We start from the raw sequence: 115343 nt of genomic DNA on the forward strand, positions 1-115343 counted from the left end.
TCGGATGGGAAAGGGACGGCGGCAGCTTTGTACTGGCATCACCCTTTGCCGCATTGATCTGAGGCTGCGTCAGAAAGATGCTTTCCGTCAGATCGGCTCCCCTGATGTCAGCGTCCCGAAAGTCAGCCCCGATCAGATCGGCTCCTCTCAGGTCAGCTCCTCTGAGATCGGCGGCAATCAGGTAGGCTCCTCTCAAATTGGCGGCTCTCAGATCGGCTCCTCTCAGTTTGGCTCCGATCAGATCGGCTCCCCGGCTGTACGTCTTGCGCTTGCCTGCGGATCCCCTCTGCGAGCGCAAAAAATCGGCTCGCACAAGTTCGCTGGTCCGCAAGAGCAGCTTGTTGACATCGGCACGGTGTGCTGCCACGTCCAGCTTCAAGATCGAGTCTGGATCGAGGTTCGTGAGGCGCTCTGTCTTGTCGAGAGCCTGGCTCAGCTCATCCCGGATGGGACGGGCTGGCCGAAGCGTCAGCGCCTCGGACAAATACCAGAGCAGCTCATGGAGCTGCCACATGATCGGAAACACTTCAAACATTTCCTTCGCGGACTTAGGGGACTTGCGCCAGTCGAGTCCTCCGTAAGTGACCTGGGAGACCTTTTGTCCCGCGCCAAAGCAGTCATAAACCGTGCAGCCTCGAAAGCCCATCTGTCTGAGGCTGTTGTGAACGCCGCAGCGGAAGTCCGCCTGCAGGTTTTGACAGGGCTGTCCGGCATGTTTGTCAATCGCAAAATCTGCCGAAGCAGCGAAGGGCAGCGCGACACAGCACAAGCCGAAGCAGTTCTCGCAGTCAGCTTGCAGACTGAGGCGACTACTGCCGTGGGGCGCTTTTGCATATTCGAGATCCTCGGACATTGCGTTGTCTCCTTCCGCTTCTTTGTATGTCCATGCTTGCATCGTCCTGCCTGAAGACAAGGCTGTGGTTATGATAGTACTGAACGATCCTCTCCGTCAATCCTGGTTCGGACAGGAGGAGAGCCAGGGGGATGAGCAGGTACGGTGTTCACGTTCCGTATTTTCCGCTTGTTTTCTCCTAAAAAAGGAAGGTGCCCCACGTCTAAATGACTGTGGGGCACCCTCTCGATATCTTGAGCAAGAAGCCTATCGTAGAGCTTGAAGCCTGGCATTAGAATGCAGGCACAATTGCTCCTTTATACGTATCTTCGATGAACTTTTTCACTTCTGGCGTATTCAGCTCTTTCGCCAGCTTCTGGATCGCTTCGGAATCCTTGTTGTCCGGACGAGCTACCAGGTAGTTTGCATATGGAGAATCCTTGTCTTCGATGAACAGGGCGTCTTTGGTCGGTACCAGCTTCGCTTCCAGCGCATAGTTGGTGTTGATCAGAGCCAGGTCTACTTCATCCAGGACGCGTGGCAGCATCGCAGCTTCTACCTCTTTGAACTGCAGGTTTTTCTTGTTTTCTACGATGTCTTTTACAGTACCGCTGATGCCTGCGCCGTCTTTCAGCTTGATCAGGCCTTGCTTTTCGAGCAGAGCAAGTGCGCGGCCGTTGTTCGTTGCATCGTTTGGCAGAGCAACGGTTGCACCGTCAGCGAGTTCATCCACGCTTTTTACTTTTTTGGAATATGCGCCAAACGGCTCGATATGAACAGGTACTACTTCTACCAGGTTCATGTTTTGTCCTTTGTTGAAATCATCGAGGTACGGCTTGTGCTGGAAGAAATTGGCGTCCAGCTGCTTTTCATTTACTTGCACGTTAGGTTGAACGTAGTCGGTAAATTCTTTGACTTCCAGAATTACGCCCTGCTCCTTCAGCTTCGGCGCGACGAACTTCAAAATCTCAGCCTGCGGGACCGGCGTTGCGCCCACTTTCAGCGTTACTTCTTTTTGCTCGCCTTGGGAACCGCCGGCAGACGGCGCGGGAGCCGATTCATTTTGGCTGCCGCAAGCAGCCAGAGACAGTGCCAGTACAGTGGACAGTACAGATACGACCAATTTCTTCACAGATGATTTCCCCTTTCTATTTTGAACATTCTCTATGGACAAGATCCTACTTCCGGCTGAACTTGATGACGAGCCTGTCGCCCACCATCTGCAGGATCTGAACCAACACAAGCAAAATACATACCGTCACGACCATGACGTCTGTCTGGAAGCGCTGATACCCGTAGCGGATCGCCAGGTCTCCCAAGCCTCCGCCGCCGATGACCCCGGACATCGCCGTGTAGGACACGAGCGACACCGTGGTAATCGTAATCCCGGCGATCAGCCCCGAACGGGATTCCGGCAAGAGCACGCTGCGGATAATTTGCCAGTTGGAAGCACCCATCGATTGCGCCGCTTCAATCACGCCGCGATCAACCTCGCGCAGGGAGGTCTCCACCAGTCTGGCGAAAAAGGGAGCCGCCCCGATCACCAACGGAGGAATCGAGCCCTTTACCCCGAGTGAGGTGCCGACGAGCATTTTGGTAACAGGAATCAGCAGGATCATCAGGATGATGAATGGCACCGAACGCAAAACGTTTACGACAAAGGATGAGATCGAATAAAACGCGCGATTCTCCAAAAGCTGGCCTCTGGATGTGAGAAACAGCAAAATGCCCAGCGGCAGCCCGATAACGACGGTAAACAAGGTGGAAAAGCCAAGCATCGTCAACGTATCCTGCGTTCCCTTCCAAATTTCCGCCCAGTCTATATTTTTAAGCGTGAATCCCATTTTAAATCACCTCCACTTCCAGGCCGCGCTGACGAAGCGTATCGACAGCTTTCCTGTTCTGCTGCGCATCCCCGCCCAACTCGATCACGAGCTGGCCATATGGGGTGTCTTTCATACGCGAAATGGTTCCTTGCAGGATACTGAACACCGTACCTGTTTCCTGCATCGTTTGGAACAGAATCGGCTGGTAGGTTTGTTCTCCGAGGAACGTGACCCGCAGGATCGTCCGTTCGCCTGACGCCTTTTCATGAGCAACGGCAGCCCGCAGCTCGCTGGAGTCTGCTACTTGCTCCACGAACTCCTGTGTCGTCGGATGCTGCGGCTTCAAGAACACATCCAGAACATTGCCCATTTCTACGATGTGCCCTCCGTCAATGACACCGACCCGGTCGCAAATGGAGCGGATGACGTGCATTTCGTGCGTAATGAGGACGATCGTCAAGCCCAGCTTCCGGTTGATGTCCAAAAGAAGCGCCAGAATGGAGTTGGTCGTCTGCGGGTCCAAAGCGGATGTCGCTTCGTCGCACAGCAGCACCTTGGGGTCGCTCGCCAGCGCCCGGGCAATGCCGACACGCTGCTTTTGTCCGCCTGACAATTGTGCTGGATACTTGTCGCGGTGCTGTTCCAGCCCTACCAACGCCAGCATTTCCTTCACCTTTTTGTCGATCTCCGCCTTGGGCCGCTTGGCCAGCTTGAGCGGAAACGCGACGTTCTCCCCGACTGTAGCCGACGAGAGCAGGTTGAAGTGTTGAAAAATCATTCCGATATGCCGCCGCTGTTCCTGGAGCTTGCCTTCATCCAGCTTGGTCAGATCAACCCCGTCTACAATGACGCTGCCTGCTGTCGGACGTTCCAACAGGTTGATGCAGCGAATCAGCGTACTTTTGCCGGCACCGGAATGTCCGATGATGCCGAAAATTTCCCCCTTCTCGATCGAGAGGTCAATTCCGCGCAGCGCAGGTGTTTTATGGCCTTTTACAATGTAGTCTTTTTTCAGATTCTGCAACCGAATCATCCGGTTCACCTCCCATTACAATCAACAGCCCCTTTTTCATCAGGCGAAAAAGGGGCTGCACCGCATTATACGATCGCATTCACCCTTCTCATCTGTCAAGATTCTACAATCTTGTAGGAATTGGCACCGCGCCACCCATCAGAATCGATGAGCCGGTTGCCGGGCTTCATAGGGCCTGTCCCTCCGCCGCTCTGGATAAGAAGAATTCTACGTATATTTAGTTTGAAGAACTTTATTTCTTTTTATGATACAAAACGGATTATATGCTATACCAAAATAGAAAGTCAATGGGCAATTAATCCAACACGCCGTTGCGGACAATTTCTACATCGATGTTGTAATCGAAGCGGGACTTCCTGTACATCTCATGCCACTGATCGTGAGACAGCTTCCGCGCCCCGCGGAATTTTGCCCGGTATAATTCCCCGAACCCAAAGGGGTCTACCTCCCATTTTTGCATTTTGGCGACGACCTTGGCCAAATCCTGCTTCATGTTTTCAGACAAGGCCTGCTCCATTTTTCTGAGTACCTCCGGTTGTTCTATTTTTAACGGTATTGACATTTCCAGAATGCGTGTCCGTACTTTCACATCGACCTTGTAGGTCAGTGGATTCGTACTGACAATATCGACGTGGGCCTTGCTGCTCAGCGTATCAAATACCATTTGGATGTCAGGGCCGGTTGTGTTCTTCTTTTTCGGCTTTACCCCCATCCTCTCCGGATCTACCGACGTTTCGTACGTTCCCGCTCGATAAGCATCATGAACTAGCTTGATGTGAAAGGCTTCCTTTGGAGGAATCCAGCCGACATATTTGTCCTTGTGAAACAGAGCCACGCCTTTGATCCTCACCTCATCCCCTTTCCTCTCAAGAAAAGGGACGTAAGGGTCGATTCCCTCGCTGAAGTAGGAGCGGTAAAACTCATGGAGAGTAGGAGACGGAATTTTGTCATCCTCTACGTTGTGCCGGATCAATTGGTAGAGGTAAATGCCAATATTGCCTTCCTCTTTGAATTTGTACGTCAGCAAATCGTAGGTTTGGCCCTCAATGACACTTAAATAAACCCGGCTTCCAATCGAGGGGTCGCGGTACAGAGTGTCCACAATGCTGCCTATCCCTTTTCTGGCCAGCTCCTCGCTGTACATCGCGACCCGAAGCTGCCCGCCCAGCACTTCTTTGTCTGACTGCAGGTTGGCCTTGTCGCGAATGCCCTTGCTCGTCAGACTGATGCCGGACATCACCTGCACTTTTTCTTCAGCCTCGGGATTGATGGAGGGCATCACCACCGTTCCGCGTATGTTCCCGTCCTTTAACAGGTCATATCCCGCCACCGTAATCATTCCAAGCTCATCAAAAATTTGCGTCCTGATACAGCCGCTGAGCAGAACAGAACATAGAAGGAGCACGGCTCCCGCTCTCAGGAGCCGCTTATTTCCGGATCTCGGCACGATGAATCCTCCCTCCTGTTCCACCGCCGTTTGATCAGAACTCCCAACAATAGGACATAAGGGTAAATCACAGCCATGTACAAGCTAACGTACGACATGCGATCGATGATGTAATTGGCTGCATGTCTCGAGACAAAAAATTGCATCGCAATAAAGATGACCGCGCCGATGATGTACAAAACCCGCTTCTGGTTCCAGCCAAACATTCTTTTGCACCCCCTGGAGGCGGACCACATATACAGCATGACGTTGGGCAGGATGATCAGCATCCACAGGGAGATGGCAAGGTACTCGAACCGCTCCAGAAACGGGAAATACACGACGGTCTTGATCTGCAGCGTTGGCCATATCGTTCGTATGAGCTGGCCTTCGCTGAAGAATATGAGCGAGATGATCATCAGGACGACGTAGATGAAATTGGTAATGAACGCTCCCCACTGGGCATGCCGATGCAAACGCGTTTTATCTCCGACGTAGGGGTAAATCGAATACAACACTTCATACCCGACGGAGGTAAAGGCCATGATCAGTGCCCCCTTTAGAAGCTGCTTGAAATCTGCCTCCATAACCGGCAAAAGATAGTGCCAGCGGGCGTATTCCAACGTGAAGTAGAGATCAAAAAAAAGCCAGATCGTGATAAACACCGAAATGATCGCGTAGCCGGTAATCACCCGAATACCACCGAGGACAGTGTACATCGCAAGAAATAACAATATCGAGCCAAGTATCCAGATCGGAATCCCTGGAAAAATCCATGATTGTACGACTTCTATGTACCCCCGCAGGATGACCATCGCCATTGCGATGAAGTAGAGGATGTACAGAAGGCTGAATAGGTTGCCGATGATTTTCCCGTACACATCCCGATGTATCCCGAATAAATCTGCGGACGGGTAGTGCCTCAGTGTCCGGCATATGATCCAAATCGTAAGATGCGACAGCAGTCCCGCGATGGCTACGGAAATCCATGCGTCATGGCCGGATTCGGCTGCGACCACCCGCTGATAGCCTAATATTCCTACCCCTATTTGCGTCGACATGACAACGAAGCCGGTCATGTAAGGAGCTATGGTCGTCGTTGGTTTGGGCTGAACATTGATCTTCATGGCTCCTCCCTACTCATCTTCATCAAAATTATGGATTTGGCGTGCTCGTTGCTTGTTGTAGCGATAAGGCTTGCCGTTTTGAAAAAACTCGAGACGTTTGGCAAGGAACGCAAAGGGAGCCCGGATGAAGCTGTTTTTCCAGTCGATGAGGCGAACCGGATAAAGCGGGGAGAGGTACGGTCTTCCCAAGCTCGTCAGCCGCAAGAGATGGCTGATGAGGAAGCTGACCGCCATCATGATTCCGATCAGACCAAGCAGCCCCGCCATCAAAATGATGGGAAAGCGAATCACGCGGATCGTAGAGCCGATCACGTAGCTGGGAGCGATAAAGGATGACAAGGCTCCGAGCGCAACAATGATAATCAAGATGTTGCTGGTAAAGCCCGCCTGCACGGATGCTTGCCCAATCACGATACCGCCAACGATGCCAATCGTCTGTCCTACTTTGGTAGGAAGCCTTGCCCCTGCTTCTCTCAAGAGTTCAATAATAATCTCCATCATCAAAGCTTCAAACAGAGGCGGAAATGGGACTCTGGCCCGGGACTGTGCGAGTGACAAAAGGAGATCAGCCGGAATCATTTCGTAGTGAAAAGTGAGTGCCGCCACGTAAAGCGGTGTAAATAGCAGGGAAGCGATCATCGCGGAGACACGGAGAACCCGGTTAAACGTGGCAATGCTCCAACGGAAGTAATAGTCATCCGGCGACTCAAAAAAGTGGATTAACGCAGTTGGCCCAAGCAGCACAAACGGACTTCCCTGCATCAATATGGCCACCTGACCCTTCCGCAAAGCGCTTGAGACGCGATCCGGCCGCTCCGTTTGCAGCAATGTGGGAAAAACGGTAATTTCATTGTCCGCTATGTACTGAGCCAAAATGTTGACTTCAACAAGTCCATCCACCTCCAAATCTTGTATCCGTTGACGGATGGTTTGAACATGCTCCGGATTCGCCGTTCCCTCCATGTACAGGATGGCGACTTCCTGCGGCACGCTTTTCCCAACCCATAGCTGCTCGTGAAATAGCTGAGGGGAGGCAAGGTATTTGCGAATGATCGACAGATTCATATCAAGATCTTCAACGAACGCTACTTGCGGGCCAAGTACGTTGGTCTCGATTTCCGGCCTTTGCAAATTGCGTGTTGCCACCCCGCTGGCAGGTATCGCCAATCCATAGGGAGCTCCGCTTACATGAATGTAAATGGCACCCTTGAGCAACTGGTTGATGACCTGCTCCTGCCGGGATTATCCGCTGAGAGGCCGGGACACCGAGCCGATTTTCCACCTCGCTGATCGTTGCGTTCTGGAGATCGAGCTGCCTCAGCTCCGGCAAAACCTTTGTGTAGACAACCTTGTTGTCAGCCATGCTGGACAGAAAATAAATCCGTACACGGCCTTCTTGTTCGTCAACATGCTCGACAATCAGGTCTGCTGTATGGGAAAACCAGTCACGGATGACATCGGAAGCCACCACTTCCCCTCCTAACACATGGGATACGGCTAGTTTTCCCCAATCTCTCCGATTGATGGCAAAAAAAAACGACACGCTTATCTTTGCGTGTCGCTGCTTGTTTGCTGCGGAATGGAAGACGTCTCTTTTTCTTCTTTGAGCGGAGGCTGCAGCGCTTCCTGAATAAACGCTTGCACCTTGTCCACGTCGGGAATCAATACCGAGCCGGCCCGATGAGATTCACGGAAAGTTCCCATCGGCGGCAGCTGATACTGCCCCGGCTGCTGCGTGTCCAGCGAAAGCCCCAATCCGGCCAGCTTCAACATATCCATAGAGCTGATGTTCGTCTGCACGTATGGAGTGATCTGTTTTAAAATGGAAGGAAGCTGAATCAGGGTCGTTCCGTTTTTCATCTGGCTGGCAAGAGCAGCCATCAGCTTGCGCTGCCGCTCTGTCCGGGTGTAGTCGGAAGTAGCGTCATGGCGGAAACGAACGTATTGCAGCGCTTTGGTTCCATCAAGCCGTTGCAGTCCTTTTTTCAGATCGATGTCATACATGCCTTTGTCTGTCGGGTCGCGGTAGCGCATGTTTTTTTCCACATCGATCTCCACACCGCCGACAGCATCGATCAGGTGCCTGAAGCCTTCAAAATCAGTAATGACATATCTGTCAACGGAAAGACCCGTCAGTTGGCTGACCGTTTCCATCGCCAATTCCGGTCCGCCCTCTACGATAGCAGCATTGATGCGTGAACTGCCGTGACCGGGTATCTCTACATACGTATCGCGCAAAATGGAAAACAAATCGTATCTTTTGGTCACCGGGTCAACGCTCACAAGCATCATGGAGTCTGAACGGGGAAGCCCATTGTTCTTCATGCCGCGCCGGTCTACCCCCATGAGGAGAATATTGACCCGGTCCTTTCCATCCCATACAGGCATCTCCGCTGCCTTGGTCGTCTCCCCCGGCTCCTGCCGATGTTCGATGACGTTGGGCGCTTGTATGTCTTCAGCAAACTGATAAAATGCGTATCCGTAATAACCTCCTGCCACAATGACGACGAGGAGAAGCATAAACAACAGTCGTTTTAATGTACGAATCAAGCATAACTCCACCTTTGTTTCTGTCTGAATGCGGTCAACTCCCACTTTGTCTAGTATACTCGAATCACGTCGAGATGGGGCAGCCTTTATTTGCCTGATGGCAGCTACTTTATAAACTTTTTGATTTACAATATTTAATAATTCAGCTATACTACTTCCAAAACGTACCGCAAAGGGGGAGGCCCAGCATGATTTCACCAAGGGCATGGCTCCACCGCTATCCCCGGGAAGCCTGGCTGTTTCTTGCCGCCAGCTTTCTCAACTCTTCCGGCAGTGCCTTTATGTGGCCCTTGACGACCTTATATGTCCATACCCAGCTGCACCGTTCCATGACCGAGGCCGGTTTTGTGCTCATGCTGCAATCGCTGGCAGGCATCGTCGGTCAATTTACCGGAGGATCCTTGTTTCATCGGGTCGGAGCCAAGCGGCTGATCGTAGGCTCACTCCTGCTGCAGGCTTGCTGTATGCTCGGAATCCTGCTTTTGGGCAACTGGTATCTATACATCGGATTTATGATCGGTCTTGGCTTTTTGTTTAACGTGTCGAATCCCGCTATCCAGGCGTTTATCGGCTTTCGCTGGAAGGAGCAGCGGCGTGAACTGTTCAACATCGTGTATGTGGGCAACAACCTCGGCATGGCCGTAGGTACCGCGCTGGCTGGCGTGATTGCGGCCATTTCCTTTCACTTTACGTTTTTGTTCAACAGTGTGAGCACGTTTCTTTTTGCCGGCTTTTTCTTTTTCTTCATGCGAAACATGTCTCACGATGAACTGGTCGGCTCGATGAGCGAAAAAACGGAAAAACGGAGCCAAGGCTCGATGCGGCTGCTTCTGCGTTATCAAATATACCTGTTTATGGCGCTTGGTTCTGCCTTCATTTTCTTCTCCACGACCGTTTGGAACACGGGCGTCGCTCCCCACCTCACCTCGTCAGGCATGCCGCTGGCTGCCTACAGCTGGCTGTGGACGATCAACGGCATCGTCATATTTGCCGGACAGCCCGTCACCTCCTGGTTGAAAAGGCTGGTAAAGCAAAATCTGTCCTCCCAGCTTGTCGTCAGTGCCATCGCTTACGGCGGGGGATTCGGGTTTATGCTGTTCTTTCATGACAATTATGCGGCTTTTATCATCGGTATGATTATTACGACCTTTGGAGAAATGCTGATCGCTCCTACTGTCCCGACTTTTATCAGCGAGAAAACCGGGGAATCGGCCCCGTTTTATCTCGGAGCCGTAGGGGCCATTACATCAGGAGGCCGCTTGCTTGGACCGCTTTTTTTCGGGCAGATGTACGACGCGGGCGGGATTGTTCCTGCGCTTACGCTGGCGACAGTAGTCTCGTCGGCTGCAGTCGTGCTGTGTCTGATCCATGCATCGTTCCATCGGGAGCGAAAGGGACGTGTGGAGGCTTCCGGCAAAACTGATTCATGAAAGCAAAAGAACGCGGCATCAAAACTGCCTCTCCATTTGTTTCGATATGTCTAACAAATGAGGAGTAGTTCAATGACAATCCCGCGTTCTTTTTTGTGTATTTATAGTCAAGCTTGCTTCTCTTCTACTCTTCCCACGCCAGCTTCGGCTGCCGGTACCACTCTCCGGACATCCATTCGCCTGCTTTCCAGCGCAGCACATCCGCACGGACCAGCGGCATGATCTGTTGAAAGAAGCTGACCCGTTCGATGTCCGTCATCGGAACAAAACGATTCGCTGCGGCTACATCGGCTTCCAGCTCGTTCATTTTGCTGACGCCCAAGACGGCAGTCGATACAGGCAAGCTCCACGTATAGCGCAGCGCCTGCTCGGTCCAGGGGGCCAACTGTCCCAGCGCCATTACTTTCATGCCGATCACAGCGACCCCTCTTTCCACCGCCAGCGGCACGAACTCATGGGCAAAGCTGTAGATGAAATGATCAAGTGCGGATAGAGCGACCAAAGCGCTGTCAAACGGAAAACGGCGGATCGCTTCGGCGAGCAGCCGGGGGTCGGTATGTCCGCTGATGCTGAGCTTTCTGACCATTCCCTGTTCCCGCGCCTCGATCAGCGCTTCCAGCGCCCCGCCTTTGGCAAAAACGGCTTCCAGATCATGCGGCTGCATGACGTTATGCACCCGCCATTCATCCACGTAGTCTATCCCGAGCCGCTTCAGACTGCCCTCCAAGTCTCGCAAAGCCAGATCCCTCGTACGGCCTCCGGTTTTTGTGGCGATCCACACCTTGTCCCGCAATCCGCGCAAGCCCAGCCCGACCCGCGATTCGGACTGTCCGTCGCTGTAGCTGGGTGCTGTATCAAAGTAATTGACCCCGAGCTCTACAGCGCGCCTGATGATCGCAATCGCCTGTTCCTCCGTGCAATCATGCTCGTCTACAATCCGCTGGGCGCCAAAGCCAAGCAAGGAAACCTGGTGGGAGTCTCGTCCAAACGAACGGGTAAGCATTGTTCTCATCCTTTCCAAGTGAAAAAGGGGCTACGATTTAACAAGACGCCCCCTTCGGAGCGTCTTGTTGACAGTCTGTTATGATGTGCTGCACGTTATCCGCAGTATTTGTCGTATGCGTCGGTCAGCAGCTTGGCGATGGTCGGCAAATCGTTGTTTTCGATCTGATGGCGCTCAATCATGGTCATGATTTTGCCGTCTTTCATCAAAGCAAAGGACGGAGAGGATGGCGGGTAGCCTTCGAAGTACTCGCGCGCTTTTGCCGTCGCTTCTTTATCTTGGCCCGCGAAGACCGTGTACAGATGGTCCGGCTTTTTCTCGTGGTTGATCGAATAAGCGACAGCCGGACGGGCAAGACCAGCCGCGCAGCCGCATACGGAGTTGACGACGACAAGAGCCGTCCCCTTCATTTCTGAAAAGGCTTTTTCAACTTCTTCCGCCGTTTTCAATTCGGTAAAACCTACACGTGTCAGCTCGTCACGCATCGGTTGAATGACTTGGCTCATATATGCCTCATAGGACATCATTTGGCATTCTCTCCTTTGTGGATCACGATTCACTTATCCCTATTATACCCTCTCTTGTGCCCAAGGAGAATGTCGGAAGTGCAAAAACACAAAAACACCTTGATCAGGTGTTTTTGTCCAGGCTTTGCTGTTCGTTTTTCATCCGGCTGAAGATCGTCGCCACGATTGGGCCGGAGATGTTGTGCCAAACGCTGAAGATCGCGCTCGGAACTGCAGCCAATGGGGAGAAATGGGCCGTGGCGATTGCTACGCCCAAGCCGGAGTTTTGCATGCCGACCTCGATGGAGATCGCTTTTTGTTTTGCTCTGTTCATGCCGAACAGTTTTCCAAACAAGTAGCCGATCAGAAGTCCGAGACCGTTGTGCAGCATGACGACGCCGAAAATAGCAAGACCGGTCGTCGCGATTTTTTGCTGGCTTCCGGCTACGACAGCTGCTACGATCGCAACGATGGCGATGGTGGAGACCAGCGGCAGTGCCTTTGCTCCCGCTTCCGCCGGTTTTTTGAACAACGTTTTGACGATAAATCCAAGAACGATCGGAATGATGACAATTTGCAGAATGGACCAGAGCAGGGCCAGCGCATCCACCGGTACCCATTGGCTTGCAAACAGCAGGATGAGCGCAGGCGTTACGATTGGCGCCAGCAGCGTGGTGACAGAAGTAACCGCTACAGACAACGGGACATCCCCTTTTGCCAGATACGTCATGACGTTGGAGGCAGTACCGCCCGGGCAGCAGCCGACGAGGATGACGCCGACAGCGATCTCAGGAGGAAGCTGCAATCCCTTCGCCAAGCCGAAAGCGAGCAGCGGCATGATCAGGAACTGTCCGAGTACGCCGACCGCTACGTCCTTGGGACGGCGGAACACTTCCCGGAAGTCGGACGGCGATACGGTTAACCCCATACCGAACATGATAATGCCGAGCAACGGCGTAATGTACTTTCCGATCCATTTGAATGCGTCGGGGGAAAAGAAGGCCAGGGCCGCAAACAACAGCACCCAGATGGCAAATGTTCTGCCGACGAAATTGCTTAACTTTTCTAACGATTCCACTTGTAGCACTCCTTAGTTTATCTATAATTAAAAAATTAGTATTTATTATCATTAGCGTTGCATAAAAAATGAATCCATCTATTGTCAAATTATTCTGAATGACATTTTCAACTTTACAACCAAAAACGAGAACAGCCAAGCAAAAGGTAGCCACTATCCATTTGGTAGTTTTATACATTTATTACAACATCGACAACAACAAACAACACTTACTTCCTTTTCTGTCGCCCTCTGGATGTTCGTTTGGATTGGTAATCCATTCTGCCTATCCATTGTTCAAAGGTCTGCCAGAGAAACACTTTGAGCCATCTACTGATTTGCAGCAGACTGTGCTGACTGTTTCTTTCCAGCTTTACAAGAAGCAACAAGCAGTAAGCAATGAGAGCGAGAAAAACTTGATTCCAGACCGCATTTTCACTTGTTCCATAGAACGTCTTGATCTTTGCGTGTTGTTTCATCCATTTGAAAAACAGTTCTATTTGCCAGCGCCAACGGTAGATGTCGCTCAATTCTTCTGCTTCTAAGTCGAACCGATTGGTGATGATTCGAATACGATTTCCTTTCGAATCATGCGTTTCAATCAGTCGTAACACATTATCCACCCGTTTTTGTGGCGTTCCAAGAAGGATCATGGAGTCGGATAAAACGGAGCTTTCTGGTGGTACTTTGAAAGTATACAAATGACGAGTTTCCGCGTTATCCTTGAGACGTGAAGCAAAAAAGATGCCCTGATCGGTATACTCATCGAACTTTTCATAATCCACGTACCCTCGATCAAAGACGTACATGGCTCCGATCTCATCAATCAGCGACTCCATTTGGGTGCGGTCATTGGATTTGGCACAAGTTAGGGAAATCTTTTCAGGATAGACATCCTCCTGGCTTGCGAAAACGAGACGAAGATGAATTTTGATTCCTGCCTTTGTTTCGCGAAAGGTTGCCCACTTATACTTTTGCAAACATAATCCAATTGTAGTGGAATCAATGATCTTTATGTGTTTTCGAAGAGAGCAGGCTTTTCCAGAAACGCGTTGAATTTGCTGGACAAGGTCGACAAAAACTTCTTCAAGCAAAGCAGGTTCTACCCGATTGTTTTTTCGACTAAGCTGTGCGGGGCTGATCGATGACAGTCCTAATTCTTGCTGAAATTTCTTTGATAGAACATCGTCAGCAATGGCTCGAAGCCCTTCGCGTTGCTGAAGTTGGGCATGTAAAAATAGGAGAAGATACGCTTTTGTCGTCAGCTTCTTCACGTACTTGTCTTGATCCGTTTCGTCAATTCGTTGTTGAAGTTTCATAATATTGATGGGTGCAACCCATTTACCAAATGAAGAAAATAGGGTATTCTTGTCCATGAGCTATCCTTTGCGTTGGATTTGGACAGGAACTACCTGACCTTTCCAGTGTAAAGGATTTTTTTGTTCCCTAGACAACCAAATACCAAAGATTATGTGTATTTTGAATGATGGGAAAAGATTAATGCAACGCTAGTGATTTATTATAATTGACTGAATTTGAAATTGCCATCATGAAATGCAGTCTACGGGCTTTTTTTCGAGAGTACGTGTTGATGAAAACAACGTATGAAAGACTGCCATCGTCGGACCGCATGTTGAAAAGGCCATCGTCAAGTTAGTGTAATGACAATGGCCTTTCCTATTGAACAACCTTTTGGCGCTAGAATGTTCTCTCCTACACTTCCATGAGGATCGTCAGGATCATCGGGTTGCGGCCCGTTTTTTCGTAAATGAACGGCTTGATCACTTCGTTGATCTGGGATTTCAGCTCGGACCATTCCTTGATTTTCTTGTCCAGCGCTTCCTGCAGGCGCTGGCGGACGAGAACGGTCGCCTCCTGGATCAACGACTCGGATCCGCGCACGTAGACGAAGCCGCGGCTGACGATGTCGGGGCCGGTGAGAATCTTGAAGTTTTTCATATCCAGGCTGACTACGACGACCATCAGGCCATCCTCGGCCAAATGCTTGCGGTCCCTGAGCACGATGTTGCCCACGTCGCCCACTCCGCTGCCATCGATCAGGACGATGCCGGCCGGAACCTTGCTCAACCACGCCTTCTCGCGGGTGCAGTTCAGCACATCGCCGTTGTCCATGATAAAGATGTTGCTTTCCTCGATGCCGACCTGCTGGGCAAGCTTGGAATGAGTCTTCAGCATCCTGTACTCCCCGTGAATCGGGATGAAGTACTTCGGCCGGATAAAGTTGAGCATCAGCTTCAGCTCTTCGCTGCTTCCGTGGCCCGACGCGTGAATGTCAAAGGCCGAGTTGAGAACGACATTGGCTCCTGCCCGGTACAGCTTGTCTATCGTGCGGCTCACGTTGACCGTATTGCCGGGAATCGGCGACGCGGAAATGATCACCGTGTCCTCCGGGTAAATCGAAACACTGCGATGAGAGCCGGACGCGATCCGGGTTAGGGCTGCCATCGGCTCGCCCTGGCTGCCTGTACAAATAATCAGCACCTGGTTGTCCGCGTAGTTGTCGATGTGCTTGATGTCGATCAGCATGCCCTCCGGCATAGTGATGTAGCCCAGCTCTTGTCCGATCAAAAACACCTTTTCCATGCTGCGCCCGATTACCGCCACTTTGCGGTTGCACTCGGCGGCGGCATCGACCACTTGCTGCAGACGATGCACATTAGACGCGAACGTAGCCAAAATAATACGGCCCCGCGCCTTTCTCACCACGTCCAGAATGCCTTCGCCTACAGTGCGCTCGGACATTGTAAAGCCGTAGCGCTCACTGTTCGTGCTGTCGGAGAGCAGCGCCAGCACATTTCCCGAGCTGCCGATCTTGGCAATCTTCCCGTACTCGGTTGTTTTTCCGACAGGGGTCATGTCGAACTTGAAGTCACCCGTGTGAACGACCAAGCCCTCCGGCGTCTCCAGCACGATTCCGAGCGAATCCGGAATGCTGTGATTGGTTCTGAAGAATGTGGCCTTCATGTTTTGGAACGGAATCTCCGTTTCCTCCGAGATCGGGATCAATTGGACCTCGTTTTGCATGCGGTGCTCTTCCAGCTTTGCCTTGACCAAGCCCAGGGTAAGGCGTCCGCCGTAGATCGGCATCTTGATCTGCTTCAGAATGTACGGAATGGCGCCGATGTGATCCTCATGGCCGTGTGTCAACAAGAGCGCCTTGATTTTGTGCTGATTGCTGATCAGGTAAGAAACGTCCGGAATGACCAGGTCGATCCCAAACATCTCATTTTCGGGGAATTTCACCCCACAGTCGATGATCACGATCTCGTCTTCATACTCGACACAGTACATATTTTTTCCGATTTCGCCGAGACCGCCCATCGCGAAAATCTTAACTTCGCTCAACTTCTTTCCTCCTACCTCAACGTGCATGTTTTGTTGGAAACCCGAACCAATGCATGCCATATTTATTGTATCACAACCCAGCACGTTCTTTTCATTCAGTCTAGCCAAAATGCATCCGAAAGGAAAGTCGGTCCGTCTGGATTCTACGTTTGCATACACGCTTTAAGCATACCACCTGCACATCCTACATAAGTATTATAAGTAACCCAAGCAAGACATAAGCTTTGATCCAACAACGGGGCACTGGAATAAATTTGCAAATGTCCGTTTTCATGATATCCTATTTAGGGTGCTTGCTTACTTTTTCCATGGATCAGCGAAAGATGCAAGTCCCACATATCCGGTCAAAAAAAGCGGGTGGTAGCGTGATGAAAAGGATTGCTGTGGCAGGAGCATGTACCCTGTTGGTAGCCGGGACACTCGGCTGGAATCACTCGACAACCAGTGCTGCAGAAGAAGAATTTACCGGAGAACTGCCGTTGGAACGATTTGCATATGACAAAAGCAAGGATTCTGACTCCCGGCCGATCAGCCCCAATTTCCTGAACTACAATGCCATTCCCGTGCGGATCATCATGGGCAATGACAAAACGGAAGCGTATGAAGACGCTGTTCGTTCAGTCGTTGCAAGCAAACAAAAGAACAGCGTAATTACCTCGCTCTACGTAAGCGACGATGAAGATGAGGGGTATGTGCTGGAGACGACGGAGGACGGCATTTCCTATGTGCATGTTCTGGAAAAGAACGGCGGAGACTGGGCGGTCGCCAGGGTGGAAAAGCTGGAGTGGAAGAAAAAGAAGCGCGGAGAATAGCGATAGTCGGTGAGCCTGTTTGCGTATGCGGATGGGCTCTTTTATTTTGGGGGGAAGGTGACTGACTATTGGAGACATGAATTTGAAAGGCCTGCTGGGTCGGGCTTTGGGGGCAGGAGAAGAAAAGAATACTAGAGCTGCTCCGCTCCTGAACAAAATCGTCTTTTCATAAATAACAATCCCTCCCCTGCAAGGGCACGGCTGCAAGCCACGCACTGCACGGGAGGGATTGTTCATGTCGGGACGATATTGATGCTCGCCCTTAGATTTTTATCAGTCAGCCAGTTGAATCATTTCGTTCAGGATTTGGTCCATGTCCATATCGGACGCCATTCCGTAAGCGCGGCGCATTTTTCCGTCCTGATCGAGGAGGAAGATGCGGGCGGTGTGGACGTAGGAGCCGTCCGGCTGTTTCAGGGTCGCCATCCCGAAGTCTTTTGTCACCTTGTCGATGTCGGCCTGCTCTCCTCTGAGGAATTGCCAGCCGCTGAAATCGACGTTGAATTGCTCGGCGTATTTTTTCAGCACGTCCGCCGTATCGCGCTCGGGGTCAAACGTAATGGTGACGAATTCCACCTTGTTCCCGAAGCTTCTCTTTTCCTTCAGCTGCTCCTGCAGCTTGGACATATTGAACGTGGTCGCAGGGCAAATATCCGGGCAGTGGGTAAACATGAATTCCACCAGCCGTACCTTGCCGTTGTGCTCCGACAGCGTGTACTTCGTGCCGTCGATGTTGTCCAGCGAAAAGTCATTCACTTGCTTCAATACAGGCAGCTGGTTCTTTTGCCAGTATTGGTAGCCAAACACGGCGGCGATCAGCAGGATCAGCACTGCAGCTACCAGCGTAAACCAGTGCCGCTGCAAAAAGGTCGCCTGCTCCCGTTTTCCTGCACTCACGACAATCCTCTCCCTATCAATTGTTGCTTACCTGTTCTCTATTGCTCTGTCTCTCCCGGCCAAGCCAGCATTCCGCCTACCATATTGGCCGCGTCAAACCCGAGATTGGTCAAGTACTCGGTCGCCATGTGGCTGCGTGCTCCGCTCCGGCAGACGAGCACAACGGGCACGTCCTTGTCCAGCTCGTCTACGCGGTGCGGCAAAAAGCCGAGCGGAATCAGCCTGGCCTCCTTGATATGGCCGGCATTCCATTCTTCTACTTCACGCACATCTACGACTTGCAGCTCTTCTTTCGCCGCCAGCTTCTCCATCAGCTCCTGCGGGGTCATTTCCTTTACGCCTTGATCGCTCATCTGCAAACAGCCTCCTGTATGCTCAGGTTTTCACCTTGCTTTCACTGTCTCCCATCATACCATATGCGGACGCTATTTTTGAATCGGACGACCCTGCACGTACTTGGCGTCAAAAAGGAACAGCTTGAGCAGCAGCAAAAGCGACGGAATCAGCAGGAAAAGACCGGCGATCAGTCCGATCACCAGAGCCTTGCCCATCGCGGGGCTGTTGATGCTGTCCGTGATCGTAATGTACGGGTAGAGCAGGTACGGCAAATGGGCCATTCCATAGCCAAAGAACGCGAAGGCAAACTGCAGCATCACGAGAATGAACGCCCAGCCGTAGCTGCGCTTTTGCAACTGCAGGGCAAGCGCACCGCAAAAGCAGGCAAAGGACAAAAGGAACAGCCAGCTGATGTCCATCATCTTGTCAAAATGCTCCGGGTTGTGCCGGTGAATGGAAAGGAACACCAGGAAGCTGGCGAAGATCGTCGGCAGGCTCCAGGCAATCGCAAAGGAACGAAGCAGCTTGACCGCGGCTGTGTCTTTTGCCCGGTCCGCATAAAAGGTCAGGAAGCTCGCGCTGATGTACAGCACGCTCACCAGCGCAAGGGCTACGACCGACCACGAATACGAGCTGGTCAAAAGCTTGCCCATATTCAGGACGATTTCTCCGCCAGCCATCTGCTCGATATAGCCCCCTTCGGAAATTGTCAGGACCGTGGACAGGGAAGCCGGGATAAACAGCCCGGTCACGCCGTAGACGAACAAGTAGGCCGTGCTGTTGCGCGCTCCGTAATGGGCAAAGGCGTAGAACGACCCCCGGAGCGACTGCAGGACGAGAAAGATGCTGCCCGGTACAAGCAAGGCTGTTCCGTAGTAATACGCCGTATCCGGGAAAAACCCGATGAGCCCGACCATGAAGAAAATCAAAAAGACGTTCGTGACTTCCCACACAGGCGACAAATACCGTTCAATGATCGCGTTGACGATATGATCCCGCCGCGTGACTTTGCAGAAAAACGAGAAGAACCCCGCTCCGAAGTCAATCGACGCAATAATGATATAGCCGTACAAAAAGATCCACAGCACCGTAATGGCCAATGTTTCCAGAGCCATGTCGCATACCCTCCCTTCCCGCTACTTCAACTCGGCTTCAATCGGCTTGTTCTTGAACATCCGCTTCAACACAAGCGAGCAAACGATGGCCAAAAATGCGTACAGAAGACTGAACATCACCAGCATCTCACCGACGTTGTCCGCCGTCGTAGCCGCGTGCTGCGTTTTCATGTAGCCGACGAGAATCCACGGCTGCCGCCCGATCTCCGAAAAAATCCAGCCCAGCTCGATGGCGAGAATTGAAAGCGGCGCTCCCCAGAAAATCGCATGCAACAGCGGCCTCGGGACGTTCCCCTTTTTCCAGCGGCGAACAGCAAAATAGAGAAGCGGCACAACCAGCATGTACATCCCGATCGCCACCATGCCGTCAAAGAAGTAGTGGATAACCAGAGGCGGCCAAAGCTCGCGAGGAATTTGATCCAGCCCCATCACTTCGCCGTTTGGCGAACCGGTCGCGAGAATGCTGAGCGCATAGGGCAGCTTCACGGCTCCCTTCACTTCAAGCGTCTCCCGGTCCAGAACGCCGCCAAAGATCAGCTCGGCCTGCGGCTTCGTCTCAAAGTGCCATTCTGCTGCCGCCAGCTTGGCCGGCTGGTATTTGGCCAGGTACTTTCCGGCAAAATCGCCGTACAGGGCCGTCCCGAAGGAAAAAAGCAGCGCCAGGGCCACCGTGAAGTGAAGCGCTTTGCGGTAGTACTCGTGACGGTTGCCTTTGAGCAGCTTCCATGCAGCGATGGCGGCAAGGATAAAAGCAGAAGTTGCATACGAGGACAGAATCATGTGCCCCGCCTTTGTCGGCGTAGCCGGGTTGAACATGGCCGTGAGCGGCTGCACGTCGACGATAGCGCCATTTGCGAGCGTAAAGCCCTGCGGCGCATTCATAAACGCGTTCACCGTCATGATGAAGAAGGCAGAGGCCGTCGAGCCAATCACGACCGGGATGGAGAACAACCAGTGGATATACGGATTTTTAAAGCGGTCCCAGGTATACAAATAGATCCCCAGGAAAATCGCTTCAAAGAAAAAGGCAAACGTCTCCAAAAACAGCGGCAGCGCAATCGCCTCGCCGGCCACCTTCATGAAGCTTGGCCAAAGCAGGCTGAGCTGAAGCCCGATACAGGTGCCTGTCACGACACCGACCGCAACGGTCACGGTAAAGCCCTTTACCCAGCGGCGGGCCATCAGCGTGTACATTGGATCTTTGCGCCGGATGCCCAGCCATTCGGCAATCGAAATGATTACGGGAATGCCTACGCCCATAGCGGCAAAAATGATGTGAAACCCAAGCGTCAACGAGGTCAAGATACGAGCCAGCATCGTGTTGTCCAGTTCCATACGTTGTCTCCCCTCCCGAAAACAACATTTTCACAGTGGTTATATGTGAATGTGATCACAATCCTCTTTATCATATGGCTTGTGCATGCATTATGCTGTGAACAACGAAGGACGAATTGGTTACGGAAAAACGGCGAATTGGTTACGAAAATAAGGCGATGCTCGGTCATCGGCCAAAGCGCCTCTGCTGTGGTATGATTTGAAGCAACGAAACGGAAAAGGAGTGGTTGGGATGTCCGCATTTTGCACGTGCTCTTTTACTCGTATTCAAGAGGGATGGGGATCATAACTTCTTGTCTTCATTCAGAAAATTGTTTCCCTGTCCCCTCTTCATCTGAATGAACAGAAAGCAGGACAAACAGGGGGAATTTGATCATGAGCATGGAGATTTTCTTTGACATTCACAGCAATCTGCCCCGGGAAGGCCCCGGAAACAATGATTCGACCCGAAAAGCTTTTTCGTATGTCAAAAACATTCCGGGCGATGCTCGCATTCTCGATGTTGGCTGCGGTCCGGGCATGCAGACCATGGAGCTGGCAAAGCTTTCGGACGGCCCGATAACGGCAGTCGATACGCATCAGCCGTTTCTGGACGAACTGGCCCGGCGAGCTGCGGAAGCAGGGGTTTCCCATCGGATAACGCCTGTAAATGCCTCGATGTTTGCGTTGCCCTTTGAGCCTCTTTCCTTTGACGTGATCTGGTCGGAGGGAGCGATCTACATCATGGGCTTTGGCGAAGGGCTGCGGGCATGGCGTCCTCTGCTGAAATCAGGAGGATACCTGGCTGCAACAGAGCTTTGCTGGCTTCGGGATGAACGTCCTGACGAAGTGGAGCGGTTTTGGGCTGAGGCTTACCCGAGCATGAAAACGGTTGAACAAAACCTGCGGATAATCGCTGAGGCAGGCTACACCTTGCAGGAGCATTTTGTTCTGCCGGATTCGGCCTGGTGGGATGACTACTATGAACCGATGCGTGAGCGGATCAGTCATCTGCAGGATCGGTACAAGAACGACCGGGACGCGCTCGCGACGCTGAAAGAAGCCAGCCGGGAAGTTGAGCTGTACCGAAAGTATTCCAGCTATTACGGCTACGTGTTTTACGTGATGCAAAAGAGCGATTCAATCGACTGAGATGATCGCTGTTTGTAACAGACAAAGGGAAAGCCTCTAGCTCTCCTCTTTTTTCTCAGGCAACTTGTCCCAGATGACGATGTTTAGCGTGGCGATCGGTTCCAAAAAAAGCGCCCAAATTGCCAAGCGCTTGGCAATTTCTACGCCACAAAAAACGAAGAAAAACGGAGCTAGAGCGAGATCGCACTTTTTTGACCAAAAAACCCATTTTGTTCACGCCTGGCGGACAATTCTTATCGATCGCCAGGGCGTTAATTGCCGAAAACGGCAAAAAACGGCCGAAAATGGAGATTCGAACACAAGGTGACATAATACCGATATTTATTCAGCACCCTAGCGTAACTGACACAAATTTATGTAAGAAGATCCAGCATAGCGAAGCTTTTGAAAAAACCCCTTTGTCAATAGAGATTGAACTGTGACCCGTAAGATGGACACTTTAAAAAAGTGACCCTCTTGCGGGTCACAGTTCAAAAAGGGGGGATTAGTCATTTCTTCATGGTTTTCAGTTCTTTACACAAACGCTGCTGACTCATCAATACTCCAAACAGTGTAGCTCCTGACAGAAGAAGTAAAACTGTTATGATTGTGGCCATGTTCATTTCCTCCTTATCATTTGATATAATTGTGAGCAGAAAGAAATCGCCATTTTCTTTCTGCTATTTATTTTTCCAGGGAAGGATCGGATACTTCGGATTCTTCTTTTTTTTGACTTTCTTGCTCTTTGTTAGCTTGTAAGGACACGTTTACTATGTCCCGTATTTGAATGGTTAAACTTACATGTCGGTAAATAATGCAGATGGCTAAAACTGCAACAAGTCCAGCAATTATGGTGATCGTTGTTTCATTCATCCTTCCTCCTCCTTTTCTCTGATCATGATGAGATCAGTTCCAAAACTGCTAAATGTAAACTTTGCAGACTATCTTCGAGTGGCATACGTATAAACCACGTCATTTTTTCTAGTTCGGGTTGTAAGTATTTTAGTAAGGCTTCCTGCGCTTCCCGATTTCCTCGTTGCGCATCATGCACCAATTTGCAAAAAACATCATCTTCCAGCATTACGTTCCTCCTTTAGGCAAAGACAATTTTTTTATGAAGTCTTTGTAATCCTTGTACTTTGCAGGCGTGGAGTCGAGAACGGGAGATACGGAGTTCTTGCGCTACTTCACGTTCCGTTCTCCCTTCAATCACCACTCGTTGAATGATGAACCTCTCACGTTCAGGTAAGCTGTTGAGCAGTTCTTCGACAAATAACTGGGAATCAATCGAGTCGTGGTACGGAACTTCCTTGTGATCGTCAAGGAACATTTCCCGCCGATACTGCTTTTTGGCTTGGTATTGTAACTTCCAAGCCGTCCGTTTGATCTGCTGAAGAAATTGAACTTTTGTCCATGTCTGTTTTGGCATAGAATCCCCCCACCTACTAGGTACAAAAAGGGGGGTTTTTGCTCACCTTCTCTCTATAAATTTTTATAAAAGCAGGAACACACGTTCTATTTTACCAAATTTTATGTGATTAACCGAGACCTTTTTCCTGTCACTAGTAGAATATTTTTGGGGAATATTGGTTTGTAAACAATTCGAATTGTCACATAAAACAATTCTTTTCATTTGTAACTTTTTACCTTTTCCTGCGTCTAAAAAGGTGAGGCTACAAAAAAGGATATGGAGGGTGTTTCATTTGAAAAAACTAGCGTTCGTTCTTCCTGTTGCTTTATCCGTTACACTTGGATGGTCAGGATCAATTTCCCCCGTTTTTGCTGAAACGGTTGCTCCAGCACAAGCTGCACAAAAACAAGGCACTATTGAGCATATGAAAGTAGTACGAGTTGATGGAGTTACCATTGCCGTATATGATACTTGGTTTAATCCAAAGAACGGATCGCAACGAAACGACTATCTTTACTTCTATGAGGATACTAGGGATATTAAGAAAGATACCAGATTCAGTAACGAGGAATCTTCTTTGTTTCAAAGAACAGCTAACAATTATAAAGATAAGCGTTGGACATCCGTCGAGGCTGTAGAGTTGAACGGAAAACAAGTGGAAGTGTTAAAGGCGAATAATAATGCAAAGGGTAACCCTGCTTACCATATGGCCTATATCGACAAATCTACTGGTATGCCAATAAAAGTAGAGGACTATAACAGCAATAACGAAGTTATGGCGGTCTATCTATACTTTTTTGATTATGTTCATGAAATAGGTGACAGGTTTATAGAGGAAAAGTAAAAAGCGCGATTTCTCGCGCCTTTTTTATTACGATCGGTAGAAATCTTCAATTGCATCTAGCAGCCCCGGAGTTCCCGTCACAACTTCAAGCGTATTTCCGTAAAACACGATTGGCACATCATTGATAAGCGGGCTAAAAGTGTCAATGTAATCATTAAAGATTGCCCTCTTGCTCTTGTTGAAATCGCTATCGCCTTCCATGTTCACACCGATGAAGGCCGTAGCGGATGAGCGTTTACCACCAGCAACTGGATCTCCATATACGTCCACGACTTCATCATTACGGGCACTCCTATAAACCAAGTTCACATTCTTATCAGGAGCCGAGTGATAATATGTTGCTGGTTGAATACAAATAACATCAAAAATATTGGTGCGATTAGCGATAACTCCTATATTGTGAGCAATATTTTCCCTGTTTGCACCATAGCCATAGTACGGGCACCACATAAAGTATCTTTCATAAGTGTTGCGAATACGATAAGACAGATCATTCAACAGTTTCACCATCGGATTTGAGGTTGGTCTGGAACTGTCAAGTTTCTCCTGAATCGGATAAATGGCTTCTGTACTGAAGTAAAAACCTGCAAAATCCTTATCCCAATATGTTTGTCCCAACCGATCAACGATTGTACTTTTCACTTGTTTCATATAATCTACATAGTCAGAATAGAATTCGTCCGCCTTCTCGATAGTAGATGAATTGTTGTGAAGCATAGGGAGGGAAATGTACATTTCCTCTCCAGCAATGTCTGATCGCTTCCACACTCTTAGAAAATCCTCCAAATAGCTAATGGATTTCGAAATGACTTGCGCTCGATGTGATTTAGATTTCAGACGATCAAACCTCGTGCTTGCATCATCCGGGTGTCCGAGGTGAATAACATACACGTTAAGCCTTCGACCGTCGAGTGCGTTAAGCATACTTGTAGTTACGTTATAACCGTCGCCTGTATAAATGTGTAATCCTCGAATGCGGTTCAGTGCTATCATAATGCAAAGTCCTCCTTGTTTTTGTAAGAGATAAACGACTTTTTGACCGGTCATCTTGTCGCTTTCACTTACTAGGTAAAATACAAGGAAATTTGCTCACTCTTTTTTTTTGAACAGGTAAGGGATTGGCGTGGAATAATTGATCGACGTGAGGGGAAAAAAGTGAGGAATAAAGGTGAATTAGTCATGTTCCCCTCCAAAACTCAGCTACCGCATTATTCTGAGGAACTGGAAAAAGAGAAGGAAGAAAACGACAAATTTATCAGGGACCTTCGTGTTAGGGTTGAAGATATCATGAAAAGACAAGAGCTATGCAGGCCATCTTCACGAGAACAACACCAATAGGCCAGGGGAGCTACTCCCTAGCCTCAACACAGGATATTGTGCATATGTATACCTATACCTGCCTCTCGTTATGGCCCGTACGCAGCCATCGACCGGTGCAAAAATGCGCAAGGAAAAGCATCCATCACTAGGGCGCCCACTTCGAACAGGAACCTTGCAGTAACGGATTCGCCAAAATCAACTGAATATATTCAAACATTAGCGTTGCATAAAAAATGAATCCATCTATTGTCAAATTATTCTGAATGACATTTTCAACTTTACAACCAAAAACGAGAACAGCCAAGCAAAAGGTAGCCACTATCCATTTGGTAGTTTTATACATTTATTACAACATCGACAACAACAAACAACACTTACTTCCTTTTCTGTCGCCCTCTGGATGTTCGTTTGGATTGGTAATCCATTCTGCCTATCCATTGTTCAAAGGTCTGCCAGAGAAACACTTTGAGCCATCTACTGATTTGCAGCAGACTGTGCTGACTGTTTCTTTCCAGCTTTACAAGAAGCAACAAGCAGTAAGCAATGAGAGCGAGAAAAACTTGATTCCAGACCGCATTTTCACTTGTTCCATAGAACGTCTTGATCTTTGCGTGTTGTTTCATCCATTTGAAAAACAGTTCTATTTGCCAGCGCCAACGGTAGATGTCGCTCAATTCTTCTGCTTCTAAGTCGAACCGATTGGTGATGATTCGAATACGATTTCCTTTCGAATCATGCGTTTCAATCAGTCGTAACACATTATCCACCCGTTTTTGTGGCGTTCCAAGAAGGATCATGGAGTCGGATAAAACGGAGCTTTCTGGTGGTACTTTGAAAGTATACAAATGACGAGTTTCCGCGTTATCCTTGAGACGTGAAGCAAAAAAGATGCCCTGATCGGTATACTCATCGAACTTTTCATAATCCACGTACCCTCGATCAAAGACGTACATGGCTCCGATCTCATCAATCAGCGACTCCATTTGGGTGCGGTCATTGGATTTGGCACAAGTTAGGGAAATCTTTTCAGGATAGACATCCTCCTGGCTTGCGAAAACGAGACGAAGATGAATTTTGATTCCTGCCTTTGTTTCGCGAAAGGTTGCCCACTTATACTTTTGCAAACATAATCCAATTGTAGTGGAATCAATGATCTTTATGTGTTTTCGAAGAGAGCAGGCTTTTCCAGAAACGCGTTGAATTTGCTGGACAAGGTCGACAAAAACTTCTTCAAGCAAAGCAGGTTCTACCCGATTGTTTTTTCGACTAAGCTGTGCGGGGCTGATCGATGACAGTCCTAATTCTTGCTGAAATTTCTTTGATAGAACATCGTCAGCAATGGCTCGAAGCCCTTCGCGTTGCTGAAGTTGGGCATGTAAAAATAGGAGAAGATACGCTTTTGTCGTCAGCTTCTTCACGTACTTGTCTTGATCCGTTTCGTCAATTCGTTGTTGAAGTTTCATAATATTGATGGGTGCAACCCATTTACCAAATGAAGAAAATAGGGTATTCTTGTCCATGAGCTATCCTTTGCGTTGGATTTGGACAGGAACTACCTGACCTTTCCAGTGTAAAGGATTTTTTTGTTCCCTAGACAACCAAATACCAAAGATTATGTGTATTTTGAATGATGGGAAAAGATTAATGCAACGCTAGTGATATTCAAAGCAATAAAAAAAGCCGGAGGCCTGTGCTTCCGCTCCGATTTTTTCCTTGCGCCAGTCCCGCATTGATCAAGGACAAGGTTTCCCAGCCTACTGCAAACTCATTTTCCATGGCTCTTTCCTTTCCTCCTTATTGTTGCTGTGAGGAAAAACAAAAAGCCCAAGAGCGTACACCACCCGAAACAGCTCCTCCCCACCCTCCAGATGCAGAGAAAAGACCATACGATAGCAGCGCTCTCGAAATCAAAGAAAAACCACCCATTTAGTCGGAAATTTGATTGACCTTCCGAAATTGTCCCCTTATAATACCAAATAAGCGCTATAAGAAAATTGCAAACATTTCATCAAGAGTGGTGGAGGGACAGGCCCGATGAAACCCGGCAACCTGCGCAAGGACGCATGGTGCCAAATCCTGCAGAATCGCTGATTCTGAGAGATGAAACCGCCCGGCATGTCCGAAGCCTTCCCCTCTCAGGAGAAGGCTTCGTTTTCTTTATATCTTTTGACGAGAGGAAGAGATGCCCATGTCAGACCAGCAACAGTGGAAACCGGAAACCCTTGCCCTGCACGGCGGCCAATCCGTCGATCCTGTGACAGGATCGCGAGCAGTGCCGATCTACCAGACGACGTCCTATGTGTTCCGCGATACGGAGCATGCGGCCAACCTGTTTGGCCTCAAGGAGCCAGGCAACATTTACACGCGGATCATGAATCCGACGCAGGATGTATTTGAACAGCGCGTTGCCCTTTTGGAGGGCGGGGTCGGGGCACTTGCCACTTCGTCCGGCCAGGCTGCGATTACATTCGCCATCCTGAACATCGCCCAGGCGGGTGACGAGATCGTCTCCTCCAGCAACCTGTACGGCGGCACCTACAATCTGTTTGCCCATACACTGGGCAGACTGGGGATCAAGGTTCATTTCGTCGATCCGTCCGATCCGGAGAATTTCCGGGCCAAGATCAACGAAAATACGAAAGCTCTTTTCACCGAAACAATCGGAAATCCGCGAATTGACGTCGCCGATATCGAAGCGATTGCGGCCATCGCCCACGAAAACGGAGTTCCGCTGATCGTAGACAATACGTTTGCCACGCCGCTGCTTTGCCGACCGTTTGACTACGGTGCCGATATTGTCGTTCACTCCACGACCAAGTTTATTGGCGGACACGGCACCGCGATCGGAGGAATCGTCGTCGATTCCGGCAAGTTTGACTGGAACAACGGAAAGTTCCCCGGGTTGACCACACCGGACCCGAGCTACCACGGCGTCGTCTACACGGAGGCTGTCGGACCGCTTGCCTACATTATCAAAGCGCGCGTGCAGCTCCAGCGCGATATCGGCGCGGCCGTGGCTCCTTTCAATTCCTTTTTGTTCCTGCAAGGGCTGGAGACGCTTCACCTGCGGATTGAACGCCACAGCCAAAACGCATTGGCGGTAGCCCGCTATCTTCAGCAGCATCCCGCGGTCGAGTGGGTCAACTACCCTGGCCTGGAGGACAGTCCTTACCACGAACTCGCGAAAAAGTACCTGCCGAAAGGAGCGGGAGCAATCCTCACCTTTGGCATTCGCGGCGGTGTTGCCGAGGGCAAAAAGCTGATCGAGTCGGTGAAGCTGTTCTCCCATTTGGCAAACGTCGGCGATTCCAAGTCGCTCATCATCCACCCGGCTAGCACCACTCATCAGCAAATGAACAAATCCGAGCAGCTTGCTGCCGGTGTGACCCCTGGCATGATCCGCATTTCCGTCGGTACGGAAGCCATCGACGACATCATCGCTGATCTGGAGCAGGCACTCCATGCGGCGGTAGCGGTCAGCAAGGTGTAGCTGAACATTTAACGAGCCGGGAACAGCCTTTTTCCTGAACCCGCCATAGCAAAAGGGACGACCCTCTGTCGCGAATGACGCGGACGATGGTCTTCCCTTTTTCCTTTTCCTTGGCAGAGGGGCCAAGGTGAGCTCAAATAGATTTATAGTAAAAAACAGTTGCATGCAATTCCCCATCCGCCGATCTGGCGTAGTCAGGGATGCGGCCCGCTTCCTTATATCCGAGTGAGGCATAGAGCAGGTTGGAAGGATCTCCTTCTCTCGTGTCGAGAACAAGGAGCGTCCGCCCCGCCTGCTTCGCCCTCGCCTCCGCTGCTTGCATCAATCTGCGGCCGATTCCCTTGCGGCGATAATCCGGATGGGCCATCAGTTTGGCGATTTCCGCCCTGTGTCTGCCGTTTTGCTTCGTGGATGCATGCAACTGGACGCTTCCGACAATCTCATTGTTGATTTTGGCCACAAGCAGAATGACCCCGGGCTGCAATACGTTCTCCCAGTACCGCCTTGCCTCTGCCTGCTCCATCGGCGGGAGAAAACCGACAGACGCACCATCCTCGACAACCTTTACCAAAATCTCCGAAAGCCTCTCAACATGCTCGGCAATGCGATTGCATTCTTCAACCTCTACTTCACGAAACATAGCAGACACCCCCAACTGCTGGTTTTGGCCAATCTATTCTTTCTACTATACGCTGTGGGTAATCTTTCTTACAACAAGCGATGTACTTTTAACAGACGACGTATGTTAACAGACTCTGTCAGAACGACAATTTCGTCGGCTTGCTTGCAATGCTACCGAAGCTTGTGGTACATTGGTATTGTTTCCTTGGAAACAATACTGAGGAGGAGGCTGCTCGACATTGGATGTGAAGGAAAGCATCTTCCAGCAAATTCTCGTTCTGTCTCATAAGCAGGAGGAGCGAAGAAAACAGAGACACGACCGATTGCTCGATGAAATCAACCGACTTGCTCCCGACTGTGCGCCATGCAAAAATTTGAGCCTCACCGAGCTGCACGTGATTCAATGCATCGGTCTCGGCGGCGATGCAAACGTGACGGCGATCTCTCAAAAAATCGGGGTGACGAAAAGCGCTGTTTCCAAAATCACGGCAAAGCTGCTCACAAAAGGACTCATCACGCGCTACCAGCTTCACGGCAATCAAAAGGAAGTCTATTTTCGGCTTTCACGACAGGGAGAAGCGGTTTTCTCCATCCATGAGCAGCAGCATCAAAACATCAGCAGCGAGTGGAAGGCGTTTCTGGGGCGGTACACCGCAGAGGAGCTCGCCTTTTTGCACCGCTTGCTGCAGGATGCACTGGAACTGGCTGATCAAAAACAACGCGATGAATGACATTCGATCTTCGTCGCATTACTTTTGAACATATTGTTTCCACGGAAACAAAAAAGGAGGAAAACAACCATGATACAAAAACAAACGGTTGGCTCGTCTACTATTTTATACCTGCTGGGGATTACGATTTTAATCGGTACCTTTGCCCAAAATCTATTCTTGCCGATTTTGACCGATATGCAGCAAACCTTCCATGCTTCCGCTTTTGCGATCAATCTGACCGTTTCCGTTTTTACGCTGATGCTTGCCGTGATGCAGCTCGTGTACGGCCCTCTGGTTGACCGCCTCGGCCGCCGGAGAGTCCTGCTTCCTGCCCTGCTCCTGTTTGTGGCCGCCTCCATCGGCTGCGCTTATGCCCCTTCTCTTGCCTATTTACTGTTCTTCCGGGCGCTCCAGGGTATCGGCTTTGCCGCGATTCCGATCGCAGCTGCGACGGTCATCGGGGACCTGTTTGAGGGGGCAAAAAGAGCAGAAGCGATGGGCACCTATCAAATGATGCTGGGATTGGGCCCGGCGCTTGGGCCGCTGCTGGGCGGCTGGCTGGGGGGACTTGGCGGACATCCGGTCATTTTTCTGTTTCTCGCTGTCAGCTCGCTGATTCTTTTTGGCGCCAACGCCTGGCTGCTCCCGGAAACCAGGCCGTCCGGCTTGTTGGCGACGAAAAAAGAGGGGCGACCGTTTGCCTCTATTTTGACCCATCCAGTGGGAGGAGCGATCATTTTTATCGCTTTTGCGCAAATGTTCACCTATTACAGTTTCCTCGTGTTCCTGCCTGTGCAGGCCACTCACTCCTTTGGACTGGATCCGAATGAGATCGGCGTATTGTTTCTGTGCATTTCGCTCGTATTCATTGCAAGCAGCAAAATGAGCCGTCTTCTGTTGAAGCGCTTCAGGCTTGAGCGCGCTTTGTTGATGACCGCCATCGCGAATGCCGCTGCCACCGTTCTCTTCATGCTGCTGGCCAACATATCGCTGACCGCCCTGATTTTCGGCAGCATGGCGTACGTTTTGACGCTGGGGATCGGCATGCCTTTGCATACGACGCTTTTGTCCGAGGCTTTCCTCAATGAACGGGCTACAGCCATCGGCTGCTACAATTTTGTCCGCTACATAGGGATGGCGGCGGGCCCGGTAATCGGCGCCTTCCTGTTCAAGCTGGGGGACAGCTGGCTGGAATTTGGCTTTGCCGGGCTGTTTATCGCCGTCTCTGCATGGGTTGGCTGGATTCGTTTCCACACCGCTTCAAATGTCGTCCGTCCCGGCCAGTAGTACTTGCCAAAAAATCCCCACTCGTCTTTGAGTGAGGATTTCTTTTTGCGGCAGCCAACCAATTATTTCGGCTCGCCGGCTGTTTGCTTGCCTTCCAGCTTCAGCGTCAGGTTTACGCTGTCTTCCTGGAAGCGGTTTTGATCATTGCCGTCATCTGCGAATTCAATACCCATGTAAATGCGGTCTGTCGTGTCAGGCGGCAGCGTGAGGAGCTTGGTAGCCCAACTGCTGATATCCACTTGACCGCTGTCTTTCAATTCCTTCAGCGATTTGCCGTTCAGCGGATGGACGATGACCCGCTCGGAGATCGGGATGCTCGGATCTGCGCTGGACAGCCAGTAAACCTTCAGGTGATTGTCGAGATCATCAGAGCCGTTGTCGCCGTTTTTGTCGGCTACCGTGTAATCTACGCTCATCAGCAGTTTATTGATGTCGATAGTCCCTGTGTTGGTGATGTCAAATGTTCTTTCAAACCAATCACCGGGCTTCATGTTTTCCACTTGGAAGACGGACTCGGCTGGTGTTGCGCCGATTTCCATTTTACCGGCGGCAAACGTATTGTCCTTGATTTCGCTTGTGGCATTGAACCATGCGAAGGTGCCTCCGCCGATCAGTGCCGCGCCAAGTCCTACGGATGCCAAGGTTACCGCAAATTGCTTTTTCAAGCTCATGTTTTTCTTCCTCCCACGCATTCATGATATTTATGATGACTTGAAGCCTGATACCAGAAAGAACTGCTATCAGCCCCCAAGGTATCACCGCGAGGGTGATTTACGGCTGCGGCTTTGCCGCCGTTTTCGCTTCCTCTTCCTTGATCATTCGCAAGAGCTTCCAGACCTGGCTGACGATCAGGTAGAGTCCGGGCAAGCCCAGCATCAGCAGCATGCCGAGTCCCGATCTGGCAAACTCGATAAAGTAACCGATGAGCGGAACGGAGTACTGCACTTTGCCGATAAACCGGTCTGGCGTGACCGGGGCTGTGTCCTTTCCGTCGTTGGCGTCGCCCTTGGTAATCAACTGGCCATCGCGTTTCTCGATGACGCGGTGCGTAATCGTGAGGCCTTCCGGGTCCTTGAAGGTAATGATGTCCTTTTCTTTGACCTCCTTGAAGTCGACCGGCTTTACCGCGACGATGCTTCCCGTGTTGAAGGCGGGAGCCATCGATCCGCTGAGCACGACCATGATCTGGTTGCCGAACAGAACCGTTTTCCCTCCGTTTATCTTGCTGACGAAGAGAAGACCCGTGATGGCGATGACCGCGATTAAAAACAGACTCGTCAGAATGGATATGCACTTTTTCAACAGGACCACTGGATGATCTCCCCGCTTTCCTTGGCGTTCGGCTGTATGCCGTTCACAGTTCTCATCTTACGGATTTTCCGTTTTCCCATCTTCCTGCGTCAGGGTGAACTTCCTGACTGTCCGGGATGATCCGAAGCACCGGAAAGTATGGCTGCATTTTCATACCGAGGGATGACCTTATCTCAGCTTTTCATGGTGCAGTGGAACGACGGAAACGACTTTTGGCATGAAAAAACCAGCGAGTGGTGACCCGCCGGTCTTGTTTGATCCGTTTCTGTTTGATCCGTTTACACTTTGTTTGAATGCACGCTGCTAAAGCACTCAGCCTGTCGAGGCTGGCAGACTCTCGCCGTCTTGGTTCGACGGCGGAGTATTGTCTTCTCCCGGGCTCGGAGGCGGCTGATCCTCGCCTTCTCCGCCTGGAGGCTGCGGCGTCTTTTCCCCTGTGCTCGGAGACTGAGGTTCTTCTCCTGTGTCCGGTGGCTGCGGAATTTCTCCCCCTGCTCCCGGCGGCTGAGGTGCTTCTCCTCCTGCTCCCGGCGGTTGCGGAATTTCTCCTCCTGCTCCCGGCGGCTGCGGAATTTCTCCTCCTGCTCCCGGCGGCTTCGGTGCTTCTCCACCCGCCCCCGGCGGTTGCGGAATTTCTCCTCCTGCTCCCGGCGGCTTCGGTGCTTCTCCCCCTGCACCCGGCGGAGGCGGTACAGGGGTTTCCGTCCCCGGCGGCGGAGAGCCCGGCGTGCCAGTCCCCGGTCCAGGTTTGGCGAGCGGAGGTGGCGGGCTCACCTCCACGACACTCGAGCTTTCCTTGTATTCCGTAACGACCGTCAACGGAATCACGTGCCGGTAAAAACCGCCCAAGGCTGTTATGTGCAGTTCCCCTTCCAGTGTTTCATGTTCGCGCTTGACTTGATCCCGTATATGGCCGATGCGAAACTCGATGCCGTTCCCGCCGCCTTCCCGGCTGATCTCGAGGCGCCCCTCCGGCTCACCCGTCACTTTCAGATTTTCCACGTCCAGATCGAGATGCGGACGCTGCGGCTTGAATACGAGCGTAAAGGTGCCCTCGTCGATGCTAATGTCTACATCGCGTTCCTCCGTGCTTTTTCCTGCTTCCGTCTTTACTCTGGTAATCGTTACGTGCTTCTCCACCTCTGTCACGAGGCGAATCGCTTCCGTTTCCGTTGTAAAGACGTCTTCATTGGTTCCCAGACTGACAGGGACTGTCTGCTTTTTCTCACTGGTCAAAAAGGCAACTGTACCTTCGAGGGGGAGGAGCGCGAAGATCAATGCGAAAGCCATGAGGCCCGACACCAGCTTTTTCACCATTCGTCCCCCCTATTCCGCAAAAATGGCATCCAGCGTGGCCTGTTTGGCCAGGAAGCGTATTTCCAGGTTCCCCTTCAGCGCTTGAAAGCTGTGATCTACGCCTTCCTTTGGCAAATAGACGGTGATCGCAAACGTCTTGCTTCGCTGATGGGGAGAGAAATGCTCTTCCGTTCCGTTCACATGCTTCAGCCCGGGCTGCTCCTGATGCAGCCCCCGGACCAGCCCGTCATAAATGACGCTGCCGCCGCTTTCAATCCGGATGCGCAGAACTTCTTCCAGCTTCTGCACGTCTTCCGGCTTGCCCGCTTCCTTCACCTCAGCCACAATCTTGTAGATAAATTCCAGATCGCTCTCTCCGCTGGAAAGGGTCGCCTCCAGCTGGCGGGCGTCTCCCGGGATCATCCGGAACAAGTCGACTGCCTGGTTGCCCCCTTCAATCACCCGCCACTTTTCGCCAAACACGCTGCTTGTAATGTCCAAAAGCCCGATGGCAAATTGGTTGCCTGTATCTTTGACCCCCTTCCACATCCAGCTATAGGTGCCGGCTGGCTGTACCCAAAGCGAGGCGGTCAGCCCCAGCAGAAAAATACCGCCTGCCCACTGTTCGGCAAGCCGCAGGCGTTCCTTTTTGGGTCTTTGTCCGCTTCGCCGCTCAATCATATTTGTTGTCTTCCAGGTAGAGGTCTGCCTTGAACAGATGGAGGGCAAGTTTCTTCGCATCCCCGTTCTCCTCGCTTGTCTCCTTGAATCCTTCAATGCCATCGCCCACTTGAACGCCGCCGCTGTCCACTGCGTATTTATTTACGTTGGCAAAGTCATTGCCGACGATCTGCACTTCGGTCTCCCGGTCGTTTGCTACGACCACAGCGTGTTGAACGCCCGAAAACGAATTGTTTGCGATGAATGCCCCTTTGATCGTCTGATCCAGCAAGATCGCTGCCTCGGCTCCGGCAAATGTGCTGTCTTTTACCGTCAGCCCCTCCAGCGTCTTCTCTCCGCTCAGATCGGGCATCGTCCGGATTGCCGCGTCGAACCGGCCGTCAAACGTGCAGCCGCTGAAGCTGACGTTGGAGCCGACGTACAAGCCTGTCCCGCTGCCTTCAAAGCGAATGCCTTCAAAAGCGGCGTTGCTCACCTGCAGCTCATCTGCCCGGACGACGACCTTGCCTTCCTTGCCGGGAGCCGCTTTCCACGTCACCTTTTCCGGCAGCTTCATGTCGGAAAGATCGTAGCTTCCTTCTTCGAGGATAAAGGTCAATCCCGTCACGCTGTCCTTTTCCGCTTCCTTGCTGGCCATCCGCAGCGTTTCCACCAGCTTGGTGCCGTTCAAATCCTGCGGTGTGAACGTCATGACAGGACCGCCCTGAGCAAAGTAATGGCCATTATCCTGCTGGGTAGCCAGGAAACCAAAGGTCACATCGGCCGACTTCTGCTGCACTTCATTTCCCGTGCTCTCCGGAAGGTATACGGAAAAATGCAGATCGTCGCTGGCATCCTTGGGCAGCTCCGGAATGATCACATTGGCCAAAGTAAGCTGGCTGACCCGCCCGTGGTAAAGCAGCTCGCCGCCTTCATTTTCCCTTCGCACTTCCACGACCAGCCGATCGTACACGATGTCGTCTCCGCCTTCCTTCTCAGCCAAAAGCGCGTATTTCACCGGGACATCACTCTGATTGTGGACCGTCAGCGTCTTTTCAAACCGGACTCCGGGCAAAAACGGCTGATCGTCGGCGGCTTGAAACCTGGCTTTCGTCTCTCCGAGGGAAATTTCCAGCTTTCCTGCCGCAAATGTACTGGAATCTTCCACTTGGCTCGTAAAGTAGGCGTACGTGCCAAAGCTGGTACTGGCTACGATGGAAGTCAGAACAGCCGTCCCCATCGCGATTCGCTTCCACGGCCAATTTTTGACCTGTTCCCACTTCATGAAAGTTCCCCCTCAATTGTCTCAGTTTGCGTACGCTTCGACCGACTCTGGCCCTTCCGATGCGAATACGCCAAAGCCACGATAAAGGCAGCCAATGCGGCGAGCAAGACAGGCGGCTTCCGAAGTCCCTCCTGGACTGCAGCCGCGTACGGAATGGTGACGACCACTTTGCCGACAACGCGGTCCGGATCGGTCCACCCTCCATCCTCACCTTGATTGGCGTCTCCTTTCGTTTGCAGATAACCGTTTTCCATTCGATGCACGATGCGGTGAGTCGTAAGGGAAAGGCCATTTTGCTCTTGCCAGTACGTAATGATATCGCCCACGCGCGGCTGCTCTTCCCCGTACCTGCGAACGATGACCATATCGCCGGCATTTATCGCGGGGGACATGCTTCCCGTAAGCACAGAAAGCACCCGCCAGCTGCCGATCCCCGGCATGCGGTCATCGTTTAAGCGGCTGGTTGCGAACAAAAAAAGATTGAGGATGACAAAGACGATCAGGATAAAAATACCGCTTCTCTTTCCCCAGCGAGCTGCCACGCCGATCACCTCTTTTTTTCATTTTACGCGGAAGTCAGGGGCCCATCTTCCATCGCCGGAAGGACTGCGCATACACATTGGGAGGAAGATTTTTATTCGCCGGGATGAGACGATCTCAGACTGAAGGATGAGGGAAACAAAAAAGCTTGCAGATCTCACCTCTCGGGGAGTGTTCGGCAAGCTGTCAGTTCAATTTCTTCTATTTTTCGGGGCGGCTGCACAGGACGAATGGGAACATACGAGAGGGTGGCCGGAGCGGCACGGATACGGGAAAGGTCTTTGCCGCAATAGGGGCAGATCCATTCGTACCGTTCTGCGCTGCTATACGATCGCTTTTGGCATTTCCCGCATTTCTTCTGCCACACTTGCCTTCCCTCCTGACCGACAGTTCATACGTTATGATTACCATTTATTTATACCATCTGCATCAGGCTTCAGGCTGTTTTCTCCTATCCTTCAGGCGGAGATTTAGCCAACCATCGGCGGGACATTGGAAACGGTGACGGGAAGGGGCATCTGTATCGAGCGCGAAAAAGCGCAAACCACACGCTCATCGTATACCGTTCCTGCCATCAGGCGGATTTGCTCGCAGGCTTCCTCCACCGTTAGCGGCTCGCGATAGGACCGGAAGGTGGTCATGGCCAGATAGCATTCCACAATCCCTAAAGCCTGTGCGAGCACTGGAATTTCATTCGCCTTCAATTGAGTGGGGTAACCGGTGCCATCGTAGCGCTCATGATGCGAATGCAACGCAGCAACCACGCGCTGACAGGCCGGATCGTCCTTGAACAGCTCCGTCCCGATGAAGCAGTGCTCCTGAATGACCTGATATTCGTAAGTGGTCAGCTTGCCTTCCTTTTCAAATACATAATCAGGCCACTTGATCCGGCTGACGTAATGCAGGAGGGACAGCAAATTCACCTCCCAGTCGCTTACCTTTTCCTCTGGAAACTCGCGGAGCATCCGCTTGATCAGCCTGCCCATCTGCTCGATCTCCCGGGAGCTGATCCGCGTTTTTCGCTCGACCGTGGGCACAAGCTCGTTTAGCAGGGTCATCGCGTATTCGCGTTTCCTCTCGTCTGCCGCCCGCCTGGCACCGCCGACCCATCTGTTCAGGGAGTAGTACCCGAGCCAAGCGCAGATGCCGCTTCCAGCCGCGAGCGAAAGGTGGGCAAACACATCCATCGCGGCAGCTTGCTCCAGTTTTACACCGAGTGAAAAAGCGTAGATCAAACAGCTCACGGTTCCCCATATAAGCAGCAACATCCGGTTGTGAAAGAATGTGAGATACAGCGGATAAATCAGAAAAATGTTCCACAATCCCGCATCATACTGCCGGTTGGACAGACAAAGAAACAACAGCAAGGCGATGACGAGAAAAGCGGACACGTGCGGTGATCTGGCGTCCGGCAGCACATAGCGCTTGTGCAGCAGGTAGACGGTCCAGGATACCGCTCCACCGATGACCAAGCCCATAACATGTACCCATGGAGAAGAGATGGCATTGGTTACTGCCAGAAGCACTGCAATCAGCGCATCGACCGTGACCAGCACAGCCAGCCAATAAAACATCCTGTCCGCCAGAAATTCGGTATGATTTCCTTTCCTCTTTCGCAGTTCCATGTAAGACCCTCTTTACCGTTTTTACAATCGGCTTTATTTGCTTATCTACCGCGGCACCCTGACCATGCCTTTTTTCAAACCGTACAACACCGCTTGCGATCGATTGGGCTGGCCCGTCTTTCTGAGAATGCTGCTGACATGGGTTTTGACGGTCGCCTCTGATATGTATAGCCGGTGAGCGATTTCCTGATTGCTGAGATTTTCGACAATCAATTCAAAAATCTCTTGCTCCCGCTCTGTAAATACGACATCGGCCTCTTCCTTGCGTTTCCGCTGGAGCTTGGATTGAAAGCAGGAATAGCCCATCATGACCATGTCCATGGTGTGAAGGATTTGCTCTGGTCCCGTGTCCTTCATGACGTACCCGTCTACATGGGAGTCCAATGCCCGAAAAACGTCCTCGCTTTCATCATAGGCAGTCAAAATCATCACTTTCAGCTCAGGCAGCTTCTCCTTCATCGATTTGCAGCTGTCGATTACGGAGATGCCCGGCATTTTCAGATCGGATATGATCAAGTCCGGCTTGCTGCTCATCGCCTTTGCCACGAGTTCGTCTCCGTTATTGGCTTCCTCAACCACTGTATATCGGGGCGAACTCTCCAGGATCATTTTCAGGCCCTCCCGGACGATCCGGTGGTCGTCCGCCAGCAGCAATCTTACCTTATCCATACATTTCCACTCCCTTTTTCGGTACAATCGCCACAATTTCGGTTCCTTCATTCGGTCTGGATTGAATGTGCAAGGTCCCACCCACTTCAGCAATCCGCTCTCTCATCCCCAGAAGCCCGTAGCTGTTCTTCAGGTCGGCCTTTTCTTCCGGCAAAAAACCGATCCCGTCGTCCTTGATGCGCACTGTGATTTGCAGGGAGGACGCCTCGACGGTCACCTCCAGACGGGACGCGGCGGCGTGTTTCACTACATTGGCCGAAGCCTCCTCCACCAGTCGGTAAATCGCATCGAGGATCGGCAGAGGTTCCTCTCCCAGCCTGCCGCGCGTCACAAAATCCACGTCAAGCCCGGTCCCCACCGTAATTCTTTTCAGCAATTGCTGGACAGCCTCGGTTATCCTTTGCGTCGGCCGGGCATCCCGCAGGTGTGTAATGTACTCGCGGACCTCGCTATGACACCACTGGATTCGCTCCTCCATCTGCTGCAGCCTTTCCAGAGAGCTCTCCCTCGCCTCCGGAGGCAGCGTCTGCTTGATTTGAAACAATTGGGCAGACAGGAAAAACAGTTGTTGCGCCAGCCCGTCATGCATATCCTGGGCCAGCTTTCGCCGCATTTCCCGATGGAGGGAACGCGCCATTTCATAGCGGACGCGATTTTGCTTCACGTGCTGGCAAATGACGACAGCCATCATCCGCAGCAGAAGGCATTCATAGCGGCTCACTTGCCGTTTGGGCGAAACCGAAAACAACAGGCATCCCACGGAACGGCCGTCCTGCCTAAGCGGCATGCAAGCATACGTGTCTTCTCTGCCTGTAAAGTCATGCAAAGGCAAAAGGGTCAAATGCTCCAGCCCTTCCGCTCCCAGATCGAGCAAGCGCTGAACAAAGTAGTCTCTCCGCCAGTTCCCATCTCCTTCCCGCTCCTCAAACAGACATAAATAGGCGTTTTCCGCGCGAAACATCCGTTTGACCGTCTTTTCCGCCTCATTAGTAAGATAGATATTCTGCTCCTTCTCCGACATCCGTCTCATAAACAGATATATTTGCAAACATTTGGAATAGGCCCCTTTCAGTTGTTTGATCATCGTAAAGACCCAATAAGACAGGCTGATCCAAAGCAATATGTCAAGCAGCAAGCGAAGGTGATCGAGATAGGGTTGCGGCAGCAGCAAATCGTGAGGTATCCATGCTTGAAGAACGAAGTAAGCGAGGAGAAAAAGGGCGGCGACCAGGAGAAACTGTTCCAATCGCAAAACAGCCGTCAGCCAAAGCAGCGTTGTATAGGCATACAGCATGAACGGACTGTTCGACTTTCCTGTCAGGACGATAAACAGCAGCGCCACTCCCAGATCGACCAATCCCAGAAAGAACCACGACTTCCGGGGGAGCGCGTACCAGAGCACCCCTGCATAGACGACAACCAGCCCCAAAAGGAGAAAATAAAACGTGTCGTGATTGGCTGACGACTGCATGTAGAAGGAAAAAAAGGAGAGAAACAAGACCCACTGCAAAAGATACAGCATCAGACGAATTTCTTTTAACAATTGGTTCATTCCGATTACCCTCAAAAGCTTCGTCAGAGTAAATATCGACTGATATGATGCAGACGACCTAATCGTATCCCAGTTTCCAGTCATTTACAACAAGTGTAAAATGTCGAACAGCTGCTGATATTTCCAGCCTTTTCGACGGAACCTTACAGATTCGACGAAAAAGATCCGGCCAAATTTCGGTATTCGGTTTTTATTGAACAATTCATTCGGTAAATATAGAATATAAACAACTACGATTCGGAAAGGATGTCCATTCGATGAAGCTTTTGGATATGAGCTATGGCCGCAGCAGCTATCAGGTGACACTGCATTCTTCTCCTCTGTTCGAAGCAGCCTTGGGGATCGCGGCTGCTACTTATGATGAAATCCATCCTACTCTGGAAAAGCCGAGGGAGCATTGGCTGGCGATGATCGCCGCTCTCCCGCCTGACGTTCAAACAGAACTGTACGACGCGCAGCGGCATCATACTTGGAAAACGCTTTTGCAACTGCTGCATGCTCGCCCTTTTCCCGATCTCGCTGCATTCCTTTCCTATCTGGAAGGATTGCCCGGACAGCAGCTTCGTCTGGAAGCATTGCCCTACCTCGGGAGAGAACGCGAGGATGCGCGCTATCTTGCGTCAACAGGAAACCGCCTAGCAGTGGCAGAACTCCTGCAGGCTTGTGCGGGCCACAAGTTTTTCCCCGCGTACATCTCCCATGTCTCCGAGGTGGATGCAAATGAATTGCGACGCCATTTGATAACGCTTTTCCGTGGCTGGTACAGCATCCACGTACGCCCGCAAGAAACGGAGCTGGACAGTCTCTTGCAGCGCGACTGCGATCAGAAGCGCGCCATGCAGCAAAAGCTCTCTCCGGAAGCGCTCGTCGAATGGGCGACAGGGGGAAAATACGAGCCCGAGCCTTCCGTCGCTCGCGTCCTGCTGGTTCCCCATACGCTGTACCGTCCGTGGACGATCCAGGCTGACGCTCCCGACACCAAGGTGTTTTATTACCCGGTCGCAGACGAAAACATGGCAGAGCAGGTCGATCCGTACCAGCCGCCGCATCTGCTCGTTCAGGCCTGCAAGGCATTGGGCGATGAACATCGCCTGCGCATCGTCAAGCATCTGGCAGAGCGCGCTCACAGCCTGCAGGAGCTGGCGGTACGGATGGACATGGCGAAGTCGACGCTCCACCACCATCTCTCCATGCTCCGCTCGGCCCGCTTGATCGAAATGGACGCCTCCAAATACCAGCTTCGGCGGACTCATGTCGACCAGTTCTCGCTTTTCCTGTCGGAATATCTGGACAAGGACTGCAGCCGATGAGGTCTTGGAAGCTGGGGGCGAACCCTTCATTTTGGCTGATTGTCTCGGGACAAGCCGTCTCCGAAATGGGGGCGAGCCTGGGAACGCTGGCAAACAGCTGGCTTCTGCTGGAGGCGACCGGTTCTCCCGCAGCAGTGGGCAGCATGTGGCTTTTGTACTTTCTCCCCTCGCTCGCCGTACAGTTGTTTATCGGACCGTATCTGGACCGCTGGGACCCGAAGCGAGTCATGATAGTTTCCCAATTGGCGAGAAGCGCAGCGTTTGCGTGCAGCTTTGCGGCTGCGCTGACGGGCTTGGGCGGAGTCTGGCCTGTCTACCTCACGTCTTTGGTAAACGGCCTGGTTCAACCGTTGTACGTCCCTGCCAGCCTGTCGCTCCTGCCCTCTGTCGTAAAGCCGGAGGCGTTGACCCGGGCCAATGCCACGCTTGACGGCACCTTGCGTCTGGCGATGGTCGGCGGCCCGTCGCTCGGCGGGCTTTTGATCGGCATTTTCGGCGGTACGGCAGCACTCGCTCTGACTGCGGCCGCCTTTGCCGCAAGCGGCACTCTTTTGGCTTTTTGCCAGAGCAGGTCTGTCAGTGAACGGGCGAAGCGGGAGGCCTGGATCTCGATGTTTGCCGAGGGTCTTCGTTTTTTTGGCAAAGAGCCGCTGCTTTTGCGTCTCGGAGTGCTGCTGTCATTTGTCCAGTTCGCCGTGGGGGTCCAGATGGTGCTGACCTTGCCTTATGTGGTGGACGAGCTGCATGGAACAGCTTCCCACGCCGGTCTGTTATTGGCTGGCTTCCCGCTGGGCTACGCCTTTGGTTCGATGCTGGTTCCAACCTTGTCCAAACGGTGGCCGCGTTCTGTCATCATGATGCTCTCCCTGCTCCTGGGCGGCACAAGCTTTGTCGCGCTGGCACTGGTCCACTCGATCTGGCTCGCCGTATGCATCGAAATCATCGCCGGCATCACAGCTCCCTTTTTCCATGTGCACAACACCAGCCTGTACCAGACAAGGGTTCCCCGGCAACTGCTGGGACGTGTGCTCTCTGTCCGCCTGCTGATTATTCGCGTCACGATGCCGCTCGGCGTCTGGCTGGGCGGACTGCTGGGGGAACAGGCGGGGATTCGCTTCGTCTATGCAGGTATGGGACTTTTGATCGTGATCGCCACTGTGCTGCTGCCTCTCCGGGCCCGCCTGCTCGAAGCCGGACAATGCGAGAGAACAGTCAACACCCCTTGATCAATCTATAAAATTTTATGAAAATTTGGCGATATCAGGATACTTTATTGTATAATGGATGACGAGTTGTTTTTTTGCAAAAACATCGGATAAAAAAGGGGTTTTTCTGAGAATGACACATCCAAAGCTGGAATCTTTGCTGGATACAATAAACAGAGTGATCGTAGGCAAGGAGGATCAGGTTCGACTCCTTTTGACGGCTATGCTCGCACGCGGCCATGTCCTGCTGGAGGACCTGCCCGGGATGGGCAAGACTGTTCTGGCCAAAACGTTGGCCCAAGCGATTGGCGGCACCTACAACCGCGTGCAGTTTACCGCAGACCTTTTGCCTTCGGACGTCGTCGGTCTGCATGTGTTCAACCCCCGCACCAATGAATTTGAGCTGCGCCGCGGACCCGTTTTTGCCGATGTGCTTTTGGCGGACGAAATCAACCGGGCGACGCCCCGTACACAATCCGGTCTGTTGGAATGCATGGAAGAGCGTCAAGTGACTATCGAGGGCGTGACCCTGCCGCTGCCGTCCTCGCTGCTGGTGATCGCGACCCAAAACCCGATTGAATCCGAGGGTACATATCCGCTTCCGGAGGCGCAGCTGGACCGCTTTTTGTTCCGTCTGGCGCTCGGATACGGAAGCAGAGAGGATGCGCGTGAAATTCTGCGGCGTTTTCGCGGCCAGTCTCCGCTGGAACAGGTGCATGCTGTCGTCAGCCCCGACGAGATCGCGGCCTTGCAGCGGGAGACGACGGCCATCCACGTCAGTCCCGCTGTCGAAGAATACGTCATCGACCTGACGGAAGCGACCCGGAATCACCGCTCAGTGGAAGTGGGACTCAGTCCGCGCGCCATGCTCGCGCTCCTGCGCTCCGCCCAGGCCGCTGCCCTGCTCGACGGCCGCAGCTATGTCCTTCCAGATGACGTCAAACAAGTATTTCCTCCCCTGGCGGTCCATCGCATCCGTCTGTCGATGGAAGCGGAGCTGCACGTCACCGAACAGGAAATCATCCAGGAAATCCTCCGGGAAGTCCACGCGCCGGTCGAAGAGGGCGTCTAAAGCATGAGCACGCGGCAGACGTACCACGGTTTGGGCTTTATACTTCTGATCTTTGCCCTGTTTTCAGGCAATTGGTTTCTTTGGCTGTTCGGCGGGTTCTTCTTTTTTATGTCCGGGCTCGCTAGCTGGTGGGCTAGAAACCTGACCCGGTGGGTGCAGGTGGAATGGTCTGCTGATCAAAGCCGGGTCATGCCCGGCACGCCGATCACCGTCCGGCTGCGGCTTCACAACCGTTCCTGGCTGCCGCTTCCGGGTACGCTGGTCCAATTTTCCCTGCCCGACCATGTTGTCCCAGAGCAGGCAGACGAGGTGGTGGAGCGAAATGCGCGAACCTGGATACGCTTTCGCTTTCATCTGCCGATGCGGAAAACCGCGGAGCGGACATTCGTGATCACTCCGCACAAACGAGGCGTGCTCTGGCTTGGCGAAGCCCAGTTTGAAACCATTCCGCTGTTTGGCGAAGCAGCGGAGGCTCTTGTGCTCCCCTTCTCCTTTTCGGTGCTCGTGTATCCGCTGCCGCTGCCCATTCCCCCATTGGATACGGGAACAAGCGAGCCGGAGGGCAGCCGTGTCACGCGAAGCCACCCGATAGAGGACGTTACCTTTTTGCGGGGCGTCAGAGCGTATTCCCCCGGCGATCGCCTGAAGCATATTCACTGGAAGGCGAGCGCCAAAACCGGACTCTTGCAAACAAGGCTGTTCGAGCCGACGGCAAATCCGAAGTGGATCGTGATCGGTCACATCCTGCCCTCCTACGAGCCGGTTCTGCAGAAACACAACGATGCCGTCAACGAACGGACTATCTCCGGCCTGGCAGCGCTGTCCGTCCTTTGCCGCCGACAATCGCTGTCCTACGAGCTGTTGCTGACGGTCCGGCAGCGCGGCCGGGAGCATTACCACCAGACTGCCGGAAGCGGCAAGGCGCATCACATCCAGATCATGACCCATCTGGCCAAGCTCCACCAGTACGCGCCGACATCCCTCGCCGCTGTCCTGCACCGGCTTGAGCAGCAAAGCGCCGCAGAAGCGCGAATCGTCATCGTGACCCCCCGGCTGGATGAACCGGCATTGGAAATGATCGAGCGGCTGACTCGGCGCGGCCATCACATCACGGTGCTGGACGTGTCGCAGGACCAGCCTGTCATTCGCCGTTACGGACTTGCTGCTGCCAATCAAAGGAGGGTGAGCTGCCGATGAGCCGATCCTTTCTGATCCGCCAGTCTTTTCTCTTCTGGCAGGAATCCGTCCTGGCCGCTGTGCTGTTGATGCTGATCGGCTGGCTTCCCTCCCTGCCGGGTAGCGTAGCCGGCTTTGCCTGCGGCGCCACTGCTCTTCTCGCTCTGGGCCTCTGGCTGTACGAGGGCGGCGGACGTCATATCATGCTTCACTTTTTGCTCTATCCGCTGGTGATTGCGGCTGGTGTTCTCGTGTACTATTTGTTTGGCTCCCTGCTGCTTGCCGCTCTTGCTGCAGCGCTATTTTTCTGGCGGGTCCATGCCCTCTCGACGCTCACATATACCCGGGCCACACTGCAGCGGCTGTTCGTGATCGCGCTCTGCATCTCGCTCTTCCATTTGGCGATTCTCGCCTTGTTCGGGTCGATGATGAAAGACGCGGTCTACGACGCAAAGCAGCTGTCCCCCGTTTTGGTGCTGATACTCGGCGGCTATTTGCTCTCCAGTATAGGTGAGTATTTGACGCGGCAGGACACGAAGGGAGCTTTTCCGCCGTCAGCGTATGCTGCATCTCTGGGCGGGCAATTGCTCGGATCGCGCCTGCTGCTGGCCCTTGGCTATACGGCGGTGACAGGTCTTTTGCTGCTTGTCTTGAGCTTCCTTTGGGGGGTTGCCAAAAAGCCGCTCGGCGACGCGCTCTACTGGTTGTTCGGGCCTGCTTTGCGAGCGGCCGGAAATTTGATAGAACAGCTGGCAGGCGCTCTGGGGAACAACCAAAGAGTGAATGACCTGATGAACGAGTCTACGGAAGCAACGGATGAACTCCCGCTGGACGAGATGGAGTTTGCCGGAGAGCCATTATTTTCGCTTTGGGAGCCGTATCTCATCGGGGGTATTGTTGTCGTTGTGGCGGCCTCGGTGGGCTGGGCGATTTGGAAGCGGAGACGGCGGACTGCAAGTCTGAGCGCTGCTGACATCCCCGTCCAGGCTGAAACCGCCTTGCAGGAACTGACCGATGAAGGAGCCAATGAAGGACGGCCGATCTGGAATTTGGACGAGCTGCGGAAAAAGACGGCAGGCCCCGAGGAAGACCCGGTTCGCTACAGCTACTACCGCTTTTTGCTGCACATGGCAGATGCCGGCTTGCGAATCGAGCCCTTCGAGACAAGCCAGGAGTATTTGCGACGCCTGCGCCGAGAGTGGCCTCATCCGGACGCGCTCGAATTGGCTGGACGCATCACGCGGTACTATGAGCAGTACCGGTATTTGGAAAAGCCGCTGTCTTCGGAGGAGCTGGCCGACCTGCGGGATTGTGTGGAAACGATACAAAAGACTATGGAATAGGAAAGAGGGTGCCCGACTGGGACACCCTCTCTTTCATGCGTCTTCGCACCGTAGTATACCGGACTAATCGCCAAATGAAGCAAGGAATACGCCTCTCTTCCTCACGCGGGGTTTTCCTTTTCCCCGCCAAACCGGAAGTGACATCTAGGCGGCTTCTTCTGCCTCTCCATCCGATTTTTCCTTCGCTTTGTTCAAAATGACAATTCCCACGATAACAAGGACGAGCGCAACAACCTTGATCAGGCTCAGGCTTTCCTGAAAAGCGAACACCCCGATCAAAGCAGTCAAAGCCGTTCCTACTCCTGACCAGGTTGCATAGGCCGTGGAGAGCGGAATCGTCTTGAGGGCAAAGCTCAGACACGTAAACGAGGCCAAAAAACCGATGGCCACACCGATGGAGGGCCAGAGAACCGTAAAGCCTTCCGATATTTTCAGCATCGTAGAGCCGAACGTCTCCAGCGCTATCGCCAAGCTTAAATAGATCACACCTGTCACAACCGATAACCTCCCACTTATTTCGCAAGATTCAGCAGGACAATGCCAATGATCAGGATGGCAATGCCTGCGATCGCTTGCTTGTTTACTTTTTCTCTAAACAGGTACACGCCCACAAGCACGGTCAGAATCGTCCCGACGCCGCTCCAGGTCGCATACGAAAGCCCCAGCGGAAGTGCTTTCAGCGCCAGGGACAATGCATAGAAGGCCGCTCCGTAACCGATCACCACGCCGACACTCGGCAAAAAGCGCGAAAAACCGTTGGACAGCTTTAACATGGTAGAAGCGAATACCTCCAGGACAATCGCTGCCCCCAGAAATACATAGGCCATGATTCTTTTCCCCTCTCATTTGTGTACGTGCAATTCCAGGCCAGCTCCGCTCAATCCGATTCTCCCTTGGTGAGCTGGATTAATCTCGCGATGACTTTCGCTTTCATCTCGTCATTTACAGGATTGAACTGGAACATGTCGTTATACCACAGTCCATCCGCGACGAGGTAGATGATATTGGCTAACACAGGGTCGATCTGGTCTTCTCCGGTCTTGGCGTAGAACTGCAAAAAACAGTCCTCCAAAGGACGGAGCAGCTCTCGGTTCTCCATCACTCCACTGAACAATGCCGAATACAGCTCATTATTTTTTGACTTGTCGTCGCCCGTCAGCTTCAAGTACGTCCGAGTCCATCTTCCGCGAGGGTCATCGTCTTCATCGTAAATGGCTTGGAATTGCTTTTCGACTTGTTCCTTGGCATAGATGACGATGGCTTCGATCAAGGCTTCTTTGGTTGAGAAGTGATACAAAAGGCCTCCCTTGCTTACCTGGGCCTCCTTGGCAACGGCATCCAAAGTGAGCTGGGCTGCTCCTTCGGAAAGAATGACGCGAGTCGCGGCCTCGATTATGTCAACGCGTTTAGATGAACGCATATGTCATGCCCCCCTGTTTTGTCCACATCATTAGTGTACCGTCTGGACGGTTTAGTTTTCAACGTTTTTTTATCTATTCCACCTATCACCCTATCAAGACTGACTGGCTCAAGTGTTGTTCGAGGTCGAGGACTCGCTCACGTGTTGCTTATGTCCCGGACTTGTTCCCGTGTTGCTCAGGGCCTGGGCTCGCTCAAGTGTTGTTCATGCCCTGGGCTCGTTCGCATGCTGCTCATCTCCCGCCGCAGCTTCGCAAGGCTTCCGTTGACAGCCCCCCTTCCCGTGAATAATGTCTGTCTTCGCTTTTGCCATTTTTAAAAATGAATGAACCAAATGGTTAATGGAAGAGGAGAGGAAATCATGCAGGGCTTGCAGCAGTGGCTTGGCAAGCGGGTGACAATCTCTTACCTTCCCGCAAAAGCGCTTTTTCTCAGCCTGCACGTCCTCGCCAATCCCGACCACCACACCTCCCGTATCGGCCGGGTGCGCGAAAGCAGCCGTGGTTTCAAGCTGCGATGAAAAGGCCGCAAATGAGCCGTATAGCCTTGCCTTTGCCTTTACTTTGCCCTCCGTTTTTTTCAGACAAAACAGCCACCAGAGTCGGTGGCTGTTTGCTTTGTTTTCTTTCATTTGCTCGGGCTTTTTTCTGGCATAGCAGCTACCGGAATTCCTTCCGAAACAAAACGCGATCCTGTCCCTTGCCGTCATGGCTCACAAATACGGGCACGCCATCCACCTCGCCGTTCCCTTTTTCTATCTAAAATCCCATGCGCTCCTGATGGAATGCGGCGATCCTCGCGGGGTGTGGGGAAGAAGCTTTCTCCCGATCCGCCCCGAGCTCTTGCAGGCAATCCGCAAGAAGCAGCTCTCGGTCTTTACCTGTCACTTGCCCATGGACACCAGCCGGCCCATCAGTACTGGCGGTGCGATCATGGAAGCGTTGGAAGCCCAAACTATGCAGCCTTTCTGGCGGGAAGGAAACGGGCATGTCGGCATGATTTGCCGGGTAAAAGAGACGGATACCCCGTGTTTAATCGATCGTTTAACATCGATTTTCGCCATCTCCTGCGTTGACTTTGAGGGAAACAGCGAGAGAAGATTCAGTGCATTGCCATCGTTCCCGGCTGCGGGGATGTGGTCGACCGAATGCGTGAAGCGGAAGCGCTGGGCGCCGATGAGAAATCTGATGTGAAGCTTATTTCTCAGACACGGTGGTGGCTGTAGAGACTGGGCGGTTTTCCACGGGAATGGACGGCGGATCGAATCGTATAATGCAGCCCATTTACGTAAGATACTTGTTTGGCGATGATCACGGTATGGCTCCTTCCTGACACAGGTTGCCACATATTACCACTGCGGACGAGAACAAAAAAAGATAGCTCATTTCTTAGCCAAGAAGCAGAGCTATCCTGCCTATGTTTTTGTATGTAAGGAAGCTTTCTTTCGATTGTGCGAATCACCCGCCTTGCCGTGTGCGTCCGACCGGCAGCCTCTCCTTGGGCGTGGCCGTTTTTTCCAGCGGAAACCGCTTTTTCTCGGTCCGCTCGATCTGGGTGATCTGCGATTCGTGCACGATGATGTTCAGCGTCCCGTACTCCAGCCCCTCAAGAGCTTGCAAAATCATCTCCAGACGGGTGTCAACGGATTTTCCATGTCCTTTGTTCGACATACGTTCCACTCCTGTTTATGCCCGATTTGATTTGCTTTCTCGATTGCATGGTCGCGGGTTATCCGGACCTGGCGCGATTAAAGAAATGAATAATCTGCATTATTCATATCATATAAGTCGGATTTAAAGGCCAAAAAAGTACTACAACACCTTTTCCATCATCGTACACGAGCGTCTGCAAAAGACAATCGGAAGCTTTTTGGCTTTCGCCTGGCTCTTTACGTGACAAGACAGATTGTGATTGACGAAATCCGTAAACACTACGATCATTTTCGTATCAGCGGGGATGTTCACTTTGTACTGGGAATGTTTGCGTCCCGTGACGTGATAAATTTGCCGGTAACCGCGTCCGTGGAGCACATCGGTGATATTGCCCAAGCGGTCTCCGCCAATGACCAAAACTGCTGACATCGCTTCTCCCTCCAGACCTTTTCCTTTTTTCAATACCGTACAATCCGTTCGTGATTTCTGTTCGCTTGCTGTTCTCGTGTATTCCTGATCGTCAAAAGACAAGCAGAGCCCCTTGGTTGCGGGGAAACCTCCAGTTGTCCAGTCGGTTTCGCAGTGTTCGCGCGTAATCCCAAGTATTTTTATAGGTTTTTACATCATTATAAAAAGTTCGTTGTTGCCTGTCAACGGCTGTTTGTGGTGTGAACTGTTTCCGCTGGTAATTAATTGCAATTCATCGTTGTTTCGTGCTTTTAAAAATGGTGGGTGTTCGCGCGATAGTGGAGGAGATGAAACAGGGAGAAAACACTTCAGGTTCGGTGGGACACTTGCTGGGGGGCTGTACTGGCCGGCCCCATTTCAAAAGCGGAAGCCGCGTCCAAAAGCAGTATTTTCAAAGATGCGATTCAGAGTTGGACGCTAAGGGCAGCTTCCGCTTTTGGAATGGAGCCTGGGCGGTGTCCCAAAGACCTTCGCTGTTTTCTCCCTGTTTCATCTCTACAGCTTTTCGTTTTTACCGGTATTTTTAGAAGGAGAATCAAGGAAGACGCAAAAAAGAAAGACCTTCTTATTGGGAAGGCCTTTCCTTGCTTCTTGTTTCTTTAGACTTTTATTCATCTGCTTGTGGAAACAAAGCTTCGTTCCGATATCGCAACGGGTCGGTCACGCCAATCGTTTTTGCTTTGTTTATCTAACTGAGACAAAACAGCATTCCTTAAAAAGCCCGTCCGTATTGCTTTGGAGGCACGAGTTCGCCGTTTAGCTGCTTGATCGCGTGCAGCGCCCAGTACGGGTCGCGGAGCATAGCGCGGCCGACGGCGACCAGATCGGCGTCACCGTTGCCCAGCGTCGCTGCGGCAAGATGGGGGTCGTCGAGGATGCCTACGGCGATGACCGGGACGTCAAGCGCTTCCTTGATCGCACGGGCCATCGGGACCTGGTAGCCGGGATGGATGCCGGGGCGGCCACCCGAACCGATCGGGCCTTCTCCGCCGCTGGTGATGTGGAAGATGTCCACGCCCGCCTCCCGGTAACGCCGGCAAAGCTCGGTGCTGTATTCCAATCCGTAGCCGCCGTCGATATACTCGACTGCCGATATCCGCATGATCAGCGGCATTTCCGGCGGCAGCACGCTTTTGACAGCCTGTATGACTTCGATGCCGAACAGCGCGGGGTCCTGGCCGTACTCGTCGCTCCGCTTGTTGGTAGCCGGGGAGTGGAACTGGTGGATCAAATAGCCGTGCGCCCCGTGCAGCTCGATGGTGTCTACGCCAGCTTCGACAGCCCGCCGCGCTGCATCGCGGAACAGCCCGACCATTTCCTTCACCTCGTCCGTGGTGAGGGCACGCGGCGTCTTGAACTGATCGCTAAATGCGATAGGCGACGGTGCGACAGGCACTTCCGCATCCTGCGCCTTGCGTCCAGCATGAGCGATCTGGATGCCGATCTTCGTTCCGTATTTCTGCACTTCGGAGATGATTCTTGCGAAGGCGGGAACTTGCTCGTCAGACCACAGGCCGAGATCGTAATCGGTAATCCGTCCGTCCGGGTCCACATCGGTCATTTCCATGATGATCAGTCCGGTACCGCCGACAGCCCGGGATACGTAGTGGACGAAATGCCAATCGTTCGGCGCGCCGTCCTTGGCCTCTACGGAATACTGGCACATCGGGGGCATGACGATACGGTTTTTGAGCGACAACCCTTTGTACTGAAATGGGGAATCCAGCTTGATCATAGCCATACTGTTAGCTCCAGCTCCTTCCTTTTCTTTCGGTACGTTTATCATCTCAAAAGCGCCCCCGATTGGCAAAGCTTCTTGACACTTTCGTTGCAGTTTTGACAGGAAGAGACACCCGATACAACTGGTGCGGCCTTCCGCCATTCTCTGATGGCCCGCCATTTTCCTCAATCAAGAAAAACAAAAGCCCACAAGCCGAAGCGTTCCGACTTGCGGGCAGTCCAGTGCTCCTCATTCATACAGATCTTCTGTAATGAGAACAACCTCGCCGAGGTGGCCTGGATTGTCAGGAGAGTCGCTTTTCATCTCAAGCAGATAAAAGCCGTCCACATATGTAAAGGAAGCGGAGACGGCGTCCTTTTTTGCCGGCACGCCTGCCGAATTGACCGTCAGCCCCAACGCTCCCATCACCTTCATGATATCATCCGGATATTTGTAAGGCGCTCCCTTCTCTATCGACAGCTTAATCCGCACGGCTTTCCCGTCCATAAATATGACGCTGATCGTCCCGATTCCAACCGTATAATCATTTTGTCTGTACGGCATCTGCTTTTCTGTGGACGTCAGTATCCTTTCGCCATTCTCGGATTGAATCGGTGTCCCCAGTACTGCGGAAACCTCTTCTTCCGTCTTGCCCGCAATTAATGTAATATCAAATAGTCCCGTTGCTGCATTTTCAATTTGACCAGGTTCGCTGCCGGCTGCGGCAGCCCCCGTGCCCTGCTCTGGATTGGCACCCGGCTTAGCAGTATCCGGTACGGGTGTTTCCTTTGCTTCCTGCTGTCCCTGGACGGATGCGGTCCTTTGATCAAACACATCCTGAGGCTGCGTCTTCTCTGTGGTACAGCCCGCTAGAATTGCGATAGCCACTATTAGGTATGCAATCTGTTTCATGACAACCCCCTTCCGCCTCCCCTTCATTATACGCCATCCGAGCTGAATTCACTATTTTCTGTAAATAAATATCATAGACAAACATAAAAAAAGCTTCCATTGAAGCTCTTCGAAGAAGCAGATTCTTCGTTGCAGGAAGCGAAAAAACCCCCTTGGGCAACCTGTATGGCCGCCTTTCGGGGGTCGTCAAAAACTTTTCCTATTTCCTTTATTCCGGCATGGAACCGATATAGTTGGACTGCGGGCGGATAATCCGGTTGTTGCTCGCCTGCTCCAGGACGTGAGCGCTCCAGCCTACCACACGGCTCACGGCGAAGGTCGGCGTGAACAGGAAGTCATCCAGGCCCACGGCACGCATCACTGCTGCGGCAAAAAACTCTACGTTGGTATGCAGCTTGCGGCCCGGTTTATATTCGTCCAAAAGCTTCAAGCCGACTTGTTCCACGTGGGTCGCCAGGTCAAACCACGGATCGTCGGCAGAGAGCTGGGAAGCTACCACGCGAAGCGCTGTCGCCCGTGGATCGATTGTCTTGTAAACGCGATGGCCAAAGCCCATCAAACGCTCGCCGTTTTCCAGCTTGGCGCGGAGCCAAGGCTCTGCGTTTTCCTTCGTGCCGATGGCTTCGATCATTTCCGTTACTTCAGAAGGAGCGCCGCCATGCAGCGGTCCTTTCAATGCGCCGATTGCCGCTGTGATCGAAGAGATCAGGTCTGATTGAGTCGAGGCGACGACTCGTCCGGAGAATGTCGATGCGTTCATGCCATGCTCCTGGGTGAGGATCAGGTAGGCATCCAGGGCCCGGACATGCGCCGGACTCGGCTCCTGACCTTTCAGCATATACAGGTAGTTGGCTGTATGATTCAGGTCCTGGCGGGGATTGAGCGGTTCGCGTCCAGCCAGGCGGGCAAAGCGGTGAGCGACGATTGTCGGCATTTTCGCGGTCAGAGAAATCACCTGATCGAGGCTTGGCGGCCATGCGTGATCGGGAGCAGCCAGCGCAGAGACGCCGGTCCTCAGCACACTCATCATATCGACATCCGCAGGTATCAGATCGAGAATGCCTTTTACATGTGCAGGCAGTTCCCGGTTGGCCTTCATTTTGTCTTGCAGCTCGGCAAGCTCCTGTGCGCTCGGCAGGTGCCCGTACCAGAGCAGGTGAGCGACTTCCTCAAAGGTGTGATGAATCGCCAGATCCCGCGCCCAGTGGCCGCGGTAAACCAGGAGTCCGTTTTGGCCATCCACTAAGCTTAAATTCGTTTCGGCTACGGCAATCCCGTCTAAACCGATTGCTAACGTATGTGTTGTCATGATCACCACTCCTTTTTTCTCCGTATCTTTCCCTTAAGTATATCGATTAAAAAACACAAAGGGAAATAGAAGAAATCAGGGGTTTTGATCACTTTCTGCAATCAATTGGCAGGCGTCGCCGGCTTTGTCCTTCGGCGCCCATACGTCATGAAGCGCCAGACGGTTTCCATCGGTCCTCGTTGGAAATATCTCATCCAGATCGAGCTTGCGACCAACTGAAAGGCAAAGATGCCGATAGCCAGGTACAACCACTGAATAAGCGGCATCGGCTGGATGTGGAAGCAATGAGTGATCGTCATCACGAGAAATGTCTGCCCGAGATAGTTGCTCAACGCCATTTGACCTGCGTATCCAAAAGGTCGCAGCACGCGCTGGATCCTTTCTTTCGTCAACAGAACAAACAGGCCCGCAATAAAAAACAAGGCAGTCGGCAGAGTTCCCAGATGGACCATCATTTCTCGGGCAGCGTCCATCGTTTCTCCCGGATGTACATAAGTCCAAATCATGGCGCATTCTACTGGAATGCTTAGCACCAGTGCGGTCAGACAGACGCTTTTCAAAAGCTTAACGTGCGTAGCCACAGCACTGATCAGGCCGCGCTTCCCTGCATACAAGCCCAGCAGGAACATCGCGAAAATGGCGAGAATGTCGCTGCCAATAGCGCTTGCCCAGGAGTTTATTTCCACGCCCGACAGCGTTTGCCAAAGCACAATCGCCTTTGCCGCCGTGTACAGAAGCCCTGTGCCTCCCGCCCAAGCCAGAATGGTTGATGTCTTTCTCCGATAAAACGGTATCAACAAAAATCCGATGACAGCATAAGCGGTCAGAATATCCCCAAACCAAATCACCATATGCACAATACCAATCAAAAGCAGGGCCAGCAGCCTCCGGGTAAAGCGCCAATACACTTTGTCCCTCCGCTGCTCAGCACGAGACATGAAAATAAAAAATCCCAGGCCGAACAGGAATGAAAAAATACTATAGAACTTGGTCTGAATCATTACATCGTACAGCAGTCTCAAAAGCGCATTAATCCCCGTCTCTTCCGGCATCGGCATCTCTTCCGTATAAATAAGAAAAGAGGGCATGTTTACGATCAAAATGCCAAACAGAGCAATCCCCCTGACGATGTCGATGGAAAAGATCCGATCTCTTTTAGCGATGGGTTCCGCCCCCATTGGTTTCAACCCCTTTGTTTAATCACACTAAACAAAAAGGAGTATACTAAAAGAAAAGAAAGCTGTTCCAGCGATATTCCTTACAGTTTGCTTACAGCTTTGTAATCTCTGTTCGTTTTTCTCTACCGGGGCACGCTAATGCACAGTCTCCATCGGTGAGTACAAGGCTTCCAAAATATCGACAAAGTGCTGTGCGGCCTCGCTCAAGCCTGTTTTCGGAACGAGCAGGTAGGAAGCCGCACTGGGAACAGTCAGCCCGGGAGTAGGCAGCTCGATAAAGCGGTTCTCAAACAGCTCCCGGCTGATCGCTGAGCGCGGCAAAAAGGAAACCCCGAGACCTTCTTCAATAAACCATTTGGTAATATCGACCTGGGAAACGGCCATGGTCCGAAGCGACAAGCCCCGCTGTCTGAGCAGCAAAAGCAGATCGTCCCAGTAGCCGGGGTGATTGTGGGTCAACAGTCGCTTCGTTTGCAGCTCCTGCTCCCAGTCAGGCAGCGGTGCCTCCATGTCTCCACCGTAATGCGGCACGGCAAATACGACCGGGTCTTCGTACAGTTTGTAGGCGGAAAGCTGCAGCTCACCCGGAATCATTCGCGTCAATCCGATATCAGCCTGTCCACTCTGAACGAATGGCCCAATCTCGACGGAATCAGCCAGCTTGATCGACAAGTCCACATCCGGATAAAGCTTGGTGTAGCGATGAATCAAATGGGACAACCGGGTTCGGGCAATGATCGGCGAGACAGCCAATTGAAGCTTCTCGCGGTAGCCCTGCCGCCACGCCATCAGATCTTCCAATCCGTGATGCCACTGCTCCAATAGTCCTCTTGCGTGCGGCAGGTAGCGCTTGCCTGCGGGCGTCAAGCGGACCCGCTTTCCGACGCGTTCAAACAGCTTCAACCCCAGTTCGGTCTCGAGAATGCGAATATGTTGGCTGACTGTTGGCTGCGCGATAAACAACGCCTCCGCGGTCTGATGGAAATTCTCTGTGGTTGCAGCCATCACAAACGTCTGCAAAACGCGAAAATCCAAAGGTCCCCCTCCTTTATCCTTGCAGGCTTGACCCTTGTATATATGATCGGGTCGTACCGGGTTCTCACCATTCTATTCTATATCGCAAAGAAAAACGTCCCCATGCTGCTGCCAATATTGCGAAGCACCTGCTACTTGCTTTAGGCTCGGCACTTCTTATTTTGCCATGCAGACAGGCGTACAGGAAGGGAAGACTCTTTTTTTGCGCAAGCCATCGCCACATTTGTCACAGGCAGTGTCCACCGACCGGAAATATCCGGGACTTTTGCCGTCTTGTCAGCCGTTCTCTTGTCTACCATTATCACGAAACACGACAGGAAATCCAGCCAACGGACAGGATACCCCCCCTTTTCTCCTGGTTCCATCTTCCTCTTTTTTAAACATATTACCAATTTTCGACATCTTTGCCCTCTTTATGTGGTACAATACGAAATCGGGGCGAGAAACGTCTTTTTTTGCCCCTACAGAGAGAAAATATTTGAGGAGGAAGAAAATGGAGACCACCACAAACGTGACCCCGCCTCGCAAAAGCTCGAAAAAGGCGCTGCTGATCGCCGGTGCAGTCGGGGTTGCGATTCTAGGCGGATTGGGTACTGCGTACGCCAAGCTGGACCTGTTCAAAAGTGCCAAAACGATTTATTTAGAGGCAGAGGCCAACAATGTCAAGCAACTGGCAGACGATGCCTCCCAGTCCTTTGGAGAATACGAAAAATATATGAAGCCTTACCTGGAGAAGCCTGTTCACTCCACGATGGAACTGAGCCAATTCAACATTGACGCAGATATTCCGGACCCGCAGGCTCAAAAGGTTTTGGACCTGTTGAAGAGCGCCAAGCTTGTCGTTGAAGCGAATGCGGATGAACAAAAGCGGCAGCAGTCCGGCAACTTTGAAATCCATCTCAAAGACAACAAGCTGATCAACATGGAGTATTTTGTCGACGATACGAAGATGGGCTTCCGTTTCCCTGACTTCTACCCCAAGTACGGCTATGTTGATTTGAAAGACCGCGATGTGATCAAGGAAAAGCTCGGCGAAGAGCTGCCGAAGCGCCTGGTTACCAACAAAGATATGTATGAAGCGATCAAATTCAGCCGCGAAGAGGTATCCAGCATTTTCGCTCCGTATGCGCTGATGTACGCTGAAAGCTTGAAAGACTCCCAGATCGCGATGAACAAAAACGCCTCTTTCTCCGAGGAAGGCTACAAGACAGACGCACGCGAAATCACTGTCACCTTCAACGCCGAGGAAGCGAAAGCGCTGTTTACGAAAATGGCCGAAAAGGCAAAAGCGGATGAAAAGCTGTTCGACCTGATCTACAACCGCTACCACAACGTATCAACACTGCTCATCGACAGCGGATACCCTGACGTACAGGAGCTTTCCAAGGATGAGTTCAAGAAGGAATACGAAAAAGCTTTCGACGATGCACTGAAGGATCTGAAAGATACAAAAAACTCCAAAGAACAGCTGAAAATGATCGTTCTCGTAGATGGAGACCATCAGATTCTTTCCCGCAAGCTGGTATTTGTCGAAGAGAACCAAAAAGAACAAAACATCTGGTCCAGCGTAGGCTTCAAAAACGGAGCAGATACGTACCAACGCTACTCCCTGTTCGTTGAGGATGGCGGCGAAAAAGGCGAAATGACCCTCAGCTACAAAGCAAACAAACAAGGCGACAAAACAACAGGAACGGTAGCTTTCCTGTTTGACGCCCAGCCGGACGTATTGCTCGACTTGACAACCAAATTCGAGACAACGAAGCAAGCCGACAAGGAAAACGGCACGTACGACTTCACGCTGAAAGCCAAGTCCGATTCTGATCCGGAGACGATCTCCCTGACCGGCCAAGTGACATCAGCCGTAACCAAAACAGAAAACGGACGCGATACTGACGGCACGTTCAAGGTGAACTTTGAACAATCCACTCCTGACATGCCAAAGAGCTTGAGCATGAACCTCAAGTTCAAGGAAGAATTCGGCAAGGCAATTACCATGCCGAGCTTGAGCGCTGACAATGCGGTCAACGTCGCGACTGTGACAGAAGAAGAAATGATGCAGATTCAGCAGGAAGTAGGCACTGCTGCCCAACAGTTTATGATGAAAAACATGGAGCTGTTCCAAGAGTTCATGCCTCCTATGCAATAAACCCGGGCTTTCGTTCGGATGATTCGACAAAAAACCTCTTTCTTTTGAAGAAAGAGGTTTTTTTGTCGATAAAAAAATGGCAAAACCTTGCAATGAATATAAAAAATTACTTTTCCTTTGAAGGAATACAGTTTCTCCAGACGAATAATTACCAATATTTAGAATTCTATCAAATGACAGGAGGAGAATGTGTGAAAAAACAAGCGAAATCGTTCATTCCCTTATCCCTCTCCGCAGCCTTATTGTTCAGCGTTGCTCCCGGCGGTGTCTACGCTTCCGAGGATCTGAGCAAACGGGAGCTGTCAAAGCTGAACAGCGTCACCAATGCAGTAGTGGAGCAGGGAGCAGCAACAGCCAAAATCTCTCCCCGCCTGAACACAACATCGCGGAAAGAGGTAAGCGTCATCGTCCAGCTGCAAGGAGAACCTGCCGCGAGCGAAGCGTCCTACAAACGCGGTTCGCGCTCTTCTGCCACGCGCTCGGCTGAATCGCGTGTCTCCCGCGAACAAACCTCCTTCTTGAAGGAAGCGCGCAAGAAAAATATCGATCTACATGTAGAACGCACTTTTTCACATGTCTTCAACGGGATGGAAATGACGCTGCCTGCCAACGAAATCGAGAGTCTGGCCAGCCTGCCGCAGGTAAAAGCGGTTTATGAAAACACGATCTACACCATCCCCGATGTCGAGCTTGACGCGATGAATGGCCGCGAATTCAAGTACGATATCGCTCCCCTCAAGCAGATTGGCGTCCTGGATATGTGGGATGCAGGTCTCACCGGAAAAGGGGTGAAGGTCGGTGTCATCGATACAGGTGTCGACTATCTGCATCCTGACCTGAAGGATGCCTACAAAGGCGGCTACGACTCCTACGACAATGACAAGGACCCGTATGAAGAGGCGCCCATCTCGCCCGATGACGATGCAAAAGGCGAAGGTGGCTACGAGGGCTCCTCGCACGGTACGCACGTCTCCGGGACGATTGTGGGCCGCGCCAAGAACAAAACGTCCGATGTGCAGGTAAAGGGGATCGCCTATGAGGCCGATCTCTACGTGTACCGGGTACTCGGACGAAAAGGCGGCAGCTCCGCACAGGTGATCGACGGTATCGAAAAAGCGGTGAGAGACGGCATGGACGTAATCAACCTGTCACTCGGGGCAGACATCGAAAAGAATGCCGACTCCCCCGACTCGATTGCGGTCAACAACGCGATGCGCGCAGGCGTCATCACTGTAGTCGCCAACGGCAATGCCGCCTCCGACGAGCCGGGCAGATTTTACTACACGGCTGGCTCCCCGGCAGGAGCGAAGCTGCCGATCTCTGTCGCGGCAGTGAATTCTCCAAGCGTTCTGTACGACGCTTCCGCCAGCTCATCTCTCGGCCAAGACTACCAATTCCACGTCATGGCCTGGCAGATCAGGGAAGACAATTTCAGCGAGCTGATCGGCACAAATCCGCTCCCTGTCGTGTACGCCAACCTGGGCTCGGTTCAAGATTTTGAGAAGGTAGACGTAGCTGGCAAGGTCGCTCTCGTGTCCCGCGGCACCCTCGCCTTCACTGACAAAATCATCAACGCGAAAAAGGCTGGCGCTGTAGCGGTAATCGTCTTTAATGGAAACGACAAAGACGGCGATGGACAGGCAGACCTCAATCTCCCGCCGGAAGATCGCGGCGGTTATGTGGACACCATACTGGGCGACCAGATGGATGCTATCCCTACCTTTGACATGAAGGGAACGGAAGGACGGGCTCTCGCCTTGCAGCTCCTGAACAATCCGTCCAGCCCTGTCACCCTTACCTTCTCCAGCGACTATCCGACCACCAGTGACAATGGAGACAAGGTAGCCAGCTTCAGCTCCCGCGGTCCCGTGCTTGGCGACAATTACTCGATCAAGCCGGATGTAGGCGCCCCAGGGGTTTCCATTCTGTCCGCTTATCCGGCATGGTCCAAGCTGATCGACGGTGCCAGCTACGAGAAGGCATACGCTCGCTCCAACGGAACCAGCATGGCGACCCCGCACGTTGCCGGCCTTGCTCTCCTGTTGAAGGAGGCCCATCCGGAATGGACTCCCTTTGACGTAAAAGCCGCTCTGTCCAATACGGCAAAGCCGCTGTATGAGGAAGAGGATGTTCTCTACGACGTTTACTCCCAGGGAGCAGGCCGCGTCGATGGATTTGCGGCGATGAAAACTCCTGCCCTGCTGCAGACAGTAGAGCAGCTCACCATCTTAAACGAAGATTTTGAAGCGGAGACGATCGAATACAACGGCTCCAACTACAGCTTCGGTCTGCTGAAAGCAGGCAGCAAGCCTGTTTCGCAAACGCTGCAAGTCAAGAACACGTCCGATAAAGAAGTGAGCTACAGAGCCGAGGTCAACATGCACAGCTCGGTAACCACCGATCCTTATCGTCCAAAGGATACACCGGACCCGAACAACATCGATGTCAAGCTGTCGACCAAGAATATCACCGTAGACGGCGGCGAGATTGAAACCTTTACCCTGACTGTAGAGCCGCAGGAGGATGCGGAGGAAGGCGTGTACGAAGGTGAAGTTGTCCTGCGCAGCTCCGATCGCAGCATTCCCAAGCTCCATCTTCCGTTCGTCATCCACGTGGGCGACAAGCCGGAGGATACCCACTTTGGCCTCGACAATATGAAGCTGTCCAGCGCCATCCTGTCTCCGGACGGTGACGGCGAAAACGATACGATCACTGTAGAAGCATTGCTCCAGGCTGAAGGCGTCAATGTGATCGAGCTGGAAGCCTGGAGCATGGATGACACGTACATCGGTACGATGGCTGCTCTGTTTAACGATTACAAACCATTTGCTCCCGGCCCGATCACCTTCTCCAACATCGACGGCACGTACGTGAACGGTTCTCTCATACCGAAGAAGCTGGATCCAGGCGTCTACAAGCTGCGCCTGGTGGCACAAGTAGTCGACCCTGATCTGCCGAGAGGCGAACAGGTCGTCGAAACGTATGAGATCTGGAAGTCGTTCAAGCTGGAAATCAACGAAACGGAAAAAGGCAAGCGGACAACGGAGAAGAACGACGATAGCCTGAAGCAAGCGGCTGAGGAATTTGAAGGCAATGTCGTCAATACTGACAAAGTAGGCGAGGCTGTTCTGGAACTGCCGGAAGACTCTGATGCAGTGACCTATGCCGTCACCGAAAGCTCCCATCCCGAGCTGATCGACAATGCGGGCGTACTGCTTGCACTGCCGGAAGAAGGCAATGAAACCGTCACACTCTGGGTTACGATTGCATCCAAAGACAACCCGGATCAAACTGAAAAAGTGAAAGTAAAAGTGAAGCTGGAAGCTGGAGAAGAATCGCGATAACACCGCAAGAAGGGCTGTCCCCGAAAAGTAGGAACCTACTGGACGGGGCAGCCCTTCTCTATTGTTTCATCCGTTTATTCCCTGCTGCCCATGGAGGGTTGGAGATCTTCACCCTCCACGATAATCGCCATCATTTCCCTCTACGCAAGTTTCCCCAAAGCAGTGAGAATCTCATCTTCAATCGCATATAAACGTGAGTCTGGTCCCCCTGCTGCGGGAGGATGGGAGGATTCCCAGGCGATCGTGCGGGCAAAAGCTTCTGCGCGTGAAACTTTTTCGGAAAAACCGAGCAGACGGCGAATCTTCCCCGTATCGATCTCGATGTGTTGGCTGGTCTCTATCCCCAGTTGCATGGAGGGGGGCAGCATGTCGGGAGCTGCCGTTACGATACTCCCCTGCCAGCCAACTTGTGCCGCGATGCCCATGATCCAGTCACGCAGCGAGTAGCTGTCCGACTCCCCGACGTTGAAGATTTCCCCCTTTGCCCGTTCGTCCTCCGCTGCCAAAACGATGGCTGCCGCCACATCCTCCACGTATCCGCGGGTCCAGCGCCAATCGTCCAGCCCCTCTTCCAGCAGGATGTACCGTCTGCCGTCCATCATCGGCTTCAGATACGGATACATGCGGTTTTGATAGTCTCCGGGGCCGTATACCATCGGCAGGCGGAGTACCGTTCCCGGCAGGCTGGGGCTGCTCATGACGACCCTTTCTACGAGCACCTTGTCGTAATCCTGTCTGTCGTCTCTCATGCCGCGGAACGGATACCGCTTCTCGCCCAGCGGCGACTCCTCCGTCAGCAGCCCGCGCTCGACAGGGCCTTCCTCGATCCGGTTCAATATCTGAAACGCCCTGTATACATCACAGCTGCTGATCGCTACGACACGATCGGCAATTCCGTCGAAAACAGTCATCATACTCGTCGCATCGGACTCGGTATAAGGAAACATGTCAATCACGACATCTGCCTGATACTCGGCAAACTGCTGGCGATAGCTTTGCAGCTGCGCTCGGTCCCCGATGATTCGTCTCACCTCATCAGGAAATCCACCATCTGCTCTCAACTCGCCGCGGTTGAACACCGCTACTTCGTGACCGGCCGAGACAAGCTGTCTGACCACATGCGGGCCGATAAAACGAGTCCCTCCCAACACCAGGACTTTCATCTCCCATCTCTCCCCCGCGCTACAGTTTTTCGATTACCTTATCGACAATTCCGTACGCTCTTGCTTCCTCTGCGGCCATGAAATAATCGCGGTCGGCATCCCGCTCCACTTTTTCAACCGGCTGTCCGGTCCGCTTTGCGATAATCTCAAACAGCAAGCGGCGATGGTTCAGGATCCGATCTGCCTGGATTTTGATGTCGCTTGCCTGTCCCTGGCTCCCGCCCCACGGCTGATGGATCATGATCTCCGCATTGGGCAGGGCGTAGCGTTTACCCGGAGCTCCTGCCAGCAGCAGGAAAGAACCCATCGAGGCGGCAGACCCGATGCAGATCGTAGAAACCGCAGGCTTAATGAATTGCATCGTATCGTAAATGGCCATCCCCGCCGTGATAGAGCCCCCCGGGGAATTGATGTACAGATGAATATCCTTTTCCGGGTCCTCCGCTGTCAGAAACAGCATTTGGGCGACTACCGCATTGGCTACTTGATCGTCGATTGCGCTGCCCAAAAAGATGATCCGGTCTTTTAACAGACGGGAGTAAATATCGTAAGAACGCTCTCCATAGCTGGTTTGCTCCACTACAACCGGTATCAGATTCATGTTCATGCCTCCTGTCTTCTTGTTTACTCATTTCCACACAACGAAGAGTTACGCGGCAGCTCTCCTGCCCAGCATAGCCTGAGGGGCTGCCTGTTTGCGCTCGGCCGCTTCAAAGCCGGACGACACGATGGTGACAGTAGCGGGATTCTCTTTGGGCCCGACTGTCCAACTGGTTACCGTCGCTTCCTGCTCCACCGTTCCACGGCTGCGCTCTCGCGTAGGAAAGGGAATGACCGAACGATCCTGCTGCCTGACATCACTTTCCCAAATGACTACTGCTTGCTTTTTCATTACCGGCATCATTTCTCTTCTCCTCCCTGGGCGATTTGGGGATAAACAGCCAGCACAACTTTATACGCTTCCTCTGTCTCGTCATGTGCTTGATATTTCTCGACAAGCTGGCTTACCAACTGCACGTACTCCTGCACAAAAGCGCTGCGCTGCTCCTTTGTTGCCAGCCGGATACTGGTATCGACCGTCGCACTCGGGACCTCCTCCTGCTGATCCGATCTCTCCAGGAGTGTAAGGGCATCCCGCTTAATCCGTTCGGCGGCCGTGATCAGATGGGACAGCGACCCTTGATCCTTGATCCGGTCGACGGTCTCTTTCGGCCAGTTAAGCGTCTCCGACAAAATGTAGGTCCGGGCGATAGCCTGGTACAGCACCTCTACCAGATTTCTCACCTGCCGCGTACCGACCCGACGTACCAAACCGACCTTTTCCAGCGCCTTGAGATGGTAATTGACCCGTTGGGGGATTTCGTTGATCCCGCGGGCCAGTTCGGCCGCGGAGGCAGGTTCGGTCAATCGGCCGAGGATTTCCGCCCGCAGCGGATTGAGCAGAGCCATGGCCTGATCCGGCGACTCGACGACATACGTTTCCAATACTTGTTGATCCATTATATACACCTCGGAAAACTTATTGTTCACGTAAAAATATTTTATTACGTGAATCTCCCTTTTGTCAAATGGTGGAAAGGCCTTTTTTTGCAATCCATGTATCAGCCAGTGATAAAGCTGCTCCAGATTTTGTGGGTTGCACCCACTCCCGGAACGGAGTTACAATATGGGGTACCAAGAACCGAGGTTCTTGCCAGCGCCAATCAAAAGGGGGGAAATCACCGATGGAAGATCTGATTCTTCTGTTTTCGCTGGATGATTTCTTCGCCTTGCTCGCCTTGTTCGCGGGCTGCTACACCTCTGTTTCCTACATACAGAACTGGTGTCGTCCGCAGAGATTGCCTAATGGCTGGCGTTCTAGCGATACTTACGAACCTTCTATCAATCGTTGCTTGGTCGAGACGTATCCGACGGCGGCAAGGCAGCCGCAGCGCAGACTGATTCTGCGACGCTTGCGGTATGCAGACAGCGACAACGACGGCTCGGCACTCCTGTTTCCGGCATGATCAGAAAATCTGTCGTAAATAAGGAGGTTGATCAGTATGATCGCCAAGTATATCGGAGAAGCTTTGTTGGCTGTAATTGCACTCCCGCTGTTTGCTTACCAGACAGCAGAAAGCTTGCACGCTCTCGCTGATGTGTTTGCTCAGATGACCGATTACTTTAAATGAACATATTATTGGAAATAGGCAACCAGCCTGGCCGCAGCATTACGGTCAGGCTGGTTTTTCTTCTTGTCCAAATCCCACGTTTTCCCATTCGCAAAATGAGGAATACGTCTTTACTTTACCTCGGCATTCGGATATAATGATTATATAATTTAAAAAGCACGAACTTTTAGGAGGAGCCTGTCACCAGTGGCTTTCTTTTGCCTTTTTTCGCAAAAGAGCCAGTGGTGGCAGGCTCTTTTTGCTTGTTTTCCATTTGCAAACAATTTAGAAAAAGGTGGGGATACTGTATGCTAATCTTCCAACTGGCTGTGATCCTGCTCGCCTCCAAAATTGCCGGAGAAGTGAGCTCCAAGCTCGGACAGCCTTCCGTCCTCGGGAAATTGCTGATTGGGATTATCCTGGGCCCTTCGGTGCTCGGCCTGATCTCAAATACGGAGATTCTGAAAGAGATCAGCCAAATCGGTGTCATCCTCCTGATGTTTATTGCCGGGTTGGAGACCGATATAGACGAATTTAAACGAAGCGGAAAATCCTCCATGAATGTCGGCGTCGTCGGCATCGTCGTTCCGCTCGCTCTCGGATACGCTGCCGGAATGGCCATGGGACTGCCCACACTGGAGTCTGTATTCCTGGGTCTGCTGCTTTCTGCCACCAGTGTGAGCATCTCCGTCCAGGCTTTGAAGGAGCTCGGCAAGCTGAAATCAAAAGAAGGCGCAACCATCCTGGGAGCCGCCGTCATTGACGACGTGCTGGTCATCATCGCACTCGCATTTGTCATGAGCTTTGCGGGCGGTGATGTCAATCTGGGAATGGTCGTACTCAAGAAAGTGGCCTTCTTCGCGGTCGTCATCCTGCTCTCCTGGAAAGTCGTTCCGTGGGTCTTGCGGAAATTTGCTCCGTTGAAAGTGACGGAAGCGGTCGTAACGGCCGCCCTCATTATCTGTTTCCTGTTCGCCTACCTGGCGGAATACACCGGAGTGGCCGCCATTATCGGCGCGTACATCGCCGGCATCGCCATCAGCCTGACCAATTATCGCCATGAAGTAACGGAAAAAGTGGAAACGATCAGTTATTCCATCTTCGTACCGGTCTTCTTCACCTCAATCGGGGTGTCGGCCCAATTCAACGGCATTGTCGATCATCTCTGGCTGATTGTCGGCCTTAGCATTTTGGCCGTCCTGACGAAGTTTATCGGCGGAGCACTCGGCGCAAAGGTGTCCGGATTCGGCTGGCGCAGCTCGTGGGGCATCGGGTCCGCGATGGTGTCTCGCGGTGAGGTCGCCTTGATCATTGCATCGATTGGACTTGAGGCGGGGCTTTTGGCTGACAGCATGTTTGCTGTATTGATCGTCGTCGTCCTTGTGACCACGATCGTGACCCCGCCGATGATGAAGATCTTCTTCTCTGAAAAAGAGACAGGGAAAGAGCAAATTGCCCTGAGAAAAGAAGCGTAGCTGCATGCAATGCATCTGCCAAGAACCAACTGGCTTCAGCATACAAAGAAACTCTCTGCCCGGGACGAACCGGCAGAGAGTTTTTTCATGGATGCCGCAGCTTTACTTAGTTTCGCAGTGCAAAGTGTGCTTTTTTAAGCGGGGAGAGTATTTTTTTAATTCAAGCCGCTCGGGGTGATTCCGCTTGTTCTTCGTCGTGATGTAGTTCCGGTCTCCTGACTTTGTGCATTGCAGCGTTACCTGTACGCGCATCTACGCTCCTCCTTTTTGGGCTGCATCCTTTGAAAGCCCATTGATGATTCGGCTGTTTCTCACAGCGCTGTTTCCACGACAGTATCTGCTGTCGGGAGCGGATCGGCAATCGCGCTCCAATCTCCGCGGTACTCATCCTCAGTCAGCAAGCACCGATCCAGCTTCTGCTCAATCTCTTCCCTGTTCATCTCCATGCCGATAAACACCAGCTCGGTTTGGCGATCTCCATGGTCGGCATCCCATGTTTTCGCCCACTCCGGATCTTCTGCCAGGATGGCCTCCCGCTCCGCTTCAGGCAGAGCTGCGGCCCAGTACCCGGCGGCGCCGATTTCAATCGAAGTTCCTGCCTGGCTCAGCGTCATGGCCAGGTCATTGCGCGTCGCGATCCAGAAAAAGCCCTTGGCCCGCACCACCTCTTCCGGCCAGTCCTCCAGCCAGCTCGCAAAGCGCTCCGGGTGAAACGGTCTTTTGCGTCGGTAGACAAAGGAAGAGATGCCGTACTCATCCGTTTCCGGCGTATGCTCTCCCTGCTCCAGCTCTTTGATCCAGCCGGCAGAACGGCTTGCTTTTTCAAAGTCAAACAAGCCGGTATTCAGGATATCCCTCGGGTGTATATGCCCCCGGCTGGTCCGGATCAGCTTGGCATCCGGCTGCAATTTGCGCAGGACCGCTTCCAGTTCATCCAGTTGTTCCGGCTCCACCAGATCGCACTTGTTTAGGATCAGCACATCACAAAACTCGATCTGGCTGATCAAAAGATCCACGACATCGCGGCGATCTTCCTCTGCAGCAGCCTGACCGCGCTCCAGCAGGCTTTCTCCGGAGGAAAAGTCGTGCCAAAAACGGTTGGCGTCTACGACCGTCACCATCGTGTCCAGCCGGCAAACGCGGGACAGGTCGATGCCCATTTCCTCGTCGACATACGTGAAGGTTTGGGCAATTGGCACCGGTTCGCCAATCCCGGTCGATTCGATCAGAATGTAGTCATACTTCCCTTCAGTGGCCAAACGCTCCACCTCTGTCAGCAAATCCTCCCGCAATGTGCAGCAGATGCAGCCATTGGACATCTCCACTACCTTTTCCTCGACCCGGGACAGCCCGCCTCCCTGGGCAATCAGCTCCCCGTCAATATTCACTTCGCTCAAATCATTCACGATGACCGCGACTCGCATCCCTTCCCGATTGTTCAACACGTGGTTGAGCAATGTTGTTTTGCCTGCTCCCAAATACCCGCTCAGTACTGTTACCGGAATCCGATTGTCACTCATGCCTATGTACAACTCCCTGTTTGTGGATTGTGATGCGCAACAAATAAATCGTAACAATTACGATTTAACAATCATCCTACACCCCGCAAACAAAAGTTGTCAAGATAAATCGTATTCATTACGATTTAACAACTGCCTGAATCTATTTGCTCCTCCTCTGCTGGAAACAAAAAAAGCTGTCCCCGTCTGCGATAGACAAGGGACAGCCCTTAACCGTCAGTATTCAATGAAAAAGTGCTCGACAGGAGCTGTTTCCTATCTTCGGCTTTCTTGCAAGCTCACATGTTTATTTTTTTGCGGACCGAACGCTCTGAACCGAAGTCCCGACTCCTTGGCCATCTAATGTTACCTTGTACTGTTTCGGGTTATTGAGCGCTGCTTGATCGATCAAAGGTACAAACTTGGTATACTTCCACGTCAGGGCGCTGTATACGCGGCCATTTTTGGTCGGAATGGTCACAAGGATGTCTTTTACTTTGTCCGAGTTGATATAGCCGATGTTCAGCTTCGGCAGGTATCCGGCATCCAGCTTGCCTACGGAAGCAAAGAAATGCTGGCCCCTTCTTCCTTCGCGAACGACGATGCGCAGATCATCGACCGGCAGGCCAAACGCAGCTCCCTCTTTGTGTCCGACCAGCATGACATGGTCTTTGATGCCGTCACCGTTCACATCGGCATACTTGGTGTCGAGTACAAATGTGATGTCTTTATCCAGAGAGATTCCCGTATTGAGGAACACATCAGGAGACGGAAAGTTGTCTGATTCCCCCGGGCTTACAGTCAGGCCGACAAGCTTCGGCTTCTGGTTTTCCAGCTTCCAAATGCTTGTAGCGTGAGCGATCTGGTCGTTTCCGTGCAGTCCCCACATTCTTTGACGCCCCACGTATTGAATCGACCCGTTCTCGGTCACATAGGGAACCAGCTCAGCCAGCTTGTCGGAAAATCCGTTAGTCGGCTGCGTCACTTTCCCCTGCTTGTTATAAATCCCTCTGCGCAGGTACTCGTCTTTGTTTTCCTTGATATCGATATAGGTCGTTGCTCTCGTCTTGTTGTCCACGACTTTGGCGCGGAATCCGTCAATGAACTGGATCGTGAACAAGATCGACTCCTCCGGCGCAATCCGTACGATCTGAACTGCTGTCTGCTGACTTGCTTGTGCCTGAACGGGTGCTCCCGTCCACGTAGAGGTCAATGTGACTGCTCCCCCCAAAACAACTGTACATAACGCTCGTTGCCATGCTTTCATTTCTTTCTTCCTCCCTTAGTACCCAGGCTTTCCTGCTCTTTTTCTCCTGTTATCATTAGCACAGGTCCAGAGTCATGCCTCTTTTCATGTATGTCCCATCCACTTATCCGCCATATTTCGCAATGGATGGGTTTCATTTCTCTGTAATCATAAACGGTATAACCTCCTAAATTGTTGCAGGCAGGTTTCTCCATGCCCATTCTTTTTTTAAGCGGGTCTGTTTTTTTTACCGGTTTGCAACAAATTCACCTCTCGGGCAAGCTACAATAGAGTGGGAATGAAATCATGCGTCTATTTGAGCACCAACAGAAAGGAACGAAAAGACAGATGAAAAAAATCTGGCTGTATTTGGCTGTCTTGTCTGTCGCGCTGACCGGCGGCGGCTGCGGCTTTACCGATACTCCCAACGAACTGATGCGTGCGCCTGCGGCCGACGTCAACCAGCAGTCGATCAATCAGGCGGTCATGCAGTTTCTCCCCCCCGGCTCACAGCTGACCGTGCCGTTGAACCCGGCAGAGTCTAGTGCTGTCGCCCTTCACGACTTGACAGGCAACGGCTCGCCTGAGGTGATCGCCTTTTACAAGACGGAAAAAACCGACTACGAGATCGGCGTCCTGGTCTTGTCACAGAGTGGCGGAAACTGGAAAAAGACTGCCTCTTTCACCGGGATCGGCCGGGAATTGGACTATGTCGATTACGTTGACATGACCGGCGACGGAATTCCCGAGATGCTGATCGGATGGGGCGGAGGAGACGGCCTGAACAAGGAGCTTTCCGTCTATTCCCTAAAAGAAAATCAGCCCGTGGAACTGCTGAAGCAGCCTTATTCGGTCATGGCGGTAGGAGATCTTGCCGGCAATCAGGAGCAAGAGCTGGCCCTCGTCGTTCACGACAACAACAATCTGGTATCCAAAGCAGAGGTGTACGGCCCAACGGACGGGAAACTGTCCAAATGGACGGAGATCCAACTGGACGGCAATGTAAACGGCTACGAGCAGGCAGTCATCGGCAAGGCGTCCCCGACAAAAAATGGCATTTTCATCGAAGCCGGCCTCGGAGCCCATTCCGCTATGACCGAGCTGTTGATCCTGGAAAATGGCCAATTGCTCCGTCCATTGGCTGGCACCCGGGAAGAAATGGAACTGACTTTTAAACCATACAGCCTATATAGTGAAGATATTAACGATGACGGGATTATAGAAATAGGAATTCATACACAGCCGCCAGGCACGGACGAAATGGCCATGGCGGAAATCCCCTGGATCTCTTCCTACTATCAGTGGGATGGCAAAAGCGGCCTAAAGCATATGGAGGATCATTTCCAAAGCACCAGGCTTGGCATCGATTTTCGCATCCCGGATAAATGGAAGGACAAGTTTACGGTTGAGCGAAATCCCGATTCCAATTCGACCGTGGCCCACATGGTCTACTACGGTCAGAACGGCGAGCAGAAAGCGACCCTCCTCACCTTCCAATCGATCCCTCAGCAGGAGTGGGCGAAAATGGAAAAATCCTCTGAGGGCAAGCAGACGCCGTATCTGGTATTGTCAGAACAGGGCAAGCAAGTGCTCGTGGCGATCCAGCCGCAAAAGCCTGACAATCTGAGCAGTGCCGCTTTGCGCGAATACAACGCCATGCTGCTGACCTCGGACGAAATCAGACAGTTGTTCCGACCGTTGAAAATGCAGCTCTAAGCTCGGCCGGTTCGGTTTTCTAAGGAGACGAGAACATGAAAGTACTGCTGTTAGAAGATGAAAAATCAATCCGCGATTTTGTCCGCATCAATCTCAAGCGCGAGGGATGCGACGTCATCGAGGCCGCCTCTGGCGAAGAGGCGTTGACCATTGCGGACAGCCAACCGAATATCGAGATCGCCATCCTGGACGTCATGCTGCCGGGAATCGACGGATTTGAAGTGTGCGGACAGCTCCGCCGCAAGTTTCCCCGCATGGGAATCATTATGCTGACGGCGAAGAGCCAGGAGCTGGACAAAGTGATGGGGCTGGAGTTTGGCGCAGATGACTACGTCGTCAAACCATTCAGCCCGGCAGAGCTGCTCGCCCGGGTAAAAGCCCTGCACCGCAGGCTTACTGCGCTCGAGGTGCAGGAGGAAGATTCCCGCATTATCGACATTCCTCCTTTCCAACTGCTTCTCGACGAGCGGAAGCTGATCAAGCACAAACAGGAAATCGATTTGACGCCGAAAGAATTTGCCATCATCAAGCTGCTTGCAGAGAACGCCAACAAAGCAATTAGCCGCGACGACATTTTGACCGAAGTGTGGGGACAGTTCTATATCGGCGATCTAAAGGTAGTGGACGTGAACATCCGTCGAATCCGGCAAAAAATCGAAGACGATCCGGCCCATCCCGCATACGTCGAGACGGTCTGGGGCTATGGTTATTTATGGCGAAAGGAAACCGCTGATGAGGGGAATTAGAGCGCGGCTCGTCATTCATTTTGGCCTGATCCTGCTGTTGATCGTCCTCGTCCTTGAGGGGCTGTTCTACTGGGCTGTGCATACCTACTATTTCGGCACGGCCACAGAGACTCTGGTGACGAGATCGACGACCTTCACCAACTTTATCAACAAGTACGCGGACAGCTACCACTTGAGAGACAAAGCCCGCTATATATTGGAAAACGTCTCAAAAGAAGAAACCGCCAAAGTGGAAGTCCTTGATCTGACTGGAAAAGTCATTCTCAACTCTTACGGCTTTCAGACGGCAGAGGTCATCGAAACGCCAGATGTGCTCAATGCCTTGCAAACCGGCATGGGGTTGTATGTCGGCAAGTCTCCGTACACGCGGGAGAGGGTGATCGCGGTATCCAATCCGCTTGTCTACATGGGAGAGCAGGTAGGTGTCCTGCGCTACTCGATTTCAGCCGAGCCGCTGTACGCTGCCGTATACCGGATTGCGATGTACGGTGCGGGAGTCGGGGTGATCGTGGTATTATTCGCCTTCACGTTGAGCCTGATCATCGCCAAGCGCATCGTCGGCCCGATTCAGGAGCTGACCCGGGCGGCTACACAGATGGCGACCGGAAATTTCTCCGCGCGGGCAAAAAAGCAATTTAATGACGAAGTCGGTACTTTAGCCGAGGCGTTTAACTACATGGCAGCGGAGATAAGCAAGAATGAACAGATGAAAAACAACTTTATCTCATCGGTTTCCCATGAACTGCGGACGCCGCTTACCTCGATCAAAGGCTGGGGCGAGACGTTGATTTCCGGAGGGCTGGAGGACAAGGAAGAGACGATGCTGGGGCTGCAGGTCATCTCCAAGGAGACGGACCGGTTGATTGGTCTGGTAGAAGAGCTGCTCGATTTCTCGAAGTTTCAGTCCGGTGAACTGAAATTATCGACGGAGCGCCTCGATCTGCGCGATATTGTAGAGGATGTGCGGATTCAATTCGGCCTTCGGGCACAGGACGAGGGCATTGACTTTTTCGTCCATATCCCGCCCTCTCCTGTTCCCGTGCAGGTGGACCCCAATCGGATGAAGCAGATCTTCGTAAACCTGCTGGACAATGCTTTCAAATTCACTTTACGCGGAGGCTCTATCCAGATTTCATGTCAGACGGATGAGACGCATGTAAAAGTGCTGGTCAGCGACACAGGGGAAGGCATCGCCCCGAAAGATTTGCCCCATATAACGGAAAGGTTTTTCAAGGGACAATCCAAGCGATCAGGCAGCGGTCTCGGTCTTGCCATTTGCAAAGAGATCGTTCACCTGCACGGCGGCCAATTTTCCGTGTCGAGCACCTTGGGCAAAGGAACGACGGTAACGGTCGAGCTGCCGCTGGCACAAAGCCTCACCCCTGAGGAGAAAAGCGTATAGCCGATATTTGGCCAACCAACAAACAAATTCAGCCAACAAAAAACGCCCGACCACGCGAGCGTTTTCCTTCTTTCATCCGTATTAAAAGCTGTTTTCAATCACCAATTCATCCAGTCCGAATCGCTGCGTAGGATGGGCAGGAGCGCTCGCCTTGCCCAAAGTAATGATCATCGAAGGCAAGTAGCGGCTAGGAATATTGAAAGCCTGGATCAGCTTCTCTCTGTCGAATCCACACATCGGGCAAGTGTCGTAGCCTTTTGCCTTGGCGGCCAGCATCAGCTGCATGGCTGCCAGGGAAGAGTTGCGGATCGCTTCATCGCGGGCGAGCTGCGGGTTGTCTCGGTATGCGTTCTCGATTTGGCTGATCATCGTGTCGCGCACCTGCTCGCTTACGTAGCCTTGAGCCAAAGCTCCATCGTAAACGGGGCGAGCCGACTTGTCGGCCTCCAGATCAGCCAAAATCACAATCGCTGCATGAGCTTTCACCACTTGTTCCTGACCGTGGGCGATCGGCAGCAGGCGTTCCTTGTGAGCCTGATCCGTTACTACCAGAAAGCGCCAGTGCTGCAGATTCCAGGAGGATGGAGCTGTAGCTGCTAACCGCAGGATTTCATTCAGTACTCCTCTCGGAATCGCTTCATTGGGATCGTACTTTCGGACGCTGTGACGCGCTTCCATAGCTTGCTCAGCAGTGAGTTTCATGTCTGTTTGCATGATATACATCCTCCTTTATTTCATCAAGTAGCAAAGTCAATACTTACTTTACTATAGTTACATACTGCATTTCCAGCCTATTTTTGTATATCTTGCAGTTGTATGTATGAAGGTACGCTTCGCTTTCAGTTTTCAGCTATCCTTGCTATTTCATGCACCGCTATATCTACTTCATTAGGAGGGTTCCGTTATGCCGTTTTCCGAAAAAGTTGTCGTCGTTACCGGTGCAGGACAAGGTATCGGCTATGCTGTCGCCGCCATGTATGCCGCCCGGGGTGCAAGAGTCTGCATTGCCGAAAAAAACCGGGAATTGGGGGAACGGGCTGCGGCAAAAATCAGCCATGCCGGAGGAAACGTCTTTTTTCAGCAAGTGGATGTTAGCTCTCCTGCCGATATTATTCGGCTGATGGAGGAAGTCGCGGAGCGCTGGGGCCATTTGGACATCCTGATTAACAACGCCGGGGTATCCACATGGAAGTCTCCGTATGAGCTGTCCGTAGAGGAATGGGACCAAGTGATCAATACCAATCTCCGCAGTGTCTTTCTCTGCTCGCGGGAAGCCGCACTGTTGATGCGGAGAACCGGCGGAGGCGCGATCGTCAACCTCTCCTCCACGCGCGCCCACATGTCCGAGCCCCACTCCGAGGCATACGCCGCTTCCAAAGGCGGCATTCTTGCTCTGACTCACGCTCTGGCGCTTTCCCTCGGTCCGGACCGTATTCGCGTCAACGCCATCTCCCCTGGCTGGATCGAAACGGGCGACGAAGAAGCGCTCCGTCCGGAGGATCATGAGCAGCATCCCGCCGGCCGCGTAGGACGTCCGGAAGACGTCGCCCGGGCCTGCCTGTTTTTGACCGACGACGAGAACGACTTTGTCACCGGTACCGAGCTCGTCCTCGACGGGGGCATGACTCGGAAAATGATTTATCTGCCTTGACTTCGCTCTCTAACGAACTTCGCTTTCGATTATTTCGTTGAGCCGCCTTTCTCCATATGCAGGAAGGCGGTTTTTCTTTCTATGTACAAATTCTATGGACAAAAATTTCTTCACTCAAATTGAAAAGCCACTCGGCGTAAAACCGAGTGGCTTTTGTTGTGGCTTCTGCTTTTGCTTCTGCTTTTGCTTCTGCATTTGCTTCTGCTTTTGCTTCTGCATTTGCTTCTGCATTTGCTTCTGCCTTTGCTTTTTACATTTGTCCCAACGTTTACCAGGTGCGAATTGGTGGCGAACCAGGCGGATTGTGGGTCAGCTGATCGGCGATCGGAATGCCGTATGCCATCACGATCAGGAAGAGCAGTACGCCCACCCATACCGGCCAGCGTTCCAGAATCCGGGGCGTATGCTGCTCCGCCTCTGTTTCCGCGATCGGGTATTCGGTCTTTCCTTTCGGGGCATAGAAGGTCAGGTAGCCCAGGATCAGGATCAGCAGTACAGCCGCTACGAACAGCAGCCCGCCGCCAAACGCCATGACGCGTTGGTAATCCATCCAGCCGAGCGCCAGCGGATGATCCATGTAGGTGGTATAATCCGTCCGGCGAGGCGTTCCTTGCAGGCCCAAATAGTGCATCGCAAACGACATCAGGAACATTCCCACCGACCAGAATACGGTTTGCACCATCCCCATGCGGTTGGCTGTACGGGTCAATGTCCGCCCGGTCAGCACAGGGATAAGCCAGTAGCTGACACCGAAGAAGGTCAGAGCGACAGCGGCACCTACTGTAATGTGGAAATGGCCGGTGACAAAGATCGTATTGTGTACGACCGCGTTCATCTGGTTGCTGGCGTTGATGATCCCGCCGGCACCTGCCGGGATGAAGAAGAGCATGCCGACGAATGGCGCGAAGAAACGGACATCGGACCACGGCAGCTTTTTAAACCAGCCGAACAGTCCCACTCCTCCCTTTTTCCGCCCCGTTGTTTCAAAGGTGGCGAACATGGAGAAGGCAGTCATCAGCGACGGTACGACAACGATCAGCGTCAAAATGACGTGTATCATTTTCCAGCCTGCGGAAATACCCGGCTCCATCAGCTGATGGTGGAATCCGACCGGCATGGAGAACAGAAGCAGCGAGATAAAAGCAAGCCGAGCGAGCGAATCGCTGAATACATGGCCGCCGATGACGCGCGGAACGCAGACGTACCAGGCGATATACGCAGGCATCAGCCAGAAGTACACCAGCGGATGGCCGAAGAACCAGAACAAGGTACGGCTGAGCATGACGTTAATGCTCGGTGTCCAGCCCAAAGACCAGGGAATAAGCTGGAACAGAACTTCGACAGCAACCGGAACGGTTGCGATCAACCACAGAACAAAAGTCGTGACCGACATGTAGACGAACAGCGGAGACAGCTTGCCTCTGTTTTCCCGTCTCCATTTGCGGTAGCTGCTAAAAATCGCAAACCCGCCAAACCAGCTCCCGACAACCAGGAGCGCAGCGCCGATGTAGAAGTACGGCGACGCCTTCAGCGGCGCGTAAAAGGTGTAGAGAACGGAAGCGTCGTTCGTAACAATCGTCACGACAGCCATTGCCGTCCCGACCGTCATCAGCACCCATCCTGTCCAGCCGAGCCCGCGGGCAGTTCCGTGCAGAGAGCCTCCCGTCGTTTTGGCTACCCCGGACAAGAGGAATCCGATGATGAAATACGTCGTAAAAATAAGTGCCATTAACACTCCGTGCGCGGTCAAAATCTGATAGTAATTCGTCCAACTGGGCAGTTCGACAAGTCCGCCCCGCACCATTCCTTGCAGCATCCCGGCCAGTGCAGCCAAGCCAAACGCCGCGTATGCGACCCAAACGTAAGCGAGACTGAGACGAGCCGTAGGACGGTCGACTTGCGCCTGCCCGATTGTTGTATGATTCATGTTATTCACCTGCCTCTATTTCACAATAATGGTGGTCGCCATCACCTGGTGGCCGGCGCCGCAGTATTCGTTGCACAAGATCAGGTATTCTCCCGGTTTGTCAAAGGTGTAGGATGCAGAGTTGATATGGCCCGGCATTACCATGAAGTTGACGTTGGTTCCCGGTATTTGAAATCCGTGGACGACATCCGGACTGGTGACGTGAAAATTCACCTTGGAACCGACCGGAACTTCCATTTTATTGGGCGCAAAGCCGAAAGCAAACGCCGTCATGTACGCATCGTACTCGTTGTCACTCAGCTTTTTCAGGCCAGGGTTGTCGAACGGAGGAGTTTCTGTCACTTTGGCCGGGTCAATCATTTCCATGTTGCTCGGAGGAGCCATTCCCATCGCGAAGGCGTTCACGCACAGCAGCACGATGAACAATGCGAGGCCCCCTGCTCCCAGAGACAGCCAGATTTTTTCATAACGGTGCAGATGCATCGTTTCCTCTCCCTTCTCATTGAACTTGCTCTTCTATGCACGACCCAGGAATAGTCCGAACACACCAAACCAGCTTAGGAGTATGATTGCGCCCACCAGCAATACAGCGATAAATGTCCCTTTCAGGTTTTGCGACTCCGGCTGTGTCTTTTTCGCCTTGTCGTTTTGGCGCTGCGTATCTGTTCTCGTCTCCACGGCTCACTCCTCCTTTCCTGAAACCGTGACCGGCGTTATTCCTTTTTACGCCTTCATTCTACCCCCCGGCCAGTTGCGGTGTAATTCAGGGAAAACCCCTAAAATGCTCCGGGAACCTCCCGATATTCCCCGATTCCTGACACATTTTGGACATAAGCCAAACCGGATGAAAGGCGCGGAGCAAGCGAGGCAGAAAAGAGCATAAAAAAGGGCAAGCATCTGCGCTTGCCCTTCTGCATTGCTATTCAAAATCAAGCCATCCCTTTTTGATCGCATACCGGACCAGATCAGGCCGGGTACGCAGATGAAGCTTCTCCATGATGTGCGCCTTGTGAGATTCCACGGTCTTGACAGAAACCGTCAATTGCTCGGCAATTTCCTTGTTGCTGAAGCCCTTGGCGATCAGGATCAGGACTTCCTTTTCCCGCTCCGTCAAAATCTCGTATTTTGCCTGCTCCTCGCCGTTTTTCACCATTTGCAAAAATTCCTCGATCAGCGATTTGGTCGCCGACGGATACAGGTACGCCATCCCTTTGGACACGGTCCGGATGGCGGCGATCAGGTCGAGATCGGGAGCGCTCTTTAAAATGTAGCCCGCAGCCCCTGCCTGCAGCACCCGGAACAGGTACTCTTCGTCGTCATGCATGGTCAACACGAGCACCTGGATGTCGGGAGCGGCCTCCTTCAATCTCCCCGTGGCAGAAAGCCCGTTTTCGCCCGGCGGCATGCTGAGATCCATCAAAACCACATCCAGCTTGATTTCCAAGGCCTTGTCAAAAGCCTCTTTCCCGTCTGCGGCATAGCCTACGACTTCCAAATCCGGCTGGGCGTCGATCAGCATGCCCAGACCGGAGCGGACCACGGCATGGTCGTCAGCGATCAGGACGCGTATCCCCATGTTCTGCTTCCCCCTTTGGCAATGGTATGCGAACAATAACAGTGGTGCCTTCCCCGATCGCAGAACGGACATCGACGCTTCCTCCCAGCAGTTGGGCCCTTTCCTTCATCCCGAACAATCCCAGCCCGGAGCCTCTGTGCTCGGCTGCTTCCACGTCAAAGCCGACACCGTCGTCCACGATAGTAACCACCACTTCTTTTTCTCTGTCTTCAAAGACGATACCCAGCTTTTCCGCCTGGGCGTATTTGGCTGTATTCGTCATCGCCTCCTGGACGATGCGGTAGAGAGCTGTTTCCATCGCTGCCTGGTAGCGGCGCCTTGCACCCTGCACATGGAGATCCACGGTGAGGCCAAAGCTCTTTTCCACCCGTTTGATCAGGGAGCGCAGAGCCGGCAAAAGCCCGAGATCATCCAGGGCTGAGGGGCGCAGCTCCAGAGCCATCCGCTTTACCTCTTCCATCGCTTTGGCGGTCATTTGCTGGACATCCGCGACATGCCGTTTCATCGCCCCGCTCAGCTTGCTCTGTCCAAGGACGTTCAAGCCGACAAGAATGCTGTACAAAGCCTGCCCTACGCCATCGTGAAGCTCCCGGGAGATGCGTTTCCGCTCTTCCTCCTGAGCCTGGATGACGAAATTGGTCAACTTATGCTGGTACCGTTCTTTTTCCGCCCGCTGCTGATCAGTCATGTCGCGGAGGATCATCACCATTTTGCCTGGCGCCCCTTCCGGAAGTCTGGTCGAACTGGCAGCCACGGGATATTCCCGGCCCTCTTTTGTCCTGAGCCGCATCTCAAAGGAAGGCATTTGCGAGCGTTTGAAAAAGCAGTCTGTACAGGTGCTCTCCTCCTGACATGTCGCCATGCCCAGACATACTTCGCATATATGTTTTTTCCCGACCAGTTCGTCCTGCGACCATCCGGATATCCGTTCCATAGCGGCATTGACGGTCACGATCATCCCGCTGTGATCGACGACGAGAACAGCATCGCTGATGTTCGTAAAAATCGACTGCAGCAGCGAGACGGTCTCTTGAGACGTACCCCGTTCTTCCTTCCACGCGTTCACCTTGTTCCTCCTCGCAGACAAACATCCATATTGCTATTGTAGGCTGTGGGCCGGGGAAAGTGTATCAGGGAATTCCCTTAACCTCCGCCCTCCATCCACCTGTTAATGGGACTGGAGGCACGGTTTATGCACCGGGCGACGCTCCACTGTCTTGCCTAAGCAAAAACTGGGCGGCTTTCTTTGCGGGAAAACATGAGCAACCCGGCACCTCCTTCCTTGCACGCCATATAGCTGATAAAAACAACTGTGCGTTGGCACACCGGGGGAGCTATGCATGTCAGGGAATCAAGCAATCTGGCTGTTTACTGGAGCCGCTACTCTGTTTTTGGTCGGAACCGATGTCTTTATCATGTCGCCGCTGCTGCCTGCTATATCCGCTGAATTTGGTGTGACACCGGCTGCCGCGGGCTGGCTGGTGACGGTCATGGCGGTCATGTATGCATGCGGCTCTCCCTGGGCCGGTACATTATTTGACAGGCTTCAGGAAAGGCGCAGCTATGTATTGGTGGCAGGATTAGTCTGTTTTGCGCTTGCCAATCTGGGGACAGCGCTTGCCGACAGCTTTCTGCTACTGCTCGGCAGCCGGTTGGCAGCCGGACTTTCGCTGGCCGCTATCGCCCCTTCCGTCTACGCCTTTGTCAGCGGTCTCGCTCCTGCCAACCGGCGGGCGGCATGGCTGTCTGTTGTCGTCTCCGGCAATCTCACCGGCTTGTGGGTCGGTACGCCGCTCGGCACTTTGCTTGCAGGCTGGGAAGGCTGGCGCTTGCCGTTTCTCTGTATAGCCGCAGGAAGCTTGCTGCTTGCACTCCTGAATGGGCGCGTATGGCCAAAGATGCGGAAAAACACTCTGATGCCCCAGACAAAGCGCCGCCCTCTCTGCGATGTCCTGCGCTCTGTCGTGGTAACCATATTGTGGTCGATGGCGATGTACGGGGTGTATACCTTTTTGGGAACGGCCCTTGCCCAGCAGAACGAGTTTACGTCCGCACAGCTTGCCGTATCGCTGACGGCATACGGAGTCGGAGCGATGCTGGGGAGCTTGAGCGGCGGAAGGCTCGCCGACTGGATTGGAGAGCGTCCCGTTTCTACTGCCAGCCTGCTTGTGCTCGTCCCCTTTCTATCTCTGGTCGGTACGCTTCCCTCGTCAAATTGGCTTTATCCGCTCCTGTTTCTGTGGGCGTTGGTCGGGTATGCCTTCGTGCCGTCCTACCAATCGCGCTTGTCCAATGAGTATCCGGGCGAAACGGGCAGAATCATGTCCTGGAACATTACCGGCATGTACATCGGGATGACGCTCGGTTCTTATTTGGGCGGACCGGTTTATCAGCTATGGGGGTTTACTGCGCTGGCGCTGATTTGCGGAGGATTTGCGCTGGGGGCCGGAGTGTTGAGCCTGGGATTTGTAGGCAAACAGGTGAGGAATGCGCCCCCTGATCACCTATAAAAATGAAATCTGTTTTTCTGTATTTTGCGTGTTATAATTTAGCAAATTCTTTTCGAAAGAAGGAAGATCGATGAGCGAGTTACATAATATCACGATCAGAACACTCGGACCAGAAGATGCCGAACGATTCATAGCCTTGCGCCTGGAGGCTTTGAAAGCAAATCCGGAAGCTTTCTCGACCACCTATGAAGAAACGATCCAGGACAAAAACCTGTTGGACACATGGAAAACCCGCTTGACCCCCACCCTGGATTTGTTCACGATGGGCGCATTTGTCGGCGATACCTTGGTCGCTGTAGCCACGCTCAAACGGGAAACGTATGTAAAACTGCGGCACAAGGCTTCTCTGGCAGGCGTTTACACCACCCCTGCCCAGCGCGGGAAGGGCATCGCCAAAAAGCTGATTTCAGCCATTATCGAGAAGGCAAAAGAGCTGGACGGTCTTGAACAGATCAATCTGACCGTAGCCAGCGACAATGAGGCTGCGCGCCATCTCTACCTCTCCTTGGGCTTTCAAGTATTCGGCACGGAAAAGAATGCCCTAAAGCAAAACGGCGTTTATTCGGACGAAGACTACATGGCTTTAGCCCTGTAGCCCTTGTATGAAAAATCGATGTTGCAATCACCGATCTTGCTTCTTGCACCATTTTCCGAAACTATTTTCTGCGGCCTCCGCATTCTCCATCAAATGGAAAAAATGGGGTGGGATGCATGGAGCTGTTTATCTTTGTGTTTGAATTTATCGGCAATACTGTCGGCATGCTCCTCAGCAAAGATCGTGCCTAGCTGGCGGGGTTTCAGTGCCTAACTGATCCGACTCAAAAACCGTACCGGGAAGCCCTCTCAGCCCCAAAAAGAAAAGCGGGCCAGCATGACAAGCTGGACCGCTTCTTTGTTTTCACTCTTATTTTTTCGGCTCCTCAGCTGCCGCCGGCTCCACGGTCACCAGGTTGTCAGCCGGCTCCACGACGATTTTCTCTGCCACGCCCTGCGGAATGGCGCTGCGGGTCAGCTTTGGACTGTAGAAAGCAAACACTTTCGCATCCTTTTTCAGATCAGCGATCGCAAGCGCTTTGTTGCCATCTGTAGTGACAATCTTCGTCTGGTCGTTTACGAGCAGGTGGATCTTTTCAAACGAATTGTCGGTCAGACGCTCGCCCTCGACAGCGATTCGCACTCCGCCATCCTTGTTGTCCTCGACACTGGCGACAGACCCGAATGTTCCGAGAACGTCCTCGGTCTGCATGCTGTTCTTGATGACGATCTCTTTCGCCGCCGTTTGCGGCGGCAGGCTCATCGCCATGAATTTCTCGTGGACAACCTCGATTTCCATGCCCAGCTTCAAGTCTGCTGCCTTGGCTTCCTTGCCGTCCGCTGTGACGATTTTCGTTTCATCCGCTACATGCAGCAGGATGCCCCGCTGATAGCCATTCAGCAAAATCGATACTTTGCCGTCCGTGTTGCGGATACTGGTGATCGTTCCCGCCTTCTTTGTATAATCCTGCTCCTCTTCTGCCGCAACACTGACAGAGTTTCCGGACACCTGCACCGGTGTTTGCAAAATTTGCTCCACAAAGGCGACCGGCACATAGGTGTTGCCGTTAATCAGCTTTGGCGTCGCTCCCACCGATTTGTACATGCGGGCAAAGGGATAACGGTCCTCGCCAGCTTTGGCATAGCTCCAAACGGCCCCCTTTTTCACTTCAGCCGCTTTGGTCTGGCTGTTCCAGCTTACTTCATATCCGAGCGACTCCGCTACTTCCCGAAGCGGTACCAGAATCGTCTGTTGCTGCTTATCGTCAATGGCGAGCTTGCCAATTTCCTGTCCTTTTACCTGTACGGACAGTTCGCGTACGGGCTCAGACGTAGCGAATGCGCTGACTCCATTCATCGTGAGGACTGCTGCTGCCAACAAAGTTATGGAAACAGATTTCATTTTTTTCATGCTGTCATCTCCCATTCATCTCTTGTTTGGATGTTGTCCTGCTATTGGGACGACAGCAAAGAAAAAAACGTTTCACGATTTTTGAAAACGGAGTGTTTATAGTTCAAGCTTCTCCCCTGATTTAAGGGTTTGCCACGCCCTGCGGAGCCCGCGGATACGGCACATCCGGCTTGCCGGCGGGATTGTTGTACAGATAATCGGGCACCTTGCCCACGACGAGCGCTTCCGTGATCGGGATCTGGGTCACTACCGTTTTTTCCTCGGTGGCAAAAGGGATGACAATCCTGAGCGTAACCTCCACCTGGATGTAGACCGTGACCAGCACCATGTTGATTCCGGCCTGCTTCATCCCCGTCTCCAGCCTGGTCTTTACCGAACCAACCGGGACAAAAGAGACAGGGATTTCAGGACCGTAATGCTCGAGAAACACGCTTTTGGTCGCCAGGCCAAGCGGGACGGTAATCTTGACGTTCTCCTCCTCGAACTCCTTCATCCGGTTTTGAATCCGGGTGGTCGTTTCCCCCACAATCCGGGCGTACTGTTCAAAATTGAAATTCATCGCCTTGACGTTTCCCTCGTTGTCCTTTTCCATGACGATAATTTCGTTGAAGTCCACTCCCTGCTGGGTCAGCCGCTTGGTAACCACGTCCGTGATCGCGAGCTTCGCCACCTGATCCGCTTTCTGGGTCGCAATCAACAGCAAGGTCGGTTCGATCCGTTTCTCGACGATCACGAACAGGACCATAAACGCGATAAGCAGCGCGACAAGCGTCAGGAAGAATCGTCTCCCCCTCCGCCGCCAGCCTCCTTTTCTATAGCGAACCACGATTTCGCTCTCTCCCGGCTTTTTGACATCTGCCTTGCAGAGGGATCAGGAACGCACTGTCCCTGCAGTCGATTTGTTCGCTGGGCGCGGACGTCCGCGCCGCAGCACACCTCCCATACCCGCGACGAATGTAGGTATGCCGGCCGCTACGATAATCAGTGCCCAATCGCGGAAGTACAGATCGGTCGTTTTGAAAATCGGCTGCAGCGCATCCAGATACACGACCCCAAGCACGAGCACGATCGAGGAAAGCACGGCCCATACAAGATACTTGTTTTCAAAAATATTGCGATGGAAAACGCTGTGCTGGCTGCGGCAGTCAAAGACGTGGATCAACTGGGCCATGACGAGTGTGACAAATGCGACAGTCTGCGCGTGGACGAGGTCATCCGGGTTCTCCCGCCAGGTCAGCCAGAAGGCCAGAAGCGTCATGAGGCCGATCAAAAAGCCGCGGCTGACAATCTTCCATCCCAATCCCCTGGCGAAAATGTTCTCGTGCTTGTTGCGCGGCCGCTGGTACATCGTGTCTGCCTCGGGCGGATCGACCCCCAGCGCCATCGCCGGCAGCCCATCCGTCACCAGGTTCACCCAGAGAATCTGGATCGGCACCAGGGGCAGCGGCATCCCCAAAATCATGGCGAAGAACATGACCAGAATCTCACCCACGTTGGAGGCGAGCAAATAGCGAATAAATTTCCGGATGTTGTCGTAAATGTTGCGGCCCTCTTCGACCGCAGCAACGATCGTGGCAAAATTGTCATCACGCAAAACGAGATCGGCGGCTTCCTTGGTCACATCGGTACCGGTAATCCCCATGGCAATCCCGATGTCTGCCGTTTTGATCGCAGGCGCGTCGTTTACGCCGTCGCCAGTCATCGCCACTACATGCCCGTTGCTTTGCAAGGCGCGGACGATCCGAAGCTTGTGCTCCGGCGAGACCCGGGCATAAACCGCGACCCGCTCGGCCCGTTCGGCCAGCTCTTCATCGGTCAATCGATCCAGCTCGCGCCCCTCCATGATCTCTCCGTAGCCGCGCATCAGCCCGATTTGGCGGGCAATCGCCTCAGCGGTAATGCGATGGTCGCCGGTAATCATCACCGTCTTGATGCCTGCTTGATGACACAGATTGATCGCCGGGCGCACTTCCTCGCGCGGCGGGTCAATCATGCCCGCCAGTCCGACAAAGATCAGGTCGGTTTCCTTTATTTCGGCCGATTGACCCCTGCGATAGCCTTGCAGCGGCTTGTAGGCGAATCCCAGGACCCGCAAAGCCTGGGCGGCCATTTCCTCTGTCTGGTCCAAAATCCGGTGGCGCATCGTGGCGGACAGGGGCTGCACCTGGCCGTTCCACATGATGTGGCTGCATCTGGAAAGCAGCGCTTCCGCCGCCCCCTTGGTCAACAGGACATAGCTTCCGTCGCTTTTTTGCTCCACGACCGACATCATTTTGCGGTCGGAGTCAAAAGGCAGTTCGTCTACGCGAACACCCTCCTGACGCCCTTTGCCTGTCTCCGGATCGAAGCCGAGGCCCTTGGCCGCCAGTACCTTGAGTGCGCCTTCCGTAGGATCTCCCACCACCTGCCACCGCTTCACCGCTTTCCCCATGCCAAGCAGTCTGCGCGCCTTCTCCTCTTCGCAGGAGAGCTGGGCGTTGTTGCAGCGCTGGGCGATCTGCAGCAACTGAACCAGCGCCTGATCGCGGTCGGGAGCAATTTGCTTGCCCTGCAGAAGAAAGGCGCCATGCGGCTCGTAGCCGCTGCCGGTTACCTGATAGGTCGTGTTGCTATGCCAGATGTGGGTGACAGTCATTTTGTTCTGCGTCAAAGTTCCTGTCTTGTCGGAGCAAATGACTGAGGCACATCCAAGCGTTTCTACGGACGGCAGCTTGCGGACGATTGCGTTTCGCCTGATCATCCGCTGTACCCCCAAAGCCAAGGCAACAGTCACGATGGCCGGCAAACCTTCCGGGATTGCGGCGACCGCCAAACTCACACCGGCGAGAAACATCGTAAACAGCTCATGACCATGCCATACCCCTGCTCCGATCACGACCAGCGTGAGCAGAACGGCGACGACTACGAGGATTTTCCCCATTTGCTCCAAGCGGATCTGCAAAGGAGTCTCGGCTATCTCCGCCTGATTCATCATATGGGCGATCTTTCCGATCTCGGTATCCATTCCTGTGGAGACGACCAGCCCTTGCCCGGTCCCTCCGGTCACCATCGTGCCCATGAATGCAAGGTTTTTCTGGTCTCCGAGCGGCACCGCATCATCGGACACAGCCGAGAGCGCCCCCGCGGTTTTGGAAACCGGAACAGACTCCCCTGTCAATGCCGACTCCTCGATCTCTAGCCGATTGGCTGAAAACAGACGCAGGTCAGCCGGGACCCGATCCCCTGCTTCCAGCAGCACCAGATCGCCGGGAACGAGCCGGGATGCCGGGATCAGGAAAAGCTGGCCGTCGCGCATCACGCGGGCCATCGGGGAGGCCAAATCCTTTAAGGCCTGCAGGGACCGTTCTGCCTTGGCTTCCTGAATAAAGCCCAGCACCCCGTTAATGAAAATGATGGCGATAATCGTGATGGCATCGAGATACTCTCCGAGAAAATAAGAAATCAACGTGGCAACGAACAGAATCAGCACCATGAAATCTTTAAACTGGTCAAGCAAGACCGTAAACAGCGGCTTGCGCTTGTTCGCGGCCAACTGGTTGGCGCCGATCTTGGCCAGTCTGCGCTCCGCTTCACTCTGGGACAGTCCTTCTCTGGCGTCGCTGTTCAGCGCTCTCGTCACATCAGCAGCCGCAAGCGTGTACCATTTTTGATTGGGCCTTGTGTCCACCTGAATCTCCTCCATCCCGTTCACACTTCATCTCATATGTATGCAGACAGGCCCCAAAATAACCCACTTGTCCGGGGAACACACAAACAACCCGTCCTTGCTTGCAGAAAGGACGGGTCGATTTACGATCTCACGTGAAGCTTTTGAACAAACCGATACAGATGAGCAGGATGGGGGGAAACCAGGTAAGCCGCGACAGCCACTTCCACCTTCCGGCCTGTTGCCCCAATACCACGCCAAGATACAGCAGGCCACCGCTCATCGCGGCGATACATGCAGCTACCGTCAGGGGAGAATAGCCTAAGAATGTCAAACTGATCCCCGCGCCAAAAGCGTCCAGCGACAGCGCCAATCCCAGCAAAACCGCTTCCCTGCCCGTAATATGCCCCGATTTGTCGGCATCCGCATAAGAGGGGTCTCTGAGGATCTGGATGATCAGCCCAAAAATGCGGAATTGGGATACGAGCGCCGGATCGCCGCTTTGTTCAGACTCGCCTGCACTTGTCTGGTCCTTTTTGGCTGAACGGGCAGAGACCAGCCGCCACAAGGTAAATGAGCCCATCCCGATCAGTACAGCCGCTCCGATTTGTTTGCCCCACTCCGGTGACAGCCAGAATACAAGCGTCGAACCTACTGCCATTACCGTATACACCACGGCAAAGGAACAACCGGCGACGACGGCAAGGGATATCAGAGGAATCCGCATATTCCGAAGACCGTATGTCAATCCAACGGTGACGCTATCCATGCTAATCGCCAGGGACACAAGAAGAAGCGAGAGCCAGCCGCTCATGATGCCATCACCTCTCTTTCCCGTTGCCCTTTAGAATACGCTCCGCGCTTATCCGATGTGCCCTTTTTGACCAGGGGCGTTTTCCCGCAGCTTTCGCTCATCTGTAAACACGATATGTTTCAAGCAAAAAGAAAAGCCCGGAGGGTATGCCCCGGGCCAAAAACTTGCGTGTTTACAGATCATCAAAGCCGCCAAAGTCAAAATCGTCTCCGCCTTCATCGCCGCCGGACTCTTCGCCCGACTCCCCGAAGGCAAGCTCACCCGCATCCGACATGAGCTCGCCCAAGAGCATTCCTCCCAGGAGGCCCGCAGCCATTCCGCCGATCATGCCGCCCATGCCGGAACGACCTCCATGCATTTGCCCATAGGAAGCCATGGAAACATACGGGATGGCTTGCGGATTTTCCGCGTACTCGCGCAGTTTTTCCAGCAAAAAGCGGGACAGCTCCTCTTCCTTCTCTGCGGCAAGCAGCTCCTGCGGCACGATGAGCTCTGCCTTGTACTCCTTCTGGCGTCCCATCAGCATGCCCGGCACGGTCAAGTCGAGCTCGAGCAGCAGCCGCATTTCGCCAGGCGTGGAGAAAAAGACGACATCCAGCTCGCGCAGCGGTATCCCCAGCGACTGCCCTGTAAAGAACGAAAACTCTTGTCCATAAGGAGTCAGACCGCCGGAGTCCGGCTTTTGCCGCAGGTCCAGCCGGTTCAGGGCGTTCAGTACCCGCTCCACCGGCTCCGGCGGCAGCACCTCCACCCGATCCATGTCAGTCGGATCAAGCGCCATTTCCACGTCCAGCTTTGTCTGCAAGCCGTACTGGATAGACGGCGACGAGATCGCCAGCCCCTGCGGAAGCTCAAAGGAAACGGGGATGTCCACTGTGTAAGGCTTTGGCAGTACCTTAAAGCTGTGGGCAACCTGGACGGAATGCACCTGACGGGTTACGATTTGCCCTTTGACCCGGGCGTTCATCATCAAAAGAACGCTCAGCTCTGTAATCCGCTGCTCCACGTTCCCGCCTTCGATATGAATGTGTCCGGTCACGGTTTCACCCAGGCGATAAGCCGGCTGATCCAGCCGAAGATCCACGGTTGCTGCGCCTACGCCGAATTTGGCCATCAACTTTTTGAACATGACGGGTTCCTCCTTATCAAATAAACGAACGCTAATATATCCAGTGTAGCAAAAGCTGGGTGGCTGCGCGAGTGGCACCGGCAATTGTTCACGAAACGATCATGGAGGAACGCCGCCTGCCTCTTACCGCCTTGTTAATCGATCGTTTAATTGGCGCTCCTTTCCGGGTCAGCTTCCGGGAATGCACACGGTAGCTGACTTGCGGCAAGTCACTGGCAAGCCTGCTTTCCTGAAGGAAAAAAGAAGCAGACTTCACGGTCTTTCCCGCTCCTTTTTTCCTGCCGGCTCATTTTGGCCTGCCACTCATTTTTATCTGCCAGTTCATTTTGGTCTGCCAGCTCCTTTGGCCTGCCCTCTACTTCATCCGGTCGAGCGCAATATTCAGCTTGAGTACATTCACCCGGGGCTGTCCAAAGACACCCAGACTCCGCTCCTCGGTATACTCGTCAATCAAGGCGTTCAGCCTAGCCTGATCGAGATTCCTCGCTTTTGCGATGCGCTCTGCCTGTACGCGAGCCGCCTCGGGGGAAATGTGCGGGTCCAGCCCGGAGCCGGAGTTGGTCAAGAGATCGGCGGGGATCTCTTCCCGCTTGACTGTCGGATTGGCCTTCAGAAAAGCCTCTATGTCCTTTGTCGTCCGCCCGGCCAAAGCCGGATTGGACGGGGCGTAGTTGTTGGAGCCGGAGCTTGCCGCATTATATTCAATAGAAGAAATGCGTCCCGCAAAATACTTCGGGTCTGTAAACGCTTGGCCGATCAGCTCTGAACCGATCACGTTTCCCTTGTCATCCACGATCAGGCTGCCGCTCGCCTTGGCGGGCATCGCCAGCTTGGAGATGCCGGTCATCGCCAGCGGGTAGGCAAGCCCGCAGATCAAAAGCAGAACGACACTGAGACGAACATTTTGCAGCATGGACATTCACCTATTCCTTTCCATTATGGGTGTCGTGACGATTTAGACCAGGCTCAGCGAGACCAGCGCCAAGTCGATCAGCTTGATGCCGACAAACGGAGCGGCGATTCCGCCCAATCCGTATAAGGCAAGATTGCGGCCAAGCAGCCTGCTTGCGCTCATCGGGACGTATTTGACCCCTTTCATCGCCAGCGGAATCAGGATCGGGATGATGACGGCATTGAAGATCAGCGCGGACAGTATGGCGCTTTGCGGTGTAGCCAGCTGCATGATGTTGAGCGCCGACATCTGCGGAATTGCCAGCATGAACATCGCCGGGATGATCGCGAAATACTTGGCGACGTCGTTGGCGATGCTGAACGTCGTCAATGCTCCGCGGGTCATCAAAAGCTGCTTGCCAATCGCTACCACCTCGATGATTTTGGTCGGATCGGAATCGAGATCCACCATGTTGGCTGCTTCCTTCGCCGCCACGGTACCGCTGTTCATCGCCAGCCCGACGTCCGCCTGGGCCAGCGCCGGAGCGTCGTTGGTGCCGTCTCCCGTCATAGCGACCAGCTTCCCTTGCGCCTGCTCTTTTTTGATCAAGGAAATCTTGTCTTCCGGCTTCGCCTCCGCAACGAAGTCGTCTACCCCCGCCTCACGGGCAATCGTCGCCGCCGTCAGCGGATTGTCGCCCGTGCACATGACGGTGCGGATGCCCATCCGCCGCAGCTCCTCGAAGCGCTCCCGCATACCCGGCTTGACTGTATCTTTGAGATAGATCAGCCCGAGGATGCGTTCGTCCACGGCTACAGCCAAAGGCGTGCCGCCCTCTGTGGCGATCAGCCGCATTTTCTCCTCCAGCTCCGCGGGAATCTGACCGCCTTTTTCTGCGATATGCGCCTTGATCGCATCGACAGCTCCTTTGCGTATTTCACGCCCGTCCGGAAGCAGCGTGCCGCTCATTCTCGTCTCCGCCCGAAATTCGATTCCCACTGCCCGAGGGATATCCAGAACAGGCGAAGAAACTCCCTGCCGCTTTGCCAGTTCGATAATAGACCTTCCCTCCGGCGTCTCGTCAAAGATGGAGCTTTGCGCCGCAGCCAGGCTCAATTCCTCCTCGCTCGCATTCCCGACCGGGAAAAAGGCCGCGGCCATCCGGTTCCCAAACGTAATCGTTCCGGTTTTGTCCAAAATAATCGTGTTGATGTCGCCTGCGGCCTCTACCGCTTTCCCCGATTTGGCGATCACATGGAACTGCGTGACGCGATCCATGCCGGCGATGCCGATGGCTGACAAAAGCCCCCCGATGGTGGTAGGAATCAGGCAGACCAGCAGCGCGATCAGCGTCGCCATGGGGATAGCTGCATTCACGTAACCGGCGATCGGCAAAAGCGTCGTGCAGACGATCAGAAAAATCAGCGTCAGCGTGACGAGGAGCGTGCTCAATGCGATTTCGTTCGGCGTTTTTTGCCGCTTGGCCCCTTCTACGAGACTGATCATGCGATCCAGGAACGATTCGCCCGGATCGGCAGTGATCCGCACCTTGATCGTGTCGCTGACGACCCGCGTTCCGCCGGTGACCGAGTTGAAATCCCCGCCCGCCTCCTTGATCACGGGGGCGGACTCTCCGGTGATCGCCGATTCATCCACCGACGCGACGCCTTCGACAATTTCGCCGTCGCCCGGGATCATTTCGCCCGCCTCGACGATGACGAGATCGCCCTTTCGCAGCTTGGTGGCCGGGATCGCTTTGACGCTTCCATCCTTTTGGACGAGCCGGCCCACCGCATCCTGTTTCGTTTTTTTCAGGCTGTCCGCCTGCGCCCTGCCCCGGCCTTCGGCGAGCGCCTCGGCAAAGTTGGCAAAGAGGATCGTGAACAGCAGGATCAAGCTGACGGCCGCATTGTAGCCCGGATCGGACTGGCCGCCAAAAGAGGTCGGAAAAAAAGCCAAGAGCAGCGTGATCAAAAATCCTGCTTCGACGACGAACATCACCGGATTTTTGCACATCACGCGCGGGTCCAGCTTCCGGAATGAATCCAGCAGAGCCCGTTTGTACAAATCATGGGAAAGCGCGGTTTTGCGCTGTGTACTCATCGAAAGTCTCCTTCCCCCGGAGCCGCTTTGTTTATACTCCGGGTCGGCAATAATCCAAGGTCAGCCATATCAATTACATACACGTGTCTATCGGATCGTCAGCCACTCGGCCACTGGACCCAGCGCAACGACCGGGAAAAAGGTCAGCGCCCCGACGATCAGGACTGTCGCCAAGAGAATAAGCAAAAAGACGCTGCTGTCGGTCTGTAGCGTGCCCAAGGTCACCGGCACCGGCGTTTTTCTGAGCAGCGACCCGGCTACCGCAACCATCGTGATGATGGAGATGTACCGCCCAAACAGCATGACCAAGCCGGTCGAAATATTCCAAAACGGCGTGTTGTCCCCCAGCCCTTCAAAGCCCGAGCCGTTGTTGGCAGCCGAGGACGTGAATTCGTAGACGACCTGCGAAATGCCGTGAAAGCCGGGATTGGAGATGGCGGTGCTGCCCATCCCGGTGGCAAGAGCCACGGCGGACGGCGCCAAAATGATCAACGGGTGGACGAGAAGCGTGAGCGCGATCAGCTTCATCTCCTTTGCCTCGATCTTGCGGCCCAGAAACTCGGGCGTCCTCCCGACCATCAGCCCGGCCAGAAACACCGCCAGCAAGGCGTACATCAGGATGTTGACCATGCCGACTCCGTCGCCGCCAAAGACGCAGTTGAGCATCATCTGCGCGAGCGGAACCAGGCCGCCCAGCGGCGTCAGGGTGTCGTGCATGTTGTTGACCGTGCCGGTCGTGGCGGCTGTGGTCACTGCGGTAAACAGGGCGCTTTGCACGATGCCGAAGCGCACTTCCTTTCCTTCCATGCTGCCCATCTCCTGAGAGAGGCCCGCTTTTGCCAGAGCCGGGTTGCCGTTCGTTTCACTGATGTACGCCATGGTTAAAAAGGCAAGGAACATCAGCCCCATAGCGGCAAACAAAATCCACCCCTGCTTGCTGCTTTTCGCCATGTGCCCAAACGCAATCGGCAGCGCGGCCGGGATGACAAACATCGAGAGCATTTCCAGCACATTGGTAAACGGCGTCGGGTTTTCAAACGGATGGGACGAGTTGACGCCGAAAAAGCCGCCTCCGTTCGTTCCCAGATGCTTGATCGCAACCAGGGAAGCTACAGGCCCTCGCGCGATCTGCTGTTCCACGCCTTCGAGCGTATGGGCGGTCGCCGCCGGCTCCAGCGTCTGCGGTACTCCCTGGCTGACCAGTACCAGCGTGACGACGACAGCCAGCGGGATCAGCAGCCGTGTATGGGCACGCACCAGGTCGACGTAAAAGTTGCCGAGGCTTTTTTGGCCGGTCACTCCCCGCATGAATGCCATCACGGCGGCGATTCCCGTCGCTGGCGTAGTAAACATCAGGTACATAATGACAGCCATTTGCGACAGATAGGAAAGTCCTGTCTCGCCGCTGTAATGCTGCAGGTTCGTATTGGTCAGAAAGGATGTGACGGTATTGAATGCCAGCAGCGGTTCCATCGCGCCGATGCCCGCCGGATTGCCCGGCAAAATCCCCTGCAGCCGCAAAATCAGATAGCAGATGGCGGCCATCGCCAGGTTGCTGGCCAGCAGAGCCACAACATACTGCTTCCAGTTCATGTCCCCTGTCCGAATGCCGGACACCTTATAGAGGGCCTGCTCTACGCCGCCGAACACTTTGTCCATCCTGGTCCTCTCAAGGGCAAAGGCCCTCTCCAGATAACGGCCCATCGGGATGGCGGCCGCAAGCAGCAAGGCCAAAAACAACGAAATTTGGACGAAGTCCACAATAAGCTCCTCCTCACATGTTTCAAACAGACGGACTCTAGTATTTCTCCGGATAAACAAGGGCGTGGCACAGGTATACGATCAGCCCGGCGGCGATCAACAGCAAAACGCTCATTCCTTCTTCCCCTCCTGCTCTTCTGCTACTGCCTCGCAAAACTTGACGACGCCGTAAAAAATCGCAAACGACAAGGCGATCAGCAATACGGAAACCGCGTCCATCTTCGAGCCTCCCTCCCTGCTCAGGAAATTGCTTATAGTCCAATCCACCCGGAATACTTGCTTGCTTTCATCCTCCCTTTGACTTGTCGTGTGTGAGCCGAGCGGACTCTTTCGCTTACGCCTCTGCCCCTCTCCCAAGCGATGCCCGGAGCGGTGCCTTTGGGTAAAAAAATAGACCAATGCTTACTCCTTCCCCAGGCGACAAACAAGCACAGGCCACTGCGGGCAGCCAAAAAAACAGCCGCTCGCAAACGGATCGGGCCGGACGGCGATTCATCCAGAATCGCTTCTCCCTTCGATCCGCCGGTTGTGTCTCTTGCTTTGCCTTGTCGGGGAAAAAGTACTCATTGGTCTACCTAACGCCCAGCCGGCAATCCATTGCCCTCTTTGCGCTCTGTCTCCCTGTTCCTTTTTCCAAAACAGACGATTTTTACTGACAGAAAAACGAAAAGACCTGCAAATCAGATCGAACAGGCGGATTGCTGCCGCATTTGGGCAACAAAAAAAGCCTCCTCGAACAGGCGGTCTTTTGACCTCCCTCGCTTTAGCCGACGAAGTTAGCTGACGGGTAGGATGGCGAAAGAGTTTCTCATCCCTTCCACAAAAACCGTGGAATTAACCCCTACTGATTGGGTCCTCCGCTCCCGGGCGCCCCGGGACTAGGCCAGATTTGCAATTGGTTGTTATGTGTCATTATAAGTCGGACGCGATTGGTTGTGAACGGCTGATTTTGACCGATTTCCGATTCTTTTGGGAGAAAAATCGGAATGAAAACGGATAAATCGTTCATTCTCTCAAGCGATCAAATTATTTTGCCCGTTATCTCCCGTTTCCTTTTTTCTCCATTCTCGCGTTGACAGCCTCTCTGGCGCTCAGTAAGATAGGGCTCAATGACAAGATAGGGAGGAATTGGTTTGGCCGTTTCCCACAAGAAGAAAATGGAAGCCGAGATCAGCGAAGCGTTTATTAAGTTTCAGCGCGAACTGATCGGACGCGGCCCGCAGGAAGGAAAATCGTACATCGTCGGCGATATGGTGATCTGCCGCTTCAAAGGCGTCCTCACTGTCGAGGAAAAGCATTTGGCTCATCATGAAAAGGGACGCCGCGTGGTCAAGGAAATGCGAGAGGTCCTGCGCGAGATGTACAGCAAGGAGTGCGAGGAGATCGTCGAAACCATCACCGGCTGCAGGGTGCTTTCCAGCCACAGCGATATCAGCACAAAAATGGGCGAGCGGATCGAGGTTTACGTGCTGAACAAGGATTTGGAGAAGGCGCTGTTGGACATGAAAAGCTAAACTCTAGTGAGTCATCGCCGTTTGGAGGGAACAAAGCTTGAACGAAAAGTATCGGAGGCAGCAGGTGGTGCTCGATCCTCTGAAAGCAAACATTTACAGTATCTTCTTTTCCATCGCTTTTTTCATCGCTGCCCTTTTCCTGTACGGCGGCGAGGTGACGTTTTCCGTGTCGATCCAAGGTCTTTTTCTCTTTCTGCTATTGGTGGTCGCCGGGATTGTCGTCCATGAATGCTTGCACGGGATTGGCTTTTTGCTCAGCAGGGAAGTCTCGTTCTCCGACATCCGCTTTGGATTTGTACCGAAGAAACTGGTTTTCTACTGCTGCTGCGCAAAACCGATTGCGGTATCCCGCTACCGGTTCGCAGTACTGCTGCCCGGCTTGATCTTGGGATTGGTCCCTTTTTGTCTTTCCCTTATGGGACATTCGCTTTTTTGGTACTTGTGGAGCTTTTTTATGATAGCCGGCAGCTTTGGCGATGTTTACATCCTGTGGACACTGCGGAAGTATGACCGGCAGACGCTTATTACCGATTCTGTGGACAGCATCGGTTATGACGCCTATATTCCCGTGGAAGATGGCAATGGAAGCAAGTGAGGTTTGTCACAGCAGCGTTCATCCACCCCAAAAATACAAAAAAAGCCGCGTATGCGAGTGACGTTTGCCATCACCCGATACGCGGCTTCTTTACTTCCAAAAACCGTTTTACGCTACAACATCGTAGCCCTGATCTTCAATCGCTTCCTTGATCGCATCCACAGTCAGTTTGCCTTCGTCGAAAGACACCTCGACCGTTTTTGCCGCCAGGTCAACTTTGCCTGCCGCACCCAGCTCCTTCAGCGCTTTTTCAATCGAGTTTACGCAGTGGTTGCAGGACATTCCTTCTACTTTCAGCGTTACGTTTTGCATCATGATCTCTCCTTCTCAATTTTCCTTTTTATATGATAACCATGCCGCCTCACCGCTCCCAAGGTCAACCCTGGGGATGAGACAGATGGGTCTTGCCTTGTTCTATGGCATGGCCAGCCGATTGCTGGTGAGGAGCCTCGTCGGGACCGGCCCAGACTGTGTACAGCTGATAGCCGCCGATGACGAGCAGCAGATAGACGATTGCCGAGAGCGCCCATTTTGTTTTGAGATTCATCCTCGTTTCCCCTTTCCCATTACAATTTCACCCGCTGCAGGCGCAGGGCGTTCAGCACGACAGAGACAGAGCTGAAGGCCATTGCGGCCCCGGCCAGCCACGGCGCGAGAAAACCGAGTGCTGCGAACGGAATCCCGACTGTATTGTAGGCGAATGCCCAAAACAGATTTTGCTTGATGTTGCGGATTGTCTTGTGGCTCATCACGATCGCGTCGGCGACACTGGTCAACTCTCCGCGCATCAGCGTGATGTCCGCCGCTTCCATCGCCACATCCGTTCCGGTGCCGATGGCCATGCCGATGTCGGCTGTAGCCAGTGCGGGCGCATCGTTGATGCCATCTCCCACCATCGCTACTTTGTGGCCTTGCTGCTGCAGCTTTTTCACTTCGTCCGCTTTTCCTTCCGGCAACACCTCGGCAATCACCTGGTCAATCCCCGCCTGACGGGCAATCGCTTCTGCCGTCTGCCTGTTGTCCCCGGTCATCATGATGACAGTCAGGCCCATTTCCTTCATCCGCTTTACCGCTTCGCGGGAAGTCGGCTTGATCGTGTCTGCCACGGCGACCATACCAGCCAGGCGTCCATCGACAGCAGCGAGCATCGCTGTTTTTCCTTCCTTCTCCAAGGAAGACATGACATCTGCGGCCTGTTCATAGGAAATCGATTTTTCGGCAAGCAGGCGGCGCGTTCCGACGAGAACCTCCCTGCCGTTTACGACCGCGCGGATCCCGAATCCGGGAATCGCTTCAAACGCTTCAGCAGCCCCCAGTGAAACTCCTTTTTCGCCAATCCCTTTGACAATCGCCTGGGCCAGCGGATGCTCCGAATTTTTCTCGGCGGCTCCGACCAGTGCCAGCAGCTCGCTTTCGTCCATGTCATAAGCAAAGACGTCCGTGAGCTCGGGTTCGCCTTTCGTTACGGTACCCGTTTTGTCCAGTACAATGGTATCCAATCGGTGCGCCGTTTCCAGATGCTCTCCGCCTTTAAACAGGATGCCCAGCTCTGCCGCGCGGCCCGAACCGGCCATGATCGAAGTAGGCGTAGCCAGTCCCAATGCGCACGGGCAGGCAATGACGAGCACCGCGATTCCCTTTTCCAATGCCGAGGCGAAATCGCCCGGCGAAACGAACCAGTACCAGATCACGAAGGTGAGGACGGCAATCCCGACTACAACCGGAACGAACACGCCGGATATGCTGTCCGCCAGGCGCTGGATCGGAGCCTTGGAGCCTTGCGCTTCCTCGACTACGCGGATGATTTGAGCCAGTGCCGTTTCTTTTCCGACCTTGGTCGCCTGAATCTGGAGAAAACCGTTTTTGTTCAGTGTCGCGCCGATCACGTTGTCTCCGACAGTCTTATCCACCGGAATGCTTTCACCAGTCAGCATCGATTCATCGACAGCCGACTGTCCTTCCAAAACGACGCCATCTACCGGCACCTTTTCGCCTGGCTTTACATAGACGATGTCCCCCGGGCGCACTTCGTCTACCGGAATCGTCATTTCCTCTCCGTACCGTATGACCACTGCCGTCTTGGCCTGCAAGCCCATCAGCTTGCGAATCGCCTCCGAGGAGCGGCCCTTTGCCTTGGCTTCAAACAGCTTGCCGAGCAGGATCAAGGTAATCAATACCGCGCTGGTCTCAAAATACAGCTCAATCATGTGGGCCCCTGTGCCGATGGATTGGATCGCCATGTACAAACTGTAGAAGTAAGCGGCCGAGGTGCCGAGTGCGACCAGCACATCCATGTTGGCGCTTTTGTTGCGCAAAGCCTTGTATGCTCCAACATAAAATTGTTTACCGACAACGAACTGAACCGGTGTCGCCAAAGCCAGCTGCACCCACGGGTTCATCAGCATATCGGGCAGCCAGATGAACGAGGTAAAGGAAAAGTGGCTCACCATCGCCCACAGAAGCGGCAGGGAAAGGATCAGGGAAAAGAGAAACTTTCCGGTCTGCCGTTCGATTTCCTGGGCCCGGCGGTCCGCCGTTTCCGCCTCGGACTGCTCATCCTTGCGTACGGCCTGATACCCCAGCTTTTCCACCTGCCTGATCAGGTCGGCGACGCTCGCCTGGCTCGCGTCGTACTCGACAGAGCCTGTTTCCAAGGCGAGGTTGACATGCGCCTGGATGACGCCCGGTACCTTTTGCAGCCCTTTTTCAATCCGGGTCGCGCAGGCAGCGCAGGTCATTCCCGAGATGTTGAGCTCTACCTTGTCGGTGATCACTCCGTACCCCAAATCCTCGATTTTTTTCTGGATGTCCTGAAAGCTCATTTTTTCGGCGTCATAGACAACTGTCGATTTTTCCAGGGCGAGGTTGACGCTTGCGGACTCGACGCCTTCGAGCTTTTGCAGACCTTTTTCGATCCGAATGGCACACGCTGCACATGTCATGCCGGATATGGCGACTGTCGCTTCTTTTACTTTGCCGCTCATGTTGATTCCTCCGAATCAAATACCCATATGGGGTATATTTTTATTAGTATTCCCCTTACGTCTTTTCTTATCGCAACTTCAGTATACAGTACCCCCATAGGGTATATCAAGCGTTTTTTTCAAAAAAATTTCCCCGCTTGTCCATTTCAGCAAAACGGGGTCTGCGAAGCCATCCGAACGCAGTTGCGCCCTGCTTTTTTTGCTTCATAAAGAGCCTGGTCGGCTCGCTCTATGGCATTTTCCGGGGATATTGCCTCGGCAGGCAGGAGCGTTGAGACGCCTACGCTCACCGTCACCACACTGCTTGCCTTTGAGCCGCTGTGCGGAATGGCCAGAGATACGATTCGCTCCCTCACATCCTCCGCTATTCCAAGGGCCCGATCTGCGTCTGTACCCGGCAGCAGCACCGCAAATTCTTCTCCACCATAACGGGCGACCATCGCTCCCTGAAGCTTCAGCGCAGATACGGCTGCTGCAGCTGCTCCTGCTGCTTCCCGCAAACACCTGTCTCCCGGTTGATGCCCGTAGGTATCGTTGTACATTTTAAAATAATCGAGATCAAACATAATGAGCGAGAACGGAACCCCACTCGATTGACATGCTTCCCACTCCGCGCGAATTCGCTCGTCGAAGTAGCGCCTGTTGGCTACGCCAGTCAATCCGTCCATATTGGTCAAATCGCGCAAAAGCTGGTTGGCTGACATCAGCTGCTCCTCTGCCCGCTTCCTAAGCGTAATGTCGCGAAAATGAATCAATTGGGCCGGCTCGCCTCGATAGGAAATCCATGTACTCGCTGTCTCGACATCCACCTCGCTGCCATCCTGGCGGCGAAACCTCGTCTCGATCAGATCCGTGACAGACTCCATATGCTTATGCGCATACGTATCGCGACAGGCTTCGGCTCGCCACTCCTCTTTCGTAAAGGTATACAGCGGTTTTCCCAGCAGCTGCTCCCTTTTTTCCAGTCCCAAAAGCTTTAAAGCAGCGTCGTTGGCCAACACAACTCTGCCTTCCGACACCACAAGCACTCCGTCTGGAGAGAGCTGCACCAAGCGCCGGTAGCGCTCCTCGCTCTCCTCAAGCTCGTAAAGCAGGTGATTGGTCCGGCGAATATACGTCATGACCAAATAACTGAGGATCCCCCCCATGAGGGATATTGGCCACTGATACATCGCCACTTGCATTAACAAAGATGTATCGGGAAGATTCATGTACAGAGAAGATGTGGCCACGACAATCCCGTAGAAGTTCAAAAGGATAATCCTGCTCCAGGGCTGCATTCGGAAATACGACAGGGCGCCACACCCGATTCCGATCAGGATGGCAAAAAATGCAGCAGTCAGCGAGGCGGCACTTACACCATACAATCCCACCCGTCCGACCGCGATGATGACGGCTGAAGCCAGGGCCGCAGGCATCCCTCCGAAAAAAGCTGACAACACAATCACTATATGTCGCAAATCCGCCACCACAGAAGGAGAGACTCTGATCGCATACAGCATCAGCAAGACACCTACCATGCCAAGCAAACCGCCATACACCAGACGGATGCGGATGGGGGACTGGGGTACGACCAGCTTTCCTTTGTAAATATGACCGATGATCAAGAAGCACGAAATCAAGATAGCCAGATTGGTACCGAAATCTTTTAACACACTCTCACGCCTTCTGCTTTCTTAGTATGCCACATGCGACCCCGTCACGGGCGATCAGCATGGCAGACGTACTCCGCTACATCATAAAGCTGCAAGGTTCACTTGTAAATGTTTTCGGACCCTCTTCCTTGAAATCGCAAGCCCGTTGTTGTCTGTTTGTCACCTTTTTGAAATGGCAAAAAGCCCTGCTCCTCCCATTCGGAACAGGGCTTCCCGCATTTGCTTTTGAGCCTTGCGTATTTATTTACCCTTGCTTTTTATGATAAGCGGCGGCAATCTGCGCAGCCACGGCTGCATTGTGCTTCACCAGGGCAATATTGGTTTGCAGGCTTTTGCCTTCTGTCAGTTCTTTTACTTTCGAGAGCAAGAACGGCGTTACCTTTTTGCCGGCGATTCCGTTTTCTTTCGCTTCCTTCAGCGCTTGCAGAATGACTGCCTCGATCTTGCCGTGATCAAGCGCATCCTTCTCCGGTACCGGGTTGGCGATGACAAGACCGCCGTCCAGACCGAGCTTCCACTTCGTATCCATCACGGTTGCGACTTCTTCTGGAGCATCCAGACGGAAATCGACGCCAAAGCCGCTCTCTCTTGCGAAGAAGGAAGGGAACTCATCCGTGCGATAGCCGACGACAGGCACCCCTTGTGTCTCCAAGTATTCGAGGGTACGGCCGATATCGAGAATCGACTTGCATCCGGCGCATACGACTGCGAGGCCCGTTTGCGCCAGCTCGGTCAGGTCAGCAGACACGTCCCAGGTGATTTCGCCTTCGCGGTGAACACCGCCGATGCCGCCTGTGGCAAAAACGCGGATGCCTGCCAGCTGGGCTGCGATCATCGTACCGGCTACCGTCGTCGCCCCGATTTTGCCGCTGGCGAGAATGTACGGGAAATCGCGTCGGCTTACTTTTTCAACGGATTTGTTCGTCGCGAACTCTTCCAGTTCACTTTCCGACAGCCCGATCTTGATTTTTCCGTCCATAATCCCGATCGTTGCCGGTACCGCGCCGTTGTCACGGATGATCTGCTCGACTTCCTTCGCCATCTCGATATTTTGCGGATACGGCATCCCGTGGGAAATGATTGTTGTTTCCAGGGCTACAACTGGCAAGTTATTGTCCAATGCATGGCGCACTTCATCTGTAAAAGTCAGGTATTGTTTCATCCGTTATCGCTCCTCTTCGTATTGGTTTATCGTTTGTTCCAGTTCCTCCGGCTTCAGCAGCGGCGATACCGAATACTCGGTCTGCAGCGTCAAGGCCGAAGCAGCCATGCCGAGCCGGCACGCTCTGCCCAGCGGCTCACCGTTTACAACCCCGTACAAAAGACCGGAGGCAAAAGCGTCGCCCGCTCCCGTCACGTCCACTACCTCTGTCGGGTAGGGGGCCAGCTTCTCCGCCTGGTCCTCCGATTGATAATAAATGCCCTGTTCGCCGAGCGTCACCACGACACTTTTCACGCCTCGTGCCCTGATTTTCCGGCACGCTTCTTCGCAGTCCTGCATGGTTTTGATCTCCATGCCTGACAAAAGCTCGGCTTCCTCTCGATTCGGCAGGATTGCTTCGACTCCGTCCAAACGCTCGGGCAGTTTTTCCGCCTTGGCAGAAGAAACCGGATCGACGAACAGCGCGATGCCCTCATCCCGGCAGCGTCCGATCACGTATGCCAAACAGTCTGCAGGAAGGTTCGTATCGAGGTAAACGGCCCGGGCGGCTGCGATATGGGACCACCGTTCCGCAAACATTTGCGGCGTGAGCGTATCGTAAATATCCATATTCGCCAGGGAGACGACCATTTCGCCTTCCTTGTCCAAAAGCGCCGTGTACGTACCGGTTCGCTGAGTGGGCAACCGCCACACCTGGCTGATATCGACCCCGTGCTTTTTCGTTTCCTGCAAAATCCAGTCGCCTTCCTTGTCTTCCCCGACACAGCTGATCAGCGAGACATTGCAGCCAAGCCGACCGAGATTTTCCGCGATATTGCGGCCGACCCCTCCGCATGATTCAGAGATGGTTACCGGATTCGATGAGTGGAGCCGCACTTGCTGCTTGGCCCGCGCTTTCCGGTCCAGATTGGCTCCGCCGATGCAGACGATCAGCTCTTCGTCGCGAAGAATATAGGCCCGTCCTTTGATTTCGCCGCGCTTGGTCAGCTGCGCGATATAGCCAGCCACCGCCGACCGGGAAATGCCCATCTTGTCAGCCAGCTCCTGTTGGCTGACGAACGGATTTTCACGAATGTAGCGGAGGATTTGTTTTTCTTTGTCCACGGCCCTCCTCCTTTCTGCCTTAGTAGCATTTGCAACTCGAACTGCTCCTCTTTACAAACAAAAGTTTATCACATAGACAAAAGTTTTCAAAGAGAAAATAATGGTGCCGCAAGAAAAAACGCATTCTTTGACCATCCGCGAAAAGATGGGCACAAGAATGCGCTTCTATAACGGCTATGCTGTGTTATGTTGCTTTTTTGCTAATCCATGGTTGATCGCTTTTGATCGCCTGCATTTTCCGACCTCTATGCCCGCCCTTTTTTACGATCCTACGGCATTCTGCAGCGCCGGCTCCTTCGCTTTTTCCCGATGGCGGGACAGGGCAAAAATCGTCCCGATAATGCACAAACCGCCGATCCACTCAAACATCCCGAACGACACATGCAGCCAAACAACGGTCGTAATCACGGCAGACAATGGTTCCGCGCAGGCAAGCAGGCTTGTTTCTGTCGGGCGGATATAGTTCAGACTGTCTACGTACAGATAAAAGGGAATCAAGGTCCCAAACAAGACGATGAAGACAACAGCCAGAACCGATGGAACCGACCAGATCATGTCAGTTGCTTGCCAAGGCTGTTTTGCCAGGCAAAGACCGATGCCCCCGATCAGCATCGCCCAGCCAAGGACGACTGTAGACCCCCAGCGCCCCAGAAGCGGCTTCGGGTATACGGTGTAAAAAGCAAGCGCCAGCGCCGAGGCCAGCCCCCAAATAACGGCGGCAGCGGAAATCGTCAGCTTCCCCGGATTTCCTCCCGTGATGAGCAGATACGTCCCCCCGAGAGCCAGGATCAGAGCCGTCACCTGTGCTGCTGAAGGCAACTGCCGAAGTTTGATGACGAGATACACAACCAGAAAAACGGGCCCCAAATACTGCAGCAGCGTCGCAGTCGCCGCATTGCCCGCTTCGATCGAGGCAAAATACGTATACTGGACCGCGAGCATGCCTGCGATCGAAAACAGCAGGAGCCGGGCCAAATCACCGCCGGAGAACAAAATCCGCCAAACATTCTGACGATGCGGCCCACATAATGACAGCGCGAGCAGGATCAATCCGGAGGCGAGCAACCGTGACGCTACCAGCCAATCCGTCTGAAACTGATAATGCTGCATGAGCGATTGGGCCACGGTGCCTGAGACTCCCCATAAGATCGAAGCGACAATCACCATTGTAAAGCCGCGGACGCGTAATGAAGAAATCATGGTGTTTTTTCTCCTCTCCCATCCAATATATTATGCAATATATCGCATTCTGCTGTAAAATACAAGAAGATGCTTCTTTTACCAAAACGCCTTCTAAGGAGGACTTGTCATGCCTCTTCCCCCCAATTTGCGAAAGGTCGAACGAACCTCCGCGAAAAACAAGGTATTGCAGCAGCTGCAGACCTGGATCATAGACGGTACCCTGCAGCCGGGCGAAAAAATATTGGATACGGAGCTGGCCGACGCGATAGGAGTCAGCCGGACGCCTGTACGGGAGGCGCTGCAAATCCTGGAGCTGCAGGGCTTTGTAGAGATGCAGCCCGGTGTGGAGACGCGAGTGACCAAGCTGGCTCCCGAAGACGTCCCCAACATCTACCGGCCGCTCATCGCCTTGGAAGCGCTGGCTGCGGAGCTGGTCGTGCCCAAGATCACCGATGCGGTGCTGGACGAATTGACCGAGCTGAACAGGCAGTTTTCCGAAGCGATCGAGACAAGCCAGTCATATGCCGCCATGGAGCTGGACGAGGCGTTTCACAAGCTGATCCACGAAACAGCCGGAAATACGTACATATCATCCTTTACCTCCCTCTTGCACATGCATTTGCGCCGGTTAAAATTTGTCTTCTTCCAGCATTTTTTGCCTGCCCGCACTTCAGTAGAAGAGCATCGTCTACTGATTCAGGCCCTCCGCGACAAAAATGCGGCGGCCGCTGTCGAAGCGATGACGCAAAACTGGCTCAGACCCATGCATGAGGTAGCACGCCAACTGGAAAAAGCAAACAAAGGAGACGACTGATGAATAGACCCTCGCTAAAGCTTTCCCTGATTGAGTCGAATGAAGAAAGAAAGGCATACCGCTCTCTTTTGCTTTTGGCAGATGACTGGGCCGAGGCCGTTGACCAGTACATGTACGGAGGAGAGCTGTATATCGCCCAGGATCAGCAGGACCAAGTGCTGGGCGTTTGTCTGATGCACGCTTTGTCCCCCGAGGAAGCGGAGATCAAGAACCTCGCCGTCCGGCCGGAATTCCGCGGACAGGGAGTGGGGAAGGCCATAATTGAAGAGCTTTGCAGCCGCTTCGCCTCCAAAGGCTTTTCACGGATCATAGTAGGCACCGCCAATTCCAGCATCGACAATCTGGCTTTTTACCAAAAGGCGGGCTTCCGCATGACAGAAATTCGCAAGGATTTTTTCTGTTCCTATCCCGAGCCCGTGATTGAAAACGGGATCCGGGCATGGGACATGGTCATGTTTGAACGCCCTCTGTCTGCATCTTGCTGAAAAAGTCTTGGAAGCTGTCCCCGCTTGCCGATTCCCCCGGCGAAAGGATGATTTGCTGTCCATCGGCACATACTACCGAAAAAAATGGGTGGGATGATGGTGTCGAATCAAACAGACGGACGATACAACAACGCGCAGGCAAAAGGCGAAGACAAGCAGGAAGGCGAGTTCTTCTACTTTGATCTGTCAGACGAGCACCATGAGAAGCTCTTGGAAAAGGAATTGAAGGAAGGTCACGAAAATCCTCTTGGACCTCTGGAAGAGGTAACAAAAGTGGAATATTAAAATCAACCTGGAACCGGCTCCGGCTATGAAAACAAATGGCCGGAGCTTTTTCCTGCTTTCCCTTTCTACATTTGATGCGGGATACGTTGCTGCCGTTTTGTCCGCTTCTTTGACAAGCACCACTAAGAGGTGTATAATTATCTTAAATTTGAGATATGTACTGAACTAAATCCTAAAGGGGGTGCACGCAAATGCCCGAAGAACAGCAACATCGTGACGACTCGCTTTTGCTGATGGTGGTTTTGGCCCGTGCCTATAACTGGGTAACGGCACATACCACGCGGGAAATCCGCCAGCATGGGTTGAATCCCACCGAGTTTGGCGTACTTGAGGTGCTGTACCATAAAGGTCCCCAGCCTCTCCAGCAAATTGGCGAAAAGATCCTGATCTCGAGCGGTAACATTACGTACGTCGTGGACAAACTAGAAAAGAAGCAGCTTCTGGTCCGCAAGCCATGTGCCGAAGACCGGCGGGTTATTTACGCAGAACTGACGGAAAAAGGTCAACAGTTTCTGGCTTCCATCTTTCCCTCCCATAAAATAGCCATTGAGCAAGCCGTCAGTGGCCTCAATCCGGAGGAAAAGAGAAGCGCAATCGAGCTGTTAAAAAAGTTGGGGCATTCTGCTCAAGAGCGCTTTCATAAATAAAAAAACATGGAAGTGTAAAAACTCTTGACAAGATCCTCGATACGTAATAATCTTAAAATCAAGATTTACTATTTCAAGGTTATATACTTTCCTTTTGAAAGGGGAATAAGAAAAGCATGAGTAAAGTATTATTTATCAAAGCCAACAACCGTCCCGTGGAGCAAGCAGTCAGCGTAAAGCTGTACCAAGCTTTCGTGGACTCTTATAAGGAGACCCATCCACAAGACGAGATCGTAGAACTGGATTTGTTCGCAGAAAACCTGCCATACTACGATGTAGAAAAAATCAATGCCATGTTCAAACAAGGCAAAGGAATGGAAATGACTGCTGAAGATCAAAAAGCAGCTGAGCTGGTTAACAAATATCTGAACCAGTTTATCGAAGCCGACAAAGTGATGATCGCATTCCCGCTGTGGAACTTCACTGTACCTGCTGTCCTTCACACGTATTTCGACTACCTGTGCCAAGCAGGCAAAACGTTCCGCTACACTGCAGAAGGTCCAGTTGGGCTGTTGAACAACAAAAAAGTGGCTCTGCTGAACGCACGCGGCGGCGTATACTCCGAAGGTCCTGCTGCCAATGTTGAAATGGCTGTTAAATACGTGCAAACCATTCTGGGCTTCCTGGGCGTGAAAGACATGTCCACTGTCATCGTAGAAGGCCACAATGCGTCCCCTGACAAAGCGGAAGCACTTATTCAAGAAGGCATTGAAAAGGCTGTAAAACTGGCGGAATCCTTCTAAGGCCCGCCGGCCTTTTTTTGGACTAATATCTCAAATTTAAAATACTCTAATTTAAAATTATTTTACAAGGAGTGAATGTATGATGGTAGATGTAGGTTTGTTGATCATTCGTCTTGTTGTCGGTCTTACTTTTGCAGCTCACGGTACACAAAAATTGTTTGGTTGGTTTGGCGGTCACGGATTAAAGGGTACGGGCGGATGGTTTGAATCCATCGGCATGAAGCCCGGCGTCGCCATGGCTCTGATGGCTGGTTTGAGTGAACTGATTGGCGGACTGCTGTTTGCTGCCGGAGTCGGCACCTGGGTAGGCGCTGTGCTGATCATCGGCACGATGCTTGTAGCGATTGTAAAAGTCCACGGCCCTAACGGATACTGGGCAACACAAAACGGCTACGAATACAATCTGACCCTGATTGCTGTCGCTTTGGGCGTTGCTCTGATCGGTCCTGGTGCCTATACGCTGTTCTAATCAAAAACAATCAGCATGTTATGCCTTGCCCTTATGCAAAACAACAGCTAGCATAGAAGCTACTTTCTTTGTCATATATGTCCCATAACAAGGAGGCCATTATGCACATTTCCATCTATACACCGGACCAGCAAGGAAAAGGCCATTTCGGCAATGGCGAAATCGTGGAGAGCAAACCGATTGCTTTTCCCCACGAGGAAACGGCTGTCAAGCGCGTCGGCCCCCTCTTTTACTGGGCTTGGGCCAAATCGCTGACGACGTTTGAAATACCGCTGCATCCGCACTCCGGCTTTGAAATCGTTTCGTACGTGCTAAACGGAACGGTTGGTCACCGCGATACACTAGGCAATTTGCAGCAAGTATCCACCGGCGGAGCGCAAGTAATGCAGACCGGATCAGGAGCTTATCACGCCGAAGAAATGAGTACAGGCACGGAAATGTTTCAAATCTGGTTTGAGCCTCATCTCTCCCAGGCGGTCAAGGTGCCGCCCACTTACAACCAGTACAATCATGAAGAGTTTCCGCTCGATGTGATTGACGGCGTACAGGTGAAACGGGTGATCGGTACGGATGCGCCGATTTCTCTCGTGACCGACTCTTTGATGAGAGATATCATCATCCCGGCCAATCATTCCTATCGTTGGCAGCTTCCAAAGGGGTATTCCCTGGCAGCAGTTGTCGTTTCGGGCAAAGGGGAGCTGCATTTGGCAGAAGGAGCGAGTGGCCTTCACGGCGGCGATTTTGCCGTGGTGTCCTCGGATCAGGCCGGAGAGCTCCGGTTTAGCGCCCCTTCCGGTGAATCGCTCCGCCTCGTTGCGATTCAGGTGCCGTCAGAGGTGGACTACCCGCTATACCGAAAGTAAACAACTAGGCAACCTTCCAAACCGTACGATTGAACAGGCCGCTCCGCTGACTGGAGCGGCCTGTTTGTTTGCCTTTGCATATTCCGGCCCCTCCCAAGAGACAATAAAAGGGAATGTTTGACAAAGCATCACAGTGAAAGGACGTTATACGGTGGACGATCTTGTACTGGCGCGAGCCACATTTGGCACTACGATGGCCTTTCACATCATCTTTGCCACTTTGGGCGTAGGGCTGCCCCTGATGATTTTGCTGGCCGAAATTCTCTTCCAGCGCACCCGGGACCGCGACTACGAGCTGATGGCCAAACGCTGGACAAAAGGACAGGCCATTTTGCTCGGTGTGGTCATTCCCTCCGGCACCATCGCAGGTGTACAGTTGTCCCTTTTGTGGCCCGGCTTTATGGAAGTAGTCGGGAAAGTGATCTCCCTGCCGTTTCAAATCGAAATTTTCGCCTTTTTCCTGGAGGCGCTCTTCATGTCCATCTACGTCTATGCCGCCGATCGATTGACCCCGCTGATGCGGCTCGTTTCCGTTTTTATGATCCTGCTTGGGGCTGCTGCTTCAGCGGTTCTCATCACCAATGTCCATGCTTTTGAGGGTACGCCCGCCGGTTTTCGCATTGAAAACGGAGAGGTCGTGGATGTGGACCCCTGGGCGGCATTTTTTAATCCGAGCTTTTTCGTCACTGCGGGCCATGTCGTCGTCTCCGCCTTTATGACAGGCGCTTTTGCCATCGCATCCGTCGCTGCCTGGAAAATGATCAAGTCCGATCAGGAGAGCCGGGAATACGCCTTCCACCAAAAAGCGCTGCTCCTCGGCTTGATCGTCGGCGGGTCTTTCTCGCTCCTCACCGCCTTGAACGGCCACGAATCGGCCCAACTGCTGCACCGCTATCAGCCTGAGAAGCTGGCGGCAGCCGAAGGTCTTTTCCAGACCCAGGCCTATGCCCCGCTGGCCGTCGGAGGTTTTACCGATCCGGAAACCCAGGAAGTGAAATACGGAATCGAAATTCCCTGGATGCTCAGCTTTTTGGCGGGAAACCGCTTTGACGAGGTGGTGGTCGGGCTCAATGACTTCCCTCGGGAGTACTGGCCTCCCCTCTATATCCACACCTTGTTTAACGGCATGGTGGGAATCGGCTCCCTTCTGATCGTCGTCGGATTGCTCGGCTTTGCCTGGAAAAAACTGCTGCGCCGCTCCGTGTTTCCGCGCTGGGTGCTGGGCATCTTTGTCCTTAGCGGCCCGCTGGCTTTGCTCGGCATCGAATTCGGCTGGATCTTTGCCTGTACGGGCCGCCAGCCCTGGGTCATCTACCGGGTGATGCGCACGGCCGACTCTGTCACCCAATCAGCCGGGATCGGCCCGCTGTTTTTCACCTTTCTCGCCGTTTACCTGTTTCTCGGCATCGTGACCATTCTGGTCTTTCGCAGCTATTTTGGCCGCCACCCGCTGGAGCTTCATCCAACGGACCGGCCGTCGGGAGAAACAGCCCCCTAATTTGATCCAAGGAGGCTTCTGTTCATGACGGACACGATTTTGGCGATTACGCTGGTGTGGATCTTTGTGGTGATTTACGCAGTAGCCGCATCCTTTGACTTCGGCGCCGGCTTCTGGTCGATGGTTTATGTAAACCGCATAGATACAAAGGCGACAAGCATCGCCAACCGTTACCTGTCCCCGTCATGGGAGGTTGTCAACGTATTTATCGTGCTGATCGTCGTCGGGCTGGTCACGTTTTTTCCCGGAGCCACCTACACGCTCGGCACCGTGCTGCTCATCCCCGGAAGCCTCATCCTCCTGCTGATTTTGATCCGCAGCGCCTTTATGGTTTTCTCCCATCTCGTCCGCAAATACGATAAAACGCTCGCCTTCTTTTCCGGAATCAGCGGCCTTTTCATCCCGGCTCTGCTGATCCTGGTCCTGCCGCTGACGCAGGGCGGATTTATTCAAACGATCGATGGGGTGGAAAGACTGGACTGGGGAGCGCTGCTGACGAGTCCGCATGTATACGCCTATGTAGGACTGGCTGTGAGCAGCACCCTCTTTCTCTCCTCGCTGCTGCTCGCGGACTACTCCCGCGTAGCCAACGCACAGCAAGCCTTTCGCGTCTACCGTCGCGACGCCATTCTCATCGGTCCCCTCACCTTGCTTGCCGCCGTTTTGACAGTCGTCACGATGAAAACGGAGGCGAGCTGGCTCTATGAGAGGCTGCTTGCCTATCTCCCGTGGCTGATTGCTTCCGTCGCGTGGTTTTTGGTCGGTTATATCGCTCTGTTGATCCCGCCGGAGCAAAAACGGCTTGCCTATGCGCCGCGACTTGCCGTTGTCGGCGTCATTATTCAATATCTCTTGGCAAGCTACGCCTACGGAGCCGCCCGTCTGCCCTATATCGTGTACCCTACCGTTACGATCGAATCCGGTTTTACTCACCCCAACACGTTCCGGGCTTTGTTCGTGAGCTATCTGGTCGGCTTCGCCATCCTCATCCCCGGGTTTGTTTTCTTCTGGCGGATGTTTATGAAAGATGAACAGTATATTCAGCAAAAATAACCTGCGTGGGGTCTGCTCCGTCTTTTCTGGCATAAAAAAAGCCTCCCCCCGATTAACGGGAGGAAGCTGTCTCTTTTGCAAGCATGCTGCCTTCCTGGGCATATTGCGTATGCCAGGAAAAGGCTTTTTCGAGTACATGCGGTGTATGGCCGCCGCGGGTCAGCGCTTCCTCGAAATAATCGCGGAGCTGATCCCGGTACAGCGGATGCGCACAGTTTTCAATGATCAGGCGGGCTCTCTCGCGGGGAGCCAGTCCGCGCAGATCAGCCAGCCCTTGCTCGGTCACGATGATGTCTACGTCGTGCTCGGTGTGGTCCACATGGGATACAAACGGAACGATACTGGAGATGTGTCCGTTTTTGGCAATCGACTTGGTGACAAAGATGGCGAGGCGGGCATTCCGGGCAAAATCGCCCGATCCGCCGATGCCGTTCATCATGCGTGTGCCGGATACGTTGGTCGAATTGACGTTGCCGTAGATATCCACTTCCAGAGCCGTGTTGATGGAGATCAAGCCCATGCGGCGAATCAGTTCGGGATGGTTGGTGATCTCCTGCGGCCGAAGCAGCAGCTTGTCGCGATACTGGTCCAGGTTTTCCATGACGTGCTTCATTTTTTCAGCCGTCAGCGTGATGGAGCAGCCCGAGGCAAAAGCGATCTTGCCCGCATCCAGAAGGTCGAATACAGCGTCTTGCAGCACTTCCGAAAACACCGTCAAGTCGGAAAACTCGGAATCCAAAAATCCGTTGAACACCGCGTTTGCAACCGTTCCGATCCCCGATTGAAGCGGAGCGAGATTGCGCGGCAAGCGGCCCTTTTCCACCTCTTCGCGCAAAAAGCGGATCAGGTGGCCTGCCATGACCGCCGTCTCCTCATCCGGTTCGACGATGGTAGACGGAGAATCCATTTGATTGGTGATAACGATTCCTTTTACCTTCGCCGGATCTACCGGTATGCCGATTTGGCCGATGCGCTGGTCTACCTTGGTCAGCGGGATTGGCTCGCGCTCGCCCTGTTTTCCCGGCGTATACACGTCGTGCAAGCCTTCCAAAGCGGCAGATTGCACCATGTTCAATTCAATGATGACATGCTTGGCGTACTCGACAAATATATTGGAGTTCCCGACCGACGTGGCGGGAATGATGTATCCGTCTTCGGTTACTGCAACCGCTTCCACAATGGCGTAATCAATCGGATCCAGCACGCCGGAACGAATCCATTCGGCAGTGTGGGATAAATGCTGATCGATAAACATCATTTCGCCGCTGTTGATTTTTTTGCGCATGACCGGATCTGCTTGAAACGGCAGCCGCTTGCGAACAATGCCTGCCTCGGCCATAACGGCGTCTACATCGGAACCGAGCGATGCCCCTGTATATACATTGACGGAAAACGGTTTTCCTTCCCGCTTTGCCCGTTCGGCCAGCGCGACCGGAACTACCTTGGCATCTCCCGCCCGGGTAAAGCCGCTCAAACCCAATGTCATGCCGTCTTCGATCCAGCTTGCTGCTTCTTCTGCTTGAACAATTTTATCGTGAAGGCGTTTATCGCGTAAGCGCTCCCATACCATGTATGACCACCTGCCACTTTCGATCTTGTTTTCTTTACAGTATCACACGGTCGCTGAGCGGGCACTCGATTTGGGTCGAAGCAGAAGAATTCGCGGTGAAACAGAAAATTTGGCAGTTAGTTGTTCGGCTGGTGAATGATAGATTCCGGAACTGGTTGTCATTACTCTCTGCTGTTTCATTTATTGCCTGTGGGTCGGACTTTAGTGGAGGAGATGAAAAAGCAGAAAACGCTCCAGTACGGTGGGACACTTGCTGCGGGTAACACTGTCCGGCTGCACTCCAAAAGCGGAACCGCGTCCAAAAGCAGCGGTTTCGGGGGAAGCTGTTCAGAGTTGGACGCTGAGAGCGTGTTCCGCTCTTTCCGTTCCGCCTGGGCGGTGTCCCAAAGACTTTCGCGTTTTCTGCTTTTTCATCTCTACAGCTTGTATTGTCTTTCATGCTTTCTTCAATCAGAGAAAAACAAACGTTTAAGAGATGAGTTTCAGTCCGATGGCAGCAGCTAGCACCATGGCCATGAACAGGATACGACGCCATTCTTTTGATTCACCGAAGAAAAGCATGCCAACTAAAGCGCCTCCCACAGTACCAATCCCCGTCCATATCGCGTAAGCCGTACCCATAGGAAGACTTCTCATTGAAAAAGTCAAACAAATGAAGCTAAAAATAATCCCCCCGGCAACAGCAGATAAGCCTTTGAAGTGATTATAAATAGACAGTTTTTTAATCCCCACTTCTGCAGCGATATCAGCGAGAGAGGCACCCTCAACCTGAATGTAAAAAAGCAAGCCGATGACCGGCTTGCCGTTTAAAATCCCAATATTTGTCGAAATGAACTCGCATACGACTGGCTGACAGGCACGCGGGTGCGCTGCTTGTCTTTCATCTCTAATAGAAAGGTTGAATGGAAGTGAGGGTGGATATAACCGATCGCCTCCAGATTGACCAGAAAAGAGCGGTGGCAGCGAATAAAGCTGGCGGGTGACAGCATTTGCTCCAGCTCTGACAGGCTGTAGCGGTTTGCATACGAATCCGTCGCTGTATGCAGCAATGTCTTCCCTTCCTGGGAGCGGATGTACATGATATCGGATATCGGAATGGGCAGCCAGCCATCCTCTCCTTTGCCGATCAGCACTTTCGGCTGCGGCATGAACTGCTTGGGGTAGATCGCTGTAATGCATCCTTCTACGCGGCCGCTACGCAGCAACGGAAGGGAAACCCCGTAGTACGGGATGCCAAAAACACCGCTTTCCACATACTCCGATACTTTTTGCCTGGCCGTCAACGCTCTGTACGTCGCTGACCCTTCTCGCACCTGATCTCCCGGTTTGATTTTCAGATCAATGCTTGCGCTCGGCTGATAGTAGATATAGCGTCCGCCTTCCGAAATCGCAACAGAAACGCCGTCCGGTATTACCTCTCCGATCATTTGCAGTACTTCGGGCACCAATGTTTTCTCCATAGATCATCCCTCTGTATCCTGTTTCTCATCTCTATTAAACCACAATTTTACCCGCTGTGAGCACGAGACACGGAAATGACACAGCTGCATTCTGTTGGAAAATCAGACAATCGAGTAGGAGGGGGCGACTAACCCCCGTCCTCTCACACCACCGTACGTACCGTTCGGTATACGGCGGTTCACCAAGCTTGACGAATTTGAGAATATCGTTGCACTAAGCTTTTCAGCCCTTGTTGTTGCCAGTAGGCAATGCCGAGGGCTTTGTGTATATGCGGAGATTTTGTGGTACGCCATGCACCCTTGCGGGTATTTGCAATTTCAATGGCTTTTACGTGAGATATGCCAAGAGAACGAAGTTCTCGATATCTGGTTCTCACGCGTTTCCACTGCATCCACAAACAAAGACGGAGCCTGCGCCTTGTCCATTCCTCAATGGATTGTAGAATGCCCTTCGCGTCTGCAAGGGCGAAATATCCAATCCAGCCCATGAGGTACTGATTTATTCTTTCAATCCGCTTCTCCATCGAGATGCTCCACACCGGATTCGTGATCGTGCGGATTTTCTCTTTTAGCTTGAGGAGGGATTTGGGGTGGATGCGAATCCTTGTCTGTTTTGCAAAGGTAAAACTAAAGCCCAAGAATTTTCGTTTCCATGGTCGGTCTATCGCGCTTTTCTCCTCATTTACTTTTAGCCTTAGTACCTTCTCCAAGTGGTTTTGAATACTCTTCTTTACTCGTTCCCCTGCCCGTTTTGTTTTCACGTAGATATTACAATCGTCTGCGTAGCGGCAGAAACGGTGGCCTCTCTTTTCGAGTTCCTTGTCCAAATCATCAAGTAGGATATTTGCCAAAAGTGGGCTTAACGGCCCACCTTGCGGTGTTCCTTCACTTGATGTTGTACAGACGCCATTTATCATGATCCCCGCATTCAAGTAGGAACGAATCAGTCTTAAAATTCTCTTGTCCTGAACTTTTCGAGCCACACGGCTCATTAGAATATCATGATTTACGCGATCAAAGAATTTCTCTAGATCGATGTCCACCACGAAACGATATCCTTCGGAGATATACGCTTGCGCTTTCCTTACTGCCATGTGAGCGCTACGTTTTGGACGGAACCCATAGCTAGATTCCGAGAAGGTGGGGTCGAAGATCGGCGTTAACACTTGGAGGATGGCCTGCTGAATAAAGCGGTCTACCACGGTGGGAATGCCTAATAACCTTACACCACCGTCAGGTTTCGGGATTTCGACTCTGCGAACAGGTGAAGGTCTATAGGTTCCCCTTTCCATCTTCTCGCGGATGGCTTGCTAGTGTTCACGTAGATAATCGCGTAGTTGTTCGGTTGAAACACCATCGACTCCACCGACACCTTTGTTTTCCTCCACTCGTTGGAGTGCCATCCGTAAGTTTTCCCGTGATAAGACTTTTTCCAGCAAATCCATAATGATGTTCCTTCCTTCGCACATGCGGACTCCGTGCTTGCTGTACGATACTCAGCCCTCTTTTGTACCCTCGGGGCTTCACCCCTGCTCTTCAAAAGTAGTTCCTTGACAGAATTCTGCTTCGACGTACCGTATCAAAAGACATGGATCGCATGCTGACTTGATGTTCGGCCCTTCCCCATTCAAGCGTCCTCTACTCGGGTACTATGGCCTCTGCTGACTTCTGCATGTTCAGCGTCTCCTTACGGAGACGGTCGGTTTAACCCCTTAAAATTTGAGTCTTTCTCCCTTATTCTCGCATTTTCATATGCTTCTTCCCTCCTTCAACCACCTAGGAGTCTAGGAAGGAAAACGCCTAGCGTCAAGGAGATCACTTGACCCCAGACGTTTTCCTTCCTGCTTGTCAGCTAGGTTGAAGTAGGGATCATTCTGCAATCCTTTGCCATACTACACTTTCACAACAAATGGTGTAATGAGTTGCAAGGCAAAGGCTTTACCAAATTCTACAGGTGATAAATCGTACAAGCTTCCATGAATCCGTCGCTGATTATAAAAGAGCAGATAGTTTGTCACGATTTCATAGGCTTCTTGATAGCTCTGAAATTCATTCCGCTGCAAACATTCTTTCTCCAAAACACTGTGAAATGACTCAATGTGAGCGTTTTTATTGGGTGTCTTTGGAGGAATTCGCTCATGCACCGTTTGGAAATGCTGACAGGCTTCTTCAAAGGCATGGCTAATAAACTGTGGACCGTTATCCGTACGGATAACAGGGCGATCATCACAATTG

General features: G+C 52.9%; 113 protein-coding genes, 1 pseudogene and 3 riboswitches (2 of these 117 only partly in view). Of the genes and pseudogenes, 37 read left to right on the forward strand and 77 right to left on the reverse strand.

Going from position 1 to position 115343, the window contains the following annotated elements; all coding sequences use genetic code 11:
* The 7 genes from V5G20_RS25095 to V5G20_RS25125 all read right to left on the reverse strand — a co-directional run.
* On the reverse strand, positions 1-853 hold the 5' portion of the coding sequence (locus V5G20_RS25095) for a pentapeptide repeat-containing protein (RefSeq protein ID WP_003389819.1). It extends 26 nt beyond the left edge of the window; the window shows 853 of its 879 coding nt (coding positions 1-853); it begins with the start codon at positions 851-853; its stop codon lies beyond the left edge, outside the window.
* 271 nt (positions 854-1124) lie between these two features.
* Positions 1125-1964, reverse strand: a complete 840-nt coding sequence (locus V5G20_RS25100; RefSeq protein WP_003389820.1) for a MetQ/NlpA family ABC transporter substrate-binding protein — start codon at positions 1962-1964, stop codon at positions 1125-1127.
* Between the two features lie 46 nt (positions 1965-2010).
* Positions 2011-2676, reverse strand: coding sequence for a methionine ABC transporter permease (locus V5G20_RS25105; RefSeq protein ID WP_003389821.1), 666 nt, complete (start codon positions 2674-2676; stop codon positions 2011-2013).
* 1 nt (position 2677) lies between these two features.
* Positions 2678-3691, reverse strand: coding sequence for a methionine ABC transporter ATP-binding protein (locus V5G20_RS25110; RefSeq protein WP_003389822.1), 1014 nt, complete (start codon positions 3689-3691; stop codon positions 2678-2680).
* Positions 3692-3776: 85 nt separating this feature from the next.
* Positions 3777-3893, reverse strand: a riboswitch (SAM riboswitch).
* A 93-nt stretch (positions 3894-3986) separates the two neighbouring features.
* Positions 3987-5138, reverse strand: coding sequence for a Ger(x)C family spore germination protein (locus V5G20_RS25115; protein WP_003389823.1), 1152 nt, complete (start codon positions 5136-5138; stop codon positions 3987-3989).
* Complete coding sequence (locus tag V5G20_RS25120) at positions 5108-6244, reverse strand: GerAB/ArcD/ProY family transporter (RefSeq protein ID WP_003389824.1); 1137 nt, start codon at positions 6242-6244, stop codon at positions 5108-5110. The genes V5G20_RS25115 and V5G20_RS25120 overlap by 31 nt, the downstream gene beginning before the upstream one ends.
* A gap of 9 nt (positions 6245-6253) precedes the next feature.
* Positions 6254-7459, reverse strand: a complete 1206-nt coding sequence (locus V5G20_RS25125; protein ID WP_228006693.1) for a spore germination protein — start codon at positions 7457-7459, stop codon at positions 6254-6256.
* On the opposite strand from V5G20_RS25125, the gene V5G20_RS25130 reads away from it, so the two are divergent.
* Positions 7452-7727, forward strand: coding sequence for a hypothetical protein (locus V5G20_RS25130; protein WP_227277989.1), 276 nt, complete (start codon positions 7452-7454; stop codon positions 7725-7727). The genes V5G20_RS25125 and V5G20_RS25130 overlap by 8 nt on opposite strands.
* Positions 7728-7789: 62 nt before the next feature.
* Here V5G20_RS25130 and V5G20_RS25135 read toward each other — a convergent pair whose 3' ends face one another.
* Positions 7790-8764 (reverse strand): LCP family protein, encoded by a 975-nt coding sequence (locus V5G20_RS25135; RefSeq protein WP_194247065.1) that lies wholly within the window; start codon positions 8762-8764, stop codon positions 7790-7792.
* Positions 8765-8982: 218 nt separating this feature from the next.
* Between V5G20_RS25135 and V5G20_RS25140 the strand changes: the two genes are divergently transcribed.
* A complete protein-coding gene (locus V5G20_RS25140) occupies positions 8983-10224 on the forward strand; it encodes an MFS transporter (RefSeq protein ID WP_338462645.1) in 1242 nt (413 codons plus the stop codon).
* A 124-nt stretch (positions 10225-10348) separates the two neighbouring features.
* Here the strand turns inward: V5G20_RS25140 and V5G20_RS25145 are convergent, their stop codons facing one another.
* The 5 genes from V5G20_RS25145 to rnjA form a co-directional block, all read right to left on the reverse strand.
* Entirely contained in the window at positions 10349-11227 is an 879-nt protein-coding gene (locus V5G20_RS25145) for an aldo/keto reductase (RefSeq protein WP_338462647.1), read from the reverse strand.
* Positions 11228-11322: 95 nt separating this feature from the next.
* Positions 11323-11754 (reverse strand): BrxA/BrxB family bacilliredoxin, encoded by a 432-nt coding sequence (locus V5G20_RS25150; RefSeq protein ID WP_003389830.1) that lies wholly within the window; start codon positions 11752-11754, stop codon positions 11323-11325.
* A gap of 103 nt (positions 11755-11857) precedes the next feature.
* Positions 11858-12811 carry a bile acid:sodium symporter family protein gene (locus V5G20_RS25155; protein ID WP_338462649.1) on the reverse strand — a complete coding sequence of 318 codons (954 nt, stop codon included), beginning with the start codon at positions 12809-12811 and terminating at the stop codon, positions 11858-11860.
* A 209-nt stretch (positions 12812-13020) separates the two neighbouring features.
* The gene (locus tag V5G20_RS25160) at positions 13021-14166 is read right to left on the reverse strand and encodes an IS4 family transposase (RefSeq protein ID WP_025845287.1); all 1146 of its coding nucleotides are present in this window, start codon (positions 14164-14166) and stop codon (positions 13021-13023) included.
* Between the two features lie 337 nt (positions 14167-14503).
* Positions 14504-16183, reverse strand: a complete 1680-nt coding sequence (gene rnjA, locus V5G20_RS25165) for a ribonuclease J1 (RefSeq protein ID WP_031932584.1) — start codon at positions 16181-16183, stop codon at positions 14504-14506.
* 341 nt (positions 16184-16524) lie between these two features.
* On the opposite strand from rnjA, the gene V5G20_RS25170 reads away from it, so the two are divergent.
* Positions 16525-16968, forward strand: a complete 444-nt coding sequence (locus tag V5G20_RS25170; protein ID WP_003389833.1) for a hypothetical protein — start codon at positions 16525-16527, stop codon at positions 16966-16968.
* Positions 16969-17241: 273 nt separating this feature from the next.
* Here V5G20_RS25170 and V5G20_RS25175 read toward each other — a convergent pair whose 3' ends face one another.
* The 4 genes from V5G20_RS25175 to V5G20_RS25190 all read right to left on the reverse strand — a co-directional run bounded on the left by V5G20_RS25175 (position 17242) and on the right by V5G20_RS25190 (position 20651).
* On the reverse strand, positions 17242-17865 hold the full coding sequence (locus tag V5G20_RS25175) for an SCO family protein (protein ID WP_172920752.1): 624 nt from the start codon (positions 17863-17865) through the stop codon (positions 17242-17244).
* A gap of 38 nt (positions 17866-17903) precedes the next feature.
* On the reverse strand, positions 17904-18218 hold the full coding sequence (locus tag V5G20_RS25180) for a rhodanese-like domain-containing protein (protein ID WP_003389835.1): 315 nt from the start codon (positions 18216-18218) through the stop codon (positions 17904-17906).
* Between the two features lie 72 nt (positions 18219-18290).
* Positions 18291-19316: a cytochrome d ubiquinol oxidase subunit II gene (locus V5G20_RS25185; RefSeq protein ID WP_003389836.1), complete on the reverse strand. Its 1026-nt coding sequence runs from the start codon at positions 19314-19316 to the stop codon at positions 18291-18293.
* 21 nt (positions 19317-19337) lie between these two features.
* Positions 19338-20651 carry a cytochrome ubiquinol oxidase subunit I gene (locus V5G20_RS25190; RefSeq protein ID WP_003389838.1) on the reverse strand — a complete coding sequence of 438 codons (1314 nt, stop codon included), beginning with the start codon at positions 20649-20651 and terminating at the stop codon, positions 19338-19340.
* 375 nt (positions 20652-21026) lie between these two features.
* Between V5G20_RS25190 and V5G20_RS25195 the strand changes: the two genes are divergently transcribed.
* Positions 21027-21782 carry a class I SAM-dependent methyltransferase gene (locus V5G20_RS25195; RefSeq protein WP_122958059.1) on the forward strand — a complete coding sequence of 252 codons (756 nt, stop codon included), beginning with the start codon at positions 21027-21029 and terminating at the stop codon, positions 21780-21782.
* Between the two features lie 663 nt (positions 21783-22445).
* On the opposite strand, the gene V5G20_RS25200 is transcribed toward V5G20_RS25195, so the two are convergent.
* The 3 genes from V5G20_RS25200 to V5G20_RS25210 are packed head-to-tail and all read right to left on the reverse strand — an operon-like array spanning position 22446 to position 23190.
* Positions 22446-22634 (reverse strand): hypothetical protein, encoded by a 189-nt coding sequence (locus V5G20_RS25200; RefSeq protein WP_024983798.1) that lies wholly within the window; start codon positions 22632-22634, stop codon positions 22446-22448.
* 22 nt (positions 22635-22656) lie between these two features.
* On the reverse strand, positions 22657-22842 hold the full coding sequence (locus V5G20_RS25205; RefSeq protein WP_024983799.1) for a hypothetical protein: 186 nt from the start codon (positions 22840-22842) through the stop codon (positions 22657-22659).
* 12 nt (positions 22843-22854) lie between these two features.
* Positions 22855-23190: a sigma factor-like helix-turn-helix DNA-binding protein gene (locus V5G20_RS25210; protein WP_024983800.1), complete on the reverse strand. Its 336-nt coding sequence runs from the start codon at positions 23188-23190 to the stop codon at positions 22855-22857.
* Positions 23191-23464: 274 nt separating this feature from the next.
* Between V5G20_RS25210 and V5G20_RS25215 the strand changes: the two genes are divergently transcribed.
* Positions 23465-24016 (forward strand): hypothetical protein, encoded by a 552-nt coding sequence (locus V5G20_RS25215; RefSeq protein WP_024983801.1) that lies wholly within the window; start codon positions 23465-23467, stop codon positions 24014-24016.
* A gap of 27 nt (positions 24017-24043) precedes the next feature.
* On the opposite strand, the gene V5G20_RS25220 is transcribed toward V5G20_RS25215, so the two are convergent.
* Together V5G20_RS25220 and V5G20_RS25225 are read right to left on the reverse strand one after the other, a co-directional pair.
* Positions 24044-25009, reverse strand: a complete 966-nt coding sequence (locus V5G20_RS25220; protein WP_327955905.1) for a hypothetical protein — start codon at positions 25007-25009, stop codon at positions 24044-24046.
* 701 nt (positions 25010-25710) lie between these two features.
* Positions 25711-26856 carry an IS4 family transposase gene (locus V5G20_RS25225; RefSeq protein ID WP_025845287.1) on the reverse strand — a complete coding sequence of 382 codons (1146 nt, stop codon included), beginning with the start codon at positions 26854-26856 and terminating at the stop codon, positions 25711-25713.
* A 482-nt stretch (positions 26857-27338) separates the two neighbouring features.
* A riboswitch (SAM riboswitch) is annotated at positions 27339-27443 on the forward strand.
* An 81-nt stretch (positions 27444-27524) separates the two neighbouring features.
* Between V5G20_RS25225 and V5G20_RS25230 the strand changes: the two genes are divergently transcribed.
* Complete coding sequence (locus V5G20_RS25230) at positions 27525-28826, forward strand: homocysteine synthase (protein WP_338462665.1); 1302 nt, start codon at positions 27525-27527, stop codon at positions 28824-28826.
* Between the two features lie 133 nt (positions 28827-28959).
* Here V5G20_RS25230 and V5G20_RS25235 read toward each other — a convergent pair whose 3' ends face one another.
* The gene (locus V5G20_RS25235) at positions 28960-29466 is read right to left on the reverse strand and encodes a GNAT family N-acetyltransferase (protein ID WP_003389842.1); all 507 of its coding nucleotides are present in this window, start codon (positions 29464-29466) and stop codon (positions 28960-28962) included.
* Between the two features lie 226 nt (positions 29467-29692).
* Between V5G20_RS25235 and V5G20_RS25240 the strand changes: the two genes are divergently transcribed.
* A complete protein-coding gene (locus tag V5G20_RS25240) occupies positions 29693-30178 on the forward strand; it encodes a MarR family transcriptional regulator (RefSeq protein ID WP_227277770.1) in 486 nt (161 codons plus the stop codon).
* 69 nt (positions 30179-30247) lie between these two features.
* Positions 30248-31447: an MFS transporter gene (locus tag V5G20_RS25245; protein ID WP_024983352.1), complete on the forward strand. Its 1200-nt coding sequence runs from the start codon at positions 30248-30250 to the stop codon at positions 31445-31447.
* Positions 31448-31509: 62 nt separating this feature from the next.
* Here V5G20_RS25245 and V5G20_RS25250 read toward each other — a convergent pair whose 3' ends face one another.
* From V5G20_RS25250 to V5G20_RS25290, 9 genes are all read right to left on the reverse strand, one after another.
* Complete coding sequence (locus V5G20_RS25250; RefSeq protein ID WP_003389845.1) at positions 31510-32118, reverse strand: TasA family protein; 609 nt, start codon at positions 32116-32118, stop codon at positions 31510-31512.
* A gap of 100 nt (positions 32119-32218) precedes the next feature.
* Entirely contained in the window at positions 32219-32758 is a 540-nt protein-coding gene (locus V5G20_RS25255) for a signal peptidase I (RefSeq protein WP_003389846.1), read from the reverse strand.
* A gap of 312 nt (positions 32759-33070) precedes the next feature.
* The gene (locus V5G20_RS25260; RefSeq protein ID WP_338462668.1) at positions 33071-34072 is read right to left on the reverse strand and encodes a hypothetical protein; all 1002 of its coding nucleotides are present in this window, start codon (positions 34070-34072) and stop codon (positions 33071-33073) included.
* A gap of 12 nt (positions 34073-34084) precedes the next feature.
* On the reverse strand, positions 34085-34735 hold the full coding sequence (locus V5G20_RS25265) for a hypothetical protein (protein WP_122958063.1): 651 nt from the start codon (positions 34733-34735) through the stop codon (positions 34085-34087).
* Positions 34728-35999, reverse strand: coding sequence for a right-handed parallel beta-helix repeat-containing protein (locus V5G20_RS25270; RefSeq protein ID WP_122958064.1), 1272 nt, complete (start codon positions 35997-35999; stop codon positions 34728-34730). The genes V5G20_RS25265 and V5G20_RS25270 overlap by 8 nt, the downstream gene beginning before the upstream one ends.
* Positions 35996-36541 carry a signal peptidase I gene (locus tag V5G20_RS25275; RefSeq protein WP_003389850.1) on the reverse strand — a complete coding sequence of 182 codons (546 nt, stop codon included), beginning with the start codon at positions 36539-36541 and terminating at the stop codon, positions 35996-35998. Before V5G20_RS25275 ends, V5G20_RS25270 begins: the two co-directional genes overlap by 4 nt.
* 468 nt (positions 36542-37009) lie before the next feature.
* Entirely contained in the window at positions 37010-38164 is a 1155-nt protein-coding gene (locus tag V5G20_RS25280) for an HD-GYP domain-containing protein (protein ID WP_051925502.1), read from the reverse strand.
* 45 nt (positions 38165-38209) lie between these two features.
* Positions 38210-38833 carry a response regulator gene (locus tag V5G20_RS25285; RefSeq protein WP_227277765.1) on the reverse strand — a complete coding sequence of 208 codons (624 nt, stop codon included), beginning with the start codon at positions 38831-38833 and terminating at the stop codon, positions 38210-38212.
* On the reverse strand, positions 38826-40385 hold the full coding sequence (locus V5G20_RS25290; protein WP_039070406.1) for a sensor histidine kinase: 1560 nt from the start codon (positions 40383-40385) through the stop codon (positions 38826-38828). Before V5G20_RS25290 ends, V5G20_RS25285 begins: the two co-directional genes overlap by 8 nt.
* 257 nt (positions 40386-40642) lie before the next feature.
* On the opposite strand from V5G20_RS25290, the gene V5G20_RS25295 reads away from it, so the two are divergent.
* The 5 genes from V5G20_RS25295 (at position 40643) to V5G20_RS25315 (ending at position 46491) form a co-directional block, all read left to right on the forward strand.
* A complete protein-coding gene (locus V5G20_RS25295) occupies positions 40643-41695 on the forward strand; it encodes a metalloregulator ArsR/SmtB family transcription factor (RefSeq protein ID WP_338462675.1) in 1053 nt (350 codons plus the stop codon).
* On the forward strand, positions 41692-42921 hold the full coding sequence (locus tag V5G20_RS25300; RefSeq protein WP_003389856.1) for an MFS transporter: 1230 nt from the start codon (positions 41692-41694) through the stop codon (positions 42919-42921). Before V5G20_RS25295 ends, V5G20_RS25300 begins: the two co-directional genes overlap by 4 nt.
* A 112-nt stretch (positions 42922-43033) precedes the next feature.
* The gene (locus V5G20_RS25305) at positions 43034-43972 is read left to right on the forward strand and encodes an AAA family ATPase (RefSeq protein ID WP_003389857.1); all 939 of its coding nucleotides are present in this window, start codon (positions 43034-43036) and stop codon (positions 43970-43972) included.
* A 3-nt stretch (positions 43973-43975) separates the two neighbouring features.
* Positions 43976-45169, forward strand: a complete 1194-nt coding sequence (locus V5G20_RS25310; protein WP_338462678.1) for a DUF58 domain-containing protein — start codon at positions 43976-43978, stop codon at positions 45167-45169.
* Entirely contained in the window at positions 45166-46491 is a 1326-nt protein-coding gene (locus tag V5G20_RS25315; protein ID WP_039070403.1) for a DUF4129 domain-containing protein, read from the forward strand. Before V5G20_RS25310 ends, V5G20_RS25315 begins: the two co-directional genes overlap by 4 nt.
* A 144-nt stretch (positions 46492-46635) precedes the next feature.
* On the opposite strand, the gene V5G20_RS25320 is transcribed toward V5G20_RS25315, so the two are convergent.
* The 4 genes from V5G20_RS25320 to V5G20_RS25335 all read right to left on the reverse strand — a co-directional run bounded on the left by V5G20_RS25320 (position 46636) and on the right by V5G20_RS25335 (position 48541).
* On the reverse strand, positions 46636-46986 hold the full coding sequence (locus V5G20_RS25320; protein ID WP_003389860.1) for a DMT family transporter: 351 nt from the start codon (positions 46984-46986) through the stop codon (positions 46636-46638).
* 17 nt (positions 46987-47003) lie between these two features.
* A complete protein-coding gene (locus V5G20_RS25325) occupies positions 47004-47318 on the reverse strand; it encodes a DMT family transporter (protein WP_003389861.1) in 315 nt (104 codons plus the stop codon).
* Positions 47319-47368: 50 nt separating this feature from the next.
* Complete coding sequence (locus tag V5G20_RS25330) at positions 47369-47911, reverse strand: TetR/AcrR family transcriptional regulator (protein WP_003389862.1); 543 nt, start codon at positions 47909-47911, stop codon at positions 47369-47371.
* Between the two features lie 204 nt (positions 47912-48115).
* Positions 48116-48541 (reverse strand): hypothetical protein, encoded by a 426-nt coding sequence (locus V5G20_RS25335; RefSeq protein WP_141334161.1) that lies wholly within the window; start codon positions 48539-48541, stop codon positions 48116-48118.
* A gap of 76 nt (positions 48542-48617) precedes the next feature.
* Here V5G20_RS25335 and V5G20_RS25340 point away from each other — a divergent pair, with 76 nt between their 5' ends.
* Entirely contained in the window at positions 48618-49103 is a 486-nt protein-coding gene (locus V5G20_RS25340; RefSeq protein WP_122958070.1) for a hypothetical protein, read from the forward strand.
* A 264-nt stretch (positions 49104-49367) separates the two neighbouring features.
* On the opposite strand, the gene V5G20_RS25345 is transcribed toward V5G20_RS25340, so the two are convergent.
* The 7 genes from V5G20_RS25345 to V5G20_RS25375 form a co-directional block, all read right to left on the reverse strand.
* Complete coding sequence (locus tag V5G20_RS25345) at positions 49368-49580, reverse strand: YezD family protein (protein WP_024983341.1); 213 nt, start codon at positions 49578-49580, stop codon at positions 49368-49370.
* 141 nt (positions 49581-49721) lie between these two features.
* Positions 49722-49991 (reverse strand): DUF2325 domain-containing protein, encoded by a 270-nt coding sequence (locus tag V5G20_RS25350; RefSeq protein WP_024983340.1) that lies wholly within the window; start codon positions 49989-49991, stop codon positions 49722-49724.
* Between the two features lie 751 nt (positions 49992-50742).
* Positions 50743-51765, reverse strand: coding sequence for an NADH:flavin oxidoreductase/NADH oxidase (locus V5G20_RS25355; protein WP_003389870.1), 1023 nt, complete (start codon positions 51763-51765; stop codon positions 50743-50745).
* 234 nt (positions 51766-51999) lie between these two features.
* Complete coding sequence (locus V5G20_RS25360; protein WP_251255483.1) at positions 52000-52662, reverse strand: hypothetical protein; 663 nt, start codon at positions 52660-52662, stop codon at positions 52000-52002.
* A gap of 208 nt (positions 52663-52870) precedes the next feature.
* A complete protein-coding gene (locus tag V5G20_RS25365; protein ID WP_338462685.1) occupies positions 52871-53971 on the reverse strand; it encodes a citrate synthase/methylcitrate synthase in 1101 nt (366 codons plus the stop codon).
* 101 nt (positions 53972-54072) lie between these two features.
* Complete coding sequence (locus V5G20_RS25370) at positions 54073-55149, reverse strand: DUF418 domain-containing protein (RefSeq protein WP_338462687.1); 1077 nt, start codon at positions 55147-55149, stop codon at positions 54073-54075.
* Between the two features lie 135 nt (positions 55150-55284).
* On the reverse strand, positions 55285-56184 hold the full coding sequence (locus tag V5G20_RS25375) for a LysR family transcriptional regulator (protein ID WP_024983336.1): 900 nt from the start codon (positions 56182-56184) through the stop codon (positions 55285-55287).
* 493 nt (positions 56185-56677) lie between these two features.
* On the opposite strand from V5G20_RS25375, the gene V5G20_RS25380 reads away from it, so the two are divergent.
* Both V5G20_RS25380 and V5G20_RS25385 read left to right on the forward strand, forming a co-directional pair.
* Positions 56678-58330 carry a DUF6583 family protein gene (locus V5G20_RS25380; RefSeq protein ID WP_024983334.1) on the forward strand — a complete coding sequence of 551 codons (1653 nt, stop codon included), beginning with the start codon at positions 56678-56680 and terminating at the stop codon, positions 58328-58330.
* 191 nt (positions 58331-58521) lie between these two features.
* A complete protein-coding gene (locus tag V5G20_RS25385) occupies positions 58522-61674 on the forward strand; it encodes a S8 family serine peptidase (RefSeq protein WP_338462690.1) in 3153 nt (1050 codons plus the stop codon).
* 140 nt (positions 61675-61814) lie between these two features.
* Here V5G20_RS25385 and V5G20_RS25390 read toward each other — a convergent pair whose 3' ends face one another.
* The 4 genes from V5G20_RS25390 to V5G20_RS25405 are packed head-to-tail and all read right to left on the reverse strand — an operon-like array spanning position 61815 to position 64337.
* Positions 61815-62837: an NAD-dependent epimerase/dehydratase family protein gene (locus tag V5G20_RS25390; protein WP_338462692.1), complete on the reverse strand. Its 1023-nt coding sequence runs from the start codon at positions 62835-62837 to the stop codon at positions 61815-61817.
* Positions 62838-62856: 19 nt separating this feature from the next.
* A complete protein-coding gene (gene clpP / locus V5G20_RS25395; RefSeq protein ID WP_031932600.1) occupies positions 62857-63438 on the reverse strand; it encodes an ATP-dependent Clp endopeptidase proteolytic subunit ClpP in 582 nt (193 codons plus the stop codon).
* Positions 63439-63486: 48 nt separating this feature from the next.
* Positions 63487-63741 carry a hypothetical protein gene (locus V5G20_RS25400; RefSeq protein WP_311067834.1) on the reverse strand — a complete coding sequence of 85 codons (255 nt, stop codon included), beginning with the start codon at positions 63739-63741 and terminating at the stop codon, positions 63487-63489.
* On the reverse strand, positions 63738-64337 hold the full coding sequence (locus tag V5G20_RS25405; protein WP_035990024.1) for a winged helix-turn-helix domain-containing protein: 600 nt from the start codon (positions 64335-64337) through the stop codon (positions 63738-63740). The genes V5G20_RS25400 and V5G20_RS25405 overlap by 4 nt, the downstream gene beginning before the upstream one ends.
* Before the next feature lie 224 nt (positions 64338-64561).
* On the opposite strand from V5G20_RS25405, the gene V5G20_RS25410 reads away from it, so the two are divergent.
* The 3 genes from V5G20_RS25410 to V5G20_RS25420 all read left to right on the forward strand — a co-directional run bounded on the left by V5G20_RS25410 (position 64562) and on the right by V5G20_RS25420 (position 66462).
* Positions 64562-64843, forward strand: a complete 282-nt coding sequence (locus V5G20_RS25410) for a hypothetical protein (protein ID WP_003389884.1) — start codon at positions 64562-64564, stop codon at positions 64841-64843.
* 36 nt (positions 64844-64879) lie between these two features.
* Entirely contained in the window at positions 64880-65008 is a 129-nt protein-coding gene (locus V5G20_RS25415) for a hypothetical protein (protein ID WP_003389885.1), read from the forward strand.
* Positions 65009-65295: 287 nt separating this feature from the next.
* Complete coding sequence (locus tag V5G20_RS25420; protein ID WP_003389886.1) at positions 65296-66462, forward strand: cation:proton antiporter; 1167 nt, start codon at positions 65296-65298, stop codon at positions 66460-66462.
* A 102-nt stretch (positions 66463-66564) separates the two neighbouring features.
* Here the strand turns inward: V5G20_RS25420 and rpmG are convergent, their stop codons facing one another.
* The 3 genes from rpmG to V5G20_RS25435 form a co-directional block, all read right to left on the reverse strand.
* Complete coding sequence (gene rpmG / locus V5G20_RS25425; RefSeq protein ID WP_039070397.1) at positions 66565-66714, reverse strand: 50S ribosomal protein L33; 150 nt, start codon at positions 66712-66714, stop codon at positions 66565-66567.
* Between the two features lie 59 nt (positions 66715-66773).
* Positions 66774-67982: a GTP-binding protein gene (locus V5G20_RS25430; protein ID WP_338462700.1), complete on the reverse strand. Its 1209-nt coding sequence runs from the start codon at positions 67980-67982 to the stop codon at positions 66774-66776.
* A 286-nt stretch (positions 67983-68268) separates the two neighbouring features.
* Complete coding sequence (locus V5G20_RS25435) at positions 68269-69228, reverse strand: hypothetical protein (protein WP_024983327.1); 960 nt, start codon at positions 69226-69228, stop codon at positions 68269-68271.
* A gap of 327 nt (positions 69229-69555) precedes the next feature.
* On the opposite strand from V5G20_RS25435, the gene V5G20_RS25440 reads away from it, so the two are divergent.
* From V5G20_RS25440 to V5G20_RS25450, 3 genes are read left to right on the forward strand one after another with little or no spacing between them, the layout of a single operon-like run.
* Positions 69556-70923, forward strand: a complete 1368-nt coding sequence (locus V5G20_RS25440) for a hypothetical protein (RefSeq protein WP_031932602.1) — start codon at positions 69556-69558, stop codon at positions 70921-70923.
* Positions 70924-70958: 35 nt separating this feature from the next.
* On the forward strand, positions 70959-71669 hold the full coding sequence (locus V5G20_RS25445; RefSeq protein WP_003389892.1) for a response regulator transcription factor: 711 nt from the start codon (positions 70959-70961) through the stop codon (positions 71667-71669).
* On the forward strand, positions 71656-73071 hold the full coding sequence (locus V5G20_RS25450) for a HAMP domain-containing sensor histidine kinase (protein WP_338462705.1): 1416 nt from the start codon (positions 71656-71658) through the stop codon (positions 73069-73071). Before V5G20_RS25445 ends, V5G20_RS25450 begins: the two co-directional genes overlap by 14 nt.
* A gap of 81 nt (positions 73072-73152) precedes the next feature.
* Here the strand turns inward: V5G20_RS25450 and V5G20_RS25455 are convergent, their stop codons facing one another.
* Positions 73153-73785 carry a nitroreductase family protein gene (locus V5G20_RS25455; protein ID WP_024983324.1) on the reverse strand — a complete coding sequence of 211 codons (633 nt, stop codon included), beginning with the start codon at positions 73783-73785 and terminating at the stop codon, positions 73153-73155.
* 190 nt (positions 73786-73975) lie between these two features.
* On the opposite strand from V5G20_RS25455, the gene V5G20_RS25460 reads away from it, so the two are divergent.
* Positions 73976-74722 (forward strand): SDR family NAD(P)-dependent oxidoreductase, encoded by a 747-nt coding sequence (locus V5G20_RS25460; protein ID WP_122958074.1) that lies wholly within the window; start codon positions 73976-73978, stop codon positions 74720-74722.
* Between the two features lie 268 nt (positions 74723-74990).
* Here V5G20_RS25460 and V5G20_RS25465 read toward each other — a convergent pair whose 3' ends face one another.
* The 5 genes from V5G20_RS25465 to V5G20_RS25485 form a co-directional block, all read right to left on the reverse strand.
* Positions 74991-76649, reverse strand: coding sequence for a b(o/a)3-type cytochrome-c oxidase subunit 1 (locus V5G20_RS25465; RefSeq protein ID WP_003389896.1), 1659 nt, complete (start codon positions 76647-76649; stop codon positions 74991-74993).
* Between the two features lie 15 nt (positions 76650-76664).
* Positions 76665-77132, reverse strand: coding sequence for a cytochrome c oxidase subunit II (locus tag V5G20_RS25470; protein ID WP_003389897.1), 468 nt, complete (start codon positions 77130-77132; stop codon positions 76665-76667).
* 33 nt (positions 77133-77165) lie between these two features.
* Positions 77166-77327 (reverse strand): hypothetical protein, encoded by a 162-nt coding sequence (locus V5G20_RS25475; protein WP_003389898.1) that lies wholly within the window; start codon positions 77325-77327, stop codon positions 77166-77168.
* A 241-nt stretch (positions 77328-77568) separates the two neighbouring features.
* On the reverse strand, positions 77569-78225 hold the full coding sequence (locus tag V5G20_RS25480; protein WP_338462709.1) for a response regulator transcription factor: 657 nt from the start codon (positions 78223-78225) through the stop codon (positions 77569-77571).
* On the reverse strand, positions 78200-79291 hold the full coding sequence (locus V5G20_RS25485) for a PAS domain-containing sensor histidine kinase (RefSeq protein ID WP_171505965.1): 1092 nt from the start codon (positions 79289-79291) through the stop codon (positions 78200-78202). Before V5G20_RS25485 ends, V5G20_RS25480 begins: the two co-directional genes overlap by 26 nt.
* Positions 79292-79565: 274 nt before the next feature.
* Here V5G20_RS25485 and V5G20_RS25490 point away from each other — a divergent pair, with 274 nt between their 5' ends.
* Positions 79566-80735 carry an MFS transporter gene (locus V5G20_RS25490; RefSeq protein ID WP_327970002.1) on the forward strand — a complete coding sequence of 390 codons (1170 nt, stop codon included), beginning with the start codon at positions 79566-79568 and terminating at the stop codon, positions 80733-80735.
* 70 nt (positions 80736-80805) lie between these two features.
* Complete coding sequence (locus V5G20_RS25495) at positions 80806-81330, forward strand: GNAT family N-acetyltransferase (RefSeq protein ID WP_152562223.1); 525 nt, start codon at positions 80806-80808, stop codon at positions 81328-81330.
* Between the two features lie 309 nt (positions 81331-81639).
* Here V5G20_RS25495 and V5G20_RS25500 read toward each other — a convergent pair whose 3' ends face one another.
* From V5G20_RS25500 to V5G20_RS25520, 5 genes are all read right to left on the reverse strand, one after another.
* Complete coding sequence (locus V5G20_RS25500; protein WP_171505962.1) at positions 81640-82680, reverse strand: copper amine oxidase N-terminal domain-containing protein; 1041 nt, start codon at positions 82678-82680, stop codon at positions 81640-81642.
* Between the two features lie 121 nt (positions 82681-82801).
* The gene (gene yunB, locus V5G20_RS25505; RefSeq protein WP_024983318.1) at positions 82802-83506 is read right to left on the reverse strand and encodes a sporulation protein YunB; all 705 of its coding nucleotides are present in this window, start codon (positions 83504-83506) and stop codon (positions 82802-82804) included.
* A gap of 45 nt (positions 83507-83551) precedes the next feature.
* Entirely contained in the window at positions 83552-86362 is a 2811-nt protein-coding gene (locus tag V5G20_RS25510; protein WP_194247071.1) for a calcium-translocating P-type ATPase, SERCA-type, read from the reverse strand.
* Positions 86363-86477: 115 nt separating this feature from the next.
* Positions 86478-87140 (reverse strand): sporulation membrane protein YtaF, encoded by a 663-nt coding sequence (gene ytaF, locus V5G20_RS25515; protein ID WP_003389907.1) that lies wholly within the window; start codon positions 87138-87140, stop codon positions 86478-86480.
* A gap of 172 nt (positions 87141-87312) precedes the next feature.
* The gene (locus V5G20_RS25520; RefSeq protein ID WP_003389908.1) at positions 87313-88269 is read right to left on the reverse strand and encodes a sporulation protein; all 957 of its coding nucleotides are present in this window, start codon (positions 88267-88269) and stop codon (positions 87313-87315) included.
* A gap of 71 nt (positions 88270-88340) precedes the next feature.
* On the opposite strand from V5G20_RS25520, the gene V5G20_RS25525 reads away from it, so the two are divergent.
* Positions 88341-88463, forward strand: coding sequence for a hypothetical protein (locus V5G20_RS25525; RefSeq protein WP_255320310.1), 123 nt, complete (start codon positions 88341-88343; stop codon positions 88461-88463).
* Positions 88464-88624: 161 nt separating this feature from the next.
* On the opposite strand, the gene kdpC is transcribed toward V5G20_RS25525, so the two are convergent.
* From kdpC to kdpF, 4 genes are all read right to left on the reverse strand, one after another.
* The gene (gene kdpC / locus V5G20_RS25530) at positions 88625-89182 is read right to left on the reverse strand and encodes a potassium-transporting ATPase subunit KdpC (protein WP_172920763.1); all 558 of its coding nucleotides are present in this window, start codon (positions 89180-89182) and stop codon (positions 88625-88627) included.
* A 42-nt stretch (positions 89183-89224) separates the two neighbouring features.
* The gene (kdpB, locus tag V5G20_RS25535; RefSeq protein ID WP_338462716.1) at positions 89225-91264 is read right to left on the reverse strand and encodes a potassium-transporting ATPase subunit KdpB; all 2040 of its coding nucleotides are present in this window, start codon (positions 91262-91264) and stop codon (positions 89225-89227) included.
* Between the two features lie 87 nt (positions 91265-91351).
* A complete protein-coding gene (gene kdpA, locus V5G20_RS25540; RefSeq protein WP_338462718.1) occupies positions 91352-93025 on the reverse strand; it encodes a potassium-transporting ATPase subunit KdpA in 1674 nt (557 codons plus the stop codon).
* A gap of 37 nt (positions 93026-93062) precedes the next feature.
* Positions 93063-93140, reverse strand: a complete 78-nt coding sequence (gene kdpF, locus V5G20_RS27175) for a K(+)-transporting ATPase subunit F (RefSeq protein WP_227277768.1) — start codon at positions 93138-93140, stop codon at positions 93063-93065.
* Between the two features lie 635 nt (positions 93141-93775).
* Positions 93776-93920, reverse strand: a riboswitch (cyclic di-AMP (ydaO/yuaA leader).
* Between the two features lie 238 nt (positions 93921-94158).
* On the opposite strand from kdpF, the gene V5G20_RS25545 reads away from it, so the two are divergent.
* Both V5G20_RS25545 and V5G20_RS25550 read left to right on the forward strand, forming a co-directional pair.
* Positions 94159-94539: a DUF2294 domain-containing protein gene (locus V5G20_RS25545; protein WP_003389914.1), complete on the forward strand. Its 381-nt coding sequence runs from the start codon at positions 94159-94161 to the stop codon at positions 94537-94539.
* A 37-nt stretch (positions 94540-94576) separates the two neighbouring features.
* Complete coding sequence (locus V5G20_RS25550; protein WP_024983313.1) at positions 94577-95134, forward strand: DUF3267 domain-containing protein; 558 nt, start codon at positions 94577-94579, stop codon at positions 95132-95134.
* 108 nt (positions 95135-95242) lie between these two features.
* Here the strand turns inward: V5G20_RS25550 and V5G20_RS25555 are convergent, their stop codons facing one another.
* The 7 genes from V5G20_RS25555 to V5G20_RS25585 form a co-directional block, all read right to left on the reverse strand.
* On the reverse strand, positions 95243-95446 hold the full coding sequence (locus V5G20_RS25555) for a copper ion binding protein (RefSeq protein WP_003389916.1): 204 nt from the start codon (positions 95444-95446) through the stop codon (positions 95243-95245).
* A gap of 64 nt (positions 95447-95510) precedes the next feature.
* The gene (locus V5G20_RS25560; RefSeq protein ID WP_171505957.1) at positions 95511-95681 is read right to left on the reverse strand and encodes a hypothetical protein; all 171 of its coding nucleotides are present in this window, start codon (positions 95679-95681) and stop codon (positions 95511-95513) included.
* A 19-nt stretch (positions 95682-95700) separates the two neighbouring features.
* Positions 95701-98118, reverse strand: a complete 2418-nt coding sequence (locus V5G20_RS25565) for a heavy metal translocating P-type ATPase (RefSeq protein ID WP_338462723.1) — start codon at positions 98116-98118, stop codon at positions 95701-95703.
* Between the two features lie 146 nt (positions 98119-98264).
* Positions 98265-99773, reverse strand: coding sequence for a diguanylate cyclase (locus V5G20_RS25570; RefSeq protein ID WP_243014698.1), 1509 nt, complete (start codon positions 99771-99773; stop codon positions 98265-98267).
* Positions 99774-100017: 244 nt separating this feature from the next.
* The gene (locus V5G20_RS25575; RefSeq protein WP_003389919.1) at positions 100018-100935 is read right to left on the reverse strand and encodes a pseudouridine-5'-phosphate glycosidase; all 918 of its coding nucleotides are present in this window, start codon (positions 100933-100935) and stop codon (positions 100018-100020) included.
* Between the two features lie 3 nt (positions 100936-100938).
* Positions 100939-102039 carry a carbohydrate kinase gene (locus V5G20_RS25580; protein ID WP_003389921.1) on the reverse strand — a complete coding sequence of 367 codons (1101 nt, stop codon included), beginning with the start codon at positions 102037-102039 and terminating at the stop codon, positions 100939-100941.
* A gap of 261 nt (positions 102040-102300) precedes the next feature.
* Positions 102301-103239, reverse strand: coding sequence for an EamA family transporter (locus tag V5G20_RS25585; protein ID WP_003389922.1), 939 nt, complete (start codon positions 103237-103239; stop codon positions 102301-102303).
* A gap of 109 nt (positions 103240-103348) precedes the next feature.
* Here V5G20_RS25585 and V5G20_RS25590 point away from each other — a divergent pair, with 109 nt between their 5' ends.
* The 9 genes from V5G20_RS25590 to V5G20_RS25630 all read left to right on the forward strand — a co-directional run bounded on the left by V5G20_RS25590 (position 103349) and on the right by V5G20_RS25630 (position 110078).
* Positions 103349-104035 carry a GntR family transcriptional regulator gene (locus V5G20_RS25590; protein WP_003389923.1) on the forward strand — a complete coding sequence of 229 codons (687 nt, stop codon included), beginning with the start codon at positions 103349-103351 and terminating at the stop codon, positions 104033-104035.
* A complete protein-coding gene (locus V5G20_RS25595; RefSeq protein WP_338462727.1) occupies positions 104035-104520 on the forward strand; it encodes a GNAT family N-acetyltransferase in 486 nt (161 codons plus the stop codon). Before V5G20_RS25590 ends, V5G20_RS25595 begins: the two co-directional genes overlap by 1 nt.
* A gap of 99 nt (positions 104521-104619) precedes the next feature.
* Positions 104620-104805: a hypothetical protein gene (locus tag V5G20_RS25600; protein ID WP_024983307.1), complete on the forward strand. Its 186-nt coding sequence runs from the start codon at positions 104620-104622 to the stop codon at positions 104803-104805.
* A gap of 191 nt (positions 104806-104996) precedes the next feature.
* On the forward strand, positions 104997-105452 hold the full coding sequence (locus tag V5G20_RS25605) for a MarR family winged helix-turn-helix transcriptional regulator (RefSeq protein ID WP_003389926.1): 456 nt from the start codon (positions 104997-104999) through the stop codon (positions 105450-105452).
* 116 nt (positions 105453-105568) lie between these two features.
* A complete protein-coding gene (locus V5G20_RS25610) occupies positions 105569-106195 on the forward strand; it encodes an FMN-dependent NADH-azoreductase (RefSeq protein WP_122958081.1) in 627 nt (208 codons plus the stop codon).
* Between the two features lie 82 nt (positions 106196-106277).
* Complete coding sequence (locus V5G20_RS25615; protein ID WP_003389929.1) at positions 106278-106664, forward strand: DoxX family protein; 387 nt, start codon at positions 106278-106280, stop codon at positions 106662-106664.
* Between the two features lie 101 nt (positions 106665-106765).
* Entirely contained in the window at positions 106766-107527 is a 762-nt protein-coding gene (locus V5G20_RS25620; RefSeq protein ID WP_122958082.1) for a pirin family protein, read from the forward strand.
* A 193-nt stretch (positions 107528-107720) separates the two neighbouring features.
* On the forward strand, positions 107721-109025 hold the full coding sequence (locus V5G20_RS25625; RefSeq protein ID WP_422388007.1) for a cytochrome ubiquinol oxidase subunit I: 1305 nt from the start codon (positions 107721-107723) through the stop codon (positions 109023-109025).
* A 24-nt stretch (positions 109026-109049) separates the two neighbouring features.
* Positions 109050-110078, forward strand: a complete 1029-nt coding sequence (locus V5G20_RS25630) for a cytochrome d ubiquinol oxidase subunit II (RefSeq protein WP_003389932.1) — start codon at positions 109050-109052, stop codon at positions 110076-110078.
* A gap of 52 nt (positions 110079-110130) precedes the next feature.
* Here V5G20_RS25630 and V5G20_RS25635 read toward each other — a convergent pair whose 3' ends face one another.
* The 5 genes and pseudogenes from V5G20_RS25635 to V5G20_RS25655 all read right to left on the reverse strand — a co-directional run.
* Positions 110131-111648 (reverse strand): acetyl-CoA hydrolase/transferase family protein, encoded by a 1518-nt coding sequence (locus tag V5G20_RS25635; protein WP_003389933.1) that lies wholly within the window; start codon positions 111646-111648, stop codon positions 110131-110133.
* Between the two features lie 468 nt (positions 111649-112116).
* Complete coding sequence (locus V5G20_RS25640; protein ID WP_255320311.1) at positions 112117-112434, reverse strand: DMT family transporter; 318 nt, start codon at positions 112432-112434, stop codon at positions 112117-112119.
* A gap of 20 nt (positions 112435-112454) precedes the next feature.
* Positions 112455-113108 (reverse strand): LytTR family DNA-binding domain-containing protein, encoded by a 654-nt coding sequence (locus V5G20_RS25645; RefSeq protein WP_024983303.1) that lies wholly within the window; start codon positions 113106-113108, stop codon positions 112455-112457.
* A gap of 179 nt (positions 113109-113287) precedes the next feature.
* Positions 113288-114553: pseudogene (ltrA, locus tag V5G20_RS25650) on the reverse strand (group II intron reverse transcriptase/maturase).
* A gap of 447 nt (positions 114554-115000) precedes the next feature.
* Positions 115001-115343, reverse strand: the end of a protein-coding gene (locus V5G20_RS25655) for an IS3 family transposase (protein ID WP_283858068.1). It continues 587 nt past the right edge of the window; the window shows 343 of its 930 coding nt (coding positions 588-930); its start codon lies off the right edge, out of view; the stop codon is at positions 115001-115003.

This window comes from Brevibacillus borstelensis (assembly GCF_036700025.1).
Taxonomy (GTDB): Bacteria; Bacillota; Bacilli; order Brevibacillales; family Brevibacillaceae; genus Brevibacillus; species Brevibacillus borstelensis.

What these genes read in the sequence shown, in the direction of transcription:
- V5G20_RS25610 (WP_122958081.1), top strand. Translation starts at nt 105,569, where the DNA reads ATGAGTAAAGTATTATTTATCAAAGCCAACAACCGTCCCGTGGAGCAA.
- V5G20_RS25440 (WP_031932602.1), top strand. Translation starts at nt 69,556, where the DNA reads ATGAAAAAAATCTGGCTGTATTTGGCTGTCTTGTCTGTCGCGCTGACC.
- V5G20_RS25205 (WP_024983799.1), bottom strand. Translation starts at nt 22,842, where the DNA reads ATGCTGGAAGATGATGTTTTTTGCAAATTGGTGCATGATGCGCAACGA.
- V5G20_RS25310 (WP_338462678.1), top strand. Translation starts at nt 43,976, where the DNA reads ATGAGCACGCGGCAGACGTACCACGGTTTGGGCTTTATACTTCTGATC.
- V5G20_RS25230 (WP_338462665.1), top strand. Translation starts at nt 27,525, where the DNA reads ATGTCAGACCAGCAACAGTGGAAACCGGAAACCCTTGCCCTGCACGGC.
- V5G20_RS25105 (WP_003389821.1), bottom strand. Translation starts at nt 2,676, where the DNA reads ATGGGATTCACGCTTAAAAATATAGACTGGGCGGAAATTTGGAAGGGA.
- V5G20_RS25270 (WP_122958064.1), bottom strand. Translation starts at nt 35,999, where the DNA reads ATGAAGTGGGAACAGGTCAAAAATTGGCCGTGGAAGCGAATCGCGATG.
- V5G20_RS25595 (WP_338462727.1), top strand. Translation starts at nt 104,035, where the DNA reads ATGAATAGACCCTCGCTAAAGCTTTCCCTGATTGAGTCGAATGAAGAA.
- V5G20_RS25250 (WP_003389845.1), bottom strand. Translation starts at nt 32,118, where the DNA reads ATGAGCTTGAAAAAGCAATTTGCGGTAACCTTGGCATCCGTAGGACTT.
- V5G20_RS25435 (WP_024983327.1), bottom strand. Translation starts at nt 69,228, where the DNA reads ATGAAAGCATGGCAACGAGCGTTATGTACAGTTGTTTTGGGGGGAGCA.
- V5G20_RS25370 (WP_338462687.1), bottom strand. Translation starts at nt 55,149, where the DNA reads ATGGGGGCGGAACCCATCGCTAAAAGAGATCGGATCTTTTCCATCGAC.
- V5G20_RS25445 (WP_003389892.1), top strand. Translation starts at nt 70,959, where the DNA reads ATGAAAGTACTGCTGTTAGAAGATGAAAAATCAATCCGCGATTTTGTC.
- V5G20_RS25185 (WP_003389836.1), bottom strand. Translation starts at nt 19,316, where the DNA reads ATGGCTCTGGAAACATTGGCCATTACGGTGCTGTGGATCTTTTTGTAC.
- V5G20_RS25630 (WP_003389932.1), top strand. Translation starts at nt 109,050, where the DNA reads ATGACGGACACGATTTTGGCGATTACGCTGGTGTGGATCTTTGTGGTG.
- V5G20_RS25300 (WP_003389856.1), top strand. Translation starts at nt 41,692, where the DNA reads ATGAGGTCTTGGAAGCTGGGGGCGAACCCTTCATTTTGGCTGATTGTC.
- V5G20_RS25480 (WP_338462709.1), bottom strand. Translation starts at nt 78,225, where the DNA reads ATGGGGATACGCGTCCTGATCGCTGACGACCATGCCGTGGTCCGCTCC.
- V5G20_RS25635 (WP_003389933.1), bottom strand. Translation starts at nt 111,648, where the DNA reads ATGGTATGGGAGCGCTTACGCGATAAACGCCTTCACGATAAAATTGTT.
- V5G20_RS25380 (WP_024983334.1), top strand. Translation starts at nt 56,678, where the DNA reads ATGGAGACCACCACAAACGTGACCCCGCCTCGCAAAAGCTCGAAAAAG.
- V5G20_RS25430 (WP_338462700.1), bottom strand. Translation starts at nt 67,982, where the DNA reads ATGAGTGACAATCGGATTCCGGTAACAGTACTGAGCGGGTATTTGGGA.
- V5G20_RS25590 (WP_003389923.1), top strand. Translation starts at nt 103,349, where the DNA reads ATGCCTCTTCCCCCCAATTTGCGAAAGGTCGAACGAACCTCCGCGAAA.
- ytaF (WP_003389907.1), bottom strand. Translation starts at nt 87,140, where the DNA reads ATGAGCGGCTGGCTCTCGCTTCTTCTTGTGTCCCTGGCGATTAGCATG.
- V5G20_RS25195 (WP_122958059.1), top strand. Translation starts at nt 21,027, where the DNA reads ATGAGCATGGAGATTTTCTTTGACATTCACAGCAATCTGCCCCGGGAA.
- V5G20_RS25235 (WP_003389842.1), bottom strand. Translation starts at nt 29,466, where the DNA reads ATGTTTCGTGAAGTAGAGGTTGAAGAATGCAATCGCATTGCCGAGCAT.
- V5G20_RS25450 (WP_338462705.1), top strand. Translation starts at nt 71,656, where the DNA reads ATGAGGGGAATTAGAGCGCGGCTCGTCATTCATTTTGGCCTGATCCTG.
- V5G20_RS25510 (WP_194247071.1), bottom strand. Translation starts at nt 86,362, where the DNA reads ATGGAGGAGATTCAGGTGGACACAAGGCCCAATCAAAAATGGTACACG.
- V5G20_RS25330 (WP_003389862.1), bottom strand. Translation starts at nt 47,911, where the DNA reads ATGCGTTCATCTAAACGCGTTGACATAATCGAGGCCGCGACTCGCGTC.
- V5G20_RS25460 (WP_122958074.1), top strand. Translation starts at nt 73,976, where the DNA reads ATGCCGTTTTCCGAAAAAGTTGTCGTCGTTACCGGTGCAGGACAAGGT.
- V5G20_RS25500 (WP_171505962.1), bottom strand. Translation starts at nt 82,680, where the DNA reads ATGAAAAAAATGAAATCTGTTTCCATAACTTTGTTGGCAGCAGCAGTC.
- V5G20_RS25190 (WP_003389838.1), bottom strand. Translation starts at nt 20,651, where the DNA reads ATGGAACTGGACAACACGATGCTGGCTCGTATCTTGACCTCGTTGACG.
- V5G20_RS25140 (WP_338462645.1), top strand. Translation starts at nt 8,983, where the DNA reads ATGATTTCACCAAGGGCATGGCTCCACCGCTATCCCCGGGAAGCCTGG.
- V5G20_RS25290 (WP_039070406.1), bottom strand. Translation starts at nt 40,385, where the DNA reads ATGAACCAATTGTTAAAAGAAATTCGTCTGATGCTGTATCTTTTGCAG.
- V5G20_RS25225 (WP_025845287.1), bottom strand. Translation starts at nt 26,856, where the DNA reads ATGGACAAGAATACCCTATTTTCTTCATTTGGTAAATGGGTTGCACCC.
- V5G20_RS25365 (WP_338462685.1), bottom strand. Translation starts at nt 53,971, where the DNA reads ATGACAACACATACGTTAGCAATCGGTTTAGACGGGATTGCCGTAGCC.
- V5G20_RS25470 (WP_003389897.1), bottom strand. Translation starts at nt 77,132, where the DNA reads ATGCATCTGCACCGTTATGAAAAAATCTGGCTGTCTCTGGGAGCAGGG.
- kdpC (WP_172920763.1), bottom strand. Translation starts at nt 89,182, where the DNA reads ATGCTGCAAAATGTTCGTCTCAGTGTCGTTCTGCTTTTGATCTGCGGG.
- V5G20_RS25575 (WP_003389919.1), bottom strand. Translation starts at nt 100,935, where the DNA reads ATGAAACAATACCTGACTTTTACAGATGAAGTGCGCCATGCATTGGAC.
- V5G20_RS25455 (WP_024983324.1), bottom strand. Translation starts at nt 73,785, where the DNA reads ATGCAAACAGACATGAAACTCACTGCTGAGCAAGCTATGGAAGCGCGT.
- V5G20_RS25490 (WP_327970002.1), top strand. Translation starts at nt 79,566, where the DNA reads ATGTCAGGGAATCAAGCAATCTGGCTGTTTACTGGAGCCGCTACTCTG.
- V5G20_RS25160 (WP_025845287.1), bottom strand. Translation starts at nt 14,166, where the DNA reads ATGGACAAGAATACCCTATTTTCTTCATTTGGTAAATGGGTTGCACCC.
- rpmG (WP_039070397.1), bottom strand. Translation starts at nt 66,714, where the DNA reads ATGCGCGTACAGGTAACGCTGCAATGCACAAAGTCAGGAGACCGGAAC.
- V5G20_RS25135 (WP_194247065.1), bottom strand. Translation starts at nt 8,764, where the DNA reads ATGCTTCTCCTCGTCGTCATTGTGGCAGGAGGTTATTACGGATACGCA.
- V5G20_RS25305 (WP_003389857.1), top strand. Translation starts at nt 43,034, where the DNA reads ATGACACATCCAAAGCTGGAATCTTTGCTGGATACAATAAACAGAGTG.
- V5G20_RS25210 (WP_024983800.1), bottom strand. Translation starts at nt 23,190, where the DNA reads ATGCCAAAACAGACATGGACAAAAGTTCAATTTCTTCAGCAGATCAAA.
- V5G20_RS25180 (WP_003389835.1), bottom strand. Translation starts at nt 18,218, where the DNA reads ATGAGCGATCAAGGCGTAAAGGAAATGACCCCGCAGGAGCTGATGGAG.
- V5G20_RS25605 (WP_003389926.1), top strand. Translation starts at nt 104,997, where the DNA reads ATGCCCGAAGAACAGCAACATCGTGACGACTCGCTTTTGCTGATGGTG.
- clpP (WP_031932600.1), bottom strand. Translation starts at nt 63,438, where the DNA reads ATGAATCTGATACCGGTTGTAGTGGAGCAAACCAGCTATGGAGAGCGT.
- V5G20_RS25220 (WP_327955905.1), bottom strand. Translation starts at nt 25,009, where the DNA reads ATGATAGCACTGAACCGCATTCGAGGATTACACATTTATACAGGCGAC.
- V5G20_RS25465 (WP_003389896.1), bottom strand. Translation starts at nt 76,649, where the DNA reads ATGAATCATACAACAATCGGGCAGGCGCAAGTCGACCGTCCTACGGCT.
- V5G20_RS25560 (WP_171505957.1), bottom strand. Translation starts at nt 95,681, where the DNA reads ATGAATCTCAAAACAAAATGGGCGCTCTCGGCAATCGTCTATCTGCTG.
- V5G20_RS25565 (WP_338462723.1), bottom strand. Translation starts at nt 98,118, where the DNA reads ATGAGCGGCAAAGTAAAAGAAGCGACAGTCGCCATATCCGGCATGACA.
- kdpF (WP_227277768.1), bottom strand. Translation starts at nt 93,140, where the DNA reads ATGAGCGTTTTGCTGTTGATCGCCGCCGGGCTGATCGTATACCTGTGC.
- V5G20_RS25120 (WP_003389824.1), bottom strand. Translation starts at nt 6,244, where the DNA reads ATGAAGATCAATGTTCAGCCCAAACCAACGACGACCATAGCTCCTTAC.
- kdpB (WP_338462716.1), bottom strand. Translation starts at nt 91,264, where the DNA reads ATGAGTACACAGCGCAAAACCGCGCTTTCCCATGATTTGTACAAACGG.
- V5G20_RS25350 (WP_024983340.1), bottom strand. Translation starts at nt 49,991, where the DNA reads ATGTCAGCAGTTTTGGTCATTGGCGGAGACCGCTTGGGCAATATCACC.
- V5G20_RS25555 (WP_003389916.1), bottom strand. Translation starts at nt 95,446, where the DNA reads ATGCAAAACGTAACGCTGAAAGTAGAAGGAATGTCCTGCAACCACTGC.
- V5G20_RS25585 (WP_003389922.1), bottom strand. Translation starts at nt 103,239, where the DNA reads ATGATTTCTTCATTACGCGTCCGCGGCTTTACAATGGTGATTGTCGCT.
- V5G20_RS25620 (WP_122958082.1), top strand. Translation starts at nt 106,766, where the DNA reads ATGCACATTTCCATCTATACACCGGACCAGCAAGGAAAAGGCCATTTC.
- V5G20_RS25200 (WP_024983798.1), bottom strand. Translation starts at nt 22,634, where the DNA reads ATGAATGAAACAACGATCACCATAATTGCTGGACTTGTTGCAGTTTTA.
- V5G20_RS25245 (WP_024983352.1), top strand. Translation starts at nt 30,248, where the DNA reads ATGATACAAAAACAAACGGTTGGCTCGTCTACTATTTTATACCTGCTG.
- V5G20_RS25145 (WP_338462647.1), bottom strand. Translation starts at nt 11,227, where the DNA reads ATGCTTACCCGTTCGTTTGGACGAGACTCCCACCAGGTTTCCTTGCTT.
- V5G20_RS25520 (WP_003389908.1), bottom strand. Translation starts at nt 88,269, where the DNA reads ATGTTCAAAAAGTTGATGGCCAAATTCGGCGTAGGCGCAGCAACCGTG.
- rnjA (WP_031932584.1), bottom strand. Translation starts at nt 16,183, where the DNA reads ATGCACGTTGAGGTAGGAGGAAAGAAGTTGAGCGAAGTTAAGATTTTC.
- V5G20_RS25355 (WP_003389870.1), bottom strand. Translation starts at nt 51,765, where the DNA reads ATGATCAAGCTGGATTCCCCATTTCAGTACAAAGGGTTGTCGCTCAAA.
- V5G20_RS25340 (WP_122958070.1), top strand. Translation starts at nt 48,618, where the DNA reads ATGGCTCACAAATACGGGCACGCCATCCACCTCGCCGTTCCCTTTTTC.
- V5G20_RS25615 (WP_003389929.1), top strand. Translation starts at nt 106,278, where the DNA reads ATGGTAGATGTAGGTTTGTTGATCATTCGTCTTGTTGTCGGTCTTACT.
- V5G20_RS25285 (WP_227277765.1), bottom strand. Translation starts at nt 38,833, where the DNA reads ATGGATAAGGTAAGATTGCTGCTGGCGGACGACCACCGGATCGTCCGG.
- V5G20_RS25390 (WP_338462692.1), bottom strand. Translation starts at nt 62,837, where the DNA reads ATGAAAGTCCTGGTGTTGGGAGGGACTCGTTTTATCGGCCCGCATGTG.
- V5G20_RS25295 (WP_338462675.1), top strand. Translation starts at nt 40,643, where the DNA reads ATGAAGCTTTTGGATATGAGCTATGGCCGCAGCAGCTATCAGGTGACA.
- V5G20_RS25265 (WP_122958063.1), bottom strand. Translation starts at nt 34,735, where the DNA reads ATGATTGAGCGGCGAAGCGGACAAAGACCCAAAAAGGAACGCCTGCGG.
- V5G20_RS25360 (WP_251255483.1), bottom strand. Translation starts at nt 52,662, where the DNA reads ATGAAACAGATTGCATACCTAATAGTGGCTATCGCAATTCTAGCGGGC.
- V5G20_RS25110 (WP_003389822.1), bottom strand. Translation starts at nt 3,691, where the DNA reads ATGATTCGGTTGCAGAATCTGAAAAAAGACTACATTGTAAAAGGCCAT.
- V5G20_RS25345 (WP_024983341.1), bottom strand. Translation starts at nt 49,580, where the DNA reads ATGTCGAACAAAGGACATGGAAAATCCGTTGACACCCGTCTGGAGATG.
- V5G20_RS25405 (WP_035990024.1), bottom strand. Translation starts at nt 64,337, where the DNA reads ATGGATCAACAAGTATTGGAAACGTATGTCGTCGAGTCGCCGGATCAG.
- V5G20_RS25280 (WP_051925502.1), bottom strand. Translation starts at nt 38,164, where the DNA reads ATGGAACTGCGAAAGAGGAAAGGAAATCATACCGAATTTCTGGCGGAC.
- V5G20_RS25315 (WP_039070403.1), top strand. Translation starts at nt 45,166, where the DNA reads ATGAGCCGATCCTTTCTGATCCGCCAGTCTTTTCTCTTCTGGCAGGAA.
- V5G20_RS25645 (WP_024983303.1), bottom strand. Translation starts at nt 113,108, where the DNA reads ATGGAGAAAACATTGGTGCCCGAAGTACTGCAAATGATCGGAGAGGTA.
- V5G20_RS25400 (WP_311067834.1), bottom strand. Translation starts at nt 63,741, where the DNA reads ATGATGCCGGTAATGAAAAAGCAAGCAGTAGTCATTTGGGAAAGTGAT.
- V5G20_RS25170 (WP_003389833.1), top strand. Translation starts at nt 16,525, where the DNA reads ATGAAAAGGATTGCTGTGGCAGGAGCATGTACCCTGTTGGTAGCCGGG.
- V5G20_RS25415 (WP_003389885.1), top strand. Translation starts at nt 64,880, where the DNA reads ATGATCGCCAAGTATATCGGAGAAGCTTTGTTGGCTGTAATTGCACTC.
- V5G20_RS25625 (WP_422388007.1), top strand. Translation starts at nt 107,721, where the DNA reads ATGGCCTTTCACATCATCTTTGCCACTTTGGGCGTAGGGCTGCCCCTG.
- V5G20_RS25410 (WP_003389884.1), top strand. Translation starts at nt 64,562, where the DNA reads ATGGAAGATCTGATTCTTCTGTTTTCGCTGGATGATTTCTTCGCCTTG.
- V5G20_RS25420 (WP_003389886.1), top strand. Translation starts at nt 65,296, where the DNA reads ATGCTAATCTTCCAACTGGCTGTGATCCTGCTCGCCTCCAAAATTGCC.
- V5G20_RS25335 (WP_141334161.1), bottom strand. Translation starts at nt 48,541, where the DNA reads ATGAAAGAAAACAAAGCAAACAGCCACCGACTCTGGTGGCTGTTTTGT.
- V5G20_RS25150 (WP_003389830.1), bottom strand. Translation starts at nt 11,754, where the DNA reads ATGATGTCCTATGAGGCATATATGAGCCAAGTCATTCAACCGATGCGT.
- V5G20_RS25495 (WP_152562223.1), top strand. Translation starts at nt 80,806, where the DNA reads ATGAGCGAGTTACATAATATCACGATCAGAACACTCGGACCAGAAGAT.
- V5G20_RS25325 (WP_003389861.1), bottom strand. Translation starts at nt 47,318, where the DNA reads ATGGCCTATGTATTTCTGGGGGCAGCGATTGTCCTGGAGGTATTCGCT.